Raw genomic sequence first — 115343 nt, forward strand, 5'->3', positions numbered from 1 at the left:
GCCCGGCTGCCAGAGCACCTCGTAGCCCTGCATCCGCTTACGGCGGGTCAGCGAGTCGATGATGGTGTGCTCGAAGGCGTGGCCCAGGTGCAGTGAGCCCGTCACGTTCGGGGGCGGGATGACGATGGTGTACGGCGGCTTCTCGCTCTTCTCGTCCGCCGCGAAGTAACCGCGCTCTACCCAGCGCTCGTAGAGCGGCCCCTCTACCTCGGCCGGCGTGTACTGCGTCGGCAACGTTTCGAGGGCGCTTTCGTCCCCGGTCTGGGCGGGGCGCTGGTTCATGTCGGTCACGACGGCAAGTTTAGGGGGCTGCCGACATGGTCACGAACCGCTTGCACTGGGCACCCGAATCGGAAAAGCGGATGGACAAGATCCAGCCAGCTGGTCCGATAATCCTCCATGTCGATCAATCCGCCGCCGGGGGGCTACCCGGAGCAGCAGCCCGGGTACGGCCAGCCCGGCTTCCAGCAGGACCCCGGGTATCCGCAACAGGGATACCCGCAGGCCGGCTATCAAGAGCCGGGTTTTCAGCAGCCGGGTTACCAGCAGCCCGGTTATCAGCAGCCGATGGACCCCAACGCGGCCTGGGCGTACGGCGCGCCGGTCCCGCCGCCGAAGAAGCGCAGCCTGCTGAAGATCGTGCTGATCTGCGCCGGCGCCTTCATCGTCGTCATCGGCGGCGCGATCGGCTGGTTCGTCTACAGCCAGGCATCGCAGATGGGCAAGTACAAGCTGACGCCGCCCGCCAGCTTCGACGGCGCGTCCCTCACCACGAACAACTCCGTCGGCAACAGCCTGACCAGTGCCAACGCCAAGATCGCCCAGGCGGGACAGACCCCCGTCACCGCGATCTACGGTCCGGACACGGGCATGCCGAAGTACGTCAGCTACGGCCTCTACGGCGGACTGCCGCTCCCCAGCGTGCAGTTGGACGCGGCCTTCAAGGGCGCGACCAGTGGTGGCGCGACGATCACCCAGCAGACCAACGAGGACGCCGGACCGCAGGGCGGCGACATGCGCTGCGGCGTGATGAACGTGCCGAACAGCGGAACGTCGGTGTCCATCCCCATCTGCGCCTGGGCCGACAACAGCACCATGGACATCCTGATGCAGATCCCGGATGCCAGCGGCCAGACCACGATCGACCTGCCGACGCTCGCCGAGAAGACCCGCGAGCTGCGCCAGCAGATGGAGGTCGCGAAGTAACGGTGCTCGCCGTGTAGCGACAACCTCTCGACCAGCGGAGAGCCTCATTCGTGCCCCGTAGTCCGACCCGTCACACTGGTGTGCTGACACAGGTCGGCAGCGGGGCACAACCGTGAGGAGCAAAGGTGAGCGAGGACCCGGGCGCGGCGCGTCGGGCGCGGATGGATGCGCTGCGCGCTCAGGAGGCAGCCAAGGCGAAGCGGCGGAAGCTGCTGATCTTCGGTGGCGGGGGCCTGGCGGTCCTGGTCGTCGTCGGTCTGGTGCTGGGGCTGACGCTGAGCAGCTCGTCCAGCAGCAAGAGCAGCACGGCGACGAGCGCCGGCAGCGCCGGGTTCTGCGGGAACGTCGCCGCAGGCAGCCCGAACAACAAGCAGTGGGCGAACCCGCCCGCGCTGAGCATCGATACCAAGGCGACCTACACCGCCACGCTGAAAACCTCCTGCGGCGACATCGGCCTCAAGCTGGACGCGCAGCACGCGCCGCAGACGGTCAACAGCTTCGTCTTCCTGGCGAAGCAGGGCTTCTTCGACCACACCAAGTGCCACCGTCTGACGACGGCCGGCATTTACGTGCTGCAGTGCGGCGACCCGACCGGCACCGGCACGGGCGGCCCGGGCTACAAGTTCAACGACGAGTACCTGAACGACCCGGCGATCCAGGGCGGCACCTACCCGGCGGGCACCCTGGCGATGGCCAACTCCGGCCCGAACACCAACGGTTCGCAGTTCTTCCTGGTCTACAAGGACAGCCAGCTGTCGGCGAACTACACGCCGTTCGGCACCATCACCAGCGGGCTGGACATCCTCAACCGCATCGCCGCCGGCGGCACCGACAGCTCCAACGGCCAGGGCGACGGTCACCCCAACGACAACGTCGTGATCAACTCCGTCATGGCGGCCAAGCAGTAACGCAGCAAAGAAGGGCCCGGGGCGCTTTCGCCCCGGGCCCTTTCTGCTGTGCCTGTTACGCGCTCTTCTCGCGGCGCTCGCGCTGGCCGCGGATGTCGCGCGGGACCAGCGTCGGGTTCACGTGCTCCAGCACGACCTGCTCGTCGACGACCACGCGGGCGACGTCCTTGCGCGAGGGGACCTCGTACATCACGGACATCAGCACCTCCTCCATGATCGCGCGCAGGCCGCGGGCGCCGGTGGAGCGCTTGATCGCCTGGTCGGCGATGGCCTCCAGCGCCTCGGCGGTGAACTCCAGCTCGACGCCGTCCAGCTCGAACAGCCGCCGGTACTGCTTGACCAGGGCGTTCTTCGGCTCGGTCAGGATCTGCAGCAGCGCCTCGCGGTCCAGGTTGTGGACCGAGGTGATCACCGGCAGGCGGCCGATGAACTCGGGGATCATGCCGAACTTGACCAGGTCCTCCGGCATGACCTCGCGGAACATGTCGCTGGAGTCGATCTCGTGCTTGGAGCGGATGGTCGCGCCGAAGCCGATGCCCTTCTTGCCGGCCCGGCCCTCGATGATGCGCTCCAGACCGGAGAAGGCACCGCCCACGATGAACAGCACGTTCGTCGTGTCGATCTGGATGAACTCCTGGTGCGGGTGCTTGCGCCCGCCCTGCGGCGGCACCGACGCCGTCGTGCCCTCCAGGATCTTCAGCAGCGCCTGCTGCACGCCCTCGCCGGAGACGTCGCGCGTGATCGACGGGTTCTCGCTCTTGCGGGCGACCTTGTCGATCTCGTCGATGTAGATGATCCCCGTCTCGGCCTTCTTGACGTCGTAGTCGGCCGCCTGGATCAGCTTGAGCAGGATGTTCTCGACGTCCTCGCCGACGTAGCCGGCCTCCGTCAGCGCGGTGGCGTCCGCGATGGCGAACGGGACGTTGAGCATCCGGGCCAGGGTCTGCGCCAGCAGCGTCTTGCCGGAGCCGGTCGGGCCCAGCAGCAGGATGTTGGACTTGGCGAGCTCGATGCCGTCGTCGCGGCCGTGCTTACCGTTCTCCCCTGCCTGGACGCGCTTGTAGTGGTTGTAGACGGCCACGGAGAGGGACTTCTTGGCCGACTCCTGGCCCACCACGTACCCGTCGAGGAACTCGTAGATCTCGCGGGGCTTGGGCAGCTCCTCGAAGCGGACCTCCGAGGTCTCCGCCAGCTCCTCCTCGATGATCTCGTTGCACAGGTCGATGCACTCGTCGCAGATGTACACGCCGGGCCCGGCAATGAGCTTCTTCACCTGCTTCTGGCTCTTGCCGCAGAACGAGCACTTGAGCAGGTCGCCACCGTCACCGATGCGTGCCACGAGGTGCTTCCCCTTCGCCAACGGCTCCCTGGGGGACGGAGCCTGGTGCTTGGTATCCGACGGTACTCCGCCAGGACCCCCGATTCGCCGTCTTCGGCGGTTCCCGCTTCCGCCCTGGGCGAATATCCGGCTCGCGACCGGACACCGGAGCGAGGAACGGAACGACGGAACGATAAGTCGGTACTGACGATGGTGCCAGGCCCCGCCCCCGGCTCCAAGAGCCGGGGGTGGTCTGGCTGCGTGGTACTGGTCTCAACGGCCGCGTACGGGCGCCGGACCTGCGGAGCAACCGCAGCGCAGCGCAGAGGCGACTGCAGAGCGAGCTCCGCCTGCAGAAACTCAGTCCTGCAGGGAGGACTTGCGGGTCGAGACGATCTGGTCGACGAAGCCGTACTGGAGCGCCTCCTCGGCCGTGAGGATCTTGTCGCGCTCGATGTCCTCGCTGATCTCCTGCTGGGTCTTCTTGGAGTGCTTGGCCAGCAGCTCCTCCAGCAGTTCGCGCATGCGCTGGATCTCGTGCGCCTGGATCTCCAGGTCGGAGACCTGGCCGCGGCCCGTCTCGGTGTACGGCTGGTGGATCAGCACGCGGGCGTTCGGCAGCGCCATGCGCTTGCCCGGCGTACCGGCGGCCAGCAGCACGGCGGCGGCCGAGGCGGCCTGGCCCATGCAGACCGTCTGGATGTCGGGCTTCACGAACTGCATCGTGTCGTAGATGGCGGTGAGCGCGGTGAACGAGCCGCCGGGCGAGTTGATGTACATGGAGATGTCCCGGTCCGGGTCCATGGACTCCAGGCAGAGCAACTGCGCCATGATGTCGTTCGCCGAGACGTCGTCGACCTGGGAACCCAGGAAGATCACGCGCTCCTCGAAGAGCTTGGCGTACGGGTCGTACTCACGAATGCCCTGCGAGGTGCGCTCGACGAAGCGCGGGATGATGTAGCGGCCCTCGGCACGCATGTCCTCCATGCGCGCCTTGGCACTGTCGAGGCTGGGGATGTTCATCGGGTCTTCCGTCCTCCGGAACGATGGTCTGTGGTGGTTGGTGCGGACCGACGCGGCGCTGAGGCTGCTCAGGCGCCGGTGCCGCCGCCACCGGGGACGTCCGCGGCGCTGTGCATGATGTTGTCGATCAGGCCGTACTCCTTGGCCTCGACCGGCGTGAACCAGCGGTCGCGGTCGGAGTCCTTGGTGATCTGGTCCGTCGTCTGACCACTGTGCTCGGCGATCAGTTCGGCCATCCGGTGCTTGAGGCGGACCAGCTGCTGGGCCTGGATCCGGATGTCGGTCGCGGAGCCGCCGAGGCCCGCCGAGGGCTGGTGCATCAGGATCTCGGCGTTCGGCAGCGCGAAGCGCTTGCCCTTGGCGCCGGCGGTGAGCAGGAACTGGCCCATCGAGGCGGCCATGCCCATCGCGATGGTGACCACGTCGTTCTTGATGTACTGCATGGTGTCGTAGATCGCCATGCCGGCGGTGACGGATCCGCCCGGAGAGTTGATGTAGAGGAAGATGTCCTTTTCCGGGTCGGCCGCGAGCAGCAGCAGCTGCGCGGTGATCCGGTTGGCGATGTCGTCGTCGACCTGCTGGCCGAGGAAGATGATGCGCTCGTTGAGCAGACGGTTGTAGACCTGGTCCCCCAGTCCGCCACCGCTGATGTCACCGGCGGCACGGGGAGTCACAAGCCCGGGCATCGAGATCTGCGGAATCGTCACGTATCCACCTGCTCGTTGTTGGCACGACAGCTGCTCGTCGAAGACAGCCGTCACAGCGTTTCCACCGACCCTAACGCGCGGGACTTGCCTGGCCATCCCTCACACCGACCTGTTCGCTTTGAGCGTCACGTGTGCGGACCAGCGCGTCGCGCCCGGGGCCGGCCCGGAGTCGCCGGATCGGCCGGATCGGATCGGAGTCGCCGGATCGGATCGGATACGGCAGGGCCCGGACCGCGCGTCGCGGTCCGGGCCCTGCCGGTGTGCGTCAGGAACTGACGTCAGAGGCTGCTCAGGCCTCCTCGGTCTCCTCGACCTCGGCGGCGGTCTCCTCGGCGGCGGCCTCGACCTCGACGGTCTCGACAGCCTCGGAGATCTCCTCGTCCTCGTCGTCCTCGAAGTCGACGACCTCGCCGTTGGTGTCGACGACCTTGGCGGCCTCGACGACGGACGCCAGGGCCTTTCCGCGGACGACCTCACCGACGAGCAGCGGCACCTGGCCACCCTGGACGACCTGCTGGGCGAACTCGTCCGGGGTCATGCCGGAGCCGGCGGCGCGGCGCAGCAGGTGCTCGGTGAGCTCCTCCTGGCTGACGTTCAGCTCCTCCTTGGCGGCGATCGCGTCGAGGACGAACTGGGTCTTGATGCCCTTCTTCGCCTGCTCGTCGAGCTCGGCGTCGAACTCCTCGGCGGACTTGTCCTGAAGCTTCAGCCAGGCGTCCATGTCGATGCCCATCTGGGGCAGCTGGTGGTGCTCCAGGTTGTGCTTGCGGGTCTCGATCTCGTCCGCGAGCAGCTTCTCCGGGTAGGGCATCTCGACGAGCTCGAGCAGCGCGTCGAGGACCTTCTCCTGGGCCTGGGTGGCCTGGTCGAACTCCTTCATGCGCGCGAGGCGCTTGCGGGAGTCGTCCTTCAGCTCGTCGAGGGTGTCGAACTCGCTCGCCATCTGGGCGAACTCGTCGTCCAGCTCGGGGAGCTCCTTCTCCTGCACCGCGGTGACCGTGACGGTGACCTCGGAGTCCTGGCCCGCGGCGGAGCCGCCCTTGAGCTCGGTGGTGAAGGTGGCGGAGCCGCCGGCCTCCAGGCCGACGACGGCCTCGTCGATGCCGTCCAGCAGGCGGCCGGAGCCGATCTCGTAGCTCACGCCGGTGGCGGTGCCGTCCTCGGGGACCTCACCGTCGACCTTGGCCTCCAGGTCGACGACGACGATGTCGCCCTCGGCAGCGGCGCGCTCGACGGCGTTCACCGAGGCGAAGCGCTCGCGGAGCTGGTCCAGGCTCTTCTCGACGTCCTCGTCGGTGACCTCGATCGCGTCGACGGTGACCTCGATGGTGTCGAACTCCGGGAGCGTGATCTCGGGACGGATGTCCACCTCGGCGGTGAACTTCAGGTCGCCGCCGTCGGCAAGCTTCTCGACGCCCTCGATCTCGGTGATCTCCGGCTGGCCGAGGACGTCGATCTTGCCCTCGTCGACCGCCTGGCCGTAGAACTTCGGCAGCGCGTCGTTGACGGCCTCCTCCAGCACGGCACCGCGGCCGAAACGCTGGTCGATGACGCGAGCCGGGATCTTGCCCTTACGGAAACCCGGAACCGTGACCTGCTGGTTGATCTTCTTGTACGCCGCGTCGAGGCTGGGCTTGAGCTCCTCGAAGGGCACCTCGACGGTGAGTCGAACCCTGGTCGGGTTCAGAGTCTCCACGGCGCTCTTCACGGTTGGGTCTCCTTGGGGGCTTTGCGAGTCGGTGTGTCCGCCCCGGCCCGCATTCTCGGGCACGCGGCGAGACGGGTGATGCGTCTTTGGTGACTATCGCCCGCCGGGCAGGTGGTTGGTTCGCCTTCGCAGACGCCACCAGCGTCCCATCCTACCGGCTACCACATCCGCCTTCGCCCCGGTGTCGGAGGAGACCGTTGCCGCTGCGTTTTCGCAGGTCAGCGGGGCGAGAAGGGGCTGGGAAGAGACTGGGAAGGAGAATCCCAGAAAATTGGTCGGGGTGACCGGATTCGAACCGACGACCTTCCGCTCCCAAAGCGGACGCGCTACCAAACTGCGCCACACCCCGTACGTCTTTCGCTTGGCGAGACGTAGCGTACATGGTCGACCACGTCGCCCCGAGCGATTTACGGCGCACCGCTCCGCACGTCGTCGAACGAGTGGTTCCGCAGGTCGCCGCAGGTGTCGTCGTGGATGTCACGGCGGATGTCGTCGTACATGTCGTGAGAAGAGCGCCGCGCATGTCGTCGATCAACGGGTGTGCATCGGCCGCCCCGCGTCCGCTACCCTGTTCCCCGAACGGCGCTCGCGGGCGTAGCTCAATGGTAGAGCCCTAGTCTTCCAAACTAGCTACGCGGGTTCGATTCCCGTCGCCCGCTCCAACGCCGAAGGCTCAGGCCAGGGACATGCTCCCCGGTCTGGGCCTTCTGCTTTGCAGGGTGCCCGCTCCCCCGGCGTGTTTGGTGCCGGCTCCGGTCGAGGCAGTCAGGGTGTTCCCGGTATGCCGAAGATCATGGAAGTGCAGGCCCGCGATCCGGACCTTAGGCCGCCGCTGGGTGCGCGAGATCCTATGCGCAGACGACACTCTGATCGTCAGTCAGCTGGCGGACGGCTTGGGCGGCCCGGGCACGGGCCACTGCTTGTGGAGCTTGCAGAAGCCTTCGGGTTCCTCCGGCGGGCCGACGTACTCCCACAGAACGGGAGTGTTGCTGTCTCTGCCCTCGTACAGGTTGTTTTGACCCGTGGCGCCCAAAAGGACCATGCCGTCGGTGGCCGGCGCCAACGAATACGGGTTGTAGGTGCCGCCCAGGTGCCAGGTGCCGCTGTCCGATCCGACCTGGGGGTTGGAGGTCCCGAAGCCGCACACGTCGACAGCGGAGAAGGTTCCGTCGCCGCGCAGGGTCAGGCTGCCCCCATTCGGCGACTTCCAAGTACCAAGCAATTCGGCCTCGCTGAAGTGCGCGGCCTTGGGGGTGGGATCAGTGAAGTGTCGGTACAGCGCCGAGCCGATCAGGATCGAGGCCAGCAGGGCCACCACACCCAGACAGCCGGTGAGACAACCAGACCTGGACTTCTGGGACGGTCCCCGAACCTCGGTCTGGCCGAAGTTCTCAAGCATCCGTGCCCCCTCGACTCGTCGCCACGGTCTACCTACGTGACCCAGGGGTATGCGCACTCGGTTCCAGGTTTCCGCGTGGGCGTTCGTTCGGCCGCCCCGCAGGTCAAAGCAGGTGGGACGTGCTGGCGGCGAGTGATCTGCAAAGCCGCTCGCCTCTTGATCGCGTTCCTGGCGGCGTGGACAATGCGCGTCGTGACTTCAGGACTCGACCAGCCCAGGTGGCGGTCTGCTCTTCGCAGCGGCGGGAGTTTTGCGGTGTGCGGAGCGCTTGGGATCGTCACGTATGCCCTCATCTCGCATCGCCCGGGAGGGCTGACGGGACTGCCGTGGTGGGGGCTCTCGTTCGGGGTCATCATCTCAACGACCCTCGGCGCACTGTTCCCGAACGGCCGTCGGCGGAGGAGATGAGCATCAAGCCGATTGACGGGAACCAGCGGCCCCCATGCCCCGGGTGCGGCCGAGCACGCGCCGGGACGGACCCACAGTGAGACCCGCTCAGAGGCGCCGGGGCGTGTTGGGGCTGATGTTGGGAAAGATGGCCCCGAAGACAGGGGCGAGGACCAACCCCATCACGTTGGTGAATCCGAGGTGATCGTGCCACACCGTCAGTGCGGCAGCACTGTGGTGGACGAGGACATCGAAGGAGCCAAGGCCGAGGTCCTTCGCAGTGAGCAGCGCAAATCCCGCGTACTGGCCCAGAAACGTTGCGGCCAGTGAGCAGACGGAACTGACCGTCGACGTCACGGCACCGCCGCAGCCCCGGCGGTTGACCGCTGTGCCGATCGCGCCGCCGATGATTGCCCCTATCCATCCGTAGATGGTCCGGGTGGTGTCGATGACGAGCGCGTAGGCCACGGCGCAGAGCAGCATGGAGACCACGGCGGTGATCACACCCACCGCGACGTTGCCCTTGGTCGCCGCTGGTGGAGGCGCGGGGACAGCCGTGGCCTTGCTTCTGACGCTCTGATCCATGTGATTGCCTCCGTGGACTCCTGATCGGGCGGCGGCATGCTAGCAGCGAGATCCGAGCTTGATCACCGGGTTTTCGGTGATGAGCGGCCGGCCCCCGCCCGCTGCGTTCCCGTTCCTGCGGGGACCCGTGGGGAAGAGCGGATAGGCTGAGGGTGAATCAAGCGAAAGGCCAGCTCAGCGAGTCCCCAGCGCACGGCCGGGCCGTCGGCGGATAGTTTCAACTAGCTACGCGGGTTAGAGTCCCGTCCCCCGCTCCGAAGCGGAAGGCTGAAGCGCATGGCGAGTGGCTGGCTGCCGCCCGAGGAGTATGTCCGGACGTTGCCGAAGCAGACCGGCTACGCGTGTCTCTACTTCACCGACGAACAAGGCAATCCGTTCCAACTGCGGTCCGTGCACGCCGCACACGCCGAGGTGTGGCAGTGGCCCGGGGGCAACCTGGATGCGGGCGAGACGCCGTGGGAGGCGGCCGTGCGGGAGTGCAGGGAGGAGACGGGACTTGTCTTCCGGGGTGAACCGCGGTTGCTGCTCACTCACTTCGTCACGCCGCGCCCCAGCTGGCCCTGTGCGCACGTCGGGTTCGTATTCGACGGAGGGGTGCTCAGCGCACGGGAGTTGGCTGCCGTCAGGCTCGATCCGGCGGAGCACAGTGAGTGGGCCGTCCGCTCACCGGAGGCGTGGCGGGACGACATGGACGATCCGACCTACCGCCGCCTCGCCATCGCCGTCGAGGCCCGCCGGACCGGGGTCGCCGGATATCTGGAAACCCTCAACCGTAAGGGCAGTTGAGCGCACTCACGGGTGCGCGACGACGCCGAAGCGTTCGAGCAGGACGAGGGTGGCGTCGTCCACGGTGAAGTCTGGATCGTCGCGTTCGGCGACGTACTCCGGGCTCAGCCAGAACTCCGTGTGGTCGGCGCGCCATTCGGCGATCGAGGTGAAGCCCTCGCCCTCGTCGACGCAGTGCGCCAGGTCGACCTCGCCGAGCGGCACGACGCGGACCTCCGTGGTCTCCAGCACCGCCACACGCCGCCCGTCCGAGTCCACGACGGCGCCGCGCCGGCCGACGACCGGCAACTCCTCGTCCGGCCCGTAGTCGGCGAAGAGCGAGGTCGTGGAGGTCTTGCTGCCGTCGAGCACGGCCGCCACCAGACGGTCCCGCAGCGGACCGGGGAAGGCGAACTCGACAATCGGCAGCGACGTTTGGGACCGAGTCACGTGCGGCCCCGTCGCGTCTGGCCCGGTCACTTGACGATGCTGTTGACTGTGTTGGCGATCTGGTCGAGGAAGCTCTGGATCGGCGTGGCCGCCGACGTCTTCGCCAGGAAGAACCCGAAGAGGATGGCCAGGATCGTGTACCCCATCTTCATCGACTTGTTCCTGATGAAGACCACGAGCAGGATGCCCAATAGGACAACGGCGGAGATGGAGAAGGTTGTCACGGGCCCCTACTTCCTCGATCGAGCGTGACAGCAACGGCTGTTACGGCTGAGGGACGCTCGACAGCCGGGGACACGCGCCGTGATCACGACACCACCCCCTGCGCACGATCGCCCGCTTAGCCAGTCTCTCCGGATCAACGCGCTCCGTAAAGCACTTCTGGCTCACACCCACCCCGAGGGTTCCATATCAGCCGAGATTGTCCGAAGATCGTGTGATGGATGGTACAAGTGAGGCCGTTGATAAGGCCATTCGGCCGGTGACCGCCACATGAACGCCTCGCACAGCCCCTGTGCGCCGCCCGTGCGCCCCGCCTGAACCGCCCCGAATCGTCACCCCGTCACCCCGTCAACCCGACGCGGCAGCAGCGGTCGCGCTATTCGCGCCAGAGCAGCAGCAGCGCCCGGTCGTCGCTCCGGTCCTTGGCGACCGCCTCGATCAGACGCCAAGCGGATCCCGAGAAGGTCGTGGCGAGCAGCCGGTCGGCCTCGCCCATCAGCCGGTCCATGCCGTCCGTCAGGTCCCGCCCCGGGGCCTCGACCATGCCGTCCGTGCAGAGCATCAGCACGTCGCCGCGGCCGAGGACGCCGCGGACGCCCTCGAACTTCGCGCCGTCGTAGATGCCGAGCAGCGGGCCCTCGGCCTCCTTGGTCTCCCAGCGGCCCAGGCCGCTGCGCCGCTGCATGCCCGGGAGGTGGCCGGCCGACAGCAGCTCGAACTCGCCGGTGTCCAGGTCGAGCACCAGATGGACGGCGCTGGCGAAGCCCTCCTCCCAGCCCTGGCGCAGCAGGTAGCCGTTGGCGGCCGGGAGGAAGTCGTGCGGCGGCAGCGAGCCGACCAGTCCGCCGAACGCGCCGGAGAGCAGCAGCGCCCGCGAGCCGGCGTCCATGCCCTTGCCGGAGACGTCCGCGAGGACCACCTCCAGCACCCGCTTGCCGTCGCCGGTGCGCGCGGCGACCACGAAGTCGCCCGAGAAGGACTGCCCGCCGGCCGGGCGCAGCGCCATCTCCGCGTGCCAGCCGTCGGGCAGCGCCGGGATCCGGCTCTGCACCTTGAGCCGCTCGCGCAGGTCGAAGAGCATCGACCCGCCGCGTCGCCACGGCACGCCGACCCGGGCCCGGAACTGGGCCAGCAGCAGTCCGACCGCGCCCACCGCGCCGACGACCAGCACACAGCCGGGCGTGACCCGGCCCGGCCCGGCGTCGTAGGGGCCGAGGACGACGGACTCGACGGCGAGGGCGGCCGCGGCGGCGCTGTAGAGCAGCACCAGGCTGCTGGGCCGCAGCAGCAGCGCGCCGGAGATCACCGGGATCACCAGCGCGGTCGGCGGGCACCACGGCGGCGCCAGGACGGTGAGGAAGGCGAAGAGCGGCACGAGCGCGAAGAGGACGACGAAGGCCATCCAGTCCGCGCCGTCGCCGCGGAAGTAGTCGACGGCGCCTCGGCGCACCCGACGCCAGACCCGGCGTTGCGCCCTGCGCCACCGGGCCGTGCGGGTGTCGACCGGGTGTGTCCCGGTCTCGCGACGTGCCATTCCGGGAGACCCTACCGACCCGGACCGCCGGGCGTCGATGCGCTTCGGGTGCGAGATGCAACCGATCCGGGCGCGGACGTCGACTTCCGGCCGACGTCGACGCAGGTGCCGGCGTAGGTGTCGGCCAAGGCGTCGCCGCTGTTCCGTCCGTACGCGCACTGCCCCGCCGATAACCGCTCGCTTCGTGCCCGCGACGCTGCTAGGCAGGTCGTATGAGCCTTTCGAGCGCACCAGGGAACGCCCCGTCCTCCCCAACTGCTGTCTCCCCCGAGCTGCGTGCCGTCGACGCCGACGGCTTCGATGCCTGGTACGACGTCCTGCTGGACGCGTTCGGCGGCGTGCCCGAATCCCCCGAGGAGCGGGCGCTGTGGCGTGAGCTTACCGAGCCGGGTCGCTCGATCGGCGCATTCGACGCGAACTCGGTGGTCGGCACGGCCTCGGCGTTCACCTTCGGGTTGGCCGTTCCCGGCGGCGCGGGCGAACATCGCACATCCGCGCGGGCGCTGGTGCCGGCGGCGGGCGTGACCATGGTCGGCGTGCGCGGCACCCACCGGAGACGCGGACTGCTCACCGCGATGATGCGACGGCAGCTCGACGACGTACGCGAGCGCGGCGAGCCGCTCGCGGTGCTGACGGCGTCGGAGCCGTCCATCTACGGCCGCTTCGGGTACGGCGTCGGAACGTCGAAGATGTGGCTGGAGATGGACCGGCACCGCGTGCGGATCACCGAGCGCCCGTTCGACGCGACGGGGGCCGGGGGGACGGCGGAGGCGGCGGAGACGACGGGGACGGCCGGGGTCCGGCTGCGTCTGGTCGACCCGACGGAGTCGCTGGCGCGCTGCGAGGAGCTCTACACCCACGTCGGGCGGCAGCGCCCCGGCTGGCTGCGGCGGCCGGACGGGTGGGAGAGGGTCGCCGTCCTCGACCCGCGACTGGAGCGCTCGGGGAACTCCCCGTTGTTCTGCCTGCTCGCCGAGCACGCCGACTCCGGCGAGCTGCTGGGCTACGCCCGGTACACCGTCAAGCCCGACTGGGAACGCCAGGGCCCGAAGGGCACCGTCAACGTCCGGGAGCTGTACGCGGCGACGCCCGGCGCGACGGTCGCGCTCTGGCAGCACCTGCTCGACGTCGACCTGACGGACCGGGTCGTGGTGCGCAGCCGTCCGCTGGACGACCCGATCCTGAACCTGGTCGACGACGTCCGCCGCTGCAACGCGACGATCGGCGACGGTCTGCACATCCGCCTCGTCGACGTCGGCGCGGCGCTGGCGGCTCGGGCGTACTCGCGTCCGGTGGACGCGGTGGTGGAGGTCCACGACGCGTTCTGCGGCTGGAACACCGGCCGTTGGCGGCTCAGCGGCGACGAGTCCGGTGCGTCGTGCGAACGCACGACGGATCCGGCGGACGTCTCGCTGACGGTCCGCGAGCTCGCCGCGTCCTACCTGGGCGGCACGACGCTGCGCGCGCTGGCGGAGGCGGGCCGGGTCGCGGAACTGCGCGAGAACGCGGGCGCGCTGGGCGCGCTGTCGGCGGCGTTCGCGACGGACGTCGCGCCGTGGCTGCCGCGCGGGTTCTGACGCCGCCCGGGTTATTACTGACGGTACGTCAACTCTGGCAGCGGGGGCACCAGAAGAGGTTGCGGGCGGCGTGCTCCTCGGTACGGACCTCCGTGCCGCAGACCAGGCAGGGCTGGCCGGCCCGTCGGTAGACGTAGACCTCTCCGCCGTGGTCGTCCTGGCGGGGAGGCCGTCCCATCGCCTCGGGCGTGTGCTCGGGCCGGACCGTGTCGATCCGACCCACCCGCACGCCCTCGCGCATGAGCGGACGCAGGTCCGCCCAGATCCCGTCCCACTCGGCGCGGTCCAGACTGCGGCCCGCGCGGTGCGGGTTGACGCCCTGCCGGAACAGCACCTCGGCGCGGTAGACGTTGCCCACGCCGCAGAGGACCTTCTGGTCCATCAGCAGTGCGGCGATGGTGGTCCGGCTGCTGCTGATCCGCTTCCAGGCGGCGTCGCCGGTGTCCTGCGGACGCAGCGGGTCGGGGCCCAGGCGCGCCTCTACCTCGCGCTTCTCCCCCTCGTCGACCAGCAGGCACTTGGTCGGCCCGCGCAGGTCGCTGTACGCGTCGTCAGCTGCGGTGGTCATCCGCATCCGGACCTGGCCGACGGGTTCGGGCGCGGGGCCGTGCCCCCAGAAGACCTTGCCGTAGAGCCCGAGATGGATGTGGACCCAGTCACCTGACGCGAAGCCGAGGAAGAGGTGCTTGCCCTTGGCGTCGGTCTCGGTGAGCACCCGTCCGTCGATCCGCGCGGCGGCGTCGGCGAACGGCCCCTGCGGAGAGGAGACGGCAACGGCCTGGCCGCCGAACACCCGGTGGTATTCGGCGGCCAGTCGGTGGATGGTGTGGCCTTCAGGCACGGAACGCTGCCCTGGGTCTCTGGCTCCTGGGTCTCCGGCTCAGCCCTGCGGGTGGTGGGCCGGGATCGGCGGGAGCTCGCCGGTGGTCTCGTAGTCGGTCAGCATGTCGATCCGACGGATGTGGCGCTCGCCCTCCGAGAACGGGGTGGAGAGGAAGGCGTCCAGGAACGTGGTCGCCTCGTCGGCGCTGTGCATGCGGGCGCCGACGCTCATCACGTTGGCGTTGTTGTGCTCGCGGCCGAGCTGCGCGGTCTCCACGCTCCACGCCAGCGCGGCGCGGACACCCTTCACCTTGTTGGCGGCGATGGCCTCACCGTTGCCGCTGCCCCCGATGACGACGCCGAGCGCCTCGGCGTCCGCGGCGGTGCGCTCGGCGGTCCGGAGGCAGAACGGCGGGTAGTCGTCGTCGGCGTCGTAGATGTGCGGACCGCAGTCGATCGGCTCGTGTCCGGCCTCGGTCAGCCACTTCACAAAGTGCTGCTTCAGTTCGAAACCGGCGTGGTCGGATCCCAGGTAGACGCGCATGCGGAGAGTATGGCAGGCGAGGATCTCGCGCTTGCTCAGGGGCGCGGGGATTCTGCAGGCGATGTGCCATGCACGTCAGGGGCGCGGGGAACTGCGCGAGAAACCACCCTGTGCGGGTGGCCCTGCACATTGGGGACCATCCGCATGCCGGTGGCTTGTCGCGCCCCCGCGGCGGAGCCGCAGATCAGCAGAGCCTCGCGCCCCTGGGGTAGTGCAACTTCCCTCATGCGTCCTTGTGACGCACCAGCTTCCACGCCGCAGGCAGCAGGCCCATCGCCAGGGCGATCTTCAGCGCGTCGCCGATCAGGAACGGGTAGAGGCCCAGCGACGCCGCCTGCGCCAGCGAGACGTGGAGGGAGACGGCCAGCCACGGGACGCCCACCGCGTAGATCGCGAGCTGGCCGAGCGCCATCGCGCCCGCCGTCCGCAGCGCACCACGGTCCGCGCCCCGGCGCGCGAGCGCGCCGACGAGGCCGGCGGCGAGGACGAAGCCGACGACGTAGCCGAAGGTCGCTCCCGTGCCGGATGTCCCGCCCGTGAACCACGGGACGCCCGCCAGGCCCGCCAGCAGGTAGAGGCCGAGCGAGGCCACGCCCCGCCGCGCGCCCAGCGCCGTGCCGACCAGCAGCGCGGCGAGCGTCTGCCCCGTCACCGGGACCGGCGAGCCGGGGATCGGGACGGCAAGCTGCGCGGCCAGGCCGGTGAACGCCGCGCCGCCGAGCACGAGTGCCGCGTCACGGACGAGCGCGCGTGCGCGACCGCCTTCGACGGTCGGCAGCAGGTCGGCGAGGACGGCGCCGGGACGGACGGTCGGGGTGGCGGCGAGGCTCACGGGCACGCTCCTGAGCTGGTGTCTTGTCATCAGTAGGGGAACGCCGACGGACGTTTGCGCATGTCTACGAACGTTGACGAACGCTTGCGAACCTATCCGTTCGAACACCGTCCCACTCTGCGGACATCCCACAAAACGTCCGCCGCCCGCTTGGGCGATCCGCACGTCCGGGCCACAGCAGAACCACAGAGTGCGCGCACGCCCTCGACGGAGAGTCACAGCGACTTCCGCATGGTGGCGGCCTCGTTCAGCTTCTCCACATATCGGGCACCCTTGACCGAATAGTGAGCTGGTCAGTCCAACTACCGAACTGACTGGCTCTTTTCGCGGTCTTGTGCGCCCACCCGTGCGACCCGTACAACGTATACGACCTGCCCGCCGAGCCCCTGGATCCCGCCCATGAGCGTCACCACACCCGAGCAGCCGGAGACGGCCGCAACGACGGCCACGCCCAACGCTGCCTCCCCGGGCCTCTCCCATGGCCTTTCCCACGGCCTCAAGCAGCGGCACCTGTCGATGATCGCCCTCGGCGGCGTCATCGGCGCGGGCCTCTTCGTCGGGTCCGGCGCGGGCATCGCGGCGGCCGGGCCGTCGATCGTCCTCGCCTTCGCCGCGTCCGGCGTGCTGGTCATGCTCGTCATGCGGATGCTCGGCGAGATGTCCGCGGCACGACCCGCCTCCGGCTCGTTCTCCGTGCACGCGGAGAAGGAGATCGGCGTCTGGGCGGGGTTCGCCTCCGGCTGGATGTACTGGCTGATGCTCTGCGTCGGCGTCTCGGCCGAGGCGACCGCGGCCGGCGGGATCATGACCAACTGGCTGCCCGGCACACCCACTTGGATGTGGGTGGCGCTGTTCATGGCCTTCTTCTGCGGCAGCAACCTCGCCGCCGTGAAGAACTTCGGCGAGTTCGAGTTCTGGTTCGCCGCGATCAAGGTCGCCGCGATCGTCGGCTTCCTGGTGCTGGCGCTGCTCGCGATCTTCGGCGTGATCGGCCACGGCGCGCCCGGCCTGACCAACCTGACCGGCCACGGCGGCTTCATGCCGCACGGCATGTCCGGCCTGGTCGTCGGCCTGCTGGCCTCCGTCTTCGCCTACGGCGGCCTGGAGACGGTCACGATCGCGGCGGCCGAGTCGCAGGACCCGGTCCGCAACGTCGGCCGCGCGGTGCGGACCGCGATGTGGCGGATCGCGGTCTTCTACATCGGCTCGATGGCCGTCATCGTGACGCTGCTCCCCTGGAACGACCCGAACGTCGTCAAGAGCGGCCCGTACATCGAGGTCCTGGACCACATCGGCGTCCCGGCGGCGGGACAGCTGATGAACGTGGTCGTGCTGATCGCGCTGTTGAGCGCGATGAACGCGAACATCTACGGCTCGTCGCGGATGGCGTACTCGCTGGTCCAGCGCGGCCTGGGCCCGAAGGCGCTCGCCCGCGTCAGCGGCGGCGTGCCGAGGCTCGCTGTGCTCGCGTCGTCGGCGTTCGGGTTCTTCGCGGTGCTGCTGAACTTCTGGTGGCCGACGACGGTCTTCCAGTGGCTGCTGAACGTGGTCGGCGCGGCGGTCCTGGTGGTCTGGGCGTTCATCTCCGTCGCGCAGCTGCGGATGCGGCGGCGGTTGGAGCGCGAGGCGCCGGAGAAGTTGACGGTCCGTATGTGGGGCTTCCCGTACCTGACGTGGGTGGCCCTGGGCGGCGTGGTCACGGTGCTGGCGCTGATGCTGCAGAGCCACGGCAACCGCGTGCAGCTCGCCTGCACGCTGGGCGCGACGGTCGCCCTGAGCGCGGCGGGGTGGCTCCGCAGCAGGCGGGCGCAGAGCGCGGGCTGAGGCAGGCGGGTACCGGAGGCAGGCGCACAGCGGCCACACGGGTGAAATCACCTATCGTCCCGACGATGTCCAAGCTAGTGTGGATGTCATGACAGTGGCCTATGAGGACGTGCCGTTCAGCGAGCTCCTCCATCACCCCGCCGCAACCGCGCAACGCCTGGACACGGTGCGGGCGCTGCGCTTGCGTCGGCGCGATGCCGGCGACCTCGCGCTGATGCGCGTCGAACAATTGGAGCAGGACACGACGGTGGTCGACTTCACCGCGCGTCTGCTTGCCGGGCTGGTCCGTACCGAGAACACCGCCGCGCTGCGCCAGGCCTTGCCGGATGCCCTGCCATGGAGCACGTTCCTCCCCCCGGAGGACCTGGAAACGCTACTCGCTGAACTGGTGGACACCGCGCGGGGAGCAGCGGCTCTGGAGAACCTCGCGCCGATCGCACTCCTGCTGGCCCAGTGGCGCCACAGTGCCGAGATCTACGCGGATCCCGCCCTGCTCGCCATCCTCACCCGCGAGCCTGAAGGAGATCTCGGCCCCGCTCCCATGCCGCGGGACGACCAGTGAGCCCGAAGCGAGGCGACCGGGCTGCTCCGCCTCCGGTCGGCGAAGAGTACGACATCCGGTTCGCCAACACTGAGGCCGCCGATGGCTGGGAGAGCCTCTCCCGTCATGCGGCCAGGAATCTGACTGAATTCCGGAGGCACGCCCGACAGATGAGCGCTACTCGGCATGGAACCCGGCGGCGCGCCACGTCACGATCAGGAATGCATCTGACCTGACGTCAGACGCCGGTCGCGCCGTCGATGCGCTCCCGGAGCAGGTCGGCGTGGCCGTTGTGGCGGGCGTACTCCTCGATCATGTGGACGTAGACCCACCGGAGGTTGACGTCCTGCTCCATGAAGCGGCCGCTGTCGGTCAGAGCGCGGTCGGCGCAGAGCGCGCGGGCGTGGGCGATCTCCGCCTGCCAGGTGGCGAGGGCGTCGGCCAGTGTGGCGCCTTCGGCCAGTTCGAAGCCGCCGTCAGGGCCCGACGGGTCGGCGTGCGGGTCGTAGATGGGTGGGGCCTGTTCCCCGGCGAAGACGCGACGGAACCAGTTCCGCTCCACCTCGGCCATGTGCTGGACGAGGCCGGTCAACGTGAAGCCGGACGGTGGCACGGATGCGACGGCGGCCTGCTTGTCGTCCAAGCCTCCGCACTTCACGGCAAGGGTGGCGCGGTGGAAGTCGAGCCAGCTTTCGAGCGTGGTGCGCTCGTCGGCATTCAGGGGTGGAAAACGGCGTTCGATTGTGCCCATTGATCGATTATCACCGTTGGCCGACCCAGCCGAGCCACGATGTCGGTGGTGCCCGCTACGTTGCTGTCAGTCGTGAACAACGGTCCGGACAAGGGCGGGCGGACATGGGTGGCAGCACGTGGTGGGCGACGGGGCCGTATCAGGAGGATCTCGCCGCCGCGTTCCAACAGGCGCAGGAGCGGGAGCTGCGGAGCCGGGATCTGCCCGATTCGGCGGACTTGACCGTCGCGGAGCTCTGGCAGGACGAGGACTGGCGGGAGTACGTCTTCACCGGAGGCACCGCCTCCGTGCTCGACTTCTACGCCTTCACCACCGACCCCGACGCGCGGGACGGCGTCGGAGTCATGCGGCTGCTGACGGACCAGCAGGCACGGGGCTCCTTCTCCGGCGGCCGACCCGACTTCGCCGCCTGGAACGACGCCCTGCTCGCCGACAACCTGCCCTTCCCGCCACGCGCCTGCGGCAACTGCACTGTGCTGTACCGCGACGGCCAACCGGCGGAGATCGGCTACTGGGGTGTCACCGCGGACTGAATCGCCCAAGGAGGTGCGTCAAGTGATCTGGGCTGCACTTGGATTTGACAGGCGAACCGACCACCCTGAGCAAGATCACCGTCTCCCCGAGGACTTCACGGTGGAGTCGGCGGCACGACGTGTAGGCGATCACCTGGAGCTGGTCGAGCCATCACTGTGGGCGCGGGCGTCATGGTGTTCGCCACGTTCGCGGTCTGGCTCGGGTCCAGTTCGATGAGCGGGATCGGCCCGGTTCCCTGCTAGGCCGCATCGGTGCGCTCGCGCAGCTGACAGCGGGCAGCAGCAAACGGCCCGGCTCCACTCGACGCGCGGAGCCGGGCACAGTCTGCGGCGCTGTGGTTACTCGAAGTTCGGACCCTCGGTCCGCGTGCGCTTGATCTCGTAGAAGCCCGGCGTCGAGGCGACCAGCAGCGTGCCGTCCCAGAGGCGCGCCGCGGCCTCACCCTTCGGGGCCGGGGTGACGACGGGGCCGAAGAAGGCGACGCGCTCGCCCGTCACGCCGGGCACCGCGATGACCGGGGTGCCGACGTCCTCGCCGACCAGGCCGATGCCCTCGGCGTGAGACTTGCGCAGGGCCTCGTCGTACTCCGTCGAATCCATCGCGTCCGCAAGGGACTTCGGCAGGCCCGCCTCCTCCAGCGCGGACTCGATCGTCGCGCGGTCACGCGGCTGCTGGCCGTTGTGGAAGCGCGTGCCCAGCGCGGTGTAGAGCGGGCCCAGCACGTCGGCGCCGTGCGCCTGCTCGGCGGCGATGCAGACGCGGACCGGGCCCCACGCCTCGTCCATCAGCGCGCGGTACTTCTCCGGCAGGTCGCGGCCCTCGTTGAGGACGGCCAGGCTCATCACGCGCCAGCGGACGTGGACCGGGCGCAGCTTCTCGACCTCCAGCATCCAGCGGGAGGTCATCCACGCCCACGGGCAGAGCGGGTCGAACCAGAAGTCAGCGGTCACGGGCTCGGCGGCGGCAACGTCGGCGGTCATGGGCGGGGCTCCTCGATCGGTGATCAGGCGATGTCAGGCGATATCAGGTCAGTCGATATCAGGTCGGGCGATGACAGGCAGGCGGAACAGGCGAAGGACCCGCCCGGAACCAGGCACGCGGAACCGAGCCCACGGGTCGTCCGTCAGAGGCAACGACCTGCTCCGCCGCTCCATTCCCACGATTTCCCCGACCTTCCGGACCTTCCCGGCTTCCCGGCTTCCCGACCGTCCGTTCGGCCGGTCCGCCCGCCCGGCAGGTAGGGCGCATGAAAGGATGCCGGGACAGGTAGACAGGTACACCAGGTAGACCACGGTCCTGCGGCGCGACCACCCCCGCGCGCCCGCTACGTACAAGGGAGTACGGACGTGCCCGGCACGAATCTCACCCGCGATGAGGCCCGCGAGCGGGCACGGCTCCTCGATGTCGACAGTTACGCCGTCGAGCTCGACCTGCGCAGTGCGCTCGGCGAGACGGGCGTCTTCCGGTCGCGGACGACCCTGCGGTTCCGCTGCGCCGAGCCGGGCGTCGACTCGTTCGCCGACCTGCTGGCTCCCAAGGTCCACAGCGTCACCCTCAACGGGCGCGAGCTGGACCCGGCCGAGGTGTTCGACGGTTCGAGAGTCGCGCTGCCGGGTCTCGCCGCCGAGAACGAGCTCGTCGTCGACGCCGACTGCGCCTACAGCCACACCGGCGAGGGCCTGCACCGCTTCGTCGACCCGGTCGACGGCGAGGTGTACCTCTACACCCAGTACGAGCCGGCCGACGCCCGCCGCGTCTTCGCCAACTTCGAGCAGCCGGACCTCAAGGCGCCGTTCTCCTTCACCGTGACCGCGCCCGGCCACTGGGAGACGTTCTCCAACTCCGCCACCGGCGGCGACCCGGTCCGGGGCGAGGACGGTTCGCTGACCTGGAGCTTCAGTCCGACGCCGCGCATCTCCACCTACATCACCGCCGTCGTCGCCGGTCCGTACCACGTGGACCGCGACAGCTGGAGCCGCGAGCTGCCGGACGGCCGGCTGCTGGAGATCCCGCTGGGCGCGCTCTGCCGCAAGTCGCTGGCGCAGTACTTCGACTCGGACGAGATCTTCACCGTCACCAAGCAGGGCCTGGACTTCTTCCACGACGAGTTCGACTACCCGTACCCGTTCGGCAAGTACGACCAGGCCTTTGTGCCCGAGTACAACATCGGCGCGATGGAGAACCCGGGCCTGGTGACCTTCCGCGAGGAGTACATCTACCGCTCCAAGGTCACCGAGGCCGCGTACGAGGGCCGGGCCAACGTCATCCTGCACGAGATGGCGCACATGTGGTTCGGCGACCTGGTCACCATGCAGTGGTGGGACGACCTCTGGCTCAAGGAGTCGTTCGCCGACTTCATGGGCGCGTTCTCGCAGGTCGAGGCCACGAAGTACCAGGCGGGCTGGATCACCTTCGCCAACCGCCGCAAGGCGTGGGCCTACCGGCAGGACCAGCTGCCGACCACGCACCCGATCACCGCGGACATCCGCGACCTCGAGGACGCCAAGCTCAACTTCGACGGCATCACGTACGCCAAGGGCGCGTCGGTGCTCAAGCAGCTGGTCGCGTACGCCGGGCGGGACGCTTTCCTGGAGGGCGCGCGCCGCTACTTCAAGCGCCACGCGTTCGGCAACACCACCCTGAACGACCTGCTCGCCGTCCTCGCCGAGACCAGCGGTCGCGGCACCGAGGCGATGGCCGAGTGGTCCCGCGCCTGGCTGCAGACGGCGGGCGTCAACGTGCTCACGCCCGAGCTGACCGTGGACGCCGAGGGCCGGATCACCGACTTCGCCGTGCTGCAGGAGGCCGCCGAGGAGCAGCCGACGCTGCGTCCGCACCGGGTCGGCATCGGCTGCTACGACCTGGTCGAGGACGGCCGCCTGGTGCGCTCCGCCCGGGTCGAGGTCGACGTGCAGGCTGCGGCGCGCACGTCCGTGCCGGAGCTGGTCGGCAAGCCGCGACCGGCCCTGGTGCTGGTCAACGACGACGACCTGACGTACTGCAAGATGCGCTTCGACGAGCGGTCGCTGGACACGCTGCGCGCCTCGCTCGGCGACATCGAGGACCCGCTCGCGCGTGCGCTGTGCTGGTCGGCGGTGTGGAACATGACGCGCGACGGCCTGATGCCGGCCCGCGACTACCTGGACCTGCTGCTGCGCTTCTCCGGTCGCGAGACCGACATCGGCGTGCTGCAGCAGCTGCACACCCAGGCCGGTATGACGCTGGAGCAGTACGTCGCCCCCGAGGGGCGTGAGGCCGCCGCGCAGGCGCTGGCCGAGGGCGCGCTGAACGAGCTGCGCGCCGCCGCCCCCGGCGGGGACCACCAGCTGGCCTGGGCGCGGTTCTTCGCGCACTCCGCGCACAGCGAGGAGGATCTGCGTCTGGTCTCCGGCCTGCTGGACGGGACCGCGCGGATCGACGGCCTCGACGTGGACCAGGAGCTGCGCTGGGCGCTGCTCTCGGCGCTGGTCCTGGGCGGCGCCGCTGGCGAGGCCGAGCTGACGGCGGAGCAGGCGCGCGACAACACCGCCAGCGGCCGGCGACTGGCGACCGCCGCCCGCGCGTCGGCGCCGACGGCCGAGGCCAAGGCCGAGGCGTGGCGCCTGGTCGTCGAGACCGACGAGCTGCCCAACGCGCTGGTGGAGGCGGAGATCGCAGGCTTCCAGCAGTCCTCGCAGCGCGAGCTGGTCGCGCCGTACGCGGAGCCCTACTTCGAGGTGCTGGAGAAGGTCTGGGCCGAGCGCTCGATCGAGATCGCGCTGCGGATCGTCAAGGGCCTCTTCCCGTACCTGGTCGACTCGGACGCGACGCTGGCGCGCACGGACACCTGGCTGGCCGAGCACGAGGACGCCGCCCCCGCGCTGCGCCGCCTCGTCCGCGAGTGCCGCGACGACCTGGCGCGCGCGCTGCGCGCCCAGGCCTGCGACGCGCGCTGAGCAACTCGTCCTGAGCAACTCGTCCTGAAAGACGGTTAGTTGACCCGGGAGCCGTTCGTCCACCGACCATCCGCCCGCTTGTTGATCAAGGCCGGACGATAACAGGTGGGGAACGGCTCCCGGTCCGTTTGACGGTCACCCTCAGGCCCGTTCCCGCACGCCCTCTACGATGGCTCGCGGGGGCAGGCCGATTCGATCTCCGTCCCCGCGCTGACTGAACGCCAGTCGGTGGGTGACACAAGGAGGACGGGGGCCATGACCGACCAGACGCCTGGCAACGGCGCCGCGGAAGAGCCGAGGGACGGCGCAGACCCGAGACCGGGTCAGGCACCGGGACAGGTACCTGGGCAGGTGCCGGGACAGGTATCGGGCCAGGTGCCGGGACAGGCGCAGCAGCCTGAGAGCCCGGAGTTCGCGCCCACCTCGTACGCGCTGCAGGCTCCGCCGACGATGTCCACGTCGTACGCGCTGCAGGCACCGGAAGTCCCGCAGGACGGCGCGCCGTCGCTGGAGAAGAGCGCGCCGGTGGCCGGCGCTCCGGCGGGTGCGCCGGGTGGCGTGCCGGGGTACGGGTACCCGAACCCGGGCGTGCCTCCGCAGCAGCCCGCGCCGGGGATGGGCTACGGGTACCCCAACCCGCAGCAGCCACCGCAGCCGCAGCAGGGCATGCCGCCGATGGGCCAGCCGGGCATGCCGCCGATGGACCCCTCGATGCAGGGCATGCAGGGGATGCAGGGCGTGCCGCCCATGGCTCCGCCGATGGGTCAGTCCATGCCCGGCCAGTCCATGCCCGGTCAGCCGATGCCAGGTCAGCCCATGCCGGGTCAGCCCATGCCCGGTCAGCCGATGCCAGGTCAGCCCATGCCGGGTCAGCCCATGCCTCAGCAGCCGCCGTTCGGCCAGCCCGGCTACCCGCAGGACCCGTACCAGCAAGACCCCTACCAGCAGGGCCAGTTCGCACCGCAGGGACCGGGGCCGTACCCGCAGGGCCCCGGACCGTATCCGCAGGACCCTTACGCCCAGGGTCAGCCCATGCCCGGCCAGCCCGACCCGTACCAGCTGCCGCCCATGGCACCGCCGATGGGCCAGCCGATGCCGGGCATGCCGCCCGCGCGGTCCGGTCCGCCGATGGGTCTGATCTTCGGCGCGATCGGCGGCGTCGTCGCGCTGGCCCTGATCATCGTCGTGGCCGTGGTCGCCTTCGGTGGCAACAGCGGCGGCGGGGGCGGCGGAGGCGGAGGCAACAACGGCACGCCGACGCTCGCGGCCGGCTGGAAGACGGCCAACGGCACGGACTCGGGCAACCTGATCGGCAGTTGGATCACGGACAAGAACCTGATCCGCGTCGGTGACACCGTGTCGGCCTACAGCCTCGCCGACGGCAGCGTCGCGTGGACCGTCTCACCGCCGTCCGGGGCCTCGGTCCCCTGCGGCATGTCCCCGACGGTGTCGTCCGCCGGTGTCGGCACGATCGCGTTCGGCAGCGACGACCACAGCTGCACGAACGTGGTCGGCGTGGACACCACCACCGGGCGCGAGCTCTGGAACCTCAAGCTGAACATCCCGCAGGGCGGCTCGGCCTCGCAGGTCAACACCTTCATCAGCGGCACCGTCGCCACCATCACCGGCAGCGGCGTGATCGGCGGCGTCGATCTCACCAGCGGCAACACCGCGTGGCAGTACAAGCCGCGCGGCCAGTACTGCAACGACGACGCGTACTCCGGTGGCGGCGTCGTCCTGGTCAACGAGTTCTGTGCCGACGTCAATCCGACCTACGTGCTCACCGCGCTGGACGGGGCGACCGGCAAGCAGCTGTGGCAGAAGACCGAGTCCGACAACGTCATGTTCACCTCGGTCCTGAACGGCAGCCCGCTGGTCGCACAGCAGGACGGCAGCGGCGGCCAGCCGGTCACCAACATCTACGACAGCAGCGGCAACGCGACGCCGGTGACCGGCGGTGACCCGATCTCGGCCAACGGCTCGGCGCGCAACCAGCTCGTCGTGCGGATGCTGAACAGCACCACCATGCTGACCGAGTCGCAGAACAGCTCCAGCAACCCCGGCATCGAGGCCCTCAACGTGTCCAACGGGCAGGTCCTCTGGACGTACTACGGCCAGAACAAGGCCGGTGCCACGCTGGCCCTGCTGTCCCAGACGAACACCAGCGGCCAGATCTACGCGATCTCGCAGCCCGGCGACACGTACAACGGCCCTGGCGGCTCGCTCGTCCAGCTCGACCCGACCACGGGCAAGGCGACGGTCGTCGCCGGTCTCCCGTCCTCGATGGACTCGACGTCCTTCGTGGGCGAGACCGCGCTGGTCGCGCCGGGCACGGGCAGCGCGCAGCCTCGGGTGTACCTGGTCAACGAGGGCTCGGAGCTCCCGGAGGTCCAGGAACTGCGGTAGCGCTGACTGAGGCTCGGAAAGGTCTGCTCCAGGTTCCTGGGGCAGACGTTTTTCTCTCTCTCTTCGCCTGTGCCAACGGACGACTGACGCACGCGCGTTCGGTAACTGTCCGTATAGGAGGTATTGACGGGGCGTGGTAGCGTCGGCTTCATACGAACCTCATAGTTGACCCCGGCAGCGCGCCAACGCTCCGGGGTCCGGCACCAGGAGCCAAGACCTCCGATGCACATTCATCGTAGCCCGCATATGCGCGGCTTCACCTCATTGCCCAACTACCTGTTGCAGGACCGCCGCCTGTCGTACCGCGCCCGGGGCGTCCTGACCGACCTGCTCTCCCGGCCTGACGGCTGGCGCGAGGACGGCCGCCTGCTGGCCGACTCGTGCGTCGAGGGACGCGGCGCGGTCGCCAAGGCGCTGCGTGAGCTTGCCCGCGCCGGGTACTACCGCGTCGAGAAGATCCGCAAGCCGGACGGCAGCATCATCAGCGTGGCGCACGTCTACGACAGCCCACAGCTTCCGACACCGGGTGCCAAAAAGACGGGCTCCGGCAAGTCGAGGATCGGCAAGGCTGACGGCCAATCAAAGGACCTGGGAAAGAACCCCTCCCTCCCTTCCCTCCCTTCAGCCGAGCCGGACGCGAGCGTCGCTGACGAGACGTCAGCAGCGCCCGAACCCAAGGAAGTCCCGCCGGAGGTGCGGGAGGCAGTAGCCACGCTCTTCCGAGTGCTGCGCCCCGAGCCACGCCTTCGCCTCGGGTCGACCGAAGCCCTCGCCCTGGCGCCGCTGGTCGCCGAGTGGCTGGAACTCGGCGCGACCGAACAGGACTTGGCGATGGCGCTGCTGCCCGGCCTCCCCCAACCCGTCCACGCCCCGGCCGCCCTGCTCCGCAACCGCCTCACCCGCAAACGCCCACCCGCACCTGTCGCCACACCTCAACCCGCCACCCCAGCCCGCTGCCCGCACGAATGCGGCGCCTGCTCCGCCCCCATCCCCCAACCCGGCATCTGCCGAGCTTGCGCAGGCCTCACCGCGCCTCCACCCGCCCTCGGCATCGCCGCAGCAGTAGCCACCCGCGGCGCCGCCCTGGCCAGAGCCGCCCTCCGCGGCACCCTGCCGATCGGCGTGGCGGCAGCGGTGCGACCAAGCTCTGTTTGAGGACTTCACCAAGGCCTGTCGCAGTGGTCCAACAAGGCGGAGTAGGAACAACGATGAACGAAGCCGTCCAACAGCTCACGCATGTGCTGCCCCTGCCCGCATCCTGCGGCCAGTCGAAGGACTGGAACGAGGTCTCCAGAGCGGTGGGGACCGAACTGCCTGCGGACTACAAGCAGTTCATCGAGACCTTCGGCGGCGGATACGTCGACCAGCACCTGTGGGTACTCGAACCCGGCTGCGCCAACGAGCACTACGACCTCATCACCGGTATCAAGCACGGTGACGAAGCTCTTGAGGGCCTCTGGGAACTCGTGGAGAAGCCGAGAGAACTGGCGAGCGGCGGCCGGCTCATCGTTTGGGCCACGACCGACAACGGAGAGATCGGCTACTGGCTTGCCCGGCCCGGCCAGAGTCCCGAGCAGTGGACCGTCATGGTCAACGACGAAAGCGGGACAGTGTGGGAACACTTCGACATGGGCTTCGCCCGCTTCCTGCTGTCAGCTCTTGACCGCGACATCGTGTCGGAAGTCCTCTCCTACGCGTTCCCGAAGGACCCGCACGGCTTTGAGCCGTCCGGAGATTTCGTCTAGGGATCCATCTTTAGATGTAGGACGGACATTGGCGCCCGCGAAACGGTGAGCCACTGCCCTGACCGCTTGGTAGCGTGCCCATGATGGGAACGGCCGTTCGGGGGCGGGGGCGTCGTGAGTCAGATAGCCAAGGCGATCGCGGAAGCAGCACAGAAGGCCGGCAAGAGCCTGGCGGAGGACTTCGCCAAGGCCTACCACAGCATCCTCAAGGACACCGAGCGCGGAGCGAAGACGGTCTCGGAGAACGCCGCCAAGAACGAGGCGGAGACTGCCGAGAACCTGGCCAAGTCCGCGGAGAAGGACGCAAACTCACCTCACGTCCACGCTCCTGGAGAGGGAGGAGCAGCCGGCGGCAGAGACGGTGGGAATCCGCGAGGGGAACATCCAGGCGGAGACGACCCGAACCTCGGCGGAGAGGAGCCCCGACCTGGGCAGCCGTCAGAGGGCAACGTCGGCTGTCATACCGCCGGGGACCCGGTCGATGTGGTGACCGGGCAGATGATCACCACGGCTGTTGATCTACGTTTGGAAGGCGCGTTGCCGCTGGCTCTGCGCCGGGCTTACGCCTCCGGGTACATCGGTGGACGGTGGTACGGCCCCGGCTGGTCAGGGACGTTGGACGAACGCGTCCAAGTGGACACAGACGGCATCTGGTTCGCGGGAGACGATGCACAGATCCTTCACTATCCGCTCCCAGCCGACAACGTGTCGAGTGTCCTGCCGCTGCGCGGCGCGAAATGGCCGCTGAGCTGGGACGGACCAGACGGAACCATTCGAATCGAGAGCCCGGACACTGGTCTGGTTCGGCACTTCGACCCCGTTCCGGGCACCCCGGATGCGAGCACTCGTCCGCTCAGCACGGTGACCGACCGCAACGGAAACCGATACGACCACCTCTACTCCAGAGACGGCCTCCCCGTCGAGATTCGTCACTCCGGCGGCTACCGAATCGCCGTCGACACGGTGCACACCCCTGCGGGCACGCGGATCGCGGGACTGCGACTGCTCGACGGCACCGACGCCGGCCGGGGGTCACGGGTGGTCGCTTACACGTGGGACGACTCGGGACGGCTCAGTGGTGTCGTCAACTCCTCAGGGATGACTCTGACTTACGACTGGGACGAGGACGACCGGATCACCTCCTGGACGGACCGTATCGGTCACAGCTACACGTACGAATACGGTCGCGACGGACGAGTTGTCTGCGGAAGGGGCACGGAAGGCGTCCTTGATGCCTGGTTCAGCTATGACATCGCGGGACGCGCCACGACGGTCACCGACAGCCTCGGCCATGCCACCAGGTTCTCCTACGACGAGGACGGGCACGTGACCCGCGTTGTCGACCCGCTGGGTCACGAGACTCTCACCGGTTACGACGAGTCGGGCCACGTCGTTTCCCGGACGGATGAGATCGGCCGCACGACGCGCTACATGGTGGACGAGCAAGGTACACCTGTTCGCATCACCGCCGAGGGCGGTCGGACGATCGAGCTCTCCTACAACTCACTGGGGCTCCTCACGGGGGTCGTACAGGCCGGCGTCTCCACCGGAACCTTTGCCTACGACGATCGTGGAAACCTCATCTCCAGCACCGACGTGGCCGGTGCCGTCACCACGCGCCAGTTCGACGCCCACGGCCGTCTCGCAGCCGTCACGGACCCACTCGGACACACCCGCACCTTCGAATACAACGCAGCTGGACTGGCCACCGCGGTCTCGGACCCGGACGGGAACACGGCACGCGTGGACTACGACGCCTTCGGCCGTACGGTCGCGCTCACCGATGCCTCGGGCAGCACGCTTCGACTGGAGCGAAATGCTCAGGGAGATGTGACCCGTCGGATCCACCCCGACGGTGCGGCGGAGGAGTGGATCTACGACGCCGAAGGCAACGTCGTCGAATATCGTGACCAGATAGGCGCCGTCACCCATTTCGAAATAGGACCCTTCGGACGCCTCGACGCACGGCGGCTCCCGGACGGCGAACTCCACCTCTTCCGCTACGACTCCGAACTGCAGTTGATCGCAGCCGGGGCCGGTGAGAGTTGGTGGACCTATCAGTACGACGCAGGGGGAAATCTCGTTACGGAGACAGACCTCAACGGCCGCAGCCTTACGTACGTGAACGACGGCGCTCACCAATTGCTCGCGACCATCGGCCCTGATGGCGCGACCACGGCATTTCGCTATGACGACTCGGGAAACCTGACTGGACGTCAGGACAGTGACGGCCTCACGGCGCTGGAGTACGACGATCTAGGGCGAGTCCAACGGGTCTCGCGTGGAAGCGACCAGATCATCTACAGCCGGGACATCGCCGGCCGGGTTCTCAGCGAGACCGCCAACGGCCGGACCACCGCCTACACCTACGACGTGATCGGCCGACGAGTCAGTAGGACCACGCCGAGCGGCATCGTCTCTCACTGGACCTACGACGCCAACAGTGAGCCTCTCACGCTCACCGGTTCGGGCGGGCGGATCACCTTTGAGCGCGATGCGGTCGGCCGCGAGACCCGGCGGCGCTTCGGCGCCTCGGCCGTTCTGGCTCAGACCTGGGACGCCTGCCACCGGCTCAACGCCCAGACGGTCCTCGCTCTCCCGTCGAGCACAGAAGCTGGACCGAACGACGGTCTGCAGGGCTACAACGTCCAGGAGCGGCTCTACTCCTACCGGGCCGACGGAATCCTGCTCGCAGCCGACGACCGCATGCGAGGCAGGCGAGAGTTCGACCTCACTCCGGGCGGCCGGATCACTGGTGTCCGGGGTGAAACCTGGACGGAGAGCTACCGATACGACCAGCTCGGCAACCTCACCCACACGCATGACTCCCGCCGGGCCGACGCAGCGGCCCAGGGTGAGCGACAGGTTTCGGGGTCGCTGTTGAGCAGCGCGGGTCGCACGACGTATGAGTACGACGCGCGGGGAAGGGTGGTACGCGCCGTGGCGCGCACGCTGTCCGGACGGCGCCGGGCATGGAGCTACACCTGGAACGCCCAGGACCAACTGGTACGCGTCGACACACCCGGTCACGGCTCTTGGCTCTACGCGTACGACCCTGTCGGTCGGCGGACCCTCAAACGGCGCGCCGATGCTCCTGCAGGTTCAACCGAAGAGACCCGGTACAGCTGGGACGGGGACAACCTAGCCGAAGAGTCCACTGTTCTCGCGGACGGCTCTCTGCGGATCCGCAGCTGGGACTGGGACTTGGAGGGCTTGACCCCACTTGCCCAGACCGAGCATCGGAGCCTGTACAACCATGGCGGAGACAGGGACAGCGGCCTGACCGAAGCCGACGCGAGTTTCTGGGCCATCGTCAGCGACCTCGTCGGCACGCCCAGCGAGCTGATATCCGCTGACGGAACCATCGCCTGGGCCTCCTCCGCCGACGTGTGGGGGCGGCCGCTGAGGCCCGCACGTGACGATGTGCATTGCCCGCTCGGGATGCCCGGGCAATATCACGATGACGAGACAGGGCTGGCATACAACTACTTCCGCTACTACGACCCGGCTACTGGCCGTTACCTCTCCGGTGACCCTCTCGGGCAGGCCGCCGACTTCAACCCCCATAGCTACGTCCCGAACCCGCTGTACTGGATCGACCCTCTCGGTCTCGCCAAGAAGCAGCCTTCCGGGATGGGCGGCTGGTACTACAAGCTGCAACCGGCCAACTGGAGCGACGGTTCCAACAGCACTCGGTACGAAATCAACCACGTGCCGGCCAAGGCCACCTACAAGAGTCTGGGCATGGCGGGCGGGGACCTGAACATGGGTTACGGGCCCGCCATCCGCATGGAGTACCAGCACCATCGCGACTTCATTTCCACCGGTTCGGGCCCCGGCCCCGACCGGTGGCGCGCCGCACAGTCCAGTCTCATTCGTCAGGGCAAGTTCGACGAAGCCATGAAGATGGACATCGACGAGATCCGACGCGTGCACGGCACAAAGTACGATGCCGCGATCAAGGAGATGCGCGAGTCGATCCAAAACAACGTGGAATTCAAGAAGTACTTGGATGCCAACGGCTGGAAGTTCAGAACCTGCCTCCTAGAATGACCGGCATGGACATCGAGCTCGACCCGCCGCACGGCATCACAGGATTCTCGCTCGGCATCCCTGCAGCGCAGGTCATCGATGCGGCCACGCGGCTTGGAGAGGTGACGATCCAGGACGAGGGCTCTGCCGACATGTTCCGCTACATGAAGGTGCTTGCCGTCCACCCGCAGTTCGAGATCGTCTTCCACCTCGAGGACGGCAAGACCTTGACCTCCGCGGAGGTGTGGACCCCACGACCTGGCCCCGAGAAGATCACGGTCCGCTTCGGTGACCGGGATGTGTTCCGTACGCCCGCCCGGCAACTGCTGGACGCGCTGGCGGCAGAGGGACGAACCGTCCTCCGCGAGACCGACTATGCCTACGTACCCCGCCTCTCGCTCGGCTTCACGCGCACGGCGGGGCACGAGGTTCCGCTGGACGAAGATGGGGAACCCCTCTATTTCCAGGCCGTCATGGTCGGCCCCACGGATTACTACGACTACAAACTCGCTGGAAGCTAGCCGGACCAGCGCCGTGGGTGCGCACAGTTGGAGACGGGCCGTACCTCCAGTCCGAGCAGTCTGACCTCACCTGTGCCGCCCATAGCGCCCGTACTACCCGTACCACCCGTACCACCGGTACCCAGGCTGAGGAGGTCCCGCGTGCCCTCTACGATGGCCCGCGGGGCGGGCCACCTCGATATCCCTCCCTGTGCTGACTGAACGCCAGTCGGCGGGCCACGCAAGGAGGTACGGGGGCATGACCGACCAGACGCCGGGCAACGGCGCCATGGGCGCATCGATTGGTGCAAGCCCGGGACCAGCGCAGGTGAGTGGCTGGCCACAGGCCACGCCGGGCTACGGGTACCCCAACGTGCCTCCGCAGCAAGGCCAGCCGCCTATGCCGCCGCAGGGCATGCCCGGCGTGCCGCCCATGGGTCAGCCGCTTCCTCAGCAGCCCATGCCCCCGCAGCAGCCGTTCGGTCAGCCAGGCTACCCGCAGGCCCCTTACCAGCAGGGTCAGTTCGCGCCGCAGGTCTCGTACCCACAGGCCCCCTACGCGCAGGGCCAGCCCATGCCCGGCCAGCCGGGCCCGTACCAGCAGGTCCCCGGCCAACAGGCGTTTACGGCCCCGCCGATGCAGGCCCCGCCGATGCAGGCCCCGCCGATGCAGGGCATGCCGGCCGCGCCGCCTTCGGGTCAGGGTGGCGGCCCCAAGAAGGGCCTGCTCTACGGCGCGATAGGCGGCGGCCTCGCCCTGATCCTTATCGTGGTCGCGGTCATCGCGTTCAGCGGTGGCGGCGGCAACCCGTTGACCGGCGGCAGCAGCGCTCCGGCCCTGGCTTCCGGCTGGCAGACGCCCGTCGGCCCCGAACAGGACAGCGTGGTCGGCTTTTGGCTGACGGACAAGTACGTGGTCCGCGGGTCCAAGGACCAGGGGGTGCGGGCTTATGACCTTTCCACGGGCCGCCTCGCATGGTTCGTGCAGCCGCCGGCCGGAGCCGGTGTCCCCTGCAGTTTGTCGCCCACGGTGACGTCGTCCGGGGTCGGGACCATCGCGTTCGGCAGCAACGACCACACCTGCACCACCCTGATCGGTGTGGACACCAACACAGGCCACGTGCTCTGGCACGCGTCTCTGCCCGGCTCCTCCAGCTCCGGTAGCACGCCGGGGAACGCGACCACCTTCATCAGCGGAAATGTCGCCGCGGTCGCCAGCGACACCGTGGTCGGCGGGTTCGACCCCAGCAGCGGTACCCCCGTGTGGACTTACAAGCCGCGCGATCCGTCCTGCTCCGAGAACTCCTCCGGCGCGGGGAGCGCCATCCTGCTGTACGACTTCTGCCCAAACGCCAGTCAGCAGTACATGATGACCGCCCTGAACGCGACGACGGGCGCGCAGTTGTGGCAGAAGCCCGGCACGGATCAGGACACCATCCAGGCGGTGTTCTCAAGCAGCCCGCTGGTCGCTGAGGTTCAGGGCGCTGCCAGCGTCTCGGGAGACGTCACCGTCTACGACAGCAGCGGCAACCCGACCGTCGTCAGCGCTGCGGCCGGGATCCAGCCCGGTGGCAGCGGGCAAGGGCCGGTCAACGTGCAGATGGTGGGCAACACCCTGGTTTCCGAGACAAGCGACTCGAAGAACACGCCCGAAGTCCAGGGCATCGATGTGACGACCGACAAGGTCCTCTGGACGTACACCGACGCCATCAAGGCCGGGACTCACTTGGCAGTCGCGCCACAGACGAGCGGCCACACGATCTACGCCATCTCCAATCCGCCTCCCATGGGAGGGAGCGGCAACGGCGCCCTGGTGACGCTGAACCCGACAACGGGCGCGGCAACCACCGTCGCGACAATGCCCTACTCGTCTGGACCCGAGATCTTCGGGGCCAGCGGCTCGCTCGTCGTCCCCGGCGGCGGAACCGCAGGCCTGCGGGTGTACCTGATCAACTTCGGCACCGTTCTGCCGTGTATCCACGAGTACAAGTAGCTGCGGGCTAAGCGGCAGTTCTCGTCTGCTACAGAGTCAAGACGACCCCGCGACCAGTCTGGTCGCGGGGTCGTTCGCCGAGAAACACTCAGGGCACCCGGCGCAAGCCGGGTGCCCTGTTCAACGGTCCTGGCGGCTACTACTGCTGACGCGGCGGCTGCTGTCCCTGCTGCTGGTACAGGTTGTTCGGCATCTGCTGGTACGGCTGCTGCTGCGACTGGCCGCCGTACTGGCCCGTCGGCGGCTGGTAAGGCTGCTGCGGAGCGTTCGGGTAGTGCGGCGCGGTGGGGTAGGCCGGCTCACCGCCGCCACCACCGTTTCCACCACGACGACGAGTGCGAGCGACGATCACACCGATCACGACCAGAAGCACCACGCCACCGACCGCGCCAAGGCCGATCGCCATCCCGCTGCCGGAGGAACCGCTGCTCGCGTTGGTCCCGGTCGTCACGGGCGCTGCGCTGGAAGAGGACGACGAGTCCGACGGGGCGCCAGAGGCCTGCGGCAGCGGGCCGGCGGCGGGGCCTGCCGGGACGTTGGTCGTGAAGTCCGGCGACGCGACGCCGTAGCCGTAATCAAGATCCGGGGCAGTGCGCCCCGCAGGCAGGATCGCCGTCTTGATGATCCGATTTACGATCTGCCCTGCCGTCAGGTTCGGGTACGCAGCCCGAAAGAGAGCAGCGATGGCTGAGACATAAGCAGTGGCGTAACTAGTGCCGTCGCCTTGAACCATCTGCGTGTCACTACCGTTGCCATCCAGGACGATGCCAACACCGGCTGCCGCAACGGTAATCCCACTCGTGTCGGACTTCGGCCAGAAGTTGTCATTTTGGTCAACCGCACTGACCTTGATCACCCCCGGGAAAGATCCCGGATACGACGGGTTCGAAGTGTTCTCATTGCCGGCCGCCCCAACAACAACAACATTGTGCTGCTCGGCATACGCGACGGCCTGCTCTTCCCCAGGGTCGCGGTCATAAGCACCCAACGACAAGTTTATGACCTGAGCGCCATGATCTACCGCGTATCGGATTCCCTCGGCGACATTGGAGGCCAGATCGCCATTCCCGTGTGTGTCGTCACCCGCACCGACACCAACCGGCAAAATCTTTGCGCCGGGAGCGAGGCCCATGATGCCGTCCTCGCCGTTCGGACCGTGCCCGTGACCAGCAATGAGACTGGCAATGCCGGTGCCGTGACCCTGTGGAGAGTGATCTGTCCAGCCGTTGCCTCCGAAGGCGACATCCGTGCCGGGAAGTACCTGCCCAGTCAGGTCAACATGGGTCGCGCGGACACCAGAGTCAACGACAGCAACGACGACGCCCTTCCCGGTGGAATGGTTCCATACCAGGTTGTTCTCAGCACCGTACGCCTTCAGGGGCCACTCGGCAGCCCGCGCACCGTCGTTCGCCTGTGCCACCGGCGACACGCCAAGTACGAGGGCTCCAGCGAGCGCTGCCCCTCCGATAGATTGCAGTGCTCGCTTGAAGCCCATACCCCGTCACCCCGCTCGCGTACGTTCAACAGACGAGCAGGACACTACTTGACTCTCAGAACGTAATCACGCCTGGGTTCACCGGAGCGTCGACGCCCCAGGTCTCCTCGTCCTCGACGAGGTAGTCGGCGCGGCCCTTACGCTGCTTCTTCTTGCCGGCAGCGTTGGCGAGACCGCCCAAGCCGCCCGCTCCCATGCCGGACTCGCCGCTCGCGCCGGAGGCACCCTCGCCCTCGGCCGCCATCGCGCCTTCCTCCGAAACCCCGGCGGCCTCGCCAGCAGCGGTGCCAGAGCCAGCTCCACCACTCAGGCTGCTACCACCAAGACCGGACATGCCGACCATGCCCCCGCCGCCGAACCCAGCTCCACCAGCTCCACCGCCGACGCCGAGCCCACCGACTCCGCCAACGCCGCCGCCTCCGCCGAAACCACCACCGGTACCGACACCACTGTGAAGCCCGCCTGAAACGCCGTCGAGCTTGGTGCCGATACCCCAGTTGTTGCCGCCACGCCCGCCGTGCGGGGGAAGGAGGATAGGGTTGACATGGTATTGGTGCGGGTCGCCATTGTTGACATGCGGGGTGAAGGTCCCCCCATGCACACCCCCGCCAGTAATAGGCTTCATTGCAACGTCGCCACCCTGGTTCGGCGGCGCCGGAGGCGTGGTACCCGTACCGATTGGCGGGGTCGGCTGCGTGGTGGGCGCAGGTGGCCAAACAGTGACAGGTTCACCCCTACTGCCCGTGGGCGGCACTAGCTGGGCCGTAGCGTCGTTGTACGACTGTCCGAGCTGTTCCATCAGCAGGACAGCCTCCTGATGCCTTTCCTCCATGGCATTCAGCTGGCCACCGTCCATCTGTATGGCCTTCGCCAGGCCGTACTTCAAGGCGTCCTCATGGAACTGGACATCGCTTTCGCCGCCGAAGGCGTCCCCAACCTTGTCCCAAAAGCCGGGCTTGGCTGGGAAGTTCCGCTGGGCACTCAACAACGCATCGCTCGCGCTGTACATCGCGGTCTGCGTGTTTGCCGCATACTGGGAGCCATTGTTCAGGCTCGTGTTCAAGTCAGCGGCGCTCTGCCGGAATGCCTCGGCAGTCGCACCGGACCAGTGCTCCAGCGTGGTGTTCACGCTTGAGGTGAGCTGCTGCGCGGTGGCCTTGAGTTCGCTGGCGACGCTGCCCCAGTGGTCCCCGGCGGTCCGCATCGCTACAGGGTCAGCGTCGTGGATCATCGCCTTGAGGGCGTCGTAGCCCTTAGCGGCCTCGAAGTTGGTGGTGAATCCCGCATTGCCGGTCTTGCCACCAGGATTCTGCTGAAGGTACTTCTGCCAGGCCGCGTCGCCCTGCTTCTGCTCCTCCTGCTGCTGCTTGAGGTAAGCCTGCTCAGCCTGGTAGTCGCCGTATCCATCCGCCATCAGGACATCCCCTTGTTGAACCCGCCAGCGGTGTTCGTTTCCTGGTCGGAGTACGCCTTGTGGGCGCTGCTCGTCTTGCCCTGGAACTCCTGGATCATCGACTGCAGAGTCCCGATCATGTTGGTGATGTCGGTCTTCATCGCGTCATGCGCGCCGTACAGCGTCTGGGCCTCCAGGAAGCCTTCACCGCCGAACTGACCTGGCGTCAGATTCGTCTGATAGTTGGCCTTTTCCTTCGTGCCGTCCATGCCGTCCGCGACGCTCTGAAGCTGCGTCACTGCCTGCTGGAGGTAGCTGAGGTCTACCTCGTACCCGTTACCGGATCCCATCTCTGAGACCCCCTCCCCGTTCGTCCGTACCGGCCCATGTACATGATAGGGATGATCGCCGACAAGTTCTCTACCGGATACGGCTCGAAACCCACTCGCCCACAGACCTGACCAGATCCGGCAGCACGTCGGCCTCGCTCTTCCGCACAGCGAAGGCATGGTTGCCTGCCGGGAGGGCCACAAGACGGTGCGTCTGCTTGGGGAGTGGAGGGAACTCTTCGGGGCTCCCGAAGGGGTCGCGGGCACCCTGGACCACCAACGTCGGCAGCCCCGTGCCGAGGAGCTCTTCCGCGCGCGAGCGGTCCGGCTTGCCTGGTGGGTGGAGCGGGAAGGCGAGGGCCAGGACGCCCGCCGCGCCCGTCTGCGCGCCCGTGCGACAGGCAACCCGCGCACCCGCGCTTCGCCCACCCACGAAAACCGGAACGTCCGGGCCGACCGTCTCCCGGACGTGAGCGACAACCGGGAGCCACCCCGCGTCCAACGTCTTCGGCGCAGGCGCAAGGCGCTTTCCGGCCACGCGCCAAGGCTGTTCGACCAACCCGACCGCGACCGAGTCGACGCCCGCCGCGATCGCCTGGAGGTCCGAAGCCTCGATGCCGCCGCCCGCGCCGTGGCCGAGGAGAAGGACGCCGTGCGGGGCGCGGTCGCGGTGGTGCCAGGTGATCCGGGCGTCGCCGACGTCGGTTGGGACGAGTTCGGTCGCACTGCCAGGGGTCGCACGCATACGCCCAGCCTAGGACCCTTCGCGCTGCTGCTTCTCGCGGCGCATCCGGCGGTTCTCCGTCAGGTTGCGGAAGGGGCTGGTGGTCGCCGTGACCGCCACTGCCCGCACGTCGGCGTCCGACGAAGTGCTGAAGCGCTCGAGGTAGGCGAGGACGATCAGCCGCGAGAGGCGGGGGTCGTGGACGACGATCTCGTAGAGGGCGGTGGGGCCGGCCTTGCGGACGAGGTCGAAGCCTGGGGACGTCGGGCCCGCGCAGCGTATGTGGGCGGAGAACATCGCGTCCTCGACGGCCCTGTCGCGCCACCCCAGGCCGAAGCCCAGGTTGAAATCGTCGAGCACCCGGTACGCCGTGCGCGCCGCACGGCGGCCACCGGTGAGTTCCTGCCGTACGGCGGTGAGCGTGGCGTCGAGCCCGTGTTGCACCAGCTGCGCGTCGTCCAGGTTGATGCGCCGCGCCCCCGGCTTGAGCCCGCCGACGAGGACCTGCTGGGCGTCCCAGGCCTGGCCGAGCTTGACGTAGCCGAGCAGCTGCTGCGGACCGAACGCCGGATAGACGTAGTACGGCCGGACGTCCACGTTGTACGGATAGTCCTTGTGCATCCGCACGACCGGCTGGGACTGCCCCGCCGGGCACACCAGGAAGGTGGTGTGGTCGCGGCTGTAGTCGATGGTGACGGTGAAGGCGGTCAGGGACTGCAGCGACTGCAGTTGCTGCTGCGGATCCCACGCGGCACCCCCCGTCGGGTACCCCGGTACCTGCCCCGACGTGTACTCCGCGTCCATATCGTCCCCCTTCACACCGACATACGGCCACACACCGTACCGGTGCGTAACGGGCACCACCATCGCGCTCCGCGTATTGCGCCCAGCGACCCGGGTAGGACGTGCAAAGATGCCAGCGAAGACCGAAGACAGAGTCAATGACGTCAAAGACGACAGTCGACGAAGGAGTCACGCAGCGTGCCTGGCACCAACCTGACCCGTGAGGAGGCCCGGACCCGGGCCGAGCTCCTGCACGTGGACGCCTACGAGATCGAGCTCGACCTGAGCGCGGCGGCGGAGGGAGGCACGTTCCGTTCCACCACCGTCGTCCGGTTCACCGCCGCCACCGCGGGTGCATCCAGCTTCATCGACCTGATCGCGCCCGCCGTGCACGAGGTCACCCTCAACGGTGTGGCGCTCGACCCGGCCGAGGTGTTCGCGGACAGCCGCATCGCCCTGCCGTCCCTGGCCGCCGAGAACGAGCTGCGCGTCGTCGCGGACTGCGCGTACAGCAGCACCGGCGAGGGCCTGCACCGCTTCGTCGACCCGGTCGACCAGCAGACCTACCTCTACACCCAGTTCGAGGTCCCGGACGCGCGTCGCGTCTTCGCCTCGTTCGAGCAGCCGGACCTCAAGTCCACCTTCCAGTTCACCATCACCGCGCCGACCGGCTGGAAGGTCATCAGCAACGAGGTCTCCCCCGAGCCGGAGAAGGGCACGGTCGACAACACCGAGGTGCACCGGTTCCCGGTCACGCCGCGGATGTCGACCTACATCACCGCGCTGATCGCCGGTCCGTACTACGGCGTGTTCAGCGAGTACGTGAGCCCGGACGGCGAGCAGCGGGTGCCGCTGGGCATCTACTGCCGTCCGTCGCTGTCGCAGTTCCTGGACGCGGACCACATCTTCGACGTGACCCGTCAGGGCTTCGACTACTTCCAGGACAAGTTCGACTTCGCCTACCCGTTCTCCAAGTACGACCAGCTGTTCGTGCCGGAGTTCAACGCGGGCGCGATGGAGAACGCGGGCGCGGTGACCATCCGCGACCAGTACGTCTTCCGCTCCAAGGTGACGGACTCCGCCTACGAGGGCCGGGCGACCACGATCCTGCACGAGCTGGCGCACATGTGGTTCGGCGACCTGGTCACCATGGAGTGGTGGAACGACCTCTGGCTGAACGAGTCGTTCGCGACCTTCGCGGAGACCGTCTGCCAGGCCGAGGCCGAGGGCACCCGCTGGCCGAACATCTGGACGACCTTCGCCAACGAGATGAAGACCTGGGCCTACCGCCAGGACCAGCTGCCGTCCACCCACCCGATCATGGCGGAGATCAACGACCTGGAGGACGTCCAGGTCAACTTCGACGGCATCACCTACGCCAAGGGCGCGTCGGTGCTGAAGCAGCTGGTCGCCTACGTCGGCCAGGACGCGTTCTTCGCGGGCGTGCAGGCGTACTTCAAGCGCCACGCGTGGGGCAACACCCGCCTGTCCGACCTGCTGACCGCGCTGGAGGCAACCTCCGGACGCGACCTGAAGGCCTGGTCGAAGGCGTGGCTGGAGACGGCCGGCATCAACATCCTCCGTCCCGAGCTGGAGGTCGGCGCCGACGGCGTGATCACCTCCTTCGCCGTCCGCCAGGAGGCCCCGGCGCTGCCGGCCGGTGCCCGTGGCGAGGCGGTGCTGCGTCCGCACCGGATCGCGATCGGCCTGTACGAGCTGGACGGCGCGGCGCTCAAGCGCGTCGAGCGGATCGAACTGGACATCGAGGCGGCCGAGCTGACGGAGGTTCCGCAGCTGGTCGGCCGCGACCGTCCGGCGGTGATCCTGCTGAACGACGACGACCTCACCTACTCCAAGATCCGCCTGGACGAGGTCTCGCTGGCGAACGTCACGCAGCACATCGCGGACTTCGCCGACTCGCTGCCGCGCGCCCTGTGCTGGGCCGCCGCCTGGGACATGACCCGTGACGGCGAGATGGCCACCCGCGACTACCTGGAGCTGGTCCTGCACGGCGTCGGCCGCGAGACGGACATCGGCGTCGTCCAGTCGCTGCAGCGTCAGGTCAAGCTGGCCGTGGAGCTCTACGCCGCGCCGGAGTGGAAGGCCACCGGCCGGGACAAGCTGGCCGAGGCCGCCGAGCAGTTCCTGCGCGGCGCGGAGCCGGGCAGCGACCACCAGCTCGCGTGGGCGCGGGCGTTCGCCGCTTCGGCGTCGAGCACCCCGCACCTGGCGCTGCTGTCCGGCCTGCTGGACGGCTCGGTCGAGATCGAGGGCCTGGCCGTCGACACAGAGCTGCGCTGGGTGCTGCTGGAGCGGCTCTCGGCCGCCGGTGTCGCCGACGAGGCCGCGGTGATGGACGAGCTGGAGCGCGACGCCACCGCCGCGGGTGAGGCGCACGCCGCCACCTGCCGCGCGGCGCGTCCGACGGCGGAGGCCAAGGCCGCCGCCTGGGCCTCGGTGGTGGAGGCGGAGACGCTCTCCAACACCGTGCAGGAGGCCGTGATCCGCGGCTTCGGGCAGTCCGAGCAGGCGGACCTGCTGGCGCCCTACACGGAGAAGTACTTCGCCGCGATCAAGGGCATCTTCGAGCAGCGCTCGCACGAGATGGGTCAGCAGATCATCGTCGGCCTCTACCCGACGGTCCAGGTCTCCACGGACACCCTGGACGCCACGGACGCGTGGCTGGCGGCCAGCGACCCGGCGCCGGCGCTGCGCCGCATGGTCGTCGAGTCCCGCTCCGGCGTCGAGCGCGCGCTGAAGGCCCAGGCTGTGGACCGCGCGGCCGGGGCGTGAACCGGTTGCGGTAGCCGCTGAAGGCTGGCCGCCGAACGACGGAGGGTGGTGCCGGGCGCTGTGCGCGCTCGGCACCACCCTCGGTCGTTGTTGTTGACGCCGCGTCAGTGACCCGACACGGCCTGCTCCTGGAGCAGGCCGGCGATGCGGGCGAGGTCGTTGCCGCCCTCAATGACGCCGTTGATGTCCGGCACCGAGGCGCCGTTCACGACCAGGTAGTAGGTGTAGTAATGGCCGCCGCAGACCTCCATGTAGCCGCCGATGCTGAGCGCGCCCTCCGCGATCCGGTTGTTGAGCGCGTCCTCACCGGCGACCGTGCCGGTCTTGCCCCAGACCTTGCCCTTGCCGGGGCAGGTCGCGCTGCCCTGGCAGACGAAGGCAAGTGATCCGTCCACGCCCATCAGCGGCAGGGTGTCGCGGAACCGGATCGCGTCCGGGGTGTGCAGCCAGTAGTGCAGCAGTTCGTTCTCGCCGCGGGGCGTGACGCGGTCGTTGGGGTCGCCGCCGCGTCCGTCGTTCAGGTTGAACTGGGTCGGGTCGATGCCTGCCCCGACCAGGAACCGGTGCAGCACGGTGAAGCCGTCCCCGCACTGGTGGCTGCCGATGGTGACGGCCTGGAGGCAGAGGCTGAGGTTGGCCCCGAGGTTGTGGCTGACCTTGAAGATCAGCCGCACGTACTGCCAGAACTCCGGTGACACGTAGGCGGCGACGCGCGGCGTGCCCGCGTAGGAGCCCGGCAGCAGCCGGGACGGGTTGGGACCGGTGGGCGGCGCGGAGACGGTGACGCCCGCCCGCTGCAGCGCCTCGATCAGCGCGGTGCGGCCGAAGGCGGCCGGGTCCTGGATGCCGGACACCTGCAGCTGCGGCTGCGAGCCCGCGGCGATGGTGCCGGACACGTGGATCCGGGTGCCGTTGTGCGAGGTGGTGAAAGTGACGGCTGTCGGCCCGCCCGCCGCCACGGTCCTGACGCTGGAGGTGACCTGGTAGGGAGCGACCTGCGGGCGCCAGAAGAGCTTGGCGGCGTGTCCCGGGGTGGTCGGGGTGGAGAGCAGGTCGATCAGGTTGTCGTTGATGATCAGCGGGTCCGGCGCCGGATCGAAGGCGGGGGCCGTGGTGAAGAGGCGGTTGTCGATGACGACGTTGCCCTGCACGTGGGTGATGCCGGTGCTCCGGATCTGCCGGGCGATCTGGTCGATCCCGGCGAGCGGGTCCTCGGGGGTGAGCTGCGCGCCGGGGACGGCGCCGGCGTAGGTGTGGTCGATGGGCCGGAAGTCCACCGAGCCGTCGGGCTTGGTCCGACCGCCCATGGTCAGGTCACCCTGGGCCACCAGGGCCAGCGCACCGTTCAGCGTGGAGCCGCTCCGGTGGCCGAGCTGCTGCACGGGCGTGGTGAACCGGTGGTCGAAGCCGAGCGCGTGGATCGCCCCCGAGACGGCCACCAGCTTGGCGGTCGAACCGGGCAGGAAGAACTGGTTCGGGTACTGGGAGTGGATGACCCGACCGGTCTGGTCGTCGATCTCCAGGAGGCCCCACTGGGCGTGCACATAGGCGGGCTTGTGCATGATCGCTTCGATGTCGGGGCTGAGCGAGGCGTCCCGGTGCGCGGCAGCGGGGCCGCCTGCCGCCGTCGTCAGTGCGGTGACCAGCGCGGCAGTCAGGGCCGTGGCCCAGCGACGCCAGTGTCTGGCGGTCAGACTCATCCATTCACCTGTTCCGGCCCGTGCCGACGCCGGCATGGCCCTGCGTGCGGAGGTGCGTGCGGAGCACGCTGTGAGCACGACAGGGGTACCTCGACCGGAAGGGATCCCCACCTCCACTCCGGGCCTTTCACCCACCCGTGGCAACAGCGGAGGTGACGCTACGTCAGTTGCGCTGGCCGCCGGCCGCCTGAGCTCACCCCTCGCGCAGCACCGCAGCCAACCCAACTCACGAGGGGCCCTGTCGAGGAACTCGGCCGCGATGCCATACAGTGATATGGTCGATGTATGGCATCCAAGAAGGTCACCATCACACTCGAAGAGGCCCTCGTCGAGGCGATGAACGTTCTGGCGCGCGAGGCCGGCGTGCCCGTGTCACGCCTGATCGCCAGTGCTGCCGAACGCGAGCTGAGGCTGCGCGTGGGACGCGCCGAGTTCGTCGCGTGGCAGGCCGAACACGGCGCGCTCACCCCGCAGGAGCTCGCCGACGCCAGGGCCGAGATGGCCACCGCCGACGCCGAGTACCTCAGCGGCGGCGGCTCCGAGGCCGGTGCGGCGTGAACATCCCTTACGTCTACGACGCCGGGGCGCTGATCGCGATCGACAACGACGACCGCCGCATGTGGGCCCGCCACCACCTCGCCCTGGAGGAGGGCCGCGACATCCACGTGCCTGCTGTCGTCATCGGCCAGGCCTGGCGAAATGCGCGGCGACAGGTCCGCCTCGGCCGGATCCTGTCCAGCTGCTCCATCGAAACTGTCGGAGCCGACGTCTCCAAGGCCGCCGGCGTGCTCTGCGGAGCGACGGGAACGGCAGACGTGGTCGATGCCACGGTTGTGGTCATGGCCGCCGCGCTGGGCGCCATTGTGTGGACCTCGGACCCTGGTGACCTCAAACTACTGGCCGACGAATCGGGGGCGCGCCCCGCGCTGGTGATCCGTACCGTGTGAGCGGCCGTTCCTGACGTGATGTCACCCTGACCCCTGGCCAACGCCGTCATCCCTCGCGCAGCACCGCGCCCAGTTCCGCCGTGCGCTCCGCCGAGGCCAGGCGTTCCAGCGTGGTCGGCTTGCCGTTGGCGTCGGCGATCGGGAGGCGCCAGTTCGGGTACTCCGTGGAGGTGCCCGGGAGGTTCTGCGGGCGCGGGTCGCCGACGGTGTCCGGGAGCCAGACGCCGACGAGCTTGGCGGGCGTGCGCAGCAGGTAGCGGTGGAGTGCGCCGACGGCCTCGGGGAGGTGGCGGCCGTCCGGGGGTTCCAGCAGGTCGGCGGCCGGGCCCTCGCCGTAGGGCGGGATCGTCATCAGGCCCTCGCGGGCCAGCTCGCCGAGCCACTCCTCGCGCTCCTCGTCGGCCGTGGCCTGCTCCTCGGCCAGCGGCTTGTTCAACAGGCCGAGCTCGTGCCGCAGTTCGACGTGCTCGCCGCTGAGCCTGGCGGCGGTGCTGGGCAGGTCGTGGGTGGTCAGCGTGGCCAGGCACTGCTCGCGCCAGCGGTCGGGCGGGAGCGGCGAGCCGCCGCCCTGCTCGGACCAGTCGCGCTCGAACCAGAGCACCGAGGTGCCCAGCACGCCCCGGCCTTCCAACTCCTCGCGGACGCCGGGCTCGACGGTGCCGAGGTCCTCGCCGATCACGATCGCGCCCGCGCGCTGCGCCTCCAGCGCCAGGACGCCGAGCATCGCCTCGGGGTCGTAGCGGACATAGGTGCCCTCCGTCGGCGGACGGCCCTCCGGCACCCACCAGAGCCGGAACAGTCCCATCACGTGGTCCACGCGGAGCCCGCCCGCGTGGCGGAGGTTGGCGCGCAGCAGGTCGGCGAAGGGCGCGAAGCCCGCGTCGGCGAGGGCGTCCGGACGCCACGGCGGGAGTCCCCAGTTCTGGCCGTGGGCGTTGAACGCGTCCGGCGGCGCGCCCGCGCTGATGCCGTCGGCCAGGCAGTACTGCAACGCCCAGGCGTCCGCGCCGTCCGGGTGGACGCCCACGGCGAGGTCGTGGACCAGGCCCAGCGGCATGCCCGCCGCGCGCGCCGCGTCCTGGGCCGCGCCGAGCTGTTCGTCGACCAACCAGGCCAGCCAGCAGTGGAAGTCGACGCGTCCGGCAAGCTCCGCGCGGGCGCGCAGCACCGCCGCGCTGCCGGGGTCGCGCAGCCCGCCGGGCCAGCGCCGCCAGGTGGGTCCGTGCACCTCGGCGAGCGCGCACCAGGTCGCGTACTGGAGCAGGCCGTCGCCCTCGCGGCGCAGGAACGCCTGGTAGGCGGCCTCGCGACCGACGCTGCGCGGGACGGCGTGGAGCACCCGCAGCGCCTCGGTCTTGGCGGCCCAGACCGCGTCGCGGTCGATCAGCGCCTCCTCGACCAGCACCCCTTCGCGCAGCCGCGCACCGCGCAGCGCGGCGTCGCGGACCCGCTCGCGCTGCTCGGCCGTCAGATAGGCGTACTCGGGGACGGCCTCGACGCGCAGGTGGACCGGGTCGGCGAAGCGGCGCGAGGAGGGGCGGTAGGGGGACGGGTCCGAGTGACCGTCAGGTCCCGGCGGCATGCCCGCGTGCAGCGGGTTGACCTGGACGAAGCCCGCGCCGAGGGTGTGGCCGGACCAGAGCGCGAGGTCGGCCAGGTCGCCGAGGTCGCCCATGCCCCAGGAGCGCTCGCTGAGCAGCGAGTAGAGCTGGACCAGGAAGCCCCAGCTGCGCTGCTGCGGCCCGGCCAGCCGGTCCGGGGCGACCAGCAGCGGCGCGGCGGCGGCGAGCCGGTCGCCGAGGCGGGCGCAGAGGGTGTGCCGGCCGACGGGCAGGTCCGCCGGGATCGGCCGGGTCTCCCCCGCCTCGCCCCGATGGGCGCCGCGCGGGAAGGGCGTGGGCAGGGTGACGCTGCCGCCGTCCTCCAACTCCACCCAGGCCTCGGCCGCGCCCGGCAGCGCCACCTCCTCGGCGCGTCCGGCGCGGACCACGACGGCGCGCGGGAGCAGCCGCTGTGCTCGCCGGTCGTGCAGGCCCCGGAGCGCCTCGTCAGCGCGCTCGTCGTCCCCGGCGTCGACGCCCATCGCGGCCAGCACCGCCACCAGGGTCGTCTCGGGCACCGGCCTGCCCTCGAACTCGGTGTCCACCCCGAAGGCGTGGGCGAGCGTGTGAAGCGCGCCTGCGCCAGGGGAGTTCGGAGGTCGGTCGGCGGCCACGTGGTCTCCTCGTTGCACGTCGTGCGCGGGTCGTGCGGGGGAGCCGGCACGGGTCTCGCGCGGGTGTCGATCGGTTCGCACGGACACGGGAGGCGCGGCGTCGCGACGCGGACCGCACTTCCGGCCCGGCAGGGCACCTTGTCACCTACCCAGACGGGCGGCTCTTCGACACCGGCAAACGGGTGGTGACGGGCGGGACTCCGGCCGGTTGCCAACACGCCCGCGCATTGACATGTCGTGGCTGGAGATGGTGGGGTTGAACCCGTTCGGCGGAGTTCAGTCAGGCGGTTCCGGGGGCGCGTGCGACTCTTCGCCGATCTCCGGTCCCGGGTACGGGCGCGAGCGACGCCCCGACAGCCCCTCCTGGACCTGCCCGGCTCCGACGGGCGCGACCGCTGCACGCTTCCGACCAGGCATCAGGAGTCCCCGTGGAGGACCACCGGCCCGCTCCGGCCAACGACGGGATCGTCGCGGCTCTCGGCAGCAGTCTGCGGCGGACCATCGCCGAACACACCGGCCTCCAGCAGCTGTTCGGCTCCGCGCCCGCGCTGACCGCGCGCCGGACCGCCGCCCGCACCGCGCGCCGTCTCGCGCCGGAGACGGCGGACCGGCTGATCTCCCAGTTCAAGGGCACCGCACCGCTGCTGACGCTGGGCAGCCGGATGAGCGCACAGGTCGGCGCGCAGGTCCGCACCCGCAGCGCGGCGCTCCGCGCCAGTGCCGCGTTCACCGTCGCCGCCGTGGTCAGCGGCGGGCTCGTCGGCACGGCCGGACCGGCCTCCGCCCTCGCCCACAACGCCGTCGCCCGGACCGTCGGCGTAGGAGCGACCACCGGCGGCGGGCAGAACGGCGCTGCGGGCAACTCGGGCAACGCAGGCAGCTCGGGCAACGCAGGCGACCCGGGCAGCACCGGCGGCCTCTCCCACGCCACCTCGGGCGCGCCGAGCGGCGGCGGAGACGTCTCCGGGCCCGCCATCTACCCGCGCCCGCAGCGCGAGCACACCCAGGGCACCGCCGTCGCCAAGCCGGCTCGCGTCGCGCTCGCCGCCGCGCCGCACGCCGACCCGGGCGCGGTCGCCGTGCTGAAGGCGGCGCTCCGACTCGCGGGCGTGCGCACGGTGGACACCGTCTCGCCGAACACCGACCCGCAGCCCGGCGTGCTGACGATCTACGTCGGCGGCGGTGCCGAGGGTGCGAGCGGCGGCACCGACCGCGCGCTGCGCACGCTCTCGACGCCGACCTCGGCCGTCCCGTCGCCCAGCGGCCTGCCCTCGGGCGGCTACGTGCTCGCCAGCGGCAGCGCCACCGTCGGCCCGCCCGGGAAGACCGCCGCGGGCGGGATCGCCGTGCTGGCGGGCGTGGACGCGGACGGCACCTTCAACGCGGTGCAGTCGTTCCGGCAGATCCTCGGCCAGGGCGGCACACTGCCCGGCCTGGTCGTCCAGGACTGGCCGTCCTCGGTCCGACGCGGCGTCAGCGAGGCCTTCTACGGCACGCCGTGGACCACCCCGCAGACCGTCGACATGCTCGACTTCATGGGGCGGACCAAGCAGAACTACTTCCTCTACGCGCCGGGCGACGACCCCTACGACTCGACGCTGTGGCGCACGCCCTACCCCTCCTCCCAGCAGGCCGGGCTGCGGACGATCACCCAGGCCGCCGCGGCGGACCACATCACCGTCGCCTACTCGCTCTCGCTCGGCGGCTCGCTCTGCTACACCTCCAGCCAGGACCAGAACGCCCTGATCGCCAAGATGCAGCAGCTGTGGTCGCTGGGCGTGCGCTCCTTCCAACTCGACTTCTCCCAGGCCACCTACTCCCACTGGCACTGCCAGGCCGACGCGGACGCCTACGGCCACGGCGCGGAGGCGGCGGCCCGCGCGCAGGCGGACCTGGTCGACGTGGTGCTGCGGCGGTTCATCACCCAGCACCCGGACGCCGACGCGCTCACCCTGCTGCCCAGCGAGTTCTACCAGGACGGCAGCACTCCCTACCGCACCGCGCTGGCCAAGGAGTTGGACCCCAGCGTCCTCGTCGTCTGGACCGGCGTCGGCGTGCAGCCCGCCACCATCACCGCGAGCGACCTGACGGGCGCCCAGCAGGCCTTCGGTCACCCGCTGGTGACCGAGGACAACTACCCCGTCAACGACTCCGCACAGGACCGCCTCTACCTCGGTGCGTACCAGGGCCGCGACCCGTCCGTGGCCAGCGACGCCGCCGGACTGCTGGTCAACGCCATGCAGCAGCCCGTCGCCTCGCGCGTCCCCCTCTTCACCGCGGCCGACTTCGCCTGGAACCCCGGCGGCTACCAGCCGCAGGCGTCCTGGCAGGCCGCCGTCGCCGACCTGGCGGGCTCGGGCGACCCCAAGGCCGAGTCGGCCCTCTCCGCGCTGACCGGCAACAGCGCCTCGTCCCCTCTCGGGCAGACGGAATCCGCCTACCTGCGCCCGCTGTTGGACGCCTTCTGGTCGGCGTTCGAACCGGCCTCGCCCCGGCCGAACTCCGACGACCCCGCCGCGACGGCCGCCCGCGCCCGGGCCGCCTCCCAGCTCCGTTCCGCGTTCACCACCATGGCACAGGCCACTGACAACCTGGCCCAGGTCGACGGCGGACAGCTGGAGTCCGAGGACGACGCCTGGGTCACCCAGCTCGCCGGCTACGGCGTGGCCGGGCAGACCGCCGTCGACATGCTGAGCGCCCAGCGCGCGGGCGACAACGCGACCGCGTGGAAGCTCCGGCTGAGCCTCGCCCAGCAGGTCGCCGAGCTCGACGAGAACGGCGTCACCATCGGCGACGGCGTGCTGGACCCGTTCCTGGACCGCGCGCTCCAGGCCTCCGACAGCTGGGCCGGCGTCGACGCGGGCCAGCTGACCGCCTTCAGCACCATGGGCGCCGCACCGAACGACGACCCGGCGCTGATGGTCGACGGCGACCCGAGCACCTACTACCTGTCCGCCGACCCGCCGCAGACCGGCGACAGCTTCGGCGTCGACCTCGGCAGCGCCACCCCGGTGCGCAGCGTCCACATCCTGATGGGCGGCCCGACCGGAGACGTCGCCGCGGGCGACATCATGCAGGACGCGGTGCTGGAGTACTCCACCGACGACACCACCTGGCACACCATCGGCAGCTACCAGGGCCAGTCCGAGATCGACGCCACGCTCCCGTCCGGCGTCGTCGCCCACTACCTGCGGCTGCGTGCCACCCAGGCCCAGAACAGCACGGTCGCGGTCCGCGAGTTCAGCGTCACCACGCCGTTCACCACGCCGACGACGGCCGACGGCCCCGCCGCCGCGCCCGGCTACCCGCTGGCCAACCTGGTCGACGGGGACCTCGACTCCCCCTACCGCGCCGCGTCCGCCCCGCAGCCGGGCGACGGCATCAGGGTGACGCTGGGTCAGACCCGGCCTCTGAACCGCGTCGTGGTGCTGACCGACCCGGGTACGTACGCGCCCGGCACGGTCGAGGTCCACAGCGCCGACAAGGGCTGGACGGCGATAGGCGCGGTCGCCCGCGACGGCTACACCGAGCTGGACACCGACCCGAAGCTCAAGGTCGACCGGATCCGTATCGCCTGGACCGGCGGCGCGAACAGCCCGGCGCCCGTGGTCTACCAGGTCATCCCGTGGTACGCGGACACGCCGCCGGCGTCGCTGCAGCTCTCCCAGCAGAGCGTCGACCTGGAGGCGGGCGGCGGCGCGGTCCCGCTGGGCAGCGTGCTCCAGGCGCAGGGCGTCGGCGGCGCGACGGGCACGGTCACCGCGCAGCTGCCCGCCGGGGCGAAGGGCCTCACCGTCAGCGGCACCGGCCCGGTCGCGCTCCCGCGCGGCGGCTCGGCGGCCATCCCGCTCGGCCTCACGGCGTCGGCGAGCACGCCGCCGGGCACGTACACGGCGCACATCGTCTTCACCGTCGGCAGTCGGCAGGCGTCCCAGGACGTCACCGTCCACGTCTACCCGAGGACCGGCGGCCCCGACCTCGCGCTGACCGCGACGGCGTCCTCCTCCGCGGACGCGCCGGACTTCCCGGCCTCCAACGTCAACGACGGTGATCCGACCACGCGGTGGTCCTCGCCCGCGTTCGACAACGAGTGGGTGCAGTTGCAGCTGGCGCAGCCGGCGGTGATCGCCAAGGTCGTCCTGCACTGGCAGGACGCGTACGCGTCGCGCTACCTGATCCAGACCTCGATGGACGGTCAGAACTGGACCACGGTCGCGACGGTGGACAACGGCCAGGGCGGCAACGAGACCGTCCCGTTCGCCGCGGTGAACGCGCAGTACGTGCGCATGCAGGGCGTCTCCCGGGCGACGAACTCCGGCTACTCGCTGTGGGGCATGGAGGTCTACGCGGTCACCAGCCCGCCCACGCCTCCCACGCAGCAGCCGGGCTCGACGGCGAGCCCGTCCCCGAACCCGTCGACCACGCCGAGCCCGTCTCCGAGCGATTCGGCTACGCCGGACCCGACTGACCCCTCGTTCCCCGACCCGTCCACCTCTCCGACGGCGGGGTAGTTGCACCACCCCAGGGGCGCGGGGAACCTTGGGCAGCAGGCCGGCCATGCACCTCAGGGGCGCGGGGAACTGCGCGACAAGCCACCCACGCAGGTAGAGCCCCGAACGACCAGGGCCATCCGCACCGGGTGGTTTCTCGCGCAGTTCCTCGCGCCCCTGAGGTAGTGCAACTGTACGCAGCAGCACACGCTCGCCCACGGCAACGAAAAGGCCCCGGGGAGACGCGCAGCGTTACGCGCTGAGCTCCACCGGGGCCCCTGGGGGCGCGCCGCCGGCATGATGATGGGCTGGGATCGGCGCGAGATGCGCCAACTCCTCCGCCGTGCCGTATGGCTCCAGGTACGGGCGCCAGCGCGGATCGCGGTGGCCTGTGCCGATGATCCGCCAGGCGAGGCCTGTCGGTGGGGCAGGGGTCCGCTTCATCCGCCAGCCGAGATCGGCGAGGTGGCGGTCCGCCTTGACGTGGTTGCACCGGCGACACGCGGCGACGACGTTGTCCCACGCGTGCTGCCCGCCACGGCTGCGCGGAATCACGTGGTCGACGCTGGTTGCGACGCCACCGCAGTACACGCAGCGCCCGCCGTCGCGGGCGAACAGCGCCCTGCGGGTCAGCGGGACCGGGCCACGGAACGGGACTCGGACGAAACGGGTCAGTCGGACGACGGACGGAGCCGATACGGCTGTGGTCGCGCTGTGCATCAGTACCCCGGTGTCCTCGAGGCTCACCGCCTTCTTGTCGAGGACGAGGACCAGGGCGCGTCGTAGCGACACGACGCCCAGTGGCTCGTAGGACGCGTTCAGGACCAGAACTTGCGGCACGAGGGCCTCCCTTTCCGCCGACGGCGCGTGGCTCGCGCCGGGACGACTGATCACCCGGGCGGGGTGATCTCCTGACAGTGTCGCCGCCCGAGGTGCAAAGGCGCCAGCATGTCCGGAGTTCCGGCCGGGTGTGTGCTCCCCCACACCGGAAGCCCACACCGGCATCATGCCCACAGTCACCGCAGGTGAAGCACGGTAACGGCGGGTCAGCGGGGTGATCCACACACTCCTGCACACACTTCTCACGCACCTGCGGGTTTGCGTCGGGTTCGGTGCCGATGGCTACTCTGGGGCGATGTCCAGCCAGACCTCTCCAAGCACCAGTTCGACCTCCCCCACGGTCTCCCTGCACGACGCGAGCCAGGCCGTCGGCTACGTCAGCCAGCACTGGCAGGCGTGGGTCACCGACGCGCTGCGCATGATCTTCATCGCGGTCATCGCGCTGGTGGTGCGCGCCCTGGTGGTGCGGCTGATCGACAAGATGGTCGAGAAGATGGCCAACAGCACCGGCCACCACCACTCGGAGAGTGCGTGGATGTCGGGCCTGCTGGCCAATGCGGAGCGGCGGCGGCAGCGGTCCCAGGCGATGGGCTCGGTGCTCCGCAGCGTCGCGTCCTTCGTGATCCTGGGCACAGCGGCGATCACCATCCTGCCGGTGCTGGGGATCAACCTGGCCCCGCTGCTGGCCAGCGCGGGCGTCGCCGGTGTCGCGATCGGTTTCGGCGCGCGCAACCTGGTGACGGACTTCCTCTCCGGCGTCTTCATGATCCTTGAGGACCAGTACGGCGTCGGCGACCAGATCGACACCGGGGTGGCCACCGGCACCGTGCTGGAGGTCGGCCTGCGGGTCACCAAGCTGCGCGGCGCGGGCGGGGAGATCTGGTACATCCGCAACGGCGAGGTGAAGCGGATCGCCAACCTGAGCCAGGGCTGGGCGACCGCCAGCGTGGAGATCCCGCTCGGCTACCACGAGGACCTGGACCGGGTGAAGGAGCTGATCCTGGCCGCCTCCGAGGAGATGGACAAGGAGGAGGAGTGGGCCGAGTCGCTGATCGAGCCGGTCAAGGTGCTGGGCGTCGACTCGCTGGCCGCCGACTCGATGATCGTCCAGGTCTCCGTCAAGGTGCTGCCGGGCAAGTCGCTGGGCGTCGCGCGTGAGCTGCGCCGCCGGATCAAGATCGCGCTGGAGGATGCGGGGATCCGCCTCGGGGCCACCCTGCCCATCGAGGACGCCGTTCCGGCCCAGCGCCCCGCGTCGGACATCAACGCCCCGTCCGTCCTCGGCGACCCGCTGAGCGCGCAGTCGCGCGGCACCGCGCCGATACCCGGCCTGGACGACCCGCTGCAGAAGTAGGCGCGCAGACTCCACCGCACGAGGGCGCGGGCCCGACCGGTCACCCGGCGGCCCCCGCCCGCGCCGGTTGCCGACCCACGCCGGCGCCGGCCGACACCCGCCGACGCTTGCCAACCCCAAGGACATCGTTGTAAAGTACAACTTAGTCGCTTAGTTGTAATTACCAATCGTTTCTGGGGTGAACATGTCCGCCACGGCCACCACCGCCGCACCCTCCGAACGCGCCGTCCTCCGGCGCGTCCTCACCCACCTGCTGCTGCCGCTGCTCATGTGCCTCGGCATGGGGCTCGCCTACGAGAGCGCGTTCCACGCGCCGTCGCCGCACCACATGAAGGTCGCGGTCATCGGCGCCACCCCGCAGGCGGACGTGCTGGCCCAGACGATCAAGGACCAGGCGGGCGACGCGCTCGACGTGACCACCCTGCCGAGCGCCGACGCCGCCAAGGCGCAGATCATGAACCGCTCGCTGGTCGCCGCCTACCAGCCCGGCGCAGGCACCCCGCAGCTCTACGTCGCGACCGCCAACTCGGGCACCGACGTCGAGGTGGCCACGAAGATCTTCACCACCGTCGCCGCGACCGGGCACCAGCCGCTGGCCACGGTCGACCTCACCCCGATGCCGTCGCAGGACCCGACCAACCAGGCGCTCTTCTTCCTGCTGGTGGCCATCAGCATCGGCTCCTACGGCAGCGTCGCCGTGATCGGCGGCGCGGGCGCGGCGCTGCGGGTGCGGACGCAGGCGGCGCTCTGCGTCGGCGTCTCGCTCACGGTCGCGGTGATCGGAACGGTGCTGGCCGGGCCGGTCTTCGACTTCGTCCACCACGACCTTGCCGGACTGTTCGCGCTGGCCTGGGTCTACTCCTTCGCGGTGGCCGGGATCGGGACCGCGCTGCACCACTTCCTGGGCCGCTGGACCACGCTGGGCACGATGCTGCTCTTCGTGATGCTGAACTTCACCTCCTCCGGCGGCGTCTTCCGCCCCGACCTGCAGAACGGCTTCTTCGGTTCGCTGCACTCGTTCTGGATCGGCTCGGGCTTCGTCGAGGGAACGCGGAGCATGATCTACTTCGACGGCCGCGGCGGCTTCTCGACCGACGTGTGGATCCTGGCGATCTGGGCGCTGGTCGCCGCCGCCGGGCTCGGCATCACCGGCCTGGTCAAGTCCCGGCAGTCGCAGGGCTCGACGCTCGTCGCGGCGTCGAACGTCCCGACCGCGATCCCGACCGCGACCCTGGCTACTGCCCCTGCCTCGGAGACGCCGGACGACATTCGGGAGGAAGAGGAAGAAGCCGTCTCGGTCTGATCCAAACCGCCCGCTCACCCCTCCCAACGCCCCGGGTAACGCTTCGGTCTCCAAGAGAATCGAGGCTTTCCCGGGGCATTGACATCCCCTCATCCGCAGCCGTACGTTCCTGGCCAACCGTTAGGAAACTTTCCTTTCAGTTCAGGGCCCAGTCGTCCTCCATGAGGGCGACGCGAGGGAGAGTGGGGGAACGCCATGGCGACCGGCCGCAGCAACGCCTCGCAGCCCGGTACCCCGAGGCTGCTGCGTGCGATCAACGACCGCGCCGCCCTGGAGCTGCTGCTCGAACAGGGTCCCCTGTCCCGGAGCCAACTGGGCACGCTGACCGGGCTGTCCAAGCCCACCGCGTCCCAGCTGCTCACCCGGCTGGAGAGCGCCGGACTGGTCGTCCCGGTCGGCACCACCGCCGGACGTCCGGGCCCCGGCGCGCAGCTCTACGAGATCAACCCGCGCGCCGCCTACGTGGCCGGCCTGGACGTCAGCCCCGAGCGGGTCCGGGTCTCCATCGCGGACATCACCGGACGCGTCGTCACCGAACACCGGCTGCCGCAGCACGAGGACGACCCCGGCCCGGCCGGGGAGCAGGTCGGACGCGCCCTCGACGTCGCCACCACCGCTGCGGGCCTCGACCGCAGCGAGCTGCGCGCCGTCGTCATCGGCACGCCCGGCGCGCTCGACCCGGCCACCGACGAACTCCGCTACGCCGCGCACCTTCCCGGTTGGCACTCGCCCCGGCTGCTGGAGGAGCTGACCGCGGAGCTCGGCGTCCCGGTCGCGCTGGAGAACGACGTCAACCTGGCCGCCGTCGCCGAGCAGCGCGTCGGACTGGCCCGCGGCCTCCAGGACTTCGTGCTGCTCTGGGTCGAGGCGGGCATCGGCGCCGCCCTGGTCCTGGGCGGCCGGATGCACCGCGGCCACACCGGCGGCGCGGGCGAGATCGGCTACATGCCGATGCCCGGCGCGCCGCTGATCAAGAACCCCGAGCTGGAGACCGCGAACTCGGGCGGCTTCCAGGAACTGGCCGGCGCCCCGGCCGTGTTGGAGCTGGCCCGGGAGCACGGTCTCGACGGCGACACGGCCCAGGCCGCCGTCGCCGACGCGGTCCGACGGGTGGAGGCAGGCGACACCGCCGACGCCTCCGGGGCCGTGTTCCTGCGCACCCTCGCGGAGCGCCTGGCCACCGGCCTAGCGGCGGTCGTCGCGGTGGTCGACCCGGAGCTGATCGTGCTCAGCGGCGCGGTCCCGCGCGCCGGAGGCGAACGCCTGCGCGCGCTGGTGCAGGAGGAGTTGTCGGGGCTGGCCGTGCCCCGACCGCGCCTGCTGCAGAGCGAGCTGTCCGGCTCGCCCGTCGTCATCGGCGCGCTCCAGACCGCGTTGGCGACCGTGCGAGAACAGGTCTTCTCCACACACTGACCCGCACCACGGAAACACCGGCACTACAGGAACACCGGCACCGCGCACCACATGCACCGCCGCACCACCTGCACCGCAGCACCGCCCCCACCCCGGCAACGGACCGGCACCCGCACCAGGCCGCGCCCGTAGCCCCGTGCATCCACCACCGGTCCCAACCCACTGGAGTCCCCGTGTCGACTGCCCTCCCCCGCAGAGGACGCCGCGCCCTGGCGGCCCTCGCCGTGACTGCCTCGCTCGCACTCACCGCCGCCGCCTGCACCGGCCAGCCCAACACCGGCGCGCAGGGCAATACCGGGACCGACAACAAGCCGGTCACCATCACCTTCTGGCACGGCTGGAGCCAGCCCAACGAGCTCGCCGCGATCAACTCCGACATCGCCGCATTCGAGAAGCTGCACCCGAACATCAAGGTCAACGCGGTCAAGGCGGTCTCCGGCGACACCATCACCCAGGGCCTGCGCGCCACCGGCGCCAGCGCGCCCGACGTGGTCTCCGACTTCTCCACCACCGACGTCGGCAAGTTCTGCTCCACGGGCGCGTTCGTCAACCTGGACCCGCTGATGGCGAAGGACGGGATCGACCCGAAGACCACCTTCTCGCCAACCATGCTCAGCTACACCCAGTACAAGGGCGACCAGTGCTCGCTGCCGCTGCTGGGCGACGCGTACGGCCTCTACTACAACACCGACATGTTCAAGGCCGCAGGCATCGCATCGCCGCCGAAGACCTTCTCAGAGCTGGCCGCCGACGCGGTCAAGCTGACCAAGGGCGACGGCTCGCAGCAGCTCGGCTACATGCCGCTGTGGGACTACTACGAGCAGAACACCGGCTACGTGGGCGGCCAGTACAACCCGACCTACTTCACCCCGGACGGCAAGTCCAACCTCGAGAACGACCCGACCTGGCCCGCAGTGTTCTCCTGGCAGAAGAGCCTGGTCAACCAGCTCGGCGGCTACGCCCATCTGGAGAAGCTGCGCACCGGCTACGGTGACGAGTTCGCCGCCAACGCCTTCGACAAGGGCAAGGTCGCGATGCAGCTGGACGGCGAGTGGCGCATCTCCAACCTGCAGCAGGACAACGTCCCGTTCCACTGGGCCACCGCGCCGTTCCCGGTCCCGGACAACATGGCGGCCGACTACGGCATGGGCTTCCAGACCGGCACCATCATCGGCATCAACCGCAACAGCCAGAAGCAGGCCGCGGCCTGGGAGTTCGTGAAGTTCATGACCACGGACACCAACGCGCTGGTCACCTTCGCCAACGCGATCGACAACGTGCCGAGCACCCTGGCCGCGCTCAAGTCGCCGGACCTGAAGCTGCCGAGCACCTTCCAGACCTTCCTGAACGTGGCCGCCGACCCCAAGTCGGTGACCCAGCCCGCCACGCCGGACGGCGACAACTACGTCACCATCCTGCAGAACCTGGGCCTGGACCTGCAGTCGGGCAAGCAGACCGACGTGACGGCCGGACTGAAGAAGGCCGACTCGGACATCGACAACTCGCTCGCCCAGGCCGGGGCGCAGTGACCTCCGGGTTCTGACACCGACCTCCGGGTTCTGACACCCGTCACAGCCGGACCGGTCGGAGCACGCACCCGCTCCGGCCGGTCCGGCCCCCGCCCCCTCTCCTCCTCCCCCGTCACCCGGTGGTGAACGTCATGAGCAGCACGACGGCCGAGACCGGCCCGTCCCCCACCCAGCGCCGGGCGCGCGCAGGCAGGCCTCCGGTCGCGCCCGCGCTCAAGCGCAAGCGCCGCCGCGAGCTGCGGGTGGCACTGGCCTTCCTCTCCCCGTGGCTGATCGGCTTCGCGATCTTCTTCGCCTACCCGCTGATCTCCACCGTCTACTTCTCCTTCATGCACTACGACGGCTACAACCCGCCGAACTTCGTGGGCCTGAAGAACTGGAACTACGTCCTCACCCAGAACCCGTACTTCTGGCAGGCCATGCGGAACACGCTGTGGCTGGTCGTGGTGATGGTGACGCTGCGGGTGATCTTCGGGCTCGGCATCGGGATGCTGATCACCAAGATCAAGACGGGTGCGGGCTTCTTCCGCACCGCCTTCTACCTGCCGTACCTGGCTCCTCCGGTGGCGGCGACCATCGGCTTCGCCTTCCTGCTCAACCCCGGTACCGGGCCGGTCAACCACGTGCTCGGCGAGCTCGGCCTGCCGCAGCCCGGCTGGTTCAACGACCCGAACTGGTCCAAGCCCTCGCTGGTGCTGCTGGCGCTGTGGGGCATCGGCGACCTGATGGTCATCTTCATGGCCGCGCTGCTGGACGTGCCGACCGAGCAGTACGAGGCGGCGTCGCTCGACGGCGCCAGCCCTTTCCAGCGGTTCCGCTTCGTGACGCTGCCGAACATCATGCCGATCATCATGTTCGCGGTCGTCACCGGCGTGATCCAGACGCTGCAGTTCTACACCCAGGCGATTGTCGCCGGTCAGGTTGCCTCCGGCGTGATCAGCGGCGCGGGCACGAACTACGTCCCCGGCTACCCCAGCGGCTCGACCTGGACCGTCCCCCAACTCGTCTACAACCTCGGCTTCCAGAGCAACGACGACATCGGCTCGGCCTGCGTGGTCTCGCTGGTCCTGTTCGTGCTCGCGATGGCCTTCACCTCCCTGCTGATGCGCCGGCGCTCCGGCCTCATGGGCGACGACTGAGCAGGAAAGGAGCCATCCGACCATGAGCGACACACTGACTCTCGACACCCCCGCGAGCGCCCCGGCGCCCGCGCCGCGAACGGCCGCGCACCGCCGGGCCGTTCGCAACCGCAGGCTCAACTGGATCGCCGTGCACTCGCTCGGCATCGCCGCTGCGCTGTTCTTCCTGCTGCCGTTCGTCTTCCTCTTCCTGACCTCGCTGATGAGCGACGACCAGACGCTGAGCGCCAACCTCTGGCCGCAGCACTGGGTCTGGAGCAACTACATCAACGTGTTCAAGGTGCCGGGCTTCACCAGCTGGTGGAAGAACAGCATCATCTACTCCGTCTCCGGAACGGTGCTGACCGTCGTCTCCTCGGTCCCGGTCGCCTACGCGCTGGCCAAGTTCCGCTTCCCGGGGCGCCGGGTGGCGATGATGGCGGTCATCTCGATGATGATGCTGCCGCCGCAGGTGATCATCGTCCCGATGTACCTGGTCTGGACGAACCAGCTGCACCTGACCGGCACGCTGTGGCCGCTGATCATCCCGATGGCCTTCGGGGACGCGTTCTCCATCTTCCTGCTGCGCCAGTTCCTGCTGACCATCCCCAAGGAGTACCTGGACGCGGCCAAGGTCGACGGCTGCGGCGAGTTCACCACGCTGTGGCGGGTCGTCCTGCCGATGATCAAGCCGGCCATCTCCGCGGTCGCGCTGTTCCAGTTCTTCTACTGCTGGAACGACTTCTTCGGCCCGCAGATCTACCTGGCGCAGAACCCCGCGTCGTGGACGGTCTCCTACGGTCTGCAGACCTTCCACAGCGCGCACCACACCGACTGGAACCTGACCATGGCCGCCACCCTGCTGGTGATGGCGCCCGTGATCATCGTCTTCTTCTTCGCACAGAAGGCCTTCATCGAGGGCGTGACACTGACGGGAGTCAAGGGCTGATGAGCCTCAAGCTGGTCGTCGTCGGGGGCGGCTCGACGTACACGCCGGAACTGATCGACGGCTTCGCCAGACTCCGCGACACGTTGCCCATCGGCGAGTTGGTCCTGGTCGACCCGGCCGCTACACGGTTGGAGCTGGTCGGCGGCCTGGCCCGGCGGATCTTCGCCAAGCAGGGCCATCCGGGCACGATCACGACCTCCACCGACCTCGACGCGTCCGTCCAGGGCGCGGACGCGGTGCTGTTGCAGCTCCGCGTCGGCGGGCAGGCCGCCCGCAACGAGGACGAGACCTGGCCGCTGGAGTGCGGCTGCGTCGGCCAGGAGACCACCGGCGCGGGCGGCCTGGCCAAGGCGCTGCGCACCGTCCCGGTCGTCCTGGACATCGCCGAGCGGGTCCGCCGGGCCGCGCCGGACGCGTGGATCGTCGACTTCACCAACCCGGTCGGCATCGTCACGCGGGCACTTCTGACGCACGGTCACAAGGCCGTCGGGCTCTGCAACGTGGCCATCGGCTTCCAGCGCAAGTTCGCACGCCTGCTCGGGGTCGCGCCGGAGCGCGTCCAGTTGGACCACGTCGGACTCAACCACCTCACCTGGGAGCGCGGCGTCCGACTGGACGGCAAGGACGTGCTGCCGGACCTCATCTCCGGGCACGGCGAGGCGATCGCCGAGGACCTGGAGCTGCCGCTGTCGCTGGTGCGGCAGTTGGGCGTGGTGCCGTCGTACTACCTGCGCTACTTCTACGAACACGACGCGGTCGTGGCCGAGTTGAAGCAGCAGGGCTCGCGCGCCGCCAAGGTGGCGGAGATCGAGCGCGAGCTGCTGACGATGTACGCGGACCCGACGCTGGACGAGAAGCCGGAACTGCTGGCGCAGCGCGGCGGCGCGTTCTACAGCGAGGCGGCCGTGCAGCTGGTCGCGTCACTGCTGGGCACCCAGGGCGGCGGACCGTCCGAGCAGGTGGTCAACCTGCTCAACCGGGGCACCCTGCCGTTCCTGCCGGACGACGCGGTGATCGAGGTCCCGGCCCTGGTCGACGCGGCGGGCCCGCGCGCACGGCCCGTCGCCGCGGTCGAGCCGCTCTACGCCGGGCTGATAGCGCATGTCACCGGCTACGAGCAGCTCGCGCTGGACGCGGCGCTGCGCGGCGGCAGGGACCGCGTCTTCCAGGCGCTGCTGGCTCATCCGCTGGTGGGACAGATCGACCTGGCGGAGCAGTTGACGGACCGTCTGATCGCGCACAACCGCGAGCACCTGGCGTGGGCGTGACGACCTTCATGACACCTTCCCATCACCCCGACGCCGACCCCTCGGGCGACCATGCGGCTGACCACACGGCCGACGCCTCGGACGACGGCGAGGCAGGGAACCCCCTCGGCGCCGGCACGGTCGGCGCCGAGGGCACCGAGCTGGTCGCGGGCGTCCTCGCGATCGACGCGGGCAACAGCAAGACCGACGTGGCCATCGTCAGCGCGACCGGCGCGGTCCTCGGCTCCGCCCGCGGGGAGGGCTTCCGGCCCTACGTGGGCGGCCCGGACGCGGCGATCGACCGGCTGGCGGCGATCGTCGCCGAGGCGGCGGCTGCGGCGGAACTCCCGCTCGGTCAGGGCCCGTTGGTCACGCACGCCTCGGCGTGCCTGGCCAACGCGGACCTGCCGGTCGAGGAGCGGGAACTCCAGTCGGCCATCGCGGCCCGGGGCTGGTCCCGGACCACGGTGGTGGCCAACGACACCTTCGCGCTGCTGCGCGCGGGCACGGACGCGCCGCGCGGCGTCGCGGTCGTCTGCGGCGCGGGCATCAACTGCGTCGGTCTGCTCCCCGACGGCCGCACGGCGCGGTTCCCCGCGCTCGGCCAGATCACCGGGGACTGGGGCGGAGGCGGCGGCATCTCCCTGGAGGTGATGTGGTCCTCCGTCCGCGCGGAGGACGGCCGCGGACCGTCCACCGCGCTGGCGGCCGCCGTCGCCGACCACTTCGCCCTCGACAGCGCGAGCTCGGTGGCGGAGGCCGTCCACCTCGGCGAGCTGCCGGAGTCCCGCCTGCACGAACTGGTCCCGGTCCTCTTCCGCTGCGCAGAGGCGGGCGACGCCATCGCCCTGGAGCTGGTCCACCGCCAGGCGGAGGAGATCACCACGCTGGCGGGAGTGGCGCTGCAGCGGTTGGACCTGCTCGACACCCCGGCCGACGTCGTCCTCGGCGGCGGAGTTCTGGCGGCGAGACAGCCGCTGCTGCTGGACGCGGTCGCGGAACTGCTGGCAGCGCGAGCGCCGTTGGCCCGACCGCGAGTCGTCACCACGCCCCCGGTGGTGGGGGCGGCACTCCTGGGGTTGGACCACCTGGCGGCAGCGCAGCTGGGTGGCGGACCGGCAGCGCAGGCGAAGCTGCGGGCGGCGTACGCATAGCTGAGCCGCCGGGAAGTCGCACGTTCCTCAGGAGCGCGGGATCACCCGGCGCCACCGCACAATTCCCTTGCGACGCCGAGAACGGGACAGCTACCGTGCCCGGCGATCGACCACCACCGAGGGGGATGACCGTGCCCGTACCGTTCGACGCAGAGCTGCAGCCCGTCCAGGCCGAGATCATGGCGGAGGACGAACCGCCGATCGGCGTCGAGCGGCTGGCGGAGATCCGCGCCGGGGACGCGGCCGGGGTGCCGTCGCACGAGACGCTGAGCCGCGAGGGCCGGTTCGCCGTGACCGAGCGGACGGTGCCGGGGCTGCCCGGCGAGCCCGAGGTGCCGCTGCTGATCTGCACGCCGGTGGACGCTCCCGCGTCACGGCCGGTGCTGTACTACTCGCACGGCGGCGGCACGTTCTGCGGTGACCACCGGATCGCCCTCGACCCGATGCTGGACATGGCCGAGCTGCTCGGCGCGACGCTGGTCTCGGTCGGCTACCGGCTCGCACCCGAGCACCCGCACCCCGCGCCGATCGACGACGTCCACGCGGGTCTGCTGTGGACGGCGGAGCACGCGGACGAGCTCGGGATCGACCCGGAGCGGATCGTCGTCGCGGGGCCGAGCGCCGGCGGCGGCCTGAGCGCCGCGCTCGCGCTGACCGTGCGGGACAAGGGTGGCCCGCGCCTGCGCGGTCAGCTGCTGATGAGCCCGATGCTCGACGACCGCAACGACAGCGCCTCGGCCTGGCAGATGGACGGCCTCGACATCTGGGACCGCAGCTACAACGGGTTCGGCTGGAGCAGCCTGCTCGGCTCCGCGCAGGGCGGTCCGGACGTCTCGCCGTACGCCGCGCCCGCCCGCACCACGGACCTGTCCGGCCTGCCGGCCGCCTTCATCGACGCCGGCTCCGCCGAGTGCCTGCGCGACGAGGCCGTCGCCTACGCCCAGCGCATCTGGCAGGCCGACGGCGAGGCCGAGCTGCACGTCTGGGCCGGCGGCTTCCACTGCTTCGACCGGGTCGTCGCCGATGCCGCGATCAGCCGCGCCGCACGCGAGGCACGCCACTCCTGGCTCCGCCGCATCCTGGCCGCCGGCTGACGGTTCCGCGCGGGCAGTTGCTCAGTTCGCCCACGGCGGCGCGAGCCGGGAGCCGTCGGCCAGGAGCGCCTCCAGGCCGACCGAGGTGCAGGTCCACATCGCCGCCGCGAAGTCGCTCTCGTTGTCGACGCGGAGCGTGCTGCCCGCGTTGACGATCAGGACGTCGCCCGGCGCGAGCTCGGCGCGTTCGGCGTCGACGGTGACGGCGAGGCGGCCGTCGAGCAGGTGGATGATCTCCTCCTTGGTGACGGTGTGGGCCGTGCCCGCCGTGTGAGCCGGGATCTCGGCGCGCCAGGCGGAGAGCTCCTTGGAGCCGGTGGACGGGTTGGCGTAGGCCAGGAAGCGGGCGCCGTGGATCTCGTGGGGCCGGGCCTCGGTGCTGCGGATGAAGGGCATGGCAGGTTCCTTCCGACACGAAGAACAGGAACAGATAGACAAGTAGCTTGTCCATCTCGATACAGACAAGCTACTTGTCCATTGCGCTAAGGTCAACCCATGGACAGCAGCACCCCCGACGCGACCGCCCTCTCCTTCTCCACGCTCGTCCTCGCCCTCGCGGGCGAGCTCGTGGAGGGCATCCACCGACGCGTCGTCGACGCCGGGTTCGACGATCTGCGGCCGACGCACGGCTTCGCCTTCGCGCGGATCTCGCACGGCGGGGCCACCACCGCCGACCTCGCGGCGCACCTCGGGGTGACCAAGCAGGCCGCCGCCCAACTCGTCGAGGAGCTGGTGAAGAAGGGGTACGTCGAGCGCCACCCGCACCCCACCGACGCCCGCGCGCGCCTGCTCCAGCTCACCGAGCGCGGCTGGGCCTGCACCCGCGCCGCGGACGCCGCAGCCGTCGCCACCGTCGCGCCCTGGCGCGAGGCCCTAGGCGCGCAGCGGTTCGCCGAACTGACCGGGGATCTGGCGGCACTGGGCCCCAAAGGCCCGATTCGTCCGGCTTGGTGACGCCCGGTCCGATCGTCGTACCCTGCTGACGACTTGTGTCACAGCTCTGCCGCGAAAGCCCAAGATCGCAGCATCCGGGGTGTGCCGGTCGAGGTGGGCGGCCATACTGCTTGCGAAACACGCAGAGGCGCAGGGGAAGGGGGACGCGCACAGTATGGCCACCACGCTGCAGGAACCACCCGTCCAAGGCCGGACCCGAGGCCGAGGGCCGCGGGAGCGGGCGACCGCCGTGCTGACCGGCACGCCGCCGAGGCGCCTGCGGTCCGGCGCGCTCGGACTCGCCGTGCTCGCGCTGCTGTTCGGCGCGCTGACGGTCTGGCAGGTGAACGCGCGGACCACCGCCGCCGACAACGGCGTCAACCACAGCCAGCCGCTCAGCGACGACGCCGCGCAGATCTTCCGGTCCCTCGCCGACGCCGACACCACCGCCGCGACCGGCTTCCTGCAAGCGGGCGCGGAGACCGCGACCGTGCGCGACCAGTACAACGCCGACATCGCCACCGCGTCCAAGCTGCTCACCCGGGCCGCCGCGCAGACCGACCCGAACGACCCCGGCCAGCAGTGGATCCAGCAGCTCAACACCCAGCTCCCGGTCTACGCGGGGCTGGTGGACACGGCCAAGGCGGACGACCGGCAGGGCCTGCCGCTCGGCGGGGCGTACCTGAGCTACGCCTCGAGCCAGATGCAGGGTCAGATGCTGACGGAGGCCCAGAACCTCTACAACGCCGAGACCGCTCGGCTGCACGCGGACTACGACGACGCCCGCTCGCTGCCGTGGGCCGCGCTCGGCCTCGGGGTGGTGGTGCTGGTCCTGCTGGTCCGCGCGCAGGTGCTGCTGTACCGGCGGTCCAACCGGGTCTTCAACATCGGGCTGGTGCTGGGCACCGCGTGCGCGACGGTGGCGCTGCTGTGGCTGGCGGCCGGGCAGAGCGTCGCCTCGTCGTACCTCTCCGACAGCGACACCCAGGGCGCCGCGCCGCTTCAGGTGCTGAACGAGGCGGGCATCGAGGCGCTCAAGTGCCGTGGCGCGGAGAACCTCAACCTGGTGGCCCGCGGCTCGACCACCTCCTACGAGGACGCCTGGGAGAAGGACAGCGCCGTCCTCGGCAACCCCGGCGGCACCAGCGGCTACCTGCCCACCGCCCGCGGCATGACGGCGGGTGACGCGGTCTCCCAGCAGGCGCTGACCGCCGCGCTCAGCGACTGGCACACCTGGCAGTCGCGGCACGACACCGCGTACGCCGCCAACCAGGCGGGCGACTACCAGACGGCGCTGAACGACACCATCGGCACCGGGAGCACCACCATCAACGCCTCGTTCACCGGGCTGGAGAGCAGCCTCGACAGTGCCGCCGCGCACGAGCAGGCGCAGTTCACCAGCCTCGCCGACCAGGGACGCAACGCCACCACCCTGCTCGCGCCCGGCGCGGGCCTGCTGGCGGTGCTCGCGGCGGTCGGCGCGGTGGCGGGCATCAACCGACGCGTGGCCGAGTACCGGTAGGGAGGAGCGCACTGATGAGTACCACCGACCGGCCGCGCGCCGGACAGGCGTCGCCCACCGGACCGGCGTCCCGTACGGAGCAGGTGTCGCGTACAGGGAAGGTGTCGCGTACAGGGAAGGTGTCGCGTTCGGGGCAGGTGTCGCGTGCAAGGCAGGCGTTGCGCGTCCTCCGGCGTCCCGGCGTATGGGCCGCGACCGCGGCGCTGCTGCTGGGCGGCTTCGCGTTCGCGGGCAGCTCGGCGGCGGACACGGGCGGGCTGGTCACCGACGCCCCCGTGCTCGTCGCCCACGCGCCCGCCCACGCCCCGGCGGACGCGAGCGGCGGCTGCGACCAGCAGGCCAGCCAGACGCCGAGCACCTCGGACAGCGGCCCTGACGTCCAGAAGATCCTGCAGCGCGGCAAGTTGGTGGTCGGCATCGACACCAACAGCTACCTGTGGGGCTTCCGCGACCCGAAGTCGGGTCAGCTGGAAGGCTTCGACATCGACCTGGTGCACGCCATCGCCCAGTCGCTGTTCGGCGACCCGAACGCGGTCGACTTCCTGGCCGTGCCGACGGACCAGCGGATCAACGCGCTGGAGACCGGTGAGGTCGACATGGTGGTGCGCGCCATGACCATCACCTGCGCGCGCGAGCAGCAGGTCTCCTTCTCCGCACCGTACTTCACCACCGGTCAGCAGCTGATCGTGCCGGGCACCTCGCAGGTGACCGGGTTCGACAGCTCGCTGAAGGGCCAGCGGGTCTGCACCGCCTCCGGCTCGATCGCCGAGTCGAAGCTGCAGGCGAGCCCGTACAAGTCGCAGGAGGTGCACGTCGCCAACCAGCTGGACTGCCTGGTGCTGATGCAGCTGGGCCAGGTCGACGCGACCATCACCGACGGCGCGCTGGCGGCGGGTCAGGCCGCGCAGGACCCGACGCTGAAGCTGCCCGGCGCGCTGCTGGACACCGAGTTCTACGGCGTCGCCGTCAAGCACGACGCCTGGGACCTGGTCGCCAGGGTCAACGCGGTGATCCAGTCCTACGAGGCGAACGGCGGCTGGCAGGCGAGTTACCAGCACTGGCTCAAGCAGGGCACCTCGAAGGACGGCACCCCGCCCGTGGCGCACTGGGTCAACGAGCAGTGACCGGCCCCCGCCGCCGCCCCCGCGCAGCCTCACCCGCGACCGGGCTGACCTGCGAGGACAGGCACAGCCGTAGCGAAGACGTCAAGGAATCGACAAAGACCTGCCCCGAGTCCCCCACGGCGACCCCCATCTGACAATCTGACCACTGGCACGACCCACAGGGAGACAAGCAAGCATGGCGTTGACCGGACCAGGCGGTCCCGTGATGACCCGCGAGGAGGTGGACCGCGCACTCGCCCGACTCGGCACCGAGCGCGAGGCCGTCGAAGCCTCCCTGCTGGCACTGCAGGACCACCCGGGTCGACGTCTGCTCGAGGGCGCGGAGCTCACCGGTCGTACCCGGGAGCGGTGGGAGGCCGCCGCACCGGGCCTCCAGCTGATGTGGAACCTGTTCGACACCTACTCCGAGGCGTTGGCGGCCGCCCGCGCGGTCCGCTCCCGGCGCAACCGGCCCAGCCAGTCCGAGCTGATCGAGCTGACCGAGCTGCTGCGCGGCAGCGGCGTCACCGTCTCCGGCAGCCAACTGCCCGCCACGGCGGGCTCGCTGACGGGCGGGGCGCGACTCAGCGAACAGGTCAGCCTGGGCGAGCTGGTGGCCCGGATGAACGACTGGTACGGCCGGATCATCGAGGTCGCCTCGGCCGCCGACGCGGTCTGGTCGGCGCTGCCGGCCCGGATCGACCTGCTGCTGGCCGAACTCGGCCGGGTGCAGGCGCTGGCCGGCTCGGTCGGCGTCCACCCCGGCGAGCACCCGGCCGGTGACGCGCTGGACGAGATCGGCAAGGAACTCGCCTCGCTGCGCAGCGAGGTGGTCACCGACCCGCTCGTCTTCTGGACGCCGCGTCCGGCGGCCATGTCCGCGCCCGGGCGTGAGCCCGTCGGCGGGACGGTGGAGACCGGCCGCTACGACCGCGCCGCCCGGACCGTCGACGACATCCGGCTCGAACTCACCGACCTGCTCCGGCTCCGCGACGACGCGGACGAACGGCTGGAGCGCGTCGGCGAGACCCTGGCCCGCGCCGACGCCACCCTGGCCGAGGCACGCCGGGCCCGCGGCGAGGTGCTGGCGAAGATCGCCGCCACCGAGGTGCCGACGGTCCCGGGACCGGCCAGCGCGATGCGCGAACGGCTGGCCCAGGCCGACCAGTTGCGCCAGCACGGGCAGTGGCACCGGCTGGCACCGCTGCTGGACACGCTGGAGGCCGCCTCGCTGCGCGAGCTGGAACGCGCCAGGGAGTCGCTCACCGCGGTGACCGCCCCGCTTGCGGTCCGCGCGGAGCTGCGCGGTCGGCTGGACGCCTACAAGGCGATGGCCGCCCGGCGCGGGATGTCCGAGGACCCGGAGCTGATAGAGCGTTACGACCAGGCCCGGCGGATGCTCTGGAGCGCCCCGTGCGACCTGCGCGCCGCGGACTACGCGGTGCAGCGGTACCAGCAGGCGCTGCGCACGGCCCAGCAGCAGGCGTCCCAGCAGCACGCCGCGCCGCCCGGCGGCGGCCCGGTGGACGGACGGCCCTACGGTGCCTGACAGTCCATGGGGGTAAGCATGATGACGGACCAGCACGACAGGCACTGCCGGCAGGACCAGCTCGACACGTCCGACCAGATCGACAGGCTCGACCGGCTCGACAAGTGGAACCAGACGACTTTTGCGGCCCAGACCGCAGGGGGATGGCGGGGATGAACGCGGCACCGTGCACACGGCCGGACTGCACCGGCACGGGAGTCATCGACGCGGACGGCTACTGCACCGAGTGCGGGCTGGCCCCGCTCCCGGTCGCGACCGGCGTCGGCGGCCGGGCGGGTGGCACGACCGGCGCACCGCCCACGCCCGCCGCGCACACCCCGAGCGGGCCGGGCGCGCCCTGCGTGCGGCCCGACTGCACCGGCACCGGCGTCATCGACGCCGACGGCTACTGCACCGAGTGCGGCCTGGCACCGATGCCGCAGGGCACCGCGGCGATCCCGGCGCAGCAGGGCTCGGGCGGCTCGTCCGGCTCGGGCAGCACCTCGCGCAGCACCAGCACGTCCCGCAGTTCGCGCAGCTCCCGTTCCATGTCCGGGCGTTCGCGGTCCAGCCGGACCGGGCGGTCGACCTCCGTCTCGGTGCGCAGCACCCGCAGCACCAGCCAGGGCACCCGGGGCGCGCTCGGCGCGGGCCTGGTCACCGTGCCGCCGATCCCGCGTCCGGACCCGCGGACGGCGGTGCTGCAGAACCCGGAGGTGCCGGAGCGCAAGCGGTTCTGCTCCAAGTGCGAGTCTCCGGTGGGCCGTTCCCGCAACGGCACGCCCGGCCGCACCGAGGGCTTCTGCGCCAAGTGCGGCACCGAGTACTCGTTCACCCCGAAGCTCTTCGCCGGGGACCTGGTCGGCGGGCAGTACGAGGTGGTCGGCTGCCTCGCGCACGGCGGTCTGGGCTGGATCTACCTCGGCATCGACCGGCGCGTCAACGACCGCTGGATCGTGCTGAAGGGCCTGCTCGACACCGGTGACGAGGAGGCGCTCGCGGTCGCCATCGCCGAGCGCCGCTACCTGGCCGAGGTGGACCACCCGAACCTGGTCCGCATCATCAACTTCGTCGAGCACCCGGACGCCCGCAAGGGCACCCGTGACGGCTACATCGTCATGGAGTACGTCGGCGGCAAGTCGCTCAAGGACATCGCCGACGCCCGCCGCACGCCGGACGGCCGCCGCGAGCCGCTGCCGGTCGAACAGGCCATGGCCTACGCGCTGGAGGCGCTGCCCGCGCTCGGCTACCTGCACAGCCGGGGCCTGATCTACTGCGACTTCAAGCTGGACAACGTGATCCAGTCCGAGGACCAGCTGAAGATCATCGACATGGGCGCGGTCCGCCGCCAGGACGACGACGGCGCGATCTACGGCACCATCGGCTACCAGGCGCCGGAGATAGCCACGGACGGCGTCTCGCCCGCGTCCGACCTCTACACGGTCGCGCGGGCGCTGGCGGTCATGTCCTTCGACTTCCAGGGCTACTCCACCGTCTACCGGGACTCGCTGCCGGGGCCGGAGGAGGTCGAGGTCTTCGACCGCTACGAGTCGTACTACCGGCTGCTGGTCCGCGCGACCGACGCCGACCCGGGCCGCCGGTTCGCCTCCGCGCAGGAGATGGCCGAGCAGCTGACCGGCGTGCTGCGCGAGGTGCTGGCGCTCCAGGACGGCAGAGCGCGTCCGGCACTGTCCACCCTCTTCGGCCCGGAACTGCGGGTCGTGGACACCGAGTTGCTGCACGCGGAGCTGGGCGCGCCCGACTCGCTGCGCGGCGGACGGAAGGGCAAGGGCAAGGGCGCGGCGGCGCTCCCGGCCGCCGTCACGGCGAGCCCGGGCACCGCGCCGCAGGTGCTGCCGCTGGACACCCGGGCTGCGGCGCTGGCGCTGCCGGTGCCGCGGATCGACCCGGGCGACCCCAACGCCGGCTTCCTGGCCGCGCTGATGGCGACCGCACCGGCCGAGGTGCTGGCCGCCCTTCAGGCCGCGCCGGTCAACTCGGTCGAGCTGCGGCTGCGCGGCCTGCGCGCACTGATCGAGCTGGGCGACCTGACGGCCGTTCAGACCGCACTGGCCGAGCTGTTCGTGGACTTCCCCGACGACTGGCGGGTCGTCTGGTACCGGGGCCTGGCCGCCCTGGTCGCCTCCGCCCAGCCGAACGGCCCCGAGACGCGGGCCTCGTTGCAGACGGCCGCCGAGGCCTTCGACGCGGTCTACGACGCCTTCCCCGGCGAGGCCGCGCCCAAGCTGGCGCTCGGCGTCTGCGCCGAGGCGCTCGGCGAGCGCGAGGACGCGGCCGAGTTCTACCGGCTGGTCTGGACGACCGACCGCGCCTACGTCAGCGCGGCGTTCGGGCTGGCCCGGGTGCTGCTCGCCGCCGGCGACCGGGTCGGGGCGGTGGCCGCCCTGGAGTCGGTGCCCGAGGCGTCCACGCACTACGTCGCCGCGCGCGTCGCATCCGTCCGGGCCCGGCTGCGTGACCGCGCGGCGCAGGAGCCGCTCCGCGAGGACCTGGACGCGTGCTCGCGCCAGCTGACCGGGCTGGGCCTCGACGCGCGCCGCCGCGAGGAGTTGACCGTCGAGGTGCTGGGCAAGGCGCTCGGCTGGGTCCTCGCGGGACGACCCGACGGTCCGGCGGGCGCCGGGCCGGTGGACCTGCTGGGCCACTCCGCCGAGGAGCGCGACCTGCGCTTCGCGCTGGAGCAGTCCTACCGGGTTCTGGCACGACTGTCCGACAGCGCCGACCAGCGCATCGCATGGGTGGAGCGGGCCAACCGCACCCGCCCCAGGACCTGGGTGTGAGAGATCAGGCATGGACCAACTGACGCTTTCCTGCCCGCGCTGCGCCCAGCCGGTCGCTGAGGGCGACCTGTTCTGCGAGGAGTGCGGCACGGACCTCGTCGCCGCGCGCGGGGGCGCGGTCACCGACCCGCGCGGGGCGGTGGCGGCTCCGGCAGTACCGGCGGCCGTCCCCGCTCCCGCCCCGCCGCCCGCGCCCGCGTGGCCGGTCGCGCCCCACAGCGCGGACGAGCACGGCCCCGAGCACTGGGACGACCTCCCGGCCGGTCACGGCGCCGACGGCTCGGGCGGCTCGGCCGGCAGGGGCAACTCGGGCGGCTCCGACGGCTCGGGCGACGACTTCGCCCTGGGCGGGCCCGGCGGCTCCGGCACGTCCGCCCCGGCTGCGGCTCCGGCCACCGCCGGTCCCGGGACCGGCGGGCCCACCACTACCGGTACGGGCCAGACCGGCGACTTCGTGCTCGCCGCGCCGCTGCTCGCCACCGAGCTGCCCGACGCGTCCGGCGAGGACGACGCGCCCCGCCCGGTCCACCCCGCCGTCGAGCCGCGCATCGGCACGCCCGCCGTGCCGGACACCCGGCTCTGCGTCGGCTGCGGGGCGCAGCGGATCGACAGCGACGGCTACTGCGAGCTCTGCGGTCGCGCCCAGCCGCGTCCGCGGGACCACCAGGAGCGGGCGCTGGCAAGCGTCTGCGGCGTCAGCGACCGGGGCCACCGGCACCACCGCAACGAGGACGCCTTCGCGGTCGCCGCGACCTCGCGTCCGGACGGCGGGCCCGCCGTGGTCGCGGTGGTCTGCGACGGGGTCTCCTCGGCGACCCGACCTGACGAGGCGTCACAAGCCGCCGCCGACTGCGCCAGTGAGTCGCTGCTGGAGCAACTGGAGTCCGGCGTCGCGCCGGAGACGGCCATGCACACCGCCATCCTCGCCGCCGCTGAGCGGGTGGACCGGCTGGCGGAGGAGTTCGAGCGCGAGCCCAGTCGCAACTCGCCCGCCTGCACCATCGTCAGCGCCATCGCCACCGACGGCCAGGTGACCCTCGGCTGGGTCGGCGACAGCCGCGGCTACTGGTTCCCCGACGACCGGTCCCGCTCGGTCCGGCTCACCGTGGACGACTCCTGGGCGACCCGGATGGTCGCTGCCGGGCTGATGTCCGAGGCGGAGGCCTTCGCCGACCCGCGTGCCCACGCGATCACCGGCTGGCTCGGCGCCGACGCCGTCGAGGTCGAGCCGCACACCCTGAGCTTCGCCCCGGACGCCCCCGGCATCGTGCTGATCTGCACCGACGGCCTGTGGAACTACTCCGAGGCCGCGCCCGACCTGGCCAAGATCGTCCCGCCGGACGCGCGGACGCGTCCGCTGGAGGCGGCGCAGACGCTGGTCCGCTACGCCTGCGACCGGGGCGGCCACGACAACGTGACCGTCGCCGTGCTGCCGATGCAGCCCACGCCGCCGCGCCCCGAGGTCGAACCGGACCACGCTCCGACGCTGGTCCCCGGACGTCTTGACGTACCCACCATTCAGCTACGCGAGGGGGAGAGCTGACGCCATGCCTGCCAACTTCACCAAGTCCAACCTTCCGCAGTTCTCGGTCGACATCTTCCAGAACGAGTACCTGGCGCAGGGCGCGAACGAGGTCAACGCCATCGTCACGGTGACCTCCACCGGCGGCGCGGTCGGCGGCGGCCCCGCCGACGCGCCTGACGCGGCCGTGGTCATCGCCGTCGACTGCTCGGGCTCGATGGACTACCCGCCGACCAAGATCCGCAACGCCCGCGAAGCCACCGCCGCCGCGATCGACGCGGTCCGCGACGGCGTCTCCTTCGCCGTCGTCGCCGGGACGCACGAGGCCAAGGAGGTCTACCCGGGCGGCGGGCAGCTCGCGGTGTCCAGCCTGGGCACCCGCGAGGAGGCCAAGCAGTCGCTGCGCCGCCTCACCCCCGGCGGCGGCACCGCCATCGGCACCTGGCTGACCAAGGCCGACCAGGTCTTCTCCACCCGCCCCGACATCTCCATCCGCCACGCCATCCTGCTGACCGACGGCCGCAACGAGCACGAGAAGCCGGAGCAGCTGCAGCGCACCCTCTCCCGGGTGCAGGGCAAGTTCACCGCCGACTGCCGCGGCGTCGGGACCGACTGGGAGGTCGAGGAGCTGCGCCGGATCTCCTCCGCGCTGCTCGGCACCGTCGACATCGTCGCCGACCCCTCCGGCCTCGCCGAGGACTTCCGGTCGATGATGGAGAACGCCATGGGCAAGGCCCTGGCCGACGTGGCGCTGCGCGTCTGGACGCCCGCGAACGCCCAGGTCAAGTTCGTCAAGCAGGTCGCCCCGACCGTCGAGGACCTGAGCGGCCGCCGCAAGGAGGCCGGTCCGCGCGCCGGCGACTACCCCACCGGCTCGTGGGGCGACGAGAGCCGCGACTACCACGTCTGCATCGAGGTGCCCCCGGCGGGCGTCGGCGACGAGATGCTCGCGGGCCGGATCAGCCTGGTCGTGCCGCAGGCCGACGGCACCTCCGAGGTGCTGTCGCAGGGCCTGGTCAAGGCGGTCTGGACGGACGACCTCAACGCCTCCACCAAGATCAACCCGCAGGTGGCCCACTACACCGGCCAGGCCGAGCTCGCCGGGGCGATCCAGGAGGGCCTGGAGGCCCACCGGCGCGGCGACCTGGACAGCGCCACGGCCAAGCTGGGCAAGGCGGTCCAGCTCGCCGCAGCGTCCGGCAACGAGGACACCTTCAAGCTGTTGTCCAAGGTCGTGGACGTGGTCGACGCGAAGGAAGGTACCGTTCGCTTCCGTAAGAACGTGACCGAGGAGGACTCGATGACCCTCGAGACCCGCTCGACGAAGACCGTCAGGGTGAAGAAGTAGCGTTACCCGAGACGGAGCGCGTCCGCTCCCCACCACCTCCTTCGCGCCAGACCTACGAGCCAGACCCTGAGGGGGCTCCCGCAATGCCGATCTGCCCGCACGGCCACCAGTCGCAGACCGCCGACTACTGCGACTTCTGCGGCATGCCCATGGGCGCGCCGCCGGTGCAGCAGGCGCCGCACGCGATGCCGGGCGGGCAGCCGGGCCCGGGCGCGCCGACGCCGACGGCCGGGCTGCCGATGTGCCCGATCTGCTCCACCCCGCGCACCGGCCAGTACTGCGAGGAGTGCGGCTACAACTGGGACCTCGCGCCTGCGGGCACCGGCGGCGGGATGCAGCAGCCGCCCGCGCACGGGCCGCAGGTCCCGCCGCCGCCCGGCCCCGGCCCCGGCCCGCAGCCCGCCGGGTTCCGGGACCCCGGGTTCCAGGCCCCCGGGGCGCAGGTGACGAACCAGCCGCCGTACCCGGGGCCGCAGATGACGCCGCCTCCGGTCCCGCAGCCGCCGGTCCCGACGCCCGAGGGCCAGTCCGGCGGTGGTTTCGGCGGCGGCTACGGCAACTACGTCACCGGCGACACCAGCGGCGGTGCGGGCACGGAGTACTTCCTCGCCCCGCCGCAGGGACCGGGCCAGCCGGGCCCTGGCCAGCCGGATCCGGACTACGGGCAGGGCTTCGGGCAGGACTACGGGCAACCGCAGCCCGGCCCCGGCGCTGCTCCGGTGCCCGCGCCGCCCGCCCGGCGCGGCACCTGGATCGCGGTGGTCACCGCCGACCGCGAGTACTTCAACGACATGATGGCCCGCAGCGGCCCGGAGGCGTCCGGCCTCTACTTCCCGCCGTTCTCGCCCGAGCGCCGGGTGCCGATGACCGGACAGGGCCAGCTCCGCATCGGCCGCCGCAGCCACCAGCGCGGGACGGTCCCGGAGATCGACCTCTCCATCGCCCCGGAGGACCCGGGCGCGTCCCACCAGCACGCGCTGCTCCAGGAGCAGCCCGACGGCAGCTGGGTGGTCATCGACCAGGACTCCACCAACGGCACCACCCTCAACGGCGCGGCCGAGTCGCTGTCGCCCTTCGTCCCGGTCGAGCTCCACGACGGCGACCGGATCCACGTCGGCGCCTGGACGACGATCACGGTCCACTGCGCCTGAGTCCGATCCGACGGGGGGACGTCGTGGCGGAACCGGCAATATCGGCAATATCGGCTACACCGGCGATCACCGCCGACGGCCTGCAGAAGCGTTACGGCGCGGTGCAGGCCGTCGACGGCGTCTCGTTGGAGATCCGCACCGGCGAGTTCTTCGGCCTGCTCGGCCCGAACGGGGCCGGGAAGACGACCACGCTGGAGATCCTGGAGGGCCTGCGCAAGCCCGACGCGGGCCGGGCCCGGGTGCTGGGCGAGCCGCCCTGGCCGCGCAACCCGCGCCTGCTGCCGCGGATCGGGGTCCAGCTCCAGGCCTCGGCGTTCTTCGACCGGCTCACCGCGCGCGAGCAGTTGGCGGCCTTCGCCCAGCTCTACGGCGTCGGCCCACGCCGGGTCGAGGAGATGCTGGCCCGGGTCGGTCTCGGCGAGTTCGGCGGCACGCTCGCCGAGCGGCTCTCCGGCGGCCAGGCCCAACGGCTCTCCATCGCCTGCGCGTTGGTCCACGAGCCGGAGCTGGTCTTCCTGGACGAGCCCACCACGGGCCTCGACCCGCAGGCGCGGCGCAACCTGTGGGACCTGCTGCGCGAGATCAACGCCGACGGCCGCACGGTCGTCCTCACCACGCACTACCTGGACGAGGCCGAGATCCTCTGCGACCGCGTCGCCGTGATGGACCACGGCCGGATCCTGCGGACCGGAGCGCCGGCCGCGCTGGTCCGGGCGCTGGACGCGCCGACCCGGATCACGGTCCCGGCCGGTGCCCTCGCCCCCGGCGTCCTCGCCGAGGCGCGGGCCGAGCTCGACGGCCGGGTGGAGATCACCGAGGACGAGGTCTCCCTGGTCTTCTCCACCCGCGATCCCGCTCCCGTGCTGGCGCTGCTCACCGAACACGGCGCGCTGCACGGCCTGGAGGCGCGCGGCGGAACCCTGGAGGACGTCTTCCTCGACCTCACCGGACGGGAGTACCGGGAATGAAGGCCTTCCTCTCCCTCAGCCGCACCCTGCTCCGGGCCGACTTCCGCGACCGGACCTGGCTCTTCTTCACCCTCGTCTTCCCGCTGATGTTCCTGCTGCTCTTCGGCGCACTGCTGCGCGGCTCGGGCGCAAGCCATGTGACGCTGCTCCAGGTCGGGCCGGTCGGCGTCTTCGACCGGATGAGCCCGGCCGAGCGCGCCCAGCTGAGCCGAAGCGTCACCGTGGTCCGCGACGACAACCTCGCCGACGCGACCAGCAAGGTCGCCGCCGGCACCGACGACGGCGTGGTCCGGCAGACCGGCCCCGGCCAGGTCGAGCTGCGTTTCTCCGTCGCCGACCCGACCCAGGCCGCGACCGTGCAGGGGCTGGTCAACTCCGTGATCCAGCAGGAGAACGTCGCCGCCACCGGCCGCCCTCCCGCCTGGACGCTCACCACCGCGCAGGTCGAGGACCACTCGGTCAAGCCGATCCAGTACCTCACCCCGGGCCTGCTGGGCTGGGCCATCGCCACCTCGGGCACCTTCTCCGCCGCGCTGACCCTGGTCACCTGGCGGCGCAAACGCATTCTGCGGCGACTCCGGCTCTCCCCGATCAGCCTGACCGCGATCATCGCCGCCCCGGCCGCCGTGACGCTGACCGTCGCGCTGCTGCAGACCGCCGTCTTCCTGGCGGTGGCCACCCTCCCTTACTACGGGCTGCGGCTGACCGGCGACTGGTGGATCTCGATCCCGCTGGTGCTGACCGGGTCGATCGCCTTCATGTCGATCGGGCTGCTCACCGGCTCCTGGGCGAAGACGGAGAACGCGGCGCAGAGCGCGGCGCAGCTGATCGTGCTGCCGATGGCGTTCCTGTCCGGCGCGTTCTTCCCGCTCGACAACTCCCCGGCGTGGGTCCGGGCGGTCGCGCAGCTCATGCCGTTGCACCACCTGTCGACGGCGATGGAGGACGTGCTCAGCCGGGGCGAGGGCTGGAGCGCGGCGCTGCCGACGATGGGCGGGCTGCTGCTCTTCGCGGCGGTGCTGTGCGCGATCTCGGTCCGGCTGTTCCGTTGGGACGACACGTGACGGCGCCGGTCTGAGAGGATGGGCGGGTGGAGATCAGACGAGGCACGCTTTCGACCGAGACCTTCTACGAGCAGGTCGGCGGGGAGCCGACGTTCCGTCGTCTGGTCCGCCGGTTCTACGCCGGTGTCGCCGAGGACCCGATCCTCCGCCCGATGTACCCGGAGGAGGACCTCGGTCCGGCCGAGGAGCGGCTGGTGCTCTTCCTGATGCAGTACTGGGGTGGCCCGACCACCTACAGCGAGGAGCGCGGCCACCCGCGGCTGCGGATGCGGCACGCGCCGTTCACCGTGAACATCGCCGCGCACGACGCCTGGCTGTCGCACATGCGCGAGGCCGTCACCGAGCTGGGCCTCAGCCCGGAGCACGAGCAGCAGTTGTGGGACTACCTCACCTACGCTGCCAAGTCGATGATCAACACCCCGGAGTGAGCCGAGGTAAGCGGCCGGGTAAGTGATCGTGCACCGTCACGCCCACCCCTTCCGCCACCACTGCCGCGCGTGACAGGATCGCCCGCGAACATCCGGGGCTGTTCCCGTACAGGCTCTGGTTCGCACACAGGGGTGAGGGTCGGCGCGTGGGGGGCTTCGTTCTGCGTCGGTTGCGGGCGCACCGGCTGCTGGTCGCCGCTGCGCTGCTGACCATCCTGCTGACCGCCGCCGCCGTCTCCACTCTGGCTGCCTTCAGCCCGGCGGTCGCCACAGCGGGCGTCCAGCGCGCCTTCCAGGTCACCGACCGGAGCCGGACGCCGCTGCTGATGACGGAGTCCACCGACCGGTCCGGCCTCGCCGCCGCGCGCGCCGCGGCGACTGCGACCGCGCACTCCGCTTTCCCCCAGCTTCCGGTCACGCTCGGGCAGTTGGCCGTCTCCGACTCGTACGGACTGCCGCTGCGGCACGGCCAGACCACCCAGGACGCCGACCTGACCGTGCTGGCCGACCTCGACCGCTCACGGGTGCGGCTGGTCTCCGGCGCCTGGCCGACGGCCGCCAGGGCCGGTGCTGCGGTCGACGTCGCCGTGCCGACAGCGGCCGTGGCGCGACTGGGCGGCGTCGGCACCGTACTGGACCTGACGGACCGTTACACCGGTCACCCGCAGCTGCTCCGCGTCGTCGGCGTCTACCTGGCGAGGAACACCACCGACCCGTACTGGCGGCTCGACCCGCTGGCCGGGCACGGGCTGCAGCCCGGCAGCAACGGAACCAACACCGTCTACGGCCCGCTGCTGGTCCCGACCGGTGACTTCGACGGCGGCGCGGTGCCGCAGCAGTCGGTCGCCTTCGAGGCCACCGCCGACTTCGGCCGGGTCGCGGTCGGGCAGCTCGACGCGCTGTCCAAGGCGACTGCGGCCGCCGTCGCGGCGTCCAGCGGCAGCGGGGGCACCAGCCCGCTGCAGACGACCAGTCAGCTGCCGCAGCTGATCTCCGAGGTCCAGAGCGGGCTGCTGGTCGCCCGCGCCGCGCTGCTGGTGGTCTCGCTGCAACTGCTGCTGCTCGCCGCGATGACGCTGCTGCTGGCGGCGCGACTGCTCGCGGAGGAGCGGGAGTCGGAGAACGCGCTGCTGCGCGCCCGGGGCGCGGCGCCGCGTCGGATCGTGCTGCTGGCGGCGACCGAGGGGCTGGTCCTCGCCGTCCCCGCCGCGCTCTGCGCGCCGCTGCTGAGCGGACCGCTGCTGCGGCTGGTGGACTTGAGCTCCCCGATGCGGCGCGCCGGACTGGATCTGACCGCGCTGCCGCTCGGCTCGGTCTGGTGGGCGGCGGGCCTCGCCGCGCTGGTCGGCGCGCTGCTGGTGACCGCGCCGACCCTGGCCCGCTACCGGAGCTTCACCGAGGGACGCCTCCTGGCGGCCCGGCGCACCCGGCGCGGCGCGCTCCCCGGTGTGCTGCGCGGCGGAGCGGACCTGGCGCTGCTGGCGCTGGCCCTGCTCGGCTACCTGCAACTGCGGCAGTACGGCGACAGCCCCACCGGGTCCGGGGTGATCACCGCGTCCGCCTCGGGCGTCGCGGGCATCGACCCGGTGCTGGTGGCCGCGCCGACGCTGGCGCTGGCTGCGGGAGCGGTGCTGACGCTGCGCGTGCTGCCGCTGCTCAGCCGCCTCGGCGAGCGGCTGGCGACCAGGGGCCGCGGGCTGCCCGCCGCGCTGACGGGCTGGCAGCTGGCCCGGCGTCCGCAGCGCGGGGCCGGACCGGTGCTGTCGTTGGCCCTGGCCACCGCCATCGGCGTGCTCGCGCTCGGGCAGAACAGCAGCTGGCTCCAGTCGCAGAACGACCAGGCCGCCTTCCAGACCGGCGCCGACCTGCGGGTCACCGGCGAGCTGGCCCCCGGCTTCGGCCAGGGCGGCGAACTCGCCGGGCAGCCGGGCGTCTCGGCGGCGCTGCCGGTCCAGCGGGAGACGCTGGCCATGGCCAACGGCAAGATCGCCGAGCTGCTGGCGCTCGACGCCACGGGCGAGACCGGCCGGTTCCCGCTCCGCGCCGACCAGATCACCGGCCCGAAGGGCGCGAACGCCACCGACCTGCTGCGCTCGCTCCCCGATCCGGCCGTGCCCGTAGGCCGGCGAGGCGTCCAACTACCCGGACGCCCGCAGACGTTGACACTGACCCTGCGGCTCGGCGCCCGATCCGGCTCGCCGCAGACCACCCCGGGGCCGGGGCCCGACCCGGTGAGCGTCGACCTGACCGACCGGACCGGCGTGGTCTGGAACTTCTCGATCGGCTACGCCCCCGAGGACGGCGTCGCGCACAGCTACACGCTGGACCTGGCCGGTGCGGCGGGCAGCGGCGCTCCGGCGTACCCGCTGACGCTCAGCGGCCTCTCGTTCAGCATGCGTTGGGACCTCGACGGTCCCACGAACGCGCCGTTGACCGGCCCGGGGAGCACGGTCAGCTCCGGGCCGCCGCCGGACCAGGGCCGGACCGTCACCGCCTCGGTGCTCTCGGTCGGCACCGACGCCGGAGCGGTTCCCTTCCCGTCCGGGCTGGTCTGGCGCAGCCAGGTGGACTGGGGCCTGTCCGGCCTCTACGACCCCTCGCCGTGGTGCAGTCAGGGCACGATTCGGACGGCCGCGCCGACCGGCGCCGTTCCCGTCCAGGCGACGGTTGCGGGCGGCGTCTGCTGGGGCACGGTGACCGAGCAGCTCGGCGCGACGCCGAGCGCCCAGGTGTCCCTGACGCCGACTCCGCCCGCGGGTACGGGCGCGCCGCTGGCCGCCGTGGTGGACCAGCAGTTCCTGACCGCCACGCAGAGCCGGATCGGCTCCGTGGTCACGCTGCCCGCCGACCTGCCGGGGCTGCGGATCCGGGTGGTCGGCGTGGTCTCCAGCCTCCCCGGTACCGGCAGCGCGGCCGAGCAGGGCCTCGGCGGGTCCGGCGGCTACGGCGCATCGGACAGCACGGACGACGCCGGGGCCGTCTTGGTCGACCTGCCCTCCTACGACCACCGCTACCTTGACTCCGGTCCCAACGGCTCGGTCTCCGCCGACCCGCAGCCGACCGAGTGGTGGCTGGCCAGTGCACCCGGCGCCTCGGCACGCGTTGCCGCCGGGCTGCGCGCGCGTCCCGACACCGGGCAGGTCTTCGTCCGGGACGAGGTGGTCGCGGCCGAGCTCGGCGACCCGCTCGGCAGCGGGCCGCAGGCGGCGCTCTTCGGGACGCTGGCGCTGTCGATCGTGCTCTCCGCCATCGGTTTCGGCGTGGACGCGGCGGGCGCCACCCGGCGCCGCGCGGGCGAGTTCGCACTGCTGAGCGCCCTCGGACTGCGCCGCCGCGCGCTGGCGCGGGCGACGGCGGTCGAGCTGGCGCTGCCCGTGGCGCTGGGCGTCGGCGTCGGCCTGCTGCTCGGCGAGCTGTTGACCCGGTTGATCGTGCCGCTGCTGGTGCTCACCCCGGCGGCGACCCGGCCCACGCCGCCGGTCCAGGTCTCGGTGCCCGGAGGCTCGTTGCTGCTGCTGACCGCCGGAATCGCGGCGGTGCCGCTGCTGGTGGCCGTCCTGGCCGGGCTCCGCGGCGGGGACCCCGCCCGCCGCCTGCGCGGATCCGAGGAGTCGTGATGCAGGCAGACACCGCCTCCCGCGCCGCCCGCTCCGGGCCCTCCTCGGTCCCCTGGATCTGGCCCCGGCTGCGACACCGTCCCGCCGCCGCCGTGTGGACGGCCGTGCTGGTCGCAGCGCTGGTCTTCCTGACCACCGCGCTGCCGCTTGAGCTCGCCCGCTACCAGGACACCGCGCTCGACATGACGCTGCGTCAGACCTCGGTCACCAGCCGCTCGGTGGAGGCGTCGCCGCCCTCGGGCGTGGGCGTCGGGGTGGTCCCCGGCCAGACCGCGCAGACCCCCGTCGGCCCGTCCGGCGGAGCGGCGATGCAGGCGGCCATGGCGACGGCCGCGGGCCAGGTCGAGGCGCAGATCGGCGCGCCGCTGCGGATCGACACGTCCCAGGTCAGCTGGGGCATCCAGGCCGTCCAGCGCGAGGGCAACGAGGTCGGCGCTCCCCTCTCGGCCCCGCCCGGCGAGGGAGTCGGCCCCGCGCCGGACGGCATAGCGCCGCACCTGTCGCTGGTCTGGCAGCCGACCGGTCAACTGACCATGGTGGCCGGACGGTTGCCCACCGAGGCGGCCGGGGCGGATCCGAACAGCCTGGAGGTGGCCGTCAGCCAGGCGACCGCGCGGACCATGGGCTGGCACGTCGGCAGTCGGCTGCTGGCCCCGGAACCCTTCGTCTACCGGGGCCAGGAGCAGCTCACCGTCGTCGGCGTCTTCCGCGACCCGAGCGCGGCACAGTCGCAACTCCCCTACTGGGCGGGCACGCCGCTGCTCGGCGCGCCCACACTCTACGAGCTCTCCAACGGGGGCCAGACCCTGCACTACTGGGAGGCGGAGGCCCTGGTCGCGCCCGGCGCGGTGCGGGCACTGCCGCAGATCGCGCAGCCCGCGCCGTACTGGTGGTTCCCGCTCTCCCCCGGATCGCTGAACGCCGGTCAGGTCGGCCCGGCGCTGGACATGCTGTCCTCGCTCACCAACGGCGACCGCGCCTCCACCCTGCTGTCCACCAGCGACCCCGTCTCCAGCGGCCTGATGGTCCAGTCGGACCTGACCGGGGTGCTCACCCAGTTCAACGCCCAACGCGACGCGCTGGAACCGGTGGTGACCATCGGCGTCGCCGGGACCGCCGGAACCGCCGCAGCGGTGCTGCTGATGGTCTTCGGCCTCACGACCGAACGCCGGACCGCCGAACTGGCCCTGCTCCGCGCCCGCGGCGCCGGTCTGCGCCTGCTCCTTCGCCGCCTGACCGTCGAGAGCGCGGCCGCCACCGTGCCCGGCGGGCTGGTCGGCATCGGCGCGGCGCTACTGTTCCTGCCCAGCCGGGTCTGGCAGACCGCGCTCGGCTACGGTCTGGCCGTGCTGCTGGTGGCCACGCTCGCCGGACCGCTGCGCATGCTGGCCCGTCACCGCAGCCTGCGTCCGGCCCGGCCGGACGCGCGGAACGACCTGGTGCGGGCCAAGCCCTCCCGGCGCAGGACGGTAGCCGAGGTGTTCCTGCTGGTGCTGACGGTCGCAGCCGTGGTCGCGCTGCGCAGCCGGGGGCTGGCCCCGGCCGGCGGCGGGCTGGATCCGCTGACCGCCGTGGCCCCGGTGCTGCTGGGCCTGACCGGCGCACTGCTGCTGGTCCGCCTCTACCCGCTGCCGCTGCGCCTGGTCGCCCGCCCGGTGACCCGCCGGTCCGGCGCGGTGGGCTTCCTCGGCCTGGCCCGCGCGGGTCGCGCCGGCGCGACCGGCAGCCTGCTGCCGCTGCTCGCCCTGCTACTGGCGCTGACCACCACGGTCTTCGGCGCGACGGTGCTGAGCGGCGTCACCGCGCGCCGGGTGGCGCTCACCACGCAGCTGGTCGGCGCGGACGTCCGCGTCGACGCGGTCGCGTCCGGCGTCCCGGCGGGACTCGCCACGGCACTTGAGCGGCTGCCCGGAGTCCGGGCCGGGACCGGCGTGCTGACGGACCCACTGGCCCAACTCGGCACCGGCCAGACGGTCGTTCCGCTGGGCCTGGTCGACCCCGCCTCCTACGCCCGGGTGTCGGCGTCGATCGGGCTCGGGGCCTTCGCTCCGTCGCTGTTGACGCCCCCCGCCACCGGAGCAGGCGGCACGGGCGGAGCAGGCGGTACGGGCGGTACGGCTGCGGTCCCGGTGCTGGCCTCGGCCGGTGCGGCGGCCGAGATCGGCACCGCTCCCACCACGATCACCAGCCTGTTCGGCACCATGCAGATCCGGCTGGCCGGGGTGCTGGCGTCCACGCCGTTCACGCCCAGCGGGGACTTCGTGATCGCCGCCCAGACCCCGGCCCTCGCCGCCGCGCACTGGCCCTCCAGCGTCGCGGCCACCCCGAGCGCCGTGCTGCTGACCGGACCGGTGCAGTCCTCCGCCGTCAAGGCGCTGATCGCCGCCTCCGGGGCGCAGAACCAGGTCGACGTGCTGGACCGGGCCGACGCCCAGGCTTCGCTCGACGCGCAGCCGCTGCCGTCCGGCGCGGTCTCGCTCTACCAGGCGGCGGCGCTGGCCGCGACGTTGCTGGCACTGCTGGCCGTGGTGCTGGCACTGCTCCAGGCCGCGCCGGAGCGGGCCGCGCTGCTGGCCCGACTGCGGACGATGGGCCTGCGACCACGGCAGGGCTACACGCTGATCCTGACCGAGACGCTGCCGATGCTGCTGCTGGCCGCCGTCGCCGGATCAGCGCTCGGCGCGGCGTCGGTGCCGCTGCTCGGCTCCGCCGTGGACCTCGGCCCGCTGGTCGGCTCACTCGACGGAACAGCCACGGTCACCCACGCGAGCCCCGCGCTGCACCTGCTGCCGGTCGTGCTTCCGGCAGCCGTGCTGCTGGTCCTGGCCGTCGGCGTGGTGCTGACGGAGGCGGCAGTGATCGGACGACGCCAGATCGGCGTCCAACTGAGGGCAGGTGACGAGGCATGAGTACCGAGGTGGACGACCTCACCCTGGACGAGCTGCGCCGTCAGGTGGCCGGCGACCAGGGCCGCCCCCGGTTCGGCCAGGACGCGCTGATCGTCTGCGAGCGCGTGGTCCGGATCTACCAGGCCGAGGGCGTCGAGGTGCAGGCCCTCCAGGGCCTCGACCTGACCGTCACCAAGGGCGAGTTGATGGCCCTGGTCGGAGCGTCCGGCAGCGGCAAGTCGACGCTGCTGCAGATCCTGGCCGGTCTCGACGTCCCCACGGCCGGCAAGGCGCGGGTCGGCGAGAGCGACCTGCTCGGCATGGACGCGAAGGCGCGGCTGCGTTACCGCCGCGAGGTGGTCGGCTTCGTCTGGCAGCAGACCGCACGCAATCTGCTTCCTTTCTTGACGGCACGCCAGAATGTGCAACTGCCGATGCAGCTGGCCGGTACGGGCAGCACCGGCGGCCGACGGGCGGCGCGGGCACGTGCGGTGGAGCTGCTGGACCTGCTGGGCGTCGCCGACTGCCGCGACCGCCGACCGCACCAGATGTCCGGCGGCCAGCAGCAGCGCGTCGCGATCGCGGTCGCCCTGGCCAACCGCCCGGACGTCCTCCTCGCGGACGAGCCGACGGGCGAGCTGGACTCCGAGACCGCCGCGCAGATCTTCGACGCCTTCCGCACGGTCAACGCCGAGCTCGGCGCGACGGTGGTGATCGTCACCCACGACCCGATGGTCGCCGGCGAGGTCCGCCGCACCGTCGCCATCCGCGACGGCCGCGCAGCGATGGAGGTGCTGCGCCGCACGGCGACCGAGGCGGACGGGACGGAGACGGTCACCGAGCACGAGTACGCGATGCTGGACAGCGCGGGGCGCGTGCAGTTTCCCCGGCAGTTCCTGGAGGCCCTGGGGATGGAACACCGGGTGGAACTCCTGCTGGAACGGGACCACATCCAGGTGCGACCGGAGGAGAGCCACTGATTGCCGGAGGAGAGCCGTCGATTTCTGCGGCTCCGCCGCGTGAGCGCGACAAGCTGGGCTGATGCTGCCGCAGATGGCTGCACTATCAAGGGGCGCGGGGAACTGCGCGACAAGCCACCCTGCGAGGTAGAGCCCCGAACGAGCAGGGCCATCCGCATGTCAGTGGTTTCTCGCGCAGTTCTCCGCGCCCCCGGATAGTGCAACTCCCCCGCTGCCCAGAGGTACAGCGCAACCCCGTGCTGCCGAAGGCTCAGGAAACGAGGTGGGCATTGACCGCCCGCGCCTCAGCGGACAGCTCGGGCAGCTCCAGCACCGTCGCGCCCGCCGCCTCCAGCAGTTCGACCCCCTGGCAGTCCGCGACAAAGAGCGCGGGCTCCCGCCACGCCAGCAGCACCCGGCCCACCCCCGCCGCGCGGATCAGCTCGGCGCACGGGGACGGGCGGGACGCCCGGACGGAGCACGGTTCCAGAGTCGAGTAGATCGTCGCCGTCCGCAGTCGCGGATCCGAGGCGTCCAGCTTCGCCAGCGCGGACTCCTCCGCGTGGACCTTCGCGTCGCCGCCCTCGCGCGAGAAACCGCGCGCCAGCTCCGTGCCGTCGGCGGCGACGACGATCGCGCCGACCGAGTACGCCGTGTCCGAGCGCGGACAGCTGTACGAAAGCTCGATCGCCTGCCGCATCCACTCCACGTCGTCCCGGGACACCACGTCCGCATCACCGCGCCGGGCGGCGTAGCGCAGGACCACGATGTCGCCGCCCAGCACCTCCGTGCCGAGCAGCGTCATCCGGTGCAGGGTGTCCTGCGGGAAGACCGCGCCCGCGCGGGGCGGCGCGAAGCGCGGCGCGCCGGGGTCGCCGACGAAGAACGGGGCGACGGCCAGCTGGATCTCGTCGACCAGACCCGCCGTCAGGAACAGCGACTGGATCGCGCCCCCGCCCTCGACCATCAGCCGCCCGATGCCCCGCTCCGCCAACGCGTCCAGCACTCGCGCCGGATCCAGGCCGGGGCCGGTGCCGAGGACCTCCGCCCGCGCGCCGAGCTGCCTGCGCAGGGCCGGGACCGCCGCGTCCGGGGCGAGGACGAGCTTGTCGCCGCCGCTCTGCCACAGGCGCAGCTCCGGGTCGAGGCCGCCGTGGCCGGCCAGGGCCACCTTCAGCGGGTGCTCCGGCAGTCCGCGCGCCTGCCGCGCGGCGCGGCGCTCGGCGGAGCGGACCTCCAGGCGCGGGTCGTCCGCCCGCAGCGTGCCGGCACCCACGAGGATCGCGTCGCTCGCCGCACGCAGCTCGTCCACCCGATCGAAGTCCTCCGGGGAGGAGAGCAGCAGCCGTTCAGGTGACGTGTCGTCGATATGGCCGTCGACGGACATCGCCGCGCTGACCAGGACGTACGGGCGGCGTGCCGGACGCTCGCCCGGCGTCCCGGGGGTAGCCCGGGTGGCGGGACCTGCGACGTGACCTGCAGCGGGACCTGCGGCGGACTCGTTGTTCATGACCTGCTCCAACGACCGACAGGGCCCCGGTAATCCCCGGCCACCGTCCGTGCTCGGCCGAACGTGGGTTGTTACGTGTGGCGCGCCCCCGCATCGGGGACGTTCGGCAGGTCACCCGCCCGAGGAGCGTCGTCATGTCGCAACAAGCAGTCATATCAACACATGACATGACCCTTCGTCAGGCCCGCCCGGCTCGTCAGGGCTGTCCCGCTCGTCAGGCAGGTGTCGTCGCAGAGGACCGACCGATCGGGGGCCGTTCGTGCGTTGGCTGATCTCGTCGAGTCTGCGGCTCGCCGCCGCGGTCGTGGTCGCTGCCCTGGTGGTGCTGGCGCTGGGCATCGGCTCCCTGCGCCATGCCGCGGTGGACACGCTGCCGGAGTTCCTCCCTCCCCAGGTCCAGGTGCAGACCTCGGCCGTGGGCCTGTCCACCAACGAGGTGGAACAGCTGATCACCGTGCCGATGGAGGACCAGCTCAACGGCGTGGCCTTCCTGGACCACATGCGCTCCCAGTCGGTCCCCGGTCTGTCCACGATCCAGCTGACCTTCAAGCCGGGCACCGACGTCTACCAGGCCCGTCAGCTGGTCCAGGAGCGGGTCAGCCAGGGCCCGGCCGTGGTCAACGTCGGCACGCCGCCGGTGATGATCCAGCCGCTGTCCGCCGAGTCGCGGGCCATGATGATCGGGCTCTCGTCCACCTCGGTCAGCCCGCTCAACCTGTCCACGCTGGCCCGTTGGCGGATCCGCCCCCGGCTGCTGGCCGTGCCGGGCGTCGCCAACGTCACCATCTGGGGCGAGCGCGACCAGCAGCTCCAGGTCCTGGTCGACCCGGCGACGCTGCACGCCCACGGGACGACGCTCACCCAGATCATCAACACCGCCGGTGACGCGATGTGGACCTCGCCGCTGACCTTCGTGGAGGCGTCGACGCCGGGCGCGGACGGCTTCATCGACACGCCCAACCAACGCCTCTCCGTCCAGCACATCCTGCCCATCTCCACCCCCCAGGAGCTGGCCCGGGTCCCGCTGGAGGTGGACACCGGCATCAGCAAGCTGAAGCTGGGCGACGTCACCACCGTGGTCGAGGACCACCCGGCGCTGGCCGGTGACGCGGTGCTGACCTCGCAGGCCGGGACCGGCACCGGGTTCCTGCTGGTGGTGGAGAAGTTCCCCGGCGCGAACACCCTGGCCGTGGACCGGGGGGTGCAGCAGGCCATGTCCGAGCTCTCGCCGGGCCTGGCCGGCGTCAGCGTGGACACCCAGGTCTACCGGCCCGCCTCCTACCTCCACTCGGCGCTGCACAACCTCGGCTGGGCCGGGGTGGCCGGGCTGGTGCTGCTGATGCTGTGGATCGGGCTGGTCTGGCGCTCCTGGCGGGTCGCCGTGGTGGCCTTCGTCGGCATCGGGCTGCCCCTGGTGGTCGCCGCCTGGGTACTCGAACTGCGCGGCGAGACCTTCACCCTGCTGACCTTCTCCGGGCTGGCCGTCGCCCTGGCCGTCGTGGTCGACGACGCGGTCTCCGCCGTCGCCGCACTGCAGGGAGGGCTCGACGCCGCCGGAGCCGACGCCGCCGTGACCATTGCGGACGGGCGTGACTCGCGCGAGGGCCGCGCGCACGCGATCACCGAGGCGCTGCTCGGCGTGCGGCGACCGCTCGGCTTCGCGCTGGCGGTGATCCTGCTGGCGGGCGTGCCGCTGCTGCTGGTGCCCGGCAGCAACGGCGACCTGACCCGGCCGATGCTCTTCACCTACCTGCTCACCGTCCTCGCCGCAACGGCCGTCGCGCTGACGGTAACCCCCGCGCTCGGCCTCCTGCTGCTGCGCCGCGCCCCGGAGCAGCGGTCGACGCCGCCCGTGGTGCGCTGGATCCGGACCGGATACGACCGGGTCGGCCCCGCCCTGGTGGGCCGACGCGGTGTGGCCGTCGGTCTGGCCGCCGTGCTCGGGCTGGCCGCGCTGGCGATCATTCCGCAGTTCGGCTCCGGCGGCCTGCTGCCGGTGCTGCAGGACCGCACCCTGATCGTCCAGTGGAGCGCCGCGCCCGGCACCTCGCTGCCCGCGATGCGGCAGATCACCCAGACCGCCGGCGCCGAACTGCAGCGCGTCGGCGGCGTCACCGACGTCGCCAGCGACATCGGCCAGGCGCTGATGGGCGACCAGATCGTCGACGTCGACAAGGCCCAGACCTGGATCACCGTCTCCGGCAGCGCCTCCCTGGGGAGCACAAGGAGTGCGATCCAGACGGTCCTCGGCCACTACCCGTCGCTCAGGCACCAGCTGCTGACGTACTCGCAGACCTCCCTCGCCCAGGCCCCGCGCTCGGACACCGACCCGGGCGGCTCCGCACCGCTCACCGTCCGCCTCTACGGCACCGACTGGGCCACGCTCAACACGGAGGCGCAGAAGCTGGCGGGCGTCGTCGACCACCTCCCCGGGGTCAGCGGGGCGAGCTTCCGGCTGCCCACCCAGGAGCCGTCGATCCTGATCAACACCAATGTGGACAACGCCGCCAAGTACGGCCTCAAGCCGGGCGACATCCGGCGTGCCACGGCGGTGCTGATCTCCGGCATCCCGGTCGGCAGCTACTACCAGCAGCAGCAGATCTTCGACGTCGCGGTGTGGAGCGTCCCGTCAGACCGGTCCAACCTCGGCGAGATCCAGAACCTGCTGCTGGACACCCCGAGCGGCGGCGTGGTCCCGCTCAAGGACGTCGCCTCGGTCACCGTCGCGCCGGCTCCCAAGGAGGTCGACCACGACCAGGCGTCGCGCTACCTGGACATCACCGCGAACGTCCGTGGCCAAGACCTGAGCACCACCGTGTCCCGGGTGCAGAACGCGGTGCAGGGCGTCGCGCTGCCGCTCGGCTACCACGCGGAGGCGTCCAGCGGCCTGAACGAGCAGCAGAACGGCGCGCTCCGGATCATCCTGGTCGTCCTCGGCTGCCTGATCGGCACGCTGCTGCTCTTCCAGGCCGCGTTCCGGAACTGGAGCCGTGCCGCGCTGCTGCTCCTCTCCCTTCCGCTGTCGCTGGCGGGCGGCGCGCTGACCGCGCTCTTCGCGGGCCGGACGCTGACGGCGGGGACGCTGATCGGGTTCCTCGGCGTCTTCGCCTTCGCGGTCCGCGGCGGCCTACTCGTGCTGCGCCGCGCCCAGCAGTTGGACGCGGAGGGCCGCCCCGATGCGGCGCTCGCCGCGGCCCGGGAGGCGTCGGTTCCGTTGGTCGCCTCGGCGGTCGGGCTGATCCTGCTGGTGCTGCCGTTCACGGTGCGCGGGGACATCGCCGGGACCGAGCTGGTCCGCCCGCTGTCACTGGTGCTGATCGGCGGCGTGATCACCGCCACCGTGGTGACGCTCCTGCTGCTGCCGGCCTTCGCCGGGCAGGGCCGCCGCGACGAGGTCGGCCTGCCACCCGGCGGCGGCTTCGACGGTGACTTCGGCGGTGCGACCCCGGCCGTGGCCGGTGCGGGGCAGGCGGGCGCGGGCCAGGCGGGCGCCGGGCAGGCGGGCATGGGCTTCGTTGCCGGACCGGACGGTCCGAGCGCGACCGCGCTGGGTGACCGGCCCGGCGACGGATCCGGCGTCAGTTCCGGTGACGGGGTCGGCGCCGGAGCCGTTGACGGTACCGGTACCGGTACCGGTTCCGGCGAGGTCGGCGGCCAGGGCCGTGGCGACGGATCCAGCGCGGAGCCCGACGGCCCGCGCGGCTCGCGCGGCGGGGAAGGCGAGCGGTCGTGACCGCCAGGTGGGTGATCGTCCGTCAGGTGCGCACGCACCGGCGGCGGACGACCCGTAGCCGCGCGCTGGCCGCGGTCGGCTGCGCCGTGCTGACCTTCGCTCTCGCCGCCTGCGGCCCCAAGAACGACGCCCCCGCCGAACCCGACCCCGCCTCCCTGGCGCCCGCGCCGTCCATGCCCGGCGTCACCCCCGCCAACAACGTGCACCGGGTCGTGCTGACCCCGCTGGCGGCGCGGCAGATCGGCGTCCGGACCGTGCCGGTGGAGCCGGCGAGCAGCGGCACCGGGGAACAGGTCCCCATCACTGCGGTGGTGTACGACCCGGAGGGCGTCCCCTGGGTCTACGTCCCCGACGGGAAGCTGACCTATCTGCGCCGACCCATCACCGTCCAGGGCTACGACGGCGACACCGTCCTGCTGTCCACCGGTCCGGCCGTGGGCACCCCCGTGGCCGTCCAAGGCGTCGCCGAGCTGCTCGGCACCGAGTACGGAGTCGGGGAGGAGTAGCCGTGGCGCGCACCGCACAACCGCATTCGACGGGCAGCAGCGAGCCTGGCTCCGGGGGGCCGGGCACCAGCAGGCCGAGCAGCAACAGGCCGGGCACGGGCAGGCCGCGCGGCGGCGTGATGCAGGCGATCGTGGCCTGGAGCCTGAACTTCAGGTTCCTGGTCGTCGCCGCGGCGGTCGCCCTGATGACCGTCGGCATCGCCACCATGCCCAGCACGCCGATGGACGTGTTCCCCGAGTTCGCTCCCCCGCAGGTGGAGATCCAGACCGAGAGCCTCGGCCTGTCCACGTCGGACGTGGAGAGCCTGGTCACCGTGCCGCTCGAATACGCGATGAACGGCATGCCCGGCCTCACCCAGATGCGTTCCACCTCGGTGCCGCAGCTGTCCGACATCCTGATGGTCTTCTCCTCCAGCACCGACCTGCTGCACGCCCGCCAACTGGTGCAGGAGCGGCTCGCCAACGTCCGGCCCTCGCTGCCCTCCTGGGCCAGCCCGCCGGTCATCCTGGCACCGGTCTCCGCCACCGCGCGTGCGGTCCAGATCGGCATGACCGCCGTCGGCAACGGGCCGAACGGCAAGCCGCTGACCCCGGAGGACCTCTACCAGCAGGCCTACTGGACGGTCCGACCACGGCTGATGCACGTCGAGGGCGTCGCCGACGTGTCCATCTGGAACGACCGCTCGAAGACCTTCCAGGTCCAGGTGGACCCGGCCAAGATGGCGGCCAAGAAGGTCACCCTGGACAACGTCGAACGGACCACCGCCGACGCCCTCGACTCCGGCGCGCTCCAGTTCTCCACCGGCGCGGTGGTCGGGGCGGGCGGCTTCCTCGACGGCATGCCGCAACTGCCGAACCAGCGGCTCTCGATCGTGCACCAGCTCGCCGTGCAGTCCCCCGCCGACCTGGCCAAGATCCCGCTGGAGGACCAGGCGGCCAACGGTCAGAACCTGCCGCTGAGTCAGATCGGTACCGTCACCCAGGGCTACATGCCCTTGATCGGCGACGCCGTCATCAACGGCAAGCCCGGCATCCTGCTCGTGGTCGAGAAGCTGCCCTGGGGCAACACCCTCAAGGTCACCTCGGGCGTCGACCAGGCGCTGAAGGCCCTGCAACCCGGCATGCACGGGATCGCCTTCGACGCGCACATCTTCCGGCCGGCCGACTTCATCAACGACTCGATCCACAACCTGCTGGACTCGCTGCTGCTGGGCTTCGTGCTGGTCGTGGTGATCCTGGTGCTCTTCCTCTTCGAGTGGCGGGTCGCGCTGATCAGCCTGATCACCATCCCGCTCTCGCTCACGGCGGCACTGCTGGTGCTGCGGGCGTTCGGGACGACCGTCAACACCATGGTGCTGGCCGGTCTGATCATCGCCCTCGGCGCGGTCGTCGACGACGCGATCATCGACGTCGAGAACATCCTGCGCAGGCTCCGCATCGCCCGGCACACGGTCGCCGAGGGCGGGCAGGCGCCGTCGACCGCGCAGATCATCCTGCGCGCCTCGATCGAGGTCCGCAGCCCGGTCGTCTACGCCACGCTGATCATCGTCGCCGCCGCCGTCCCGATCTTCATGCTCCAGGGCCTGACGGCCGCGTTCTTCCGTCCGTTGGCCTTCGCCTACACCCTCGCCATCCTCGCCTCGATGGCCGTCGCCCTGACGGTCACCCCGGCGCTGACGCTGATCATGCTGCGCCGGGCGTCGCTCAAACGGTTCCAGTCCCCGCTGGTGCGCCGGCTGCGGCACGGGTACGACCGGCTGCTGCGACGGATCGTCGCCAAGCCGCGCGCCGCCTACGCGGTCTTCGCGGCCGTCGTCGTCTGCGGCGCGCTGATCGCCCCGCAGTTGGGCCAGTCGCTCTTCCCCACCTTCCAACAGCGCGACCTGCTGATCCACTGGGACTCCATCCCCGGCACCTCCGACCAGGAGGTCATCCGGACCACCACCCAGCTCTACAACCAACTCAAGGCGATCCCCGGCGTCGAGGACTTCGGCACGCACATCGGCCGTGCCCCGCAGGGCGAGGAGATCGTCGGCATCGACGCGGCCGAGACCTGGATCCACATCTCGCCGAACGTCGACTACAACTCCACGCTGGCCAAGGTCCGCGCCGTGGTCGACAGCTACCCCGGCCTCTACCGGGACGTCGAGACCTACCTCAACGAGCGCATCGAGGAGGTGCTCAGCGGCTCGAAGGAGGCCATCACCGTCCGGGTCTACGGCCAGGACCTGCACCAGATGCGGACCACGGCCCAGTCGGTGCTGACCCAGGTCGCCTCCGTCCCCGGCGTGGTCGACCCGCACATGGACCTCTCCGTCGACACCCCGCAGATCAACGTGGAGGTGAACCTGGCCAAGGCCGCGCAGTACGGGCTCAAGCCCGGCGACGTCCGCCGCCAGGCCGCGACCGTCGTGGCCGGGCAGGAGGTGGGCAACGTCTTCGAGAGCAACCAGATCTACGGCGTCTACGTGTGGAGCATCCCCTCGGCGCGCAACAACGCGGGCACGATCAGCAACCTCCAACTGGACACCCCGGGCGGAGGCCACGTCCGCCTCGGCGACCTGGCCTCGATCACCACCGGCCCCGACCCCTACCAGATCACCCGCGAGGACAGCTCCCGCTACATCGACGTGGGCGCCAACGTCCAGGGCCGCGACCTGGGCTCGGTGGTCAACGACATCCAGCGGAACCTGAAGTCGGTCACCGTCCCGCAGGGTTCGCACTACTCGCTGCTCGGCGAGTACCAGGAGCGCCAGCAGGCGCAGAACAGTCTGCTGACCACCGCGCTGCTGGCGGGCGTGGCGATCCTGCTGCTGCTGCAACTCTCCTTCGGTTCCTGGCGACTGGCCGCGCTGCTCTTCGTGACGCTGCCGATGGCGCTGATCGGCGGCCTGATCGCGATCTGGTTCGGCGGCGCGCAGATCACCATCGGGGCGCTGGTCGGCTTCTTCACGGTCTTCGGCATCGCCGCCCGCAACGGCATTCTGATGATCAACCACTGCCAGCACCTGGAGCGCGAGGAGGGCATGGACTTCGGCCCCGATCTGGTGGTGCGCGGCGCGAGCGAACGACTCGCCCCGATCCTGATGACCTCGCTGGCCACCGCCCTGGCCCTGGTCCCGCTGGTCATCGCGGGCAACCAGCCCGGCCGCGAGATCGAGTACCCGCTGGCCGTCGTCATCCTCGGCGGCCTGGTGAGCTCGACGCTGCTGACGCTGTTCGTGGTCCCCTCGCTCTATCTGCGCTTCGGACGCCGCGGACGCCCGGACCGACCGGCGGCGGCGTCTCCGGGGGATGCCGCGGGAGGGGTACCGGCGGCCCCGTAGCAGCCGGGTGAGGGTCTGTCTCAGCGTGCGCCGTAGGCGGGGAGGGGTGGCTGCGACAGTGCGAGCAGCTTCAGCGTCGCATCGCCCGCCTCGGAGGGTGTCCAGCGAGCGCCGCGGTCGACCGTCGGGCCGGGACGCCAGCCGTCCATGATGGTGATCCGCCCGGCCTCGACCTCGAAGACCCGGCCGGTCACCCCCTCGGACGCGTCCGAGCCCAGCCAGACGACCAGTGGCGAGACGTTCTCCGGAGCCATCGCGTCGAAGCCGCCCTCCTCCGGCGTGGCCATCATGTCGGCGAAGGTGTGCTCCGTCATCCTCGTCCGGGCGGCGGGCGCGATGGCGTTGACCGACACGCCGTAGCGCCCCATCTCGGCCGCCGCGACCAGGGTGAGACCGAGGATCCCGGCCTTGGCCGCGCTGTAGTTGCCCTGCCCGACGGAGCCCAACAGGCCCGCCCCCGAACTGGTGTTGACCACACGGGCGACGACCTCCCGGCCGGTCTTGGCCTCCGCGCGCCACCAGGCCGCCGCGTGCTTCAACGGCAGGAAGTGGCCCTTGAGATGGACCCGCATCACCGCGTCCCAGTCGTCCTCGTCGAGGTTGACCAGCATCCGGTCGCGCAGGAAGCCGGCATTGTTGACCAGGGTGTCTATCCGCCCGAAGGTGTCGACCGCAGCAGCGATCAGCGACTCCGCACCCGCCGAGGTGGCGATGTCACCGCCGTGAGCTATCGCCTCTCCGCCCGCCGCGCGGATCTCGGCCACCACCTGCTCGGCGGGCGAGCTCCCGCGCCCGGCCGCGCCTTCGTCGGTGGCTCCGTCAGTGGCTCCGCCGGTTGCTCCGGCTGTGCCTCCGTCCAGGCCGACGCCGAGGTCGTTGACGACGACCTTGGCCCCCTCCGCGGCGAAGGCCAACGCGTGCGCCCGTCCGAGCCCGCGTCCCGCTCCGGTGACCACGACGACCCGACCCTCGGCCAGTCCTGATGTCACGTCATATCTCCTTCGTCGTTTCGCGAATGGCGGTCGGTTCGCCCTCGGTCGCGTTCGGGTCTGCCACGTTGGCCTCGGGCGTGTTCACCGTCGCCGCGTCCAGGAACGCCGGACGTTCGCCGCCGCCGTGGACGTGCAGGGTCGCGCCCGTGACGTAGGCGGCACGGTCCGAGGCCAGGAAGACGCACGCGTCGCCGACCTCGTCGGGCTGTGCCAGACGGCCGAGCGGGACCGTCCGGCCCACGGCGGCGACACCCTCCTCGTCGCCGTAGTGCAGATGCGCCAACTCGGTCTGCACCAGGCCGAGTACGAGGGTGTTCACCCGGACCTCCGGGGCCCACTCGACGGCCATGCTCGCCGCCAGGTTGGCCAGCCCCGCCTTGGCCGCCCCGTACGCCGCCGAGCCCGGCGACGGGCGGGTGCCGCTGACGCTGCCGACCATCACCACCGATCCGCGACTGCGCCGCAACAGCGGCCGGGCGGCGAGCGAAACCGTCAGCGGGACCAAGAGGTTGAGCTCGATCACGCGCGCGTGCCGGGCCGCGTCACCGTCGTCGAGCAGCCGGAAAGGCGTCCCTCCCGCGTTGTTGACCAACAGGTCGAGTCGTCCGAACCGCGACCCGACGGTGTCGAAGAACGCCGTCACCGCGGCCGGATCACGCAGGTCCACCGGCACGTACTCGGCCCTGCGCCCCTCCGCGTCGACCACCGGCGCGACCGGTGGTCGACGGGCGCAGACCAGGACCTCAGCCCCCGCCTGCAGCAACGCCCTCGCTATGCCCGCTCCCACGCCGCGCGTCCCGCCGGTGACGATGGCGACGCGACCGGCCAGATCCACCGTGATGCTCAAGCGATCCCCTCCCCGCGACAGCCGCGGCCGTGTCCGGCTCCGTATCCGGCTCGCTGTCTGAACTACAGCCTCTCGATGATCGTCACGTTCGCCTGGCCGCCGCCCTCGCACATGGTCTGCAGACCGTAACGGCCGCCGGTGCGCTCCAGTTCGTGCAGCAGCGTCGTCATCAGCTTCACGCCGGTGGCGCCCAGCGGGTGGCCCAGGGCGATCGCACCGCCGTTGACGTTGACGCGGGCCGGGTCCGCACCCGTCTCCTTGAGCCAGGCCAGCACCACCGGGGCGAAGGCCTCGTTGATCTCCACCAGGTCCATGTCGTCGATCGACATGCCCGTCTTCTTCAGCGCGTACGCCGTCGCCGGGATCGGCGCGGACAGCATCCGGATCGGGTCCTCACCGCGCACCGAGAGGTGGTGGATCCGCGCCCGAGGGGTCAGCCCGTGCTCGTGAACCGCCCGCTCGGAGGCGATCAGCATCGCCGCCGCGCCGTCGGAGACCTGCGAGGAGCAGGCCGCCGTGATCGTGCCCTCGGGCAGGACCGGGGCCAGTGTCGCCATCTTCTCCAACGTCGTGTCCCGGCGCGGGCCCTCGTCCGTCGTCACCGCACCGAAGGGGACCAACTCCCGCTCGAAGCGGCCCTCGTCGATCGCGCGGACCGCGCGCTGGTGCGAGCGGAGCGCGAACCGCTCCATGTCCTCCCGGCTGATGCCCCACTTCTCCGCGATCAGCTGGGCGCCGTGGAACTGGTTGACCGGGGAGTCGCCGTATCGGGCCTGCCAGCCCTTGCTGCCGAGGAACGGACCCTCCGTCAGCCCCAGCGGCTCGCCCGCCTGGCGGCTGGCGAACGCGATGGGTATCTGGCTCATGTTCTGCACCCCACCGGCCACCACCAGGTCCTGCGTGCCGGACATGACGCCCTGCGCCGCGAAGTGCACCGCCTGCTGCGAGGAGCCGCACTGCCGGTCGACGGTGACGCCGGGCACCTCCTCCGGCAGCCCGGCCGCCAGCCAGCAGGTGCGGGCGATGTCGCCGGCCTGCGGGCCGACCGCGTCCAGGCAGCCGAAGACCACGTCCTCGACCTCCGCCGGGTCGACGTCGCTGCGACTCATCAGGGCGGACAGCACGTGAGCGCCGAGATCGGCGGGATGGACCGCCGCCAGGCCGCCGTTACGGCGTCCGACGGGGGTGCGCAGCGCATCGATGATGTAGGCCTCGGCCATGGCGGCAGCTCCTCGGGCAGGAAGTGAGGTTCAGCCGACGGGTCAGTCGGCTGACGGACCGCCCCGGGTGGCGATGCCGTCCAGCACCATCGAGAGGTACTGACGGGCGATCTCCTCGGGGCTGTGGTGACCGCCGGGGCGGTACCAGGACGCCGCGACCCAGACGGTGTCGCGGACGAATCGGTAGGTGAGCCGGATGTCCAGATCGGCGCGGAAGATCTGGGCCTCCACGCCGCGCTCCAGCGTGCGCAGCCAGGCCTTCTCGAACTTCTGCTGCGAGTCCGCGAGAAACGCGAACCGCGGCTGGGGTGCCAGGTGCTTGGACTCCTTCTGGTAGATCGCGACGGCGGCACGGTGCCGGTCGATCTCCCGGAAGGACTCGGTGACCAGGGCGGCCAAGGTCTCCCTCGGGCCCAGATCGGCTTCCAGTACGGCGTCGTAGCCCGCCCAGAGCTCGTCCAGGAAGGCGGCGAGGATCTCCTCCAGCATCGACTCCTTGGAGTCGAAGTGGTAGTAGAGGCTCCCGGCGAGCATGCCGGCCTGATCAGCGATCTTGCGGACGGTGGTGGCGTCGTAGCCCTGCTCGGCGAAGACCTCGGCGGCAGTGTCCAGCAACTCCCGCCGCCTCGCGGGCGAGGCGCTCACGTCCTGCTTCTTCTTCGTGGACCTGTTGGTCGGCTTAGCAGTCGGCTTGTTCGTCGACTTCTCGGTGGACCCGCTTGTGGTCCTGTTCGCACTCGGCACCGTCTCATTCTCGCCCCACCCCCCGGCCTACCCTCCAGGGCTCGGCGTAGAGCCCCCGGACAACCTGTCGACGTCTGTCATGCGGGTACGTTAACCTACCAAACACTTGTTAGGGAAGGAGCCACCGATGCCCGCCACCCGAACTGATGACCACCAAGATCCGGTTGACGTGCCGCCCGAGGAGCAGGTCGTCCTCTACGAGCGCCGCGGCCCGGTTGCCCACGTCACCATGAACCGCCCGCGCTACCGCAACGCGCAGAACTCCGCGATGACCTACGCCCTCGACGCGGCCTTCTACCGCGCCGCCGAGGACGACGAGGTCAAGGTCGTGGTCCTCGGCGGCGCGGGCGACCACTTCTCGGCGGGCCACGACATCGGGACGCCGGGCCGCGACGCGCATCTCCCGTTCGAGCGCCGCGCCGGGCTCTGGTGGGACCACTCCGACAAGCAGGGCGCCGAGTCCCGGTACGCCCGCGAGTCCGAGGTCTACCTCGGCATGTGCCGCCGTTGGCGCGAGCTGCCCAAGCCGGTCGTCGCGTCGGTGCAGGGTGCCTGCGTCGCAGGCGGGTTGATGCTGGCCTGGGTCTGCGACCTGATCGTCGCCGCCGACGACGCCTTCTTCGCCGACCCGGTCGTCCGGATGGGCATCCCCGGCGTTGAGTACTTCGCCCATCCCTGGGTGATGCCGCCCCGGATCGCCAAGGAGTTCCTCTTCACCGGCGACCGCATGACCGCACAGCGCGCCTACGAGGTCGGCATGGTCAACCGCGTCGTCCCGCGTGCCGAACTCACCGACCGCACCCGCGACCTGGCCGAGCGGATCGCCGAGATGCCGCGCCTCGGCCTCGCCCTCACCAAGCGCGCCGTCAACCAGGCCGAGGACCTCCAGGGCCTGCACGCCGGCATGGACTCGGTCTTCGGCCTGCACCACCTCGCCCACGCCCACAACGCGGAGGTCGCCACCGACTCGCTCGGCGGCATGGACATCGCGTCGATGAAGAAGAAGGCCGGCGCCTAGTGGACCTGCAACACTCCCCCGAGGTCGAGGCCTTCCGCGCCGAGGCCCGCGCCTGGCTGCGCGCGCACGTCCCGACCGTCCCGCTGCCGTCCCTGGAGACCCGCGAGGGTTTCGCGGCCCATCGCGAGTGGGAGGCCGAACTCCACGCCGACGGCTGGTCGGTGGTCTCCTGGCCGGAGGAGTTCGGCGGTCGCGGCGTCGACATCATGCACTGGCTGGTCCTCGAGGAGGAGTACTACGCCGCCGGTGCGCCGGGCAGGGTCTCGCAGAACGGCATCAACCTGCTCGCGCCCACCCTCTTCGACCACGGCACGGCCGAGCAGCGGGCCCGCGTCCTGCCTGCCATGGCCAGCGGGCAGACCATCTGGGCACAGGCCTGGTCCGAGCCCGAGTCCGGATCCGACCTCGCCTCGCTGCGCTCCGTCGCCGAACGGACCGAGGGTGGCTGGCTGCTGAGCGGGCAGAAGACCTGGTCCTCGCGGGCCGCCTTCGCGGACCGCGCGTTCGGCCTCTTCCGCAGCGAACAAGGCCTCCCCAAACCGCACCAGGGTCTCACCTACCTGATGTTCGACCTGCACGCGCCCGGCGTGACGGTTCGTCCGATCGGCCGACTGGACGGCAAACCGGCCTTCGCCGAGCTCTTCCTTGACCAGGTCTTCGTCCCCGACGCGGACGTCATCGGCGCTCCGGGCCAGGGCTGGCGCGTCGCGATGAGCACGGCGGGCAACGAGCGCGGCCTGACGCTCCGCTCCCCCGGCCGGTTCCTCGCCTCTGCCCAGCGGCTGGCCGCGCTGTGGCGGGAGACCGGCGATCCGGAGCTGGCACCGCGCGTCGCGGACGCGCTGATCGGCGCCCGCGCCTACCAGCTGTTCACCTACGCCAACGCCTCACGCTTCGCCGCGGGCGCGGAGATCGGCGCGGAGTCCAGCCTCAACAAGGTCTTCTGGTCCGAGTTCGACATCGCCCTGCACGAGACCGCGCTCGACCTGCTCGGCCCCGAGGCCGAACTGGCCTCCGGCCCCTGGGCGGAGAGCTGGGTCTTCTCGCTGGCCGGACCGATCTACGCGGGCACCAACGAGATCCAGCGCGACATCGTCGCCGAGCGGCTGCTCGGCCTGCCGAAGGGACGGCGGTAGCTGTGCGGTTCCTCCTCGACGACCAACAACGCGACTTCGTCCGCGCCCTGGACGCGCTGCTGGCCGCCTCCGACACCCCGGCCGTCGCCCGCGCCTGGGCGCGCGGAGACGCGGCTCCGGGCCAGGCGCTCCAGCTACGGCTCGCCGACGCGGGCGTCTTCGCCCTGGCGGTGCCGGAGGAGTTCGACGGCGTCGGTCTCCTGCCGGTCGAAACGGCGCTGGCCTTCGAGCAGTTGGGCCGTCATGCGGTACCCGGCCCGGCGGTCGAGACGGTGGCCTCGGCTGTACTGCTGGCAGAGCTGGGTGAGCCGGCCTTGGCCAAGAACTGGCTGCCGCGCCTCGCCTCCGGCCAGGCGTCGGCCTCGCTGCAACTGTCCCCTGCCCCTAACGCTGCGTCATCTCCCTTCTCCTCCCCCTGGGCGCTCGACACCGACTCGACGGATGTCGTCCTCCTGGTCCGTGGCGACGAGCTGTTCCTCGCCGCTCCCTCCGGCGCCGGGCTCGCCTCGCTGGACCCGACGCGTCGGCTCTTCGCCGTCGAGCCCACGGGTCCGGCCGTGGCCGCCGGGCCGCACGTCCGCGCCGCCGCCGAACGCGCGGGCCGCTGGGCCGCGTTGGCGACGGCGGCGCAGTCGCTCGGCGTCGGCCGTGCGCTGCTGGAGCAGACCGTGGCCTATGTGGGCCAACGCCGTCAGTTCGGCACGGTGATCGGCTCGTTCCAGGCGGTCAAGCACCGGCTCGCCGACGCGCTGCTCGCGTTGGAGTTCGCGCAGCCGCTGGTCCATGCCGCCGCTCTCTCCCTCGACCCCGTCGACATCGCCATGGCCAAGGTCGCGGCCGGTGAGGCCGGATACACCGCGGCCCGTACCGCCCTGCAACTTCACGGTGCCATCGGCTACACCGAGGAGCTCGACCTCTCTCTCGGGCTGCGCAAGTCCCGCCCGCTGCGCGACGCGTGGGGCGCACCCGCCGCCTGCCGCGCGCTGGTCCTCGCCGCCAACCGGACGGGGGCCCGCGCATGAGCACGCAGGAGGCGACGCTCGACGGCAAGGTCGTGGTGATCACCGGGGCCGCGCGCGGCCAGGGCGCGGCCGAGGCCCGGCTCTGTGCCGAGTCCGGCGCCCGGGTGGTGCTCACCGACGTGCTGGAGGAGCAGGGCCGGGCGACGGCCGACGAGATCGGCAAGGCCGCCGTCTTCGTCCCGCACGACGTGACCGACGCGTCCGCGTGGGCGGATGTCGTCGCGACCGCCCTCTCGACCTTCGGCCGGGTGGACGCGCTGGTCAACAACGCCGCGCTGTGGCGGACGGCATCGGTCGAGACGCAGACCCGGGCCGGCTTCGAGCTGCTGCTCCAGGTCAACCTGATCGGCCCGTTCCTCGGCATCCAGGCCGTCGTCCCGGAGTTGAAGCGGGCGGGCGGCGGTTCGATCGTCAACATCTCCTCCACGGCCGGGCTGGTCGGCATACCCGGTCACGCGGCCTACGGCTCCAGCAAGTTCGCCCTGCGCGGGCTGACCCGCTCCAGCGCCCTCGACCTGGGCCCGCACCGGATCCGGGTCAACTCCGTCCATCCAGGGGCAATCCGGACGCCGATGGTCGGCGACGCGGTCGCCGGACGCGACTGGTCGCACCTGGCCCTCGGGCGGATCGGCCAACCCGAGGAGGTGGCGGGCCTGGTGCGGTTCCTGGTCTCCGACGCGGCCTCCTACATCACCGGCGCGGAGTTCACCGTCGACGGAGGGATGACCACGGCATGACCCCGACCCCCGACCTGCTCTCCCCTGCCGCCCGCGTGCTCTGCGACGCCATGGCCGCCCACTTCCCCGACCCGGCCCAGGCCCCGCTGACGGTGGCGTCCATGCGCGCCGCGTCCAGCGCGGGCACCGCGCCCGGCGAGAAGCCGCCCGGCCCCGAGCTCGCCGAGGTCCGCGAGCTGTTACCGGGCGGCCCGGAGGACGTCCCGGTCCGGATGCGGCTGTACCAGCCGGAGCCGCAGAGCGCAGGCGCCGCAGGCGGCCGCCCCCTGCTGCTCTTCCTGCACGGCGGCGGCTTCGTCATCTGCGACCTGGACACCCACGACCGCACCGCCCGCGAGCTGGCACACCGCAGCGGCGCGACCGTCCTCTCCGTGGACTACAGGCTTGCCCCCGAGCATCCCTTCCCCGCCGCGACGCAGGACGCCCGCGCCGCGCTGGCCTGGGCGCTGCGCCACGCGGAGGAGTTGGGCTGCGCCCCGTCCCGGGTCTTCGTCGGCGGCGACTCGGCGGGCGGCAATCTGGCGGCGGGCGCGGCCCTGGGCCTGGCCACCGCCGAGGACGGACACGGAGGCGTTGCGCTCGCGGGCCAACTGCTGATCTACCCCTGCGTCGAACAGCGCTTCCTCGGCGCGTCCGCCGAACTCTTCGGCGAGGGCTACTTCATGACCCTCGACCACCTGCGCTGGTTCACCGAGCAGTACCTGGGCCCGGCGGCGACGGACCTGGCCGCGCTCGGACCGCTCGCCTCCCCCGGCCTCGCCCCGGACCTGTCCGGCATGCCGCCCACCCTCCTGGTCGTCGCCGACTGCGACATCCTCCGCGACCAGACCCTCGCCTACGCCCGCAGGCTGGCTGCCGCCGGCGTCCCGGTCGAGGTCCAGCTGCACCCGGGCACGTTCCACGGCTTCCTCGGCGTCCTCGACCACCTCCCGGCGGCGGACACGGCCCTGACGGGAGCGGCGATGTGGCTGCGCCACCGGGCGGAACGTCTCTGACCTGCGAGAAGCTGCACCACCTCAGGGGTGCGGGGAGTGCGGCTGCCCTCCCCCTGGACGGTGCGGCGTTCCCGTCCGGCGGGGGCGACAGCCCCCGTTCAGCCGGTCTCCTCTTCCGTCCTCGCCGTCGCTGGGCCACCATGGGAGCACGAACCGTCACCAGCAGTTCAGACACGACACCGACCAAGGAGTCGTCATGAGGTTGGGCAAACTGGTCGCAACGGGCGTCGCGGAGGACGTGCTCGTCGAGGAGACGCACGAGGAAGCCCCGCAGCTCGACACCTCCGAACAGCGCGGCACCACCGATCCGGGCACAGTGCCGGAGGCCGTACCGGCGGGGGCGGGCTTGAGCACGGAACAATGAGTCCCTTCGGGCGGTCCCGTACTCCCCACGAGTCCCCGGACCGGCCGCCCGTCGGCTACAAGATCGCCCGCCCGCTGCTGTCCGCCGACGGCGCCAGGCTGGGCTTCCGCGGCGTGTCGCTCGGCGCGGACATCGTCTACGGTCCCGTCGACGACGCCCGCTGCGGCTACGAGCGGCGCCACAGACCGCCGTCACGTTGGTGCGCCTGCGGCTTCTACGCCGTGCACGACCTGGCCACCGCCCTGGAGCTGGGCTGTGCCACCGAGTACCGGGAGACCGTCGTCCTCGAAGTGGCGGTGATCGGCGCGTACCTGCGCCACGAGCACGGCCTGCGCTTCGAGCGCCAGCGCGTGCGCCGGATCCTGCTGCCGCGCTGCGCGTGCGGCCGACCGTCCGAGGGCGTGGTGGACACCGGCGAGGGCCTGATCGGCTGGCGCGCGATCGCCGGCAGTTGCGCGGTCTGCGCCGCCCACCGGCCGCTGCTGCGCTACGACGCCTACGCCCGCCTGGGCGGTCGCGGCGTCACGGCGGCGTGCGACGAACGCGTCGCGCCCCCGATCCGCTCCCCGTTCGCGCCGTCCCCACTCACTCCCGACCCGTTCGACGATTCGGCGGCCGGCACGGACGCGGTCGTGCCGCAGCTCGCGGCGGAAGCCGCCCTGCTCCAGGCCCGCCTGGACTGGTTCCAGCTCCAGATCGACCGCCTGACCGGCAGCGCCGATCACTGACGCTGCCCACGACTGCCGCCGTGGGCGAGCGAGAAGAGCGCCCCGGAGCTGTCGGACCCCCGCGCTAGGGTGGCTGACATGGTGGACACGGCGGGCACCGCGCACACAACGGTGCAGAGCGCGCCCGTACGGGTGGATGCGTGGATCTGGTCGGTGCGGCTGGCCAAGACGCGCTCGGCCGCCGGAGCCGCCTGCCGCGCGGGGCACGTCCGGGTCAACGGCGAGCGGGCCAAGCCCGCGCAGCTGGTCAAGCCCGGCGACGAGGTCCGGCTCCGCCAGGAGGGCCGCGAGCGGATCGTGGTCGTCACGAGGACGATCAGCAAGCGCGTCGGCGCGCCAGTCGCCGCAGAGTGCCTGATCGACAAGAGCCCGCCGCCTCCGCCACGCGAGGTGCTCGCCGCAGTCCCGGTGCGGGACCGCGGTGCAGGCCGTCCCACCAAGCGGGACCGTCGCGAGATGAACAAGCTCAGAGGAGGCTGACCACCTCAGCCGGCCTTGACCGACACCGACGCGTAGCCGGCGACCTCCTCGCGGGTGATCGCCAGGTCCTCCTCGTCGAGGCCCTCCCCGTCGGCCTGCCACTCGTTCACCGGGACGACGCCCGGTCCGACCGGCTGCCAGCCGGGGCCCAGCGCGAGGCGCTCCACCTCGTCGTGCGACCGCGAGACGATGTGCATGCCGGACGCGGCGTAGACCTGGGTCACCGCCCGGGCGACCTCGGGCGAGACGTAGTCGCCGCTGCCGTGGGAGAGGATCAGCATGCTGCCGGGCGCCAACTCCCGCTTGTAGCGCTCCAGCAGGCCGTACGGGTCGTCACTCTCCGGCAGGAAGTGCAGCAGTGCGACCACCAGCAGCGCGACGGGCTGCCCCAGGTCGAGGATCTCCTTGGTCGCCGTGGCGTTGAGGATCGCTGACGGGTCGTGGAAGTCGGCGTCCACGTACGCCGTCCGGCCCTCGGGCGTGCTGCTGAGCAGCGCCCTGGCGTGGGTCAGCACCATCGGGTCGTTGTCGACGTAGACGACGCGGGCGTCGGGCGCCAACCGCTGGGCCACCTCGTGGGTGTTGTTGGCCGTCGGGATTCCGGTCCCGACGTCGAGGAACTGTCGGATGCCCGCCCGCGCCGCGTGCCTGACGGCGCGTCCCAGGAACCTGCGGTTGGCGCGCGCCCCGGTCGGCGCGCTCGGCAGCAGCCGGACGACCTGCTCGGCGGCGGCCCGATCCGCCGGGAAGTGGTCCTTGCCGCCCAGGTAGTAGTCGTACATCCGCGCCGGATGCGGCACATCCGTCCGTAGCTCGGGTGCCCGCTCCGAACCCCCGTCCGGGCCGTCCGCCCAGTCCCAGCTCTTGTCCTGCATCACGTGAGCCCCCCTCTCGTGTGCACTTCAGACTGCTCAGGGCACCTCGACAGAAGCACCCCGATACGTGGTGACGTTCCATCGCCCTGCTGGTCCAAATCATGCTATCTGTGAGGCGGCAGACTGACGGCATGGATCACGAATCATTCACTCCCGGCCAACTCCGGGCCTTCTGCCTCGAATTCAACGGCGCCGAGGAGACGTTCCCGTTCAACCCGGAGACCTCGGTCTTCAAGGTGGGCGGCAAGATCTTCGCCATCTCCGAGCTGGACGCGGCACATCTGCAGATCAGCCTGAAGTGCGACCCCGAGCTGGCCGTCCGGCTGCGCGCCGAGCACCCGGAGATCACCGGCGGCTGGCACCTCAACAAGAAGCACTGGAACACGGTCCGGTTGAGCCGCTCGCTCCCGGGCCTGCTGGTCAGGGAGATGATCGAGGACTCCTACGATCTCGTCGTCTCCTCGCTCTCTCGCAAGCAACAACTGCTGCTCGACTGGCCGGGACTTCGCGCGAAGTCGAAAGGCGCGACATCGGACGGCAGGACAGAACAGCCGACCGAGTCGGAATGACGGCATCGTCCCAGTCCGGCCACAGTGCGCGGGGGCAGCTGTGCGCGGATTCACGGGCACGCTAACGTGCGGAGCGGGGACGGACACCACGTCCGGACCGAGCGTCCGAAACAGAGGGGGGCAGCCGCCATGCAGGCTGATGTCAAGGGCAGCACGCTGCCGGTGCTCGAGGTGCAGTTGGCTCCCGGGGAGACGGTCGTCACGCCCCACGGCGAGCTCTCCTGGATGTCGGCGAACGTGCAGATGACGCAGACCGTCGGCGGCCAGCAGGGCGGCGGCGGTGGCGGCTTCATGGGCGCGATGAAGCGCGTGCTCGGCGGCGGCGGGCTGTTCCTGACGCAGTACCAGGCCCAGGGCGGACCTGCGCTGGTGGCGTTCGCCGCCAAGGTGCCCGGCCACATCGTGCCGGTGGACATCATGCCCGGCCGCAGCTTCATGGTGCACCGTCACGGCTGGCTCTGCGGCACCCCCGGCATCACGCCCTCGGTCGGCCTGCAGCAGTCCTTCCGCGGCGGCCTCTGGGGCGGCGACGGCTTCGTGCTGCAGAAGCTGGAGGGCCAGGGCCGCGCCTGGATCGAGCTCTCCGGCGAGCTCACCACCTACACCCTCGGCCCCGGCCAGACCATGCTGGTGCACCCGGGCCACGTCGGCATGTTCGAGCAGTCGGTGTCGTTCACCATCACCCGGATCCCCGGCATTGCCAACAAGATCTTCGGCGGCGACGGCTACCACCTGGTCGCGCTGACCGGTCCGGGCCAGATCTGGCTGCAGAGCATGACCCTGCCCGGCCTCGCCCACGCGCTGGCCCCCTACCTGCCCACCAACGAGGCCGCCCCGGCCGCGGCAGGCGGCATCGTCGGCAGCATGCTGCGGGGCTGACGGACCGTCACCAGCGTTCCAGGGTACCGGGGCGCACCGCGCCGACACTACATGGGGCAACGCGCCTGGATGAAGCGCACGGAACCGGTCCGGCACCACCGCCCCCTCGGGGGAGCGGTCGGCACCGGACCGGCGCTGCGTCAGACGCGCACGCAGTCCACGTCGGGAGCGCGGGTCGACGCGTTGGAGAACTCGATCGTGTTGCCGCTGCCCGCAGTGAGCGCGACATCGACCGTGACCGTCTGCGGCTGCGGCGCGCTGAACGTCCCCTTCGGCGCGACACTCACCATGTGGGCGACGCCGTCGACCGTGACTGTGACGCTACGGGTACTGCTCGCGCCGTTGACCAGGCTGATCGCCAGCGGGTAGGTGCCGTTGGCGACGGCCTTGACCCCGTTGACGATCAACGTGCCCGCCCCGGACGTCCCCTTGCCGATGTAGCCGACCCGCGCGCCGCCGGAACATCCGCTGGCACAGGTCACGACGCGGGCGCCGCCCGCCAGGGTGTTGCCCGACGCCTCGGCCTCGTAGAGCGCGGGCTGCTGTGTCGGAGCCGGGCTGGGCGTGGCCGAACTCGACGGCGTCGGCGTGGAGTTAGTGGCCACCGGGTTCCAGTAGTCACCCGCCATCACGATGTAGACGATCATCTTGATCGTCTCGCCGTAGTAGGCGTCCCCGAACGGGTTGGTCGCCAACTGCTTCCAGATGGCGTCCGTCCAGGCCTGGTCGCCCGCGGCCATGGCGGCCGGACCGACCGAGTCGCCCGCCTCCTCCGCCTGCGTGTCGTTGGAGATGTTGGCGTTGGCGCAGTTCAGCTTGATGTGCGGCTGGACGTTGGCCGGGTTGCCGCCGGAGAGGCTCTTGGTGCAGGCCGACTCCTTCTTGGCGGTCTGGTAGGAGACCTGTGCCGTGGTCGAGCCGTAGAGCAGCGCGTCGGTGCCCAGGTGCCACGGCACGCGGATGGAGTTGTAGCCGACGATGTTGTCCGGCTGGTCCTCCTGGTAGTTGGCCGGAGCCGGGGAGGGCGAGGTGGTGTCGGCGTGGATCACGAAGTCCGACAGCAGGCCCGCGCTCGGCGAGTACTTTGCGGTGTACTCGCTGACGACCGCCTGCATCCGGTCCACGACCTTGGTCCAGTCGTGGGCGGTGTCGTAGGCGGCGAAGGCCCGCAGGTGGTCCAGCATGTTGTCGGACGGACGGGTGTCCGTGTTCGGCCCGTCGTCCTCGCACTTCAGGTGGCCGTCGGGGGCCACGTCATTGGCGTAGAACTTGGCCAACCAGGCCTTGGCGTCCGCCGTGTAGCCGCCCCACTGCTTGTCGGCCAGGATCAGCCCGTAGCCGATGTCGAGGTCACCGTCGGTGGCCGCGTCGGGCGTGCCGGAGCTGTAGTACTTGCAGGTCTTGCCGTCCAACTGCCACTGCATCAGGCCCCATTGGTCAAGGTGGTCCTTGACCAGCTGCCAGAGGCCGTTGAACTCGGTCTGGGCGTTGGGGTCGTAACCCGCCATCAGCGGCACGATGTTCATTCCGTAGCCCTGGGCCTCGGAGACCGTGCCGTTGTTGGTGGCGTCGCTGTCGCCCTTGGTGGAGACGTAGAACTCGTTGGAAGCGCAGCCGTGGACGAGATAGGTGCTCTTCCACGAGTTGTACTGCTTCTCCACTGCGGCGTCGCGCGCGGACTGCGACGCGGACGGCATCACGCCGACTTTGTACGTCTGGTGCTGAGGGAACGGCATTGCAGGCGTAGCGGCAGCGGTGGCACTGCCCCCGCCGACGGCCACGCCCACGGCGACGGTGGCCAGGGCGGCCACGCTCACCAGGACGCGTTGCGGAGTTCGGACCATCGACACTCCTTGCACGGGGAGTTTGAAGTTAGGAAAGTTTCCTAACCTGTTTTCCGGGGAGTCTTTCGCTTGGCTGTGAGCGCGTCAAGATGCCGGACAAGATCCTCTGCGGACGGCTCACCCGATAGGCTCACTGACCAGTCGAGTCCTCGGAATCGATCGCGACACCAGTCACCGAACCGCACGCGGAACCAGGCACGGGACCATGCACAGGCCACGCGCGGGACCACTCGCTCACGGAGGCGGCCGCCCATGCCCGACATCGCCCTGCTCACCGGTCGCACCATGCCCCGGGACGTCCCGGAGAACGACCTGCTGGTGGACGAGCTGCGACAGCTGGGCGTCCAGGCCGAGGTCCACCCCTGGGACGAGCCGCTCGACTGGCCCTCCGTCGGCCTGGCATTGGTCCGCACCACCTGGGACTACTGGGACCGCCTCGACGACTTCCTCTCCTGGGCCGACCGCGCGGACAACCAGACCTCCCTGCGCAACCCCGCCCAGGTGATCCGCTGGAACTGCCACAAGGGCTACCTGGTCGACCTCGCCGGGCGCGGCGTCCCGTCCATACCGACGCAGGTGCTCCGTCGCGGCGCCGACGGAACGGCGGTCGACGCGGCGCTCGCCGCCTTCCGGGAGCAGCACGGCGAGGTGGAGGTCGTCGCCAAGCCCGCCGTCTCCGCCGGGGCGCGCGGCGCCCTTCGCGCGCTCCCGTCCGATCCCGGCACCGCCGCCCATCTCGCGGACCTGCTGAAGCAGGGTGACGCGCTGCTCCAGCCACTGGTCGAGTCGATCCTGACGCGGGGCGAGACCTCCCTGGTCTTCTTCGGCGAGGAGTACAGCCACGCGGTCCGCAAGGTCCCGGCGCAGGGCGAGTACCGGATCCACGAGCACCACGGCGGCACGGTCCAGTCGCACACCCCGACCGACGCCGAACTCGCCGCCGCACGCGCCGCCCTGGCCGCCGCCCCGGCGGCGACCGCGTACGGCAGGGTCGACCTGGTCGACCTGCCGTCCGGCCCGGCCGTCATGGAGCTGGAGCTGATCGAGCCGGAGCTCTTCCTGCCCTACGCGGACGGCGCGACCACGCGCTACGCCCGCCATCTCGCGTCCCTGCTTCCGTGAACAGCATGAACGGTCACACTTCTGGCCCCGACGCCGCGGGCGTCGCCGTCGCCGTCGAGCTCTGGCTGATCGACGCCCGCGCGCCGGAGTCCGCCCCCGGCACCGCCGTCGGTCTGCTGGACGACGGCGAGCGCGAGCGGGCCGAGCGCTTCGTCCACGCGCCGGACCGGCTGCTGTACCAGGTCGCTCATGTGACACTCCGTCAGGTCATGGGCGCGCACCTCGGCGTCGAACCGGCGGCACTGGCCTTCGAGCGTGAGTCCTGCCCCTGCTGCGGCGCGCTCCACGGCCGGCCGCGGGTGGCCGCCGCGTCCGTCCCCGCCGGGCGGGCACTGCCGCACTTCAACCTGTCCCACGGCGGCGACCTGGTGATGCTCGGGCTGGCCGCCGTGCCGATCGGCGTCGACGTCGAACTGACCGCGTCCGCAGGGACGGTGGGCGAGGTCCGGGGCATGCTGCACCCCGCTGAGCAGCAGGAGCTCGCCGCCGAGCGGACGTTGACCGAGGGCGAGGCCTTCTCCCGGATCTGGACCCGCAAGGAGGCCTACCTCAAGGGCCTGGGCACCGGCCTCGGCCGCGACCTGGCCGAGGACTACCTCGGCACCACCGGCGCGGCCCCCGGGCCGTCCGGCTGGACCGTCCTCGACATCCCGGCCGGCCCCCGCCACGCCGCCGCCTTCGCCGTCGAGGCTCCGACCGCGCGCTACACGCTGCGGCACAGCGTCCCGGCCTGACGCGCCGGCCACGCTACGACGTCTGCACGGTCTCGACGACCTCGGCCACGTCCGCGACCTCGACGGTCTCCGAGGCTTCGGCTGCCTGCGGCGCCTCGGCGTCCTGCCCCCGACCGAAGAGGGCGCCGCGCACCCGGGTACCGAGACGGTCCAGGCCGACCAGGAGCGCGGCGAGCGCGACGAACTCGACGGTCAGCTGCACGATCTGCAGCCCCACCCAGCCGTAGCCGTGACCGGTCGGGTCGAGGAAGAAGTACGGGTAGCGGTTGGGGAAGAACGGGAAGAGCACCGCCCGCAGCTCGGTCAACGCGGCGTAGCCCAGCGGGAACGAGAGCCAGAGCGGCAGGTCGCGCCAGCGGGACGCGTTGCGCGGGCCGAAGCACAGCCAGTCGAGCACCACCATGATCGGCGTCGTGTAGTGGAGCAGCAGCAACGACCAGCTCTGCAGCCGGTCGGCGCCGCTGCCGTGGGTCAGCCCTGGCAGCGGGCTTGCGCCGTGGTTGAGGATGATGTGCGCGACCAGCCCGGTGATCAGGATGTACAGGGTCACCGCACCGCGCAGCCTCGGGGCCGGGGCGTCCGCGGAGCCGTTCCTGACCATCCAGAAGACGGCGCCGACGAAGTACCCGAGCACCAGCACGTTGCTCTCGACCGTGAAGTACACGAGCGAGTTCGTTCCGGTGATCAGGCCCAGGCCTGCGGAGAGGACGATGGCGCTGCGCCACCAGAGGGCGGGACGGGTCCGGAGCGGCATGGGCAGGTCCACCAGTTCTTCGTGCGTCGCGTTCGCGTAGCGCGTTCTTCGGGTTCTTCGGGTTCTTCGCGTTCGCATTCTTCGTGTGTCCGCGTCCTCGCACGTGGCACACGTCGTGCTCCGCGCTCGGGATCGACGCACTCTACCGGCGGGTAGCCATTCCCGGAAGGGCTCTTTACCAGCCAGCCGACTCCGTTTTCGAACGTGTGTTTTAAGCCAAATCCTGATTTCTGCGGTTAGCACACGTCACGCGCCCGGACCGCCTCGTCCGCCCCCGGACACACCCCCTCCGACCACGGGACATTACGTAGACCTAACGGCTCAGACCGTGCTGTCGCCCGCTCCAGGGCCCCACAGAGGATGGACGCGCTCGGCGTGCCGCCAGGGCCGCCGAGGGGTTAGGTGGAACCTGGAAGGAGGAGTGAACCGTGGGCCATGAGCTGTCGCGGGAGCAAGCCGCAGACCACATACACGGAGTCTGCTTCAAGACCGGACCGCCCCAGCAGGTGGGTATCGAGCTCGAATGGCTGGTGCACGATCGCAACCGGCCGCACAGTCCGGTCTCCCTGGAGCGACTCGACGCCGCGCTGGCGCCGATCACCGAGGGGACGACCACAGGAGGGCCGACCCGGGCCGTGAACGGATCCCGGCGAGGCAGCGTCCGTTCCGGCGGCGCCCGTTCGGGCCGTGCTGGTTCCGGAGGCGGACTTCCTCATCGCACCGCCCTGACCCGTGAGCCGGGTGGGCAGCTGGAGCTGAGCGCTCCCCCCGCCCCCGACGTGGTCGCCTGCGTGGCCACCGCGGCGGAGGATCTGGACGTGGTCAGGCGCACGCTCGCAGACCAGGGTCTGCAGCTCCGCGGCTACGGGCTCGACCCGTTTCGCAACCCGCCGCGCGTACTCGACCACCCGCGCTACGCGGCGATGGAGACCTATCTCGACCGCATCGGCCCCTGGGGCCGGATGATGATGCGCGCCACGGCCGCCGTCCAGGTCAACCTGGACGCGGGCACCGACGGCGCGGGGCCCACCGGATACCGCGAGCGCTGGCAGCTGGTGCACCGGCTCGGGCCGGTGCTCGTCGCCGCCTTCGCCAACTCCCCGCTCTGGCAGGGCAAACCGACCGGATGGCGGTCGACCCGCCAGGCTGCCTGGGAACATCTCGACCCCAGTCGCACCCGCCCGCCGGGACCCGCCGCCAACGGCTCGGGGCCCGACCACGGGTGGCACGACGAGGGGCCGGACGGTGATCCGCGCGCCGCATGGGTGCGCTACGCGATGAGCGCCGGGCTGCTCTGCCTGCGCCGCGACGCGCCGCGGAACTGGACCTCGCCGCCCGGACACACCTTCTCCTCCTGGCTGGCCGGCGGCATCACCGAACGTCCGCCGACCCTGGACGACCTCGACTACCACCTCAGCACCCTCTTCCCGCCGGTCCGACCGCGCGGGTACCTGGAGCTCCGCATGATCGACGCCCAGCCCGGGGACGGTTGGATCGTCCCTGCCCTGGTCGCGGCCACCCTGATGGACGACCCGGCCGCCGCGCAGGCGGCCTGGGCGGCGACCGAGCCGCTCTGCCCCAACGGCTCCACACTGCCGCCGCGCGCGCTCTGGACCCGGGCCGCCCGCATGGGCCTGTCCGCGCCGGAGCTCGGCAAGGCCGCTCTGGCCTGCTTCGCGGCCGTGGACTCGGCGCTGTCCCGCCCGGACGTGCCCGCCGCGCTGCGCGGAGCCGTCGCGGCCTTCGCGCAGCGCTACCCCGAACGCGGTCGATGTCCGGCCGACGACCTGCTGGACGACCGCGTGGCACGGCCGAACCGCCTGGAAGGAAGCCACCGATGACCGACACCTTCCCGACCTCGACCAACAGCCCGACGCCGGAACAGCACATGACGCAGCATCAGAAGACGTACGAGACAGTGATGCCCGACACCGACCTACCCGCCGAGGGCACCGAGGCGCTACGCGCACGTGCCCGCGAGGCGCTGGAGCGGGCGCGCCGCCGCACTCTCGCGCTCACCGACTGCCTCGACGACGAGGGCCTGAGCGCCCAGCACTCCCCGCTGATGTCCCCGCTGGTCTGGGACCTGGCGCACATCGGCAACCAGGAGGAGATCTGGTTGGTGCGCGAGGGCGGCGGCCGTCCCGCGCTGCGGCCCGACCTGGACCCGCTCTACGACGCGTTCCAGCACCCGCGCGCGGACCGCCCGGCGCTGCCGCTGCTCCCGCCCGGTCCCGCCCGCCACTACACCGCGGCCGTCCGCCACCAGGCGTTCGAGGTCCTGGACGGCGCGGACTTCGGGCCGGATCAGGATCCGCTGCTGGCGCGCGGGTTCGTCTTCGGCATGCTGGCCCAGCACGAGCAGCAGCACGACGAGACCATGCTGGCCACCCACCAACTGCGCCGCGGCTCCGCCGTGTTGCACGCCCCGGCGCCCGCGCCCGCCCCGGCCGACGCCGCCGCGCTCCCGGCCGAAGTCCTGGTCCCCGGCGGCCCGTTCACCATGGGGACCGGCGACCCGGAGACGCGCGGCGGCTCGTTCCACTCGTCCGACGACGCGGCCGACCCGTGGGCGCTGGACAACGAACGTCCCGCGCACCAGGTCCAGGTGGACGCGTTCTGGCTGGACACGGTCCCGGTGAGCAACGCCGCGTACAAGCGGTTCATCGCCGAAGGCGGCTACCACGAGGCCCGTTGGTGGTCCACGGCCGGCTGGGCGCACCGGCTCCAAGCCGGTCTCGAAGCGCCGCTGTTCTGGTCCCGCGACGACAGCGTTCCCGGCGGCTGGGTCCGCCGCCGGTTCGGCGTCATCGAGCGGGTGCCGGACGACGAGCCGGTCATGCACGTCTGCTGGTACGAGGCCGACGCGTACGCGCGGTGGGCCGGACGACGGCTGCCGACCGAGGGCGAGTGGGAGAAGGCCGCCCGGCACGATCCCGTCACCGGCCGCTCGCGCCGCTACCCGTGGGGGGACGCCGACCCGACCCCGGAACTGGCCAACCTCGGCCAACGCCATCTCCAGCCGGCTCCGGTCGGCAGCTTTCCGGCAGGCGCTTCGCCGTACGGGGCACGGCAGTTGATCGGGGACGTCTGGGAGTGGACCTCCAGCGACTTCCTGCCGCACCCGGGCTTCGTCGCCTACCCGTACAAGGAGTACTCGGAGGTCTTCTTCGGCCCCGACTACAAGGTGCTGCGCGGCGGCGCGTTCGGCGTCGACCCGGTCGTCTGCCGTGGCACCTTCCGCAACTGGGACTACCCGATCCGCCGCCAGATCTTCTGCGGCTTCCGGACGGCCCGCGACGCCCGCTCGGACCAGCCGGAGCAACCGGACCAGACGGACCGGACGGACCGGACGGACCGGACGGACCGGACGAGCGAGTCGAACCAGCGCGAGGAGCACATGCACTGATGTGCCGTCATCTTGCCTACCTCGGCCCGTCCGCGACCTTGGAGGAACTGCTGCTGCGGCCCGCGCACGGGCTGTACGAGCAGTCCTGGGCGCCGCGACGGCAGACCCACGGGACCGTCAACGCCGACGGCTTCGGCGTCGGCTGGTACCCGGAGCTGCCCGAGCCGTCGGAACCGCAGCAGCCGGGTCTGCCCGGGCAGCAGGGTCCGCCCAGGCAGCCGGGACAGGCCGGGCGGTCGGAGGAGGCCGCGCCCGCCCCCGTCCCGTTCCGCTACCGGCGGGCCGTGCCGATCTGGGCCGACGCCAACCTGCCCGACCTGGTCCGCTCGGTCCGCAGCCCCGCCGTGCTCGCGGCGGTCCGCTCGGCCACGGCGGGCACCAGCCAGGACGAGTCCGCCGCCGCGCCCTTCCGCGACGGCCGCCACCTTTTCAGCCACAACGGCGCGGTCCCCGACTGGACCCGGCTGCCCGACGCGATCGCCGCAGGGCGCGGCCCGGGCGCGGGCGCACCGCTGGGCGCCGCCGACCTGCTCGCCCTGGAGGCGCACAGCGACACCGCGCTGCTCTGGGCAATGCTGGTGCGCCGCCTGCGCCGGGGCGAGCCCGCGGGCGGAGCGCTGGCGGCGCTGGTCCGACAAGTCGCGTCGGTCCGCCCCGACGCGCGGCTGAACCTGCTGCTGACCGACGGCGAGGCGATCACCGCCACCCGCTTCGGCGACACCCTCTGGTACCGGCACACGCCTGGCCGCGTGCTCGTCGCCTCCGAGCCTGACGACGTGCCGGGGACGGCCACAACGGGCCACTGGCAGGAGGTTCCCGACCACTCCCTGTTGCTCGCCACCCGGGCGC

General features: G+C 71.0%; 91 protein-coding genes and 2 tRNA genes (1 of these 93 only partly in view). 60 read left to right on the forward strand and 33 right to left on the reverse strand.

What is annotated here, in order from left to right; translation table 11 throughout:
- On the reverse strand, positions 1-282 hold the 5' portion of the coding sequence (locus tag I2501_RS20290) for a valine--tRNA ligase (RefSeq protein WP_196195728.1). The gene continues 2346 nt to the left of window position 1, outside the view; only the first 282 of its 2628 coding nucleotides appear in the window; its start codon is at positions 280-282; its stop codon lies beyond the left edge, outside the window.
- A gap of 117 nt (positions 283-399) precedes the next feature.
- Here I2501_RS20290 and I2501_RS20295 point away from each other — a divergent pair, with 117 nt between their 5' ends.
- Positions 400-1206 carry a hypothetical protein gene (locus tag I2501_RS20295; protein ID WP_196195549.1) on the forward strand — a complete coding sequence of 269 codons (807 nt, stop codon included), beginning with the start codon at positions 400-402 and terminating at the stop codon, positions 1204-1206.
- Between the two features lie 125 nt (positions 1207-1331).
- Positions 1332-2114, forward strand: coding sequence for a peptidylprolyl isomerase (locus tag I2501_RS20300; protein ID WP_328806500.1), 783 nt, complete (start codon positions 1332-1334; stop codon positions 2112-2114).
- Between the two features lie 55 nt (positions 2115-2169).
- Here the strand turns inward: I2501_RS20300 and clpX are convergent, their stop codons facing one another.
- From clpX to I2501_RS20325, 5 genes are all read right to left on the reverse strand, one after another.
- Entirely contained in the window at positions 2170-3453 is a 1284-nt protein-coding gene (clpX, locus tag I2501_RS20305; RefSeq protein ID WP_196195550.1) for an ATP-dependent Clp protease ATP-binding subunit ClpX, read from the reverse strand.
- A 339-nt stretch (positions 3454-3792) separates the two neighbouring features.
- Positions 3793-4455: an ATP-dependent Clp protease proteolytic subunit gene (locus I2501_RS20310; protein ID WP_196195551.1), complete on the reverse strand. Its 663-nt coding sequence runs from the start codon at positions 4453-4455 to the stop codon at positions 3793-3795.
- A 68-nt stretch (positions 4456-4523) separates the two neighbouring features.
- Positions 4524-5141, reverse strand: a complete 618-nt coding sequence (locus I2501_RS20315) for an ATP-dependent Clp protease proteolytic subunit (protein ID WP_196195730.1) — start codon at positions 5139-5141, stop codon at positions 4524-4526.
- 310 nt (positions 5142-5451) lie between these two features.
- A complete protein-coding gene (gene tig / locus I2501_RS20320; protein ID WP_196195552.1) occupies positions 5452-6870 on the reverse strand; it encodes a trigger factor in 1419 nt (472 codons plus the stop codon).
- Between the two features lie 272 nt (positions 6871-7142).
- Positions 7143-7219 (reverse strand) — tRNA-Pro (locus I2501_RS20325).
- A 239-nt stretch (positions 7220-7458) separates the two neighbouring features.
- On the opposite strand from I2501_RS20325, the gene I2501_RS20330 reads away from it, so the two are divergent.
- Positions 7459-7532: transfer RNA gene (locus I2501_RS20330), tRNA-Gly, on the forward strand.
- A gap of 215 nt (positions 7533-7747) precedes the next feature.
- On the opposite strand, the gene I2501_RS20335 is transcribed toward I2501_RS20330, so the two are convergent.
- Together I2501_RS20335 and I2501_RS20340 are read right to left on the reverse strand one after the other, a co-directional pair.
- Entirely contained in the window at positions 7748-8269 is a 522-nt protein-coding gene (locus I2501_RS20335) for a hypothetical protein (RefSeq protein WP_196195553.1), read from the reverse strand.
- A gap of 495 nt (positions 8270-8764) precedes the next feature.
- The gene (locus tag I2501_RS20340; RefSeq protein WP_196195554.1) at positions 8765-9241 is read right to left on the reverse strand and encodes a hypothetical protein; all 477 of its coding nucleotides are present in this window, start codon (positions 9239-9241) and stop codon (positions 8765-8767) included.
- 276 nt (positions 9242-9517) lie between these two features.
- Here I2501_RS20340 and I2501_RS20345 point away from each other — a divergent pair, with 276 nt between their 5' ends.
- Positions 9518-10027 (forward strand): NUDIX domain-containing protein, encoded by a 510-nt coding sequence (locus tag I2501_RS20345; RefSeq protein ID WP_196195555.1) that lies wholly within the window; start codon positions 9518-9520, stop codon positions 10025-10027.
- 6 nt (positions 10028-10033) lie between these two features.
- On the opposite strand, the gene I2501_RS20350 is transcribed toward I2501_RS20345, so the two are convergent.
- The 3 genes from I2501_RS20350 to I2501_RS20360 all read right to left on the reverse strand — a co-directional run bounded on the left by I2501_RS20350 (position 10034) and on the right by I2501_RS20360 (position 12212).
- Positions 10034-10456, reverse strand: a complete 423-nt coding sequence (locus I2501_RS20350) for an ASCH domain-containing protein (RefSeq protein WP_196195556.1) — start codon at positions 10454-10456, stop codon at positions 10034-10036.
- Between the two features lie 26 nt (positions 10457-10482).
- Complete coding sequence (locus I2501_RS20355; RefSeq protein ID WP_196195557.1) at positions 10483-10680, reverse strand: hypothetical protein; 198 nt, start codon at positions 10678-10680, stop codon at positions 10483-10485.
- A gap of 374 nt (positions 10681-11054) precedes the next feature.
- A complete protein-coding gene (locus I2501_RS20360; protein ID WP_196195558.1) occupies positions 11055-12212 on the reverse strand; it encodes a PP2C family protein-serine/threonine phosphatase in 1158 nt (385 codons plus the stop codon).
- Between the two features lie 212 nt (positions 12213-12424).
- Between I2501_RS20360 and I2501_RS20365 the strand changes: the two genes are divergently transcribed.
- Positions 12425-13789, forward strand: coding sequence for a GNAT family N-acetyltransferase (locus I2501_RS20365; protein WP_196195559.1), 1365 nt, complete (start codon positions 12425-12427; stop codon positions 13787-13789).
- 28 nt (positions 13790-13817) lie between these two features.
- On the opposite strand, the gene I2501_RS20370 is transcribed toward I2501_RS20365, so the two are convergent.
- The 3 genes from I2501_RS20370 to I2501_RS20380 form a co-directional block, all read right to left on the reverse strand.
- On the reverse strand, positions 13818-14630 hold the full coding sequence (locus I2501_RS20370; protein ID WP_196195560.1) for an Fpg/Nei family DNA glycosylase: 813 nt from the start codon (positions 14628-14630) through the stop codon (positions 13818-13820).
- A gap of 39 nt (positions 14631-14669) precedes the next feature.
- A complete protein-coding gene (locus I2501_RS20375) occupies positions 14670-15155 on the reverse strand; it encodes a ribose-5-phosphate isomerase (protein WP_196195561.1) in 486 nt (161 codons plus the stop codon).
- Positions 15156-15378: 223 nt separating this feature from the next.
- Entirely contained in the window at positions 15379-15987 is a 609-nt protein-coding gene (locus I2501_RS20380; protein WP_328806502.1) for a biotin transporter BioY, read from the reverse strand.
- Between the two features lie 399 nt (positions 15988-16386).
- On the opposite strand from I2501_RS20380, the gene I2501_RS20385 reads away from it, so the two are divergent.
- Both I2501_RS20385 and I2501_RS20390 read left to right on the forward strand, forming a co-directional pair.
- Entirely contained in the window at positions 16387-17811 is a 1425-nt protein-coding gene (locus I2501_RS20385; RefSeq protein ID WP_196195563.1) for an amino acid permease, read from the forward strand.
- Between the two features lie 88 nt (positions 17812-17899).
- Complete coding sequence (locus tag I2501_RS20390) at positions 17900-18373, forward strand: hypothetical protein (protein ID WP_196195564.1); 474 nt, start codon at positions 17900-17902, stop codon at positions 18371-18373.
- 217 nt (positions 18374-18590) lie between these two features.
- Here the strand turns inward: I2501_RS20390 and I2501_RS20395 are convergent, their stop codons facing one another.
- Positions 18591-19103 (reverse strand): DinB family protein, encoded by a 513-nt coding sequence (locus I2501_RS20395; protein ID WP_196195565.1) that lies wholly within the window; start codon positions 19101-19103, stop codon positions 18591-18593.
- 104 nt (positions 19104-19207) lie between these two features.
- Between I2501_RS20395 and I2501_RS20400 the strand changes: the two genes are divergently transcribed.
- A complete protein-coding gene (locus tag I2501_RS20400; protein ID WP_196195566.1) occupies positions 19208-19636 on the forward strand; it encodes a hypothetical protein in 429 nt (142 codons plus the stop codon).
- 339 nt (positions 19637-19975) lie between these two features.
- Here I2501_RS20400 and I2501_RS20405 read toward each other — a convergent pair whose 3' ends face one another.
- Positions 19976-20617 (reverse strand): mycothiol-dependent nitroreductase Rv2466c family protein, encoded by a 642-nt coding sequence (locus I2501_RS20405; protein ID WP_196195567.1) that lies wholly within the window; start codon positions 20615-20617, stop codon positions 19976-19978.
- A gap of 366 nt (positions 20618-20983) precedes the next feature.
- Here I2501_RS20405 and pepN (I2501_RS20410) point away from each other — a divergent pair, with 366 nt between their 5' ends.
- The 7 genes from pepN (I2501_RS20410) to I2501_RS20440 all read left to right on the forward strand — a co-directional run bounded on the left by pepN (I2501_RS20410) (position 20984) and on the right by I2501_RS20440 (position 34248).
- A complete protein-coding gene (gene pepN, locus I2501_RS20410) occupies positions 20984-23572 on the forward strand; it encodes an aminopeptidase N (RefSeq protein ID WP_196195568.1) in 2589 nt (862 codons plus the stop codon).
- A 351-nt stretch (positions 23573-23923) separates the two neighbouring features.
- Positions 23924-25978, forward strand: a complete 2055-nt coding sequence (locus I2501_RS40655; protein ID WP_196195569.1) for an outer membrane protein assembly factor BamB family protein — start codon at positions 23924-23926, stop codon at positions 25976-25978.
- 222 nt (positions 25979-26200) lie between these two features.
- Positions 26201-27133 carry a hypothetical protein gene (locus tag I2501_RS20420; protein ID WP_196195570.1) on the forward strand — a complete coding sequence of 311 codons (933 nt, stop codon included), beginning with the start codon at positions 26201-26203 and terminating at the stop codon, positions 27131-27133.
- Between the two features lie 53 nt (positions 27134-27186).
- Positions 27187-27723 carry an SMI1/KNR4 family protein gene (locus I2501_RS20425; protein ID WP_196195571.1) on the forward strand — a complete coding sequence of 179 codons (537 nt, stop codon included), beginning with the start codon at positions 27187-27189 and terminating at the stop codon, positions 27721-27723.
- Between the two features lie 114 nt (positions 27724-27837).
- Entirely contained in the window at positions 27838-31776 is a 3939-nt protein-coding gene (locus tag I2501_RS20430; RefSeq protein ID WP_196195572.1) for an RHS repeat-associated core domain-containing protein, read from the forward strand.
- A gap of 5 nt (positions 31777-31781) precedes the next feature.
- Entirely contained in the window at positions 31782-32276 is a 495-nt protein-coding gene (locus I2501_RS20435; protein WP_196195573.1) for a hypothetical protein, read from the forward strand.
- 238 nt (positions 32277-32514) lie between these two features.
- Positions 32515-34248, forward strand: coding sequence for an outer membrane protein assembly factor BamB family protein (locus I2501_RS20440; protein ID WP_196195574.1), 1734 nt, complete (start codon positions 32515-32517; stop codon positions 34246-34248).
- Between the two features lie 139 nt (positions 34249-34387).
- On the opposite strand, the gene I2501_RS20445 is transcribed toward I2501_RS20440, so the two are convergent.
- From I2501_RS20445 to I2501_RS20465, 5 genes are all read right to left on the reverse strand, one after another.
- Positions 34388-35668 (reverse strand): S8 family serine peptidase, encoded by a 1281-nt coding sequence (locus I2501_RS20445; protein WP_328806503.1) that lies wholly within the window; start codon positions 35666-35668, stop codon positions 34388-34390.
- A 130-nt stretch (positions 35669-35798) separates the two neighbouring features.
- Positions 35799-37157 (reverse strand): WXG100 family type VII secretion target, encoded by a 1359-nt coding sequence (locus I2501_RS40285; RefSeq protein ID WP_196195576.1) that lies wholly within the window; start codon positions 37155-37157, stop codon positions 35799-35801.
- On the reverse strand, positions 37157-37486 hold the full coding sequence (locus I2501_RS20455; RefSeq protein ID WP_196195577.1) for a hypothetical protein: 330 nt from the start codon (positions 37484-37486) through the stop codon (positions 37157-37159). The genes I2501_RS40285 and I2501_RS20455 overlap by 1 nt, the downstream gene beginning before the upstream one ends.
- A 70-nt stretch (positions 37487-37556) precedes the next feature.
- Positions 37557-38210 (reverse strand): alpha/beta hydrolase family protein, encoded by a 654-nt coding sequence (locus I2501_RS20460; protein ID WP_196195578.1) that lies wholly within the window; start codon positions 38208-38210, stop codon positions 37557-37559.
- Between the two features lie 9 nt (positions 38211-38219).
- On the reverse strand, positions 38220-38993 hold the full coding sequence (locus I2501_RS20465) for a hypothetical protein (RefSeq protein WP_196195579.1): 774 nt from the start codon (positions 38991-38993) through the stop codon (positions 38220-38222).
- Positions 38994-39170: 177 nt separating this feature from the next.
- Here I2501_RS20465 and pepN (I2501_RS20470) point away from each other — a divergent pair, with 177 nt between their 5' ends.
- On the forward strand, positions 39171-41765 hold the full coding sequence (gene pepN / locus I2501_RS20470) for an aminopeptidase N (protein WP_196195580.1): 2595 nt from the start codon (positions 39171-39173) through the stop codon (positions 41763-41765).
- A 104-nt stretch (positions 41766-41869) separates the two neighbouring features.
- Here the strand turns inward: pepN (I2501_RS20470) and dacB are convergent, their stop codons facing one another.
- The gene (gene dacB, locus I2501_RS20475; RefSeq protein ID WP_196195581.1) at positions 41870-43465 is read right to left on the reverse strand and encodes a D-alanyl-D-alanine carboxypeptidase/D-alanyl-D-alanine endopeptidase; all 1596 of its coding nucleotides are present in this window, start codon (positions 43463-43465) and stop codon (positions 41870-41872) included.
- Between the two features lie 285 nt (positions 43466-43750).
- Between dacB and I2501_RS20480 the strand changes: the two genes are divergently transcribed.
- Both I2501_RS20480 and I2501_RS20485 read left to right on the forward strand, forming a co-directional pair.
- Positions 43751-44023 (forward strand): ribbon-helix-helix domain-containing protein, encoded by a 273-nt coding sequence (locus tag I2501_RS20480; protein ID WP_196195582.1) that lies wholly within the window; start codon positions 43751-43753, stop codon positions 44021-44023.
- Positions 44020-44412: a PIN domain-containing protein gene (locus I2501_RS20485; protein WP_196195583.1), complete on the forward strand. Its 393-nt coding sequence runs from the start codon at positions 44020-44022 to the stop codon at positions 44410-44412. The genes I2501_RS20480 and I2501_RS20485 overlap by 4 nt, the downstream gene beginning before the upstream one ends.
- A 46-nt stretch (positions 44413-44458) precedes the next feature.
- On the opposite strand, the gene malQ is transcribed toward I2501_RS20485, so the two are convergent.
- Positions 44459-46627: a 4-alpha-glucanotransferase gene (malQ, locus tag I2501_RS20490; protein WP_328806504.1), complete on the reverse strand. Its 2169-nt coding sequence runs from the start codon at positions 46625-46627 to the stop codon at positions 44459-44461.
- A gap of 428 nt (positions 46628-47055) precedes the next feature.
- Here malQ and I2501_RS20495 point away from each other — a divergent pair, with 428 nt between their 5' ends.
- Positions 47056-51138 (forward strand): beta-N-acetylglucosaminidase domain-containing protein, encoded by a 4083-nt coding sequence (locus I2501_RS20495; protein WP_196195584.1) that lies wholly within the window; start codon positions 47056-47058, stop codon positions 51136-51138.
- A gap of 231 nt (positions 51139-51369) precedes the next feature.
- Here the strand turns inward: I2501_RS20495 and I2501_RS20500 are convergent, their stop codons facing one another.
- Positions 51370-51957: an HNH endonuclease gene (locus I2501_RS20500; RefSeq protein WP_196195585.1), complete on the reverse strand. Its 588-nt coding sequence runs from the start codon at positions 51955-51957 to the stop codon at positions 51370-51372.
- Positions 51958-52252: 295 nt separating this feature from the next.
- On the opposite strand from I2501_RS20500, the gene I2501_RS20505 reads away from it, so the two are divergent.
- From I2501_RS20505 to I2501_RS20545, 9 genes are all read left to right on the forward strand, one after another.
- Positions 52253-53311, forward strand: a complete 1059-nt coding sequence (locus I2501_RS20505) for a mechanosensitive ion channel family protein (protein ID WP_196195586.1) — start codon at positions 52253-52255, stop codon at positions 53309-53311.
- A 184-nt stretch (positions 53312-53495) separates the two neighbouring features.
- Positions 53496-54614: an ABC-2 transporter permease gene (locus I2501_RS20510; protein ID WP_215909837.1), complete on the forward strand. Its 1119-nt coding sequence runs from the start codon at positions 53496-53498 to the stop codon at positions 54612-54614.
- A gap of 195 nt (positions 54615-54809) precedes the next feature.
- Positions 54810-56027 (forward strand): ROK family transcriptional regulator, encoded by a 1218-nt coding sequence (locus I2501_RS20515; RefSeq protein WP_196195588.1) that lies wholly within the window; start codon positions 54810-54812, stop codon positions 56025-56027.
- A 173-nt stretch (positions 56028-56200) separates the two neighbouring features.
- The gene (locus tag I2501_RS20520; protein ID WP_196195589.1) at positions 56201-57556 is read left to right on the forward strand and encodes an extracellular solute-binding protein; all 1356 of its coding nucleotides are present in this window, start codon (positions 56201-56203) and stop codon (positions 57554-57556) included.
- Between the two features lie 131 nt (positions 57557-57687).
- Positions 57688-58695: a carbohydrate ABC transporter permease gene (locus I2501_RS20525; RefSeq protein ID WP_196195590.1), complete on the forward strand. Its 1008-nt coding sequence runs from the start codon at positions 57688-57690 to the stop codon at positions 58693-58695.
- Positions 58696-58717: 22 nt separating this feature from the next.
- Positions 58718-59623: a carbohydrate ABC transporter permease gene (locus tag I2501_RS20530; protein WP_196195591.1), complete on the forward strand. Its 906-nt coding sequence runs from the start codon at positions 58718-58720 to the stop codon at positions 59621-59623.
- Positions 59623-60891, forward strand: coding sequence for a 6-phospho-beta-glucosidase (locus I2501_RS20535; protein WP_196195592.1), 1269 nt, complete (start codon positions 59623-59625; stop codon positions 60889-60891). The genes I2501_RS20530 and I2501_RS20535 overlap by 1 nt, the downstream gene beginning before the upstream one ends.
- 8 nt (positions 60892-60899) lie before the next feature.
- A complete protein-coding gene (locus I2501_RS20540; RefSeq protein ID WP_196195593.1) occupies positions 60900-62024 on the forward strand; it encodes an N-acetylglucosamine kinase in 1125 nt (374 codons plus the stop codon).
- Between the two features lie 125 nt (positions 62025-62149).
- On the forward strand, positions 62150-63118 hold the full coding sequence (locus tag I2501_RS20545) for an alpha/beta hydrolase (RefSeq protein ID WP_196195594.1): 969 nt from the start codon (positions 62150-62152) through the stop codon (positions 63116-63118).
- A gap of 21 nt (positions 63119-63139) precedes the next feature.
- On the opposite strand, the gene I2501_RS20550 is transcribed toward I2501_RS20545, so the two are convergent.
- Positions 63140-63514, reverse strand: coding sequence for a cupin domain-containing protein (locus tag I2501_RS20550; RefSeq protein WP_196195595.1), 375 nt, complete (start codon positions 63512-63514; stop codon positions 63140-63142).
- A 99-nt stretch (positions 63515-63613) separates the two neighbouring features.
- On the opposite strand from I2501_RS20550, the gene I2501_RS20555 reads away from it, so the two are divergent.
- The 15 genes from I2501_RS20555 (at position 63614) to I2501_RS20625 (ending at position 84971) form a co-directional block, all read left to right on the forward strand.
- Complete coding sequence (locus I2501_RS20555) at positions 63614-64072, forward strand: MarR family winged helix-turn-helix transcriptional regulator (RefSeq protein WP_196195596.1); 459 nt, start codon at positions 63614-63616, stop codon at positions 64070-64072.
- Between the two features lie 154 nt (positions 64073-64226).
- Positions 64227-65573, forward strand: coding sequence for a hypothetical protein (locus I2501_RS20560; RefSeq protein ID WP_196195597.1), 1347 nt, complete (start codon positions 64227-64229; stop codon positions 65571-65573).
- 14 nt (positions 65574-65587) lie between these two features.
- Positions 65588-66697: a glutamate ABC transporter substrate-binding protein gene (locus I2501_RS20565; protein ID WP_196195598.1), complete on the forward strand. Its 1110-nt coding sequence runs from the start codon at positions 65588-65590 to the stop codon at positions 66695-66697.
- A gap of 175 nt (positions 66698-66872) precedes the next feature.
- Entirely contained in the window at positions 66873-68225 is a 1353-nt protein-coding gene (locus I2501_RS20570; RefSeq protein WP_236046762.1) for a hypothetical protein, read from the forward strand.
- Positions 68226-68243: 18 nt separating this feature from the next.
- Positions 68244-68381 (forward strand): hypothetical protein, encoded by a 138-nt coding sequence (locus tag I2501_RS20575; protein WP_196195599.1) that lies wholly within the window; start codon positions 68244-68246, stop codon positions 68379-68381.
- Positions 68378-71005, forward strand: coding sequence for a serine/threonine-protein kinase (locus tag I2501_RS20580; protein WP_196195600.1), 2628 nt, complete (start codon positions 68378-68380; stop codon positions 71003-71005). The genes I2501_RS20575 and I2501_RS20580 overlap by 4 nt, the downstream gene beginning before the upstream one ends.
- 10 nt (positions 71006-71015) lie before the next feature.
- Complete coding sequence (locus I2501_RS20585) at positions 71016-72548, forward strand: PP2C family serine/threonine-protein phosphatase (protein ID WP_196195601.1); 1533 nt, start codon at positions 71016-71018, stop codon at positions 72546-72548.
- A 4-nt stretch (positions 72549-72552) separates the two neighbouring features.
- Positions 72553-73875, forward strand: coding sequence for a vWA domain-containing protein (locus I2501_RS20590; protein WP_196195602.1), 1323 nt, complete (start codon positions 72553-72555; stop codon positions 73873-73875).
- Between the two features lie 83 nt (positions 73876-73958).
- Positions 73959-75026, forward strand: coding sequence for an FHA domain-containing protein (locus I2501_RS20595; RefSeq protein ID WP_196195603.1), 1068 nt, complete (start codon positions 73959-73961; stop codon positions 75024-75026).
- Between the two features lie 23 nt (positions 75027-75049).
- Entirely contained in the window at positions 75050-75994 is a 945-nt protein-coding gene (locus I2501_RS20600) for an ABC transporter ATP-binding protein (RefSeq protein WP_328806505.1), read from the forward strand.
- Positions 75991-77058 (forward strand): ABC transporter permease, encoded by a 1068-nt coding sequence (locus I2501_RS20605; protein WP_196195604.1) that lies wholly within the window; start codon positions 75991-75993, stop codon positions 77056-77058. The genes I2501_RS20600 and I2501_RS20605 overlap by 4 nt, the downstream gene beginning before the upstream one ends.
- Positions 77059-77084: 26 nt before the next feature.
- The gene (locus I2501_RS20610) at positions 77085-77486 is read left to right on the forward strand and encodes a globin (protein WP_196195605.1); all 402 of its coding nucleotides are present in this window, start codon (positions 77085-77087) and stop codon (positions 77484-77486) included.
- A gap of 146 nt (positions 77487-77632) precedes the next feature.
- Positions 77633-81103 carry an FtsX-like permease family protein gene (locus tag I2501_RS20615; RefSeq protein ID WP_196195606.1) on the forward strand — a complete coding sequence of 1157 codons (3471 nt, stop codon included), beginning with the start codon at positions 77633-77635 and terminating at the stop codon, positions 81101-81103.
- Complete coding sequence (locus tag I2501_RS20620; protein WP_196195607.1) at positions 81103-84012, forward strand: FtsX-like permease family protein; 2910 nt, start codon at positions 81103-81105, stop codon at positions 84010-84012. Before I2501_RS20615 ends, I2501_RS20620 begins: the two co-directional genes overlap by 1 nt.
- The gene (locus I2501_RS20625; protein ID WP_196195608.1) at positions 84009-84971 is read left to right on the forward strand and encodes an ABC transporter ATP-binding protein; all 963 of its coding nucleotides are present in this window, start codon (positions 84009-84011) and stop codon (positions 84969-84971) included. The genes I2501_RS20620 and I2501_RS20625 overlap by 4 nt, the downstream gene beginning before the upstream one ends.
- 250 nt (positions 84972-85221) lie before the next feature.
- On the opposite strand, the gene I2501_RS20630 is transcribed toward I2501_RS20625, so the two are convergent.
- Positions 85222-86460 (reverse strand): dihydrofolate reductase family protein, encoded by a 1239-nt coding sequence (locus I2501_RS20630; protein WP_196195609.1) that lies wholly within the window; start codon positions 86458-86460, stop codon positions 85222-85224.
- A gap of 259 nt (positions 86461-86719) precedes the next feature.
- Here I2501_RS20630 and I2501_RS20635 point away from each other — a divergent pair, with 259 nt between their 5' ends.
- From I2501_RS20635 to I2501_RS20645, 3 genes are read left to right on the forward strand one after another with little or no spacing between them, the layout of a single operon-like run.
- On the forward strand, positions 86720-90193 hold the full coding sequence (locus I2501_RS20635) for an efflux RND transporter permease subunit (protein WP_196195610.1): 3474 nt from the start codon (positions 86720-86722) through the stop codon (positions 90191-90193).
- Positions 90190-90699 carry a hypothetical protein gene (locus I2501_RS20640; RefSeq protein WP_196195611.1) on the forward strand — a complete coding sequence of 170 codons (510 nt, stop codon included), beginning with the start codon at positions 90190-90192 and terminating at the stop codon, positions 90697-90699. Before I2501_RS20635 ends, I2501_RS20640 begins: the two co-directional genes overlap by 4 nt.
- Positions 90700-90701: 2 nt before the next feature.
- Positions 90702-94025, forward strand: a complete 3324-nt coding sequence (locus tag I2501_RS20645; RefSeq protein ID WP_215909806.1) for an efflux RND transporter permease subunit — start codon at positions 90702-90704, stop codon at positions 94023-94025.
- 20 nt (positions 94026-94045) lie between these two features.
- Here the strand turns inward: I2501_RS20645 and I2501_RS20650 are convergent, their stop codons facing one another.
- From I2501_RS20650 to I2501_RS20665, 4 genes are all read right to left on the reverse strand, one after another.
- Complete coding sequence (locus I2501_RS20650; RefSeq protein WP_196195612.1) at positions 94046-95014, reverse strand: SDR family oxidoreductase; 969 nt, start codon at positions 95012-95014, stop codon at positions 94046-94048.
- Position 95015: 1 nt separating this feature from the next.
- Positions 95016-95852 carry an SDR family oxidoreductase gene (locus I2501_RS20655; protein ID WP_196195734.1) on the reverse strand — a complete coding sequence of 279 codons (837 nt, stop codon included), beginning with the start codon at positions 95850-95852 and terminating at the stop codon, positions 95016-95018.
- A 74-nt stretch (positions 95853-95926) separates the two neighbouring features.
- Positions 95927-97084 carry an acetyl-CoA C-acetyltransferase gene (locus I2501_RS20660; RefSeq protein ID WP_196195613.1) on the reverse strand — a complete coding sequence of 386 codons (1158 nt, stop codon included), beginning with the start codon at positions 97082-97084 and terminating at the stop codon, positions 95927-95929.
- Positions 97085-97126: 42 nt separating this feature from the next.
- Complete coding sequence (locus tag I2501_RS20665; RefSeq protein ID WP_196195614.1) at positions 97127-97729, reverse strand: TetR/AcrR family transcriptional regulator; 603 nt, start codon at positions 97727-97729, stop codon at positions 97127-97129.
- A gap of 226 nt (positions 97730-97955) precedes the next feature.
- Between I2501_RS20665 and I2501_RS20670 the strand changes: the two genes are divergently transcribed.
- The 8 genes from I2501_RS20670 to I2501_RS20705 all read left to right on the forward strand — a co-directional run bounded on the left by I2501_RS20670 (position 97956) and on the right by I2501_RS20705 (position 104308).
- Entirely contained in the window at positions 97956-98846 is an 891-nt protein-coding gene (locus tag I2501_RS20670) for an enoyl-CoA hydratase (RefSeq protein WP_196195615.1), read from the forward strand.
- Complete coding sequence (locus I2501_RS20675) at positions 98846-99982, forward strand: acyl-CoA dehydrogenase family protein (protein ID WP_196195616.1); 1137 nt, start codon at positions 98846-98848, stop codon at positions 99980-99982. Before I2501_RS20670 ends, I2501_RS20675 begins: the two co-directional genes overlap by 1 nt.
- Before the next feature lie 2 nt (positions 99983-99984).
- Positions 99985-101004: an acyl-CoA dehydrogenase family protein gene (locus tag I2501_RS20680; protein WP_196195617.1), complete on the forward strand. Its 1020-nt coding sequence runs from the start codon at positions 99985-99987 to the stop codon at positions 101002-101004.
- A complete protein-coding gene (locus I2501_RS20685; RefSeq protein ID WP_196195618.1) occupies positions 101001-101741 on the forward strand; it encodes a glucose 1-dehydrogenase in 741 nt (246 codons plus the stop codon). Before I2501_RS20680 ends, I2501_RS20685 begins: the two co-directional genes overlap by 4 nt.
- Positions 101738-102736 (forward strand): alpha/beta hydrolase, encoded by a 999-nt coding sequence (locus I2501_RS20690; RefSeq protein ID WP_196195619.1) that lies wholly within the window; start codon positions 101738-101740, stop codon positions 102734-102736. Before I2501_RS20685 ends, I2501_RS20690 begins: the two co-directional genes overlap by 4 nt.
- Before the next feature lie 196 nt (positions 102737-102932).
- A complete protein-coding gene (locus tag I2501_RS20695) occupies positions 102933-103100 on the forward strand; it encodes a hypothetical protein (protein WP_196195620.1) in 168 nt (55 codons plus the stop codon).
- On the forward strand, positions 103097-103828 hold the full coding sequence (locus I2501_RS20700; RefSeq protein ID WP_196195621.1) for a hypothetical protein: 732 nt from the start codon (positions 103097-103099) through the stop codon (positions 103826-103828). Before I2501_RS20695 ends, I2501_RS20700 begins: the two co-directional genes overlap by 4 nt.
- Positions 103829-103906: 78 nt before the next feature.
- Positions 103907-104308, forward strand: coding sequence for an RNA-binding S4 domain-containing protein (locus I2501_RS20705; protein WP_196195622.1), 402 nt, complete (start codon positions 103907-103909; stop codon positions 104306-104308).
- 5 nt (positions 104309-104313) lie between these two features.
- Here I2501_RS20705 and I2501_RS20710 read toward each other — a convergent pair whose 3' ends face one another.
- Positions 104314-105183 carry an SAM-dependent methyltransferase gene (locus I2501_RS20710; RefSeq protein WP_196195623.1) on the reverse strand — a complete coding sequence of 290 codons (870 nt, stop codon included), beginning with the start codon at positions 105181-105183 and terminating at the stop codon, positions 104314-104316.
- A 131-nt stretch (positions 105184-105314) separates the two neighbouring features.
- Here I2501_RS20710 and I2501_RS20715 point away from each other — a divergent pair, with 131 nt between their 5' ends.
- Positions 105315-105752 carry an MmcQ/YjbR family DNA-binding protein gene (locus I2501_RS20715; RefSeq protein WP_196195624.1) on the forward strand — a complete coding sequence of 146 codons (438 nt, stop codon included), beginning with the start codon at positions 105315-105317 and terminating at the stop codon, positions 105750-105752.
- Positions 105753-105881: 129 nt separating this feature from the next.
- Positions 105882-106631, forward strand: coding sequence for an AIM24 family protein (locus tag I2501_RS20720; protein ID WP_196195625.1), 750 nt, complete (start codon positions 105882-105884; stop codon positions 106629-106631).
- A gap of 140 nt (positions 106632-106771) precedes the next feature.
- Here I2501_RS20720 and I2501_RS20725 read toward each other — a convergent pair whose 3' ends face one another.
- Positions 106772-108475 carry a glycosyl hydrolase family 8 gene (locus I2501_RS20725; protein WP_196195626.1) on the reverse strand — a complete coding sequence of 568 codons (1704 nt, stop codon included), beginning with the start codon at positions 108473-108475 and terminating at the stop codon, positions 106772-106774.
- 252 nt (positions 108476-108727) lie between these two features.
- On the opposite strand from I2501_RS20725, the gene I2501_RS20730 reads away from it, so the two are divergent.
- The gene (locus I2501_RS20730) at positions 108728-109597 is read left to right on the forward strand and encodes an ATP-grasp domain-containing protein (RefSeq protein ID WP_196195627.1); all 870 of its coding nucleotides are present in this window, start codon (positions 108728-108730) and stop codon (positions 109595-109597) included.
- Between the two features lie 5 nt (positions 109598-109602).
- Complete coding sequence (locus tag I2501_RS20735) at positions 109603-110331, forward strand: 4'-phosphopantetheinyl transferase family protein (protein ID WP_196195628.1); 729 nt, start codon at positions 109603-109605, stop codon at positions 110329-110331.
- A gap of 13 nt (positions 110332-110344) precedes the next feature.
- Here I2501_RS20735 and I2501_RS20740 read toward each other — a convergent pair whose 3' ends face one another.
- Positions 110345-111085: a Pr6Pr family membrane protein gene (locus tag I2501_RS20740; protein ID WP_196195629.1), complete on the reverse strand. Its 741-nt coding sequence runs from the start codon at positions 111083-111085 to the stop codon at positions 110345-110347.
- Between the two features lie 428 nt (positions 111086-111513).
- On the opposite strand from I2501_RS20740, the gene egtA reads away from it, so the two are divergent.
- Positions 111514-112926: an ergothioneine biosynthesis glutamate--cysteine ligase EgtA gene (egtA, locus tag I2501_RS20745; protein WP_196195630.1), complete on the forward strand. Its 1413-nt coding sequence runs from the start codon at positions 111514-111516 to the stop codon at positions 112924-112926.
- Between the two features lie 80 nt (positions 112927-113006).
- Positions 113007-114494 (forward strand): ergothioneine biosynthesis protein EgtB, encoded by a 1488-nt coding sequence (gene egtB / locus I2501_RS20750; protein WP_196195735.1) that lies wholly within the window; start codon positions 113007-113009, stop codon positions 114492-114494.
- The last annotated feature ends 849 nt before the right edge of the window (positions 114495-115343 follow it).

Origin of the sequence: Streptacidiphilus fuscans, from assembly GCF_015690355.1 — a bacterium.
In the GTDB taxonomy this organism is placed as follows: domain Bacteria; phylum Actinomycetota; class Actinomycetes; order Streptomycetales; family Streptomycetaceae; genus Streptacidiphilus; species Streptacidiphilus fuscans.

Excerpts from the sequence above, each read along its gene's own strand:
- I2501_RS20545 (WP_196195594.1), top strand. The coding sequence starts at position 62,150 with ATGACCGTGCCCGTACCGTTCGACGCAGAGCTGCAGCCCGTCCAGGCC.
- I2501_RS20660 (WP_196195613.1), bottom strand. The coding sequence starts at position 97,084 with ATGGCCGAGGCCTACATCATCGATGCGCTGCGCACCCCCGTCGGACGC.
- I2501_RS20435 (WP_196195573.1), top strand. The coding sequence starts at position 31,782 with ATGGACATCGAGCTCGACCCGCCGCACGGCATCACAGGATTCTCGCTC.
- I2501_RS20690 (WP_196195619.1), top strand. The coding sequence starts at position 101,738 with ATGACCCCGACCCCCGACCTGCTCTCCCCTGCCGCCCGCGTGCTCTGC.
- I2501_RS20405 (WP_196195567.1), bottom strand. The coding sequence starts at position 20,617 with ATGACCGCCGACGTTGCCGCCGCCGAGCCCGTGACCGCTGACTTCTGG.
- I2501_RS20360 (WP_196195558.1), bottom strand. The coding sequence starts at position 12,212 with ATGGCACGTCGCGAGACCGGGACACACCCGGTCGACACCCGCACGGCC.
- I2501_RS20710 (WP_196195623.1), bottom strand. The coding sequence starts at position 105,183 with ATGCAGGACAAGAGCTGGGACTGGGCGGACGGCCCGGACGGGGGTTCG.
- I2501_RS20480 (WP_196195582.1), top strand. The coding sequence starts at position 43,751 with ATGGCATCCAAGAAGGTCACCATCACACTCGAAGAGGCCCTCGTCGAG.
- I2501_RS20505 (WP_196195586.1), top strand. The coding sequence starts at position 52,253 with ATGTCCAGCCAGACCTCTCCAAGCACCAGTTCGACCTCCCCCACGGTC.
- I2501_RS20425 (WP_196195571.1), top strand. The coding sequence starts at position 27,187 with ATGAACGAAGCCGTCCAACAGCTCACGCATGTGCTGCCCCTGCCCGCA.
- I2501_RS20555 (WP_196195596.1), top strand. The coding sequence starts at position 63,614 with ATGGACAGCAGCACCCCCGACGCGACCGCCCTCTCCTTCTCCACGCTC.
- I2501_RS20565 (WP_196195598.1), top strand. The coding sequence starts at position 65,588 with ATGAGTACCACCGACCGGCCGCGCGCCGGACAGGCGTCGCCCACCGGA.
- I2501_RS20455 (WP_196195577.1), bottom strand. The coding sequence starts at position 37,486 with ATGGGATCCGGTAACGGGTACGAGGTAGACCTCAGCTACCTCCAGCAG.
- I2501_RS20315 (WP_196195730.1), bottom strand. The coding sequence starts at position 5,141 with ATGCCCGGGCTTGTGACTCCCCGTGCCGCCGGTGACATCAGCGGTGGC.
- egtB (WP_196195735.1), top strand. The coding sequence starts at position 113,007 with ATGCCCGACACCGACCTACCCGCCGAGGGCACCGAGGCGCTACGCGCA.
- I2501_RS20400 (WP_196195566.1), top strand. The coding sequence starts at position 19,208 with ATGGGTGGCAGCACGTGGTGGGCGACGGGGCCGTATCAGGAGGATCTC.
- I2501_RS20530 (WP_196195591.1), top strand. The coding sequence starts at position 58,718 with ATGAGCGACACACTGACTCTCGACACCCCCGCGAGCGCCCCGGCGCCC.
- I2501_RS20365 (WP_196195559.1), top strand. The coding sequence starts at position 12,425 with ATGAGCCTTTCGAGCGCACCAGGGAACGCCCCGTCCTCCCCAACTGCT.
- dacB (WP_196195581.1), bottom strand. The coding sequence starts at position 43,465 with ATGAGTCTGACCGCCAGACACTGGCGTCGCTGGGCCACGGCCCTGACT.
- I2501_RS20385 (WP_196195563.1), top strand. The coding sequence starts at position 16,387 with ATGAGCGTCACCACACCCGAGCAGCCGGAGACGGCCGCAACGACGGCC.
- I2501_RS20540 (WP_196195593.1), top strand. The coding sequence starts at position 60,900 with ATGACACCTTCCCATCACCCCGACGCCGACCCCTCGGGCGACCATGCG.
- I2501_RS20570 (WP_236046762.1), top strand. The coding sequence starts at position 66,873 with ATGGCGTTGACCGGACCAGGCGGTCCCGTGATGACCCGCGAGGAGGTG.
- I2501_RS20595 (WP_196195603.1), top strand. The coding sequence starts at position 73,959 with ATGCCGATCTGCCCGCACGGCCACCAGTCGCAGACCGCCGACTACTGC.
- I2501_RS20310 (WP_196195551.1), bottom strand. The coding sequence starts at position 4,455 with ATGAACATCCCCAGCCTCGACAGTGCCAAGGCGCGCATGGAGGACATG.
- I2501_RS20465 (WP_196195579.1), bottom strand. The coding sequence starts at position 38,993 with ATGGACGCGGAGTACACGTCGGGGCAGGTACCGGGGTACCCGACGGGG.
- I2501_RS20630 (WP_196195609.1), bottom strand. The coding sequence starts at position 86,460 with ATGAACAACGAGTCCGCCGCAGGTCCCGCTGCAGGTCACGTCGCAGGT.
- I2501_RS20550 (WP_196195595.1), bottom strand. The coding sequence starts at position 63,514 with ATGCCCTTCATCCGCAGCACCGAGGCCCGGCCCCACGAGATCCACGGC.
- I2501_RS20740 (WP_196195629.1), bottom strand. The coding sequence starts at position 111,085 with ATGCCGCTCCGGACCCGTCCCGCCCTCTGGTGGCGCAGCGCCATCGTC.
- I2501_RS20510 (WP_215909837.1), top strand. The coding sequence starts at position 53,496 with ATGTCCGCCACGGCCACCACCGCCGCACCCTCCGAACGCGCCGTCCTC.
- I2501_RS20720 (WP_196195625.1), top strand. The coding sequence starts at position 105,882 with ATGCAGGCTGATGTCAAGGGCAGCACGCTGCCGGTGCTCGAGGTGCAG.
- I2501_RS20295 (WP_196195549.1), top strand. The coding sequence starts at position 400 with ATGTCGATCAATCCGCCGCCGGGGGGCTACCCGGAGCAGCAGCCCGGG.
- I2501_RS20715 (WP_196195624.1), top strand. The coding sequence starts at position 105,315 with ATGGATCACGAATCATTCACTCCCGGCCAACTCCGGGCCTTCTGCCTC.
- I2501_RS20395 (WP_196195565.1), bottom strand. The coding sequence starts at position 19,103 with ATGGGCACAATCGAACGCCGTTTTCCACCCCTGAATGCCGACGAGCGC.
- I2501_RS40285 (WP_196195576.1), bottom strand. The coding sequence starts at position 37,157 with ATGGCGGATGGATACGGCGACTACCAGGCTGAGCAGGCTTACCTCAAG.
- I2501_RS20670 (WP_196195615.1), top strand. The coding sequence starts at position 97,956 with ATGCCCGCCACCCGAACTGATGACCACCAAGATCCGGTTGACGTGCCG.
- I2501_RS20730 (WP_196195627.1), top strand. The coding sequence starts at position 108,728 with ATGCCCGACATCGCCCTGCTCACCGGTCGCACCATGCCCCGGGACGTC.
- I2501_RS20440 (WP_196195574.1), top strand. The coding sequence starts at position 32,515 with ATGACCGACCAGACGCCGGGCAACGGCGCCATGGGCGCATCGATTGGT.
- I2501_RS20585 (WP_196195601.1), top strand. The coding sequence starts at position 71,016 with ATGGACCAACTGACGCTTTCCTGCCCGCGCTGCGCCCAGCCGGTCGCT.
- I2501_RS20560 (WP_196195597.1), top strand. The coding sequence starts at position 64,227 with ATGGCCACCACGCTGCAGGAACCACCCGTCCAAGGCCGGACCCGAGGC.
- I2501_RS20705 (WP_196195622.1), top strand. The coding sequence starts at position 103,907 with ATGGTGGACACGGCGGGCACCGCGCACACAACGGTGCAGAGCGCGCCC.
- I2501_RS20700 (WP_196195621.1), top strand. The coding sequence starts at position 103,097 with ATGAGTCCCTTCGGGCGGTCCCGTACTCCCCACGAGTCCCCGGACCGG.
- I2501_RS20625 (WP_196195608.1), top strand. The coding sequence starts at position 84,009 with ATGAGTACCGAGGTGGACGACCTCACCCTGGACGAGCTGCGCCGTCAG.
- I2501_RS20685 (WP_196195618.1), top strand. The coding sequence starts at position 101,001 with ATGAGCACGCAGGAGGCGACGCTCGACGGCAAGGTCGTGGTGATCACC.
- I2501_RS20605 (WP_196195604.1), top strand. The coding sequence starts at position 75,991 with ATGAAGGCCTTCCTCTCCCTCAGCCGCACCCTGCTCCGGGCCGACTTC.
- I2501_RS20575 (WP_196195599.1), top strand. The coding sequence starts at position 68,244 with ATGATGACGGACCAGCACGACAGGCACTGCCGGCAGGACCAGCTCGAC.
- I2501_RS20340 (WP_196195554.1), bottom strand. The coding sequence starts at position 9,241 with ATGGATCAGAGCGTCAGAAGCAAGGCCACGGCTGTCCCCGCGCCTCCA.
- I2501_RS20695 (WP_196195620.1), top strand. The coding sequence starts at position 102,933 with ATGAGGTTGGGCAAACTGGTCGCAACGGGCGTCGCGGAGGACGTGCTC.
- I2501_RS20735 (WP_196195628.1), top strand. The coding sequence starts at position 109,603 with ATGAACGGTCACACTTCTGGCCCCGACGCCGCGGGCGTCGCCGTCGCC.
- I2501_RS20580 (WP_196195600.1), top strand. The coding sequence starts at position 68,378 with ATGAACGCGGCACCGTGCACACGGCCGGACTGCACCGGCACGGGAGTC.
- I2501_RS20535 (WP_196195592.1), top strand. The coding sequence starts at position 59,623 with ATGAGCCTCAAGCTGGTCGTCGTCGGGGGCGGCTCGACGTACACGCCG.
- I2501_RS20515 (WP_196195588.1), top strand. The coding sequence starts at position 54,810 with ATGGCGACCGGCCGCAGCAACGCCTCGCAGCCCGGTACCCCGAGGCTG.
- I2501_RS20390 (WP_196195564.1), top strand. The coding sequence starts at position 17,900 with ATGACAGTGGCCTATGAGGACGTGCCGTTCAGCGAGCTCCTCCATCAC.
- I2501_RS20420 (WP_196195570.1), top strand. The coding sequence starts at position 26,201 with ATGCACATTCATCGTAGCCCGCATATGCGCGGCTTCACCTCATTGCCC.
- I2501_RS20460 (WP_196195578.1), bottom strand. The coding sequence starts at position 38,210 with ATGCGTGCGACCCCTGGCAGTGCGACCGAACTCGTCCCAACCGACGTC.
- I2501_RS20620 (WP_196195607.1), top strand. The coding sequence starts at position 81,103 with ATGCAGGCAGACACCGCCTCCCGCGCCGCCCGCTCCGGGCCCTCCTCG.
- I2501_RS20375 (WP_196195561.1), bottom strand. The coding sequence starts at position 15,155 with ATGCGCGTCTACCTGGGATCCGACCACGCCGGTTTCGAACTGAAGCAG.
- I2501_RS20590 (WP_196195602.1), top strand. The coding sequence starts at position 72,553 with ATGCCTGCCAACTTCACCAAGTCCAACCTTCCGCAGTTCTCGGTCGAC.
- I2501_RS20335 (WP_196195553.1), bottom strand. The coding sequence starts at position 8,269 with ATGCTTGAGAACTTCGGCCAGACCGAGGTTCGGGGACCGTCCCAGAAG.
- I2501_RS20725 (WP_196195626.1), bottom strand. The coding sequence starts at position 108,475 with ATGGTCCGAACTCCGCAACGCGTCCTGGTGAGCGTGGCCGCCCTGGCC.
- I2501_RS20345 (WP_196195555.1), top strand. The coding sequence starts at position 9,518 with ATGGCGAGTGGCTGGCTGCCGCCCGAGGAGTATGTCCGGACGTTGCCG.
- I2501_RS20525 (WP_196195590.1), top strand. The coding sequence starts at position 57,688 with ATGAGCAGCACGACGGCCGAGACCGGCCCGTCCCCCACCCAGCGCCGG.